Raw genomic sequence first — 108,844 nt, forward strand, 5'->3', positions numbered from 1 at the left:
CTCGGGGTGCGCCCGCGCCGTGTCGTGTGTGCCAGCCGGGGAGGGGCCGGCGGGGCCATTGGGGGGCGCAGAGGCCCCCAGCAACGAGGCTGGGGAGGCGTGAGGTGCGGTGCTGTGCGGTGCGGGGCGGGACTCAAAGGGGCAGCCGCGAGGACGAAGCACGACGACGCAAGCACCGCAACGAGGGAGCGGTAGCGACCGTGTGAGGAGCGTGGTTCGAGAGAGCGAAGCTCTCTCGTCATCACGAAAGGCGCGAAGCGCCTTTCGAACGACAGCGAGTCGCGCGAGACCTCGCGGCTGGGGCTTTGGAGGTGTTCGCGGCCGATCTCCGGTCAATCATTTATCAACTGATGTCAGGGGCGTCGGAGGGTTTCACCGGAATTCCGTGGTTAGATCTCCCGTACACCGCTAACTCCAATCAGTGAACCGTCCGGTCGTCGCTCGTGTCGATCTCCTCGATCGGGTCGGCGTTACCGAACTCGGGCGTCGGGCCGTCGCCCGGCTCCGCCCAGTCGACCGCGTTCCGGAGGACCCGCCGGACGTCCTCGTCGTAGTAGATCGGGTACGTCTCGTGGCCGGGCCGGAAGTAGAACACCTTCCCGCTCCCGCGCCGGTAACAGCAGCCGGAGCGGAACGTCTCGCCGCCCTCGAACCAGGAGGTGAAGACGAGGGTGTCGGGCGCGGGGACGTCGAACCGCTCGCCGTACATCTCCGTCTCGTCCAGCTCGATCCGCTCGCCGATCCCGTCCGCGATCGGGTGGCTCGGCTCGATCGTCCACAGCCGCTCGCGCTCGGCGGCCTCGCGCCACTTCAGCGAACAGCTGGTGCCCATCAGCCGCTTGAAGATCTTCGAGTAGTGCGCGGAGTGGAGAACCAGCAGTCCCATCCCGTCGAGGACGCGCTCGTGGACCCGGTCGACGACCGCGTCGCGCACCTCGTCGTGGGCGGCGTGGCCCCACCAGACGAGCACGTCGGTGTCGTCGAGGACTTCTTCGGGAAGTCCGTGCTCCGGCCCCTCGTCGAGCGTCGCGGTGCGCACCTCGTGGCCGCCCTCCTCCAGCGCGTCCGCGACGACCGCGTGGATCCCGTCGGGGTAGACCTCGGCGACGACGTCGCTCTCGCGCTCGTGGCGGTACTCGTTCCAGACCGTAACGCGTGCCATACGCCGCGTCGTCGCCGGACCGACTTGAGCGCTCGGCCTCGACGTGGCGCGCGGACCCGAAGGCACTTGCCTCGCGCACGACACGACGGCCCATGACGAGTCCCCGGACGCTGTACCGCCGGCTCGACGACTGGGCGCGCGGGCTCTCGCGGCTCAGATACGCCCTCCTCGCCGGCGTGATCGTGACGACGACGCTCCTCTCGGTCGGGGTCCTCCTCGACATCACCACGACGGTCCAAGCGGTCACGATGGGCGTCACGATGACCGCGCTCTACTACGCGTTCGACGTGAACGCGAGCGACGACTGAGCGGCGGCAGTCGATTCAGGCGGTCGCTTCGACGTCCGCGAGCCGGTCGGCCAGGTGCGCCGCGATGGAGACGGCCTCCTCCTCGACGAACCGCGCGAGCTCCTCGCCGTCGGGCGACTCGACGACGACGGTGGGGATCAGTTCGATGTCGTACTCCGCGACCAGTTCGCCCTCCTTGCCGTCGGGCCCCTTCGTCACCGGGTACGCCTCGATCCGGTCGTCGGGGACGCCGGCGGCCGCGAGCGTGGCGCCGAACTCGGGCAGCTGGCGCTGGCAGTCGCCGCACCAGTCGCCGCCCCACACCTTAAATACGTAGTCGTCGGCTCCGAGCGCTTCGAGGACGGCGTCGTCGAACGCGTCCGCGTCGAGGTCGGCGGCGGGCGCGAGGGTTTCGAGGGTCATGGCGCCACGTTGGTCGCGGAGCAACGTAAACGGCGCGTCGGTGGCAAGACGAGGTTCCGGTCGGTCGCGGCGCGAACAGCCCGACGTTCCGGCGGTACGCCGACCCGACCGCTTTTAAGTGGGGACTCGACACGGACCCCTCCGAAGCCCCGGGCGCTCGGCTGGACACGGCTGCTTATAAATCGCTGATCGACACGGGCCCCTCCGAAGCCCCGGGCGCGAGGCGGGCGCACGCTCGGGGCGGTCCTCGCTCGTTCGCTGCGCTCACTCGCTGCGGTCCTACCGTCGCCTGCGCCCGCCTCGCGCCCGCCCCTTCGAGTCCCGCCCCGCACCGCACAACCCCGCATCGGACAGCCCCGCACCTCACGCCTCCCCAGCCTCGTCGCTGGCCCCCTCCGCTTCGCTCCGGGCGCCAGCGACTCCCTCGCGCGTGCGACTCGCGCCGCGTTGCGGCGCTCGTCGGCACGCGCCACCGCGTCGGCCCCGCGGTGTCGGCCGTCTATTTATAAACGGCCTCGTCCGACTCGCGGTGATTTATAAACCGATTCGGTCGTCGCGGCCGACATCGATTGCCGGAGTCCGCGGGGCCTTTGGGTCGCGGCCGCCTCCGTTCGGGTAATGGACGACGACATCCTGTCGACGCTCGGCTCGCCGCTGGTGCGGGTCGACGCGCCCGCGGGAACGACCGTGGCGGCGAAAGTCGAGTCCCGCAACCCGGGCGGCTCGGCCAAGGACCGCCCGGCGCGGTACATGGTCGAGGCCGCGGAGGAGGCGGGCGAGATCGAGCCGGGCGACCGCATCGTGGAGCCGACCTCGGGCAACACCGGCATCGGGCTGGCGATGGTCGGCGCGGTGCGCGGCTACGACGTCAGGCTCGTGATCCCGGAGGGGAAGTCGGTCGAGCGCCGCCGCCTGATGAAGGCGTACGGCGCGACGGTCGAGCTCGTCGACGGCGACATCTCCGACGCGAAGGAGCGCGCCGACGAGCTCGAAGAAGACCCGAACACCGTCCAGCTCCGCCAGTTCGAGAACCCCGCGAACCCCCGCGCCCACTACGAGACGACCGGGCCCGAGATACTCGATCAGGTCGGCAACCGGACCATTGACGCCCTCGTCGCGGGCGTCGGCACCGGCGGCACGCTCTCCGGGATCGGCCGCCGCCTGCGCGAGGCGTTCCCGGACGTCCGGATCGACGCGGTCGAGCCCGCGGACAACGCCGTCCTCTCCGGCGGTCCGGCGGGGAACGACGGCTTTCAGGGGATGGGGCCGGGGTTCGTCGCGCCGAACCTCGACGTCGACCTGATCGACGAGATCCGCACGGTCGAACTCGAGGACGCCGAGGCCGAGTGCCGCCGCCTCGCCCGCGAGGAGGGGATCTTAGTCGGTCAGTCGTCGGGCGCCTCGAACCTCGCCGCGAAGGACGTGGCGGCCGAACTCCGCGAGCGCGGCTCGTTCGCCGGCGAGGAACCGCTCGTCGTTACCGTCTTCTGGGACAGCGGCGAGCGCTACCTGACCGCGGGGACCTTCGACGAGTGACCCCGGAGTCGACGCGGACCGGCGCGGTCGACGCGCTCGTCACGGCCCCCGAGAGCGGCGCGCCTCCCGTCCGTCGCGACGCGGTCGAGATCCGCCCCGACGGCGTCGCGGGCGACCGCTACCGAAGCGGCGACGGGCACTTCCGGCTCGACGCCTGCGCGGTCACCCTCGTCGCCGCGGAGGCGCTCGCGGCGGTCCGCGAGGAGACCGGCATCGACGTGCGCGACGGTCGGCACCGCCGGAACGTCGTCGTCGACGGGTTCGGCGCCGAGATGGACGCGCTGCTCGACGCGACCGTCGCGGTGGGCGACGCGCTCCTGCGCCCGACCCGGCGGCGCCCGCCCTGCGCCCACGTCGAGGAGCTCGCCGGCGAGGACGGGCTCGCGTCGGCGCTCCGGAACCGCGGCGGACTCTGCTGTGACGTGGTCGAGCCCGGCCGCGTCGCGGTCGGCGACGCCGTCTCGGTCCGCGAGGCCGATCCGCGCACCGCGGGCGCGGCGATCGCGGAGCGGCTCACGGAGCGGGAGCGAACCGCGGAAAAGGATCGAACCGCGGACCGAGAGTGAACCCCCCGACGGCTCGCCGCGAGAGGACGGTTTATACGGGTCGCGCGAGTCGGCCGAGACGAGACGTGAACCGCGCAGTCGACGCCACGGACGTTCGGACCCCCTCGCCAGCGAACCGACCGGACCAAGCGGCGCGGAGGCGGCGGTCGACGTGAACTGGCGCTACCGCCACACGGTGTTGACGCTGTGTATGCTCGCCTTCTTCGTGACCTATTTCGCCCGGCTGGCGATCAGCCCGGTCGTCCCCCTCATCATCGACGACTTCGAGGTCTCGAACACGGCGGTCGGCGTCGCGCTCTCGGGGATGTGGTTCGCCTACGGCCTCTCGCAGTTCCCGAGCGGCATCCTCGCCGACCGGTTCGGCGAGCGACGCGTCATCCTCGTCGCGGTCGGGGGAACGACCGCGATGAGCCTCCTGCTCGCCGTCGTGCCCGTCTTCCCCGCGTTCGTGCTGGCGGCGGTGTTCCTCGGGCTCGCGGCGGGGCTCCACTACGCGGTGGCGACCACGCTGCTCTCGCGGACGTTCGACGACCTCGGCACCGCGGTCGGGATCCACTCGCTCGGCGGCCCGCTGGCGGGACTCGTCGCGCCGGTCGCGGCGACGTGGGTCGGCGTCCGCCACGGCTGGCGGCCCGGCGTCGCGCTCGCCGCGCTGGTCGGCGTCCCCATCTTCGTCCTGTTCGCGCGGCGAGTCCGTCCGACCGAGCCGCGGCGCCCGGACCAGCCGGTTGCGGAGCGGCTCAGGCTCGGGCCTCTGCTCGAACTCGTCGGGCGCCGCGAGATCCTCGTCCCGCTCGCGGTCGCGACGCTCGGGACGTACGTCGCGCAGGGCGTCATCTCCTTTCTGCCGACGTTCCTCGTCGAGCTTCGGGGGTACTCGCCCGCGTTCGCCGGCGGCGTCTTCTCCGCGTTCTTCGTCGTCCGCGCCGGGGCGCAGGTCGGGCTCGGCCGGCTCTCCGACCGGCTGGGCCGCGACGCGAGCATCGCCGCGGCGCTCTCCGGCGGGGCGCTCGGCCTCGGGGGGCTGGTCGCGCTCCCCGACCTCGTCGAACTCCCGACCGCGGTCGGGCTGCCGGCGCTCCCGACGCTCGCCGGCCTCGGAGTCGCCGTGTTCCTCGCCGGCCTCGGCTCCTCGTTCTTCTCGGCGATCGACCCGCGCTTCATGGACGCGCTCGGCGACGCGGAGCGCGGCGCCGGCTTCGGGCTGATCCGAACCGTCTACACGGTGATCGGCTCGGCCGGCTCCGTCGGCGTCGGCCTCGTCGCGGACCTCTTCGGCTGGGCGGCGTCGTTCGCGGTCATCGCCGGGATGTCAGGGGTCGCGTTCCTCGTCATCTCGGTGAACGCGCTCGTCGGCGAGGGGCGGTGAGGCGGTCGGAGGGCGCCGCGCCCGCGGTCGCTCCCGGCTCTCCCCGGTCAGCCGACGTAGCGCCGTCGCGTCGAGCGCTCGCCGTCGGGTCCGTAGACCGTGACGACCTCGCCCTCGTCGTCGAGCGCGGGTGCGCTTCGTCCGAGGTAGTGGTCGGTCGCCGTGTCCGTCCCCGAGCCGACGTGAACGGTGAGGGTCTCGTCCGGGCCGAGCGTCGCGCCGGGGAGGTCGTCGCGCTGGCCGTCGAGGTCGACGACGTACCCGGTCAGGTCGATCGGGTCGTCCGCGGCGTTGCGCAGCGTCACCGACTCGTCGAGGGGGCCGCCCGATCCGTCGCCGACGCCGCTGCCCGGCCCCGCGTCGACCGCGTGGATCACGAGCCCGTCGGGCTCCGCCTCCGCCGCGAACGCCGTGACGTCGGCGAGCGTGTACCCCTCGGTCGGGGTCGGCTGCGGGAGGCTCGGCTCCCAGTCGTCGGGCGCGGCGTTCGGGTAGGCGCTCTCGTCGGCCTCGAGCAGCCCGATGAGCGTCTCGGCGACGATCCGGCTGCCGACCGCGCCGAGGCGCTCGCCGTCCTGCTGGTGCTCGGCCTCCGCGAGCACGTAGTACCACAGGGGCGCGTGCGGGTCGGCGCCGCGGCCGTGCGTCCGGAGCGTCCGCATGATCGGCGAGTCCTCGCCGAACGCCTCGTTGCGGATCGGGTCGTACCCCATCCGCGCTGCGACGTCCTGCCCGGAGGAGATGCCCAGCGCCTTCGCGCGGCGGAGATTCCGGACGGCGAGCGAGGAGTCGCCCGATATCGGCAGGTCGAACAGCGTCGGCGCGAGCCGGGAGTCTATCTTCCGCGCGGGCTGGTAGTCGCCGTCGCCGGTGTCCAACAGGCGCGACCAGTCGACGACGAGGTCGCTCGGGACCGGCCGCCCGCCGCGGAGGTTCCGACCGTCTCCCGCCCCGGTCGGGAACAGCGGCACCTCGCCGACCTCGTCGTTGACGTCGAACGCGTTCCGGATCATGCTGTGGCCGAAGCGGTAGGCGGCGCCGCCGAACTCGACGGGGATCGCCGGGGTGCGCCCCGGCGGGACGAAATGCTGCCGGCCGCGCTCCTCGATGTCGTCGAGGACGTACCGATCGCAGATCCGCGGCAGGAAGTCGTGTCGCACGACCCACTGGTAGTGCCACCTGACGAGCCGCTGCGCCGCTTCGAGGACGGACTCGCCCTCCTCGACGAGGTCGGAGCCCGGGCCGCGGAGGTGGTCGACGACGCGGTTGTGGAAGTTGACGAACGCGAGCTGAAGCTGGGAGACGACCACGTTCTCGTCGTTTCGCGGGTCGCCGATCACCGCGACCCCCTGTTCGTTCCGCTGGAGGTCGGTCCCGGGGAGCCCCGAGAGCCCCCCGCCGTCCTGGGCGTCGGGCGCGGCCGCCTGACCGGTGAGCAGCTTGCGCTCGTCCGTCTCGTGGTCGTAGAGGAACGGCGCCGCCTCGGCGTTCGTCCGGTACAGCGAGTCGAGGTCGAGCGCCGGGGTGCGGAAGTTCCGCAGCGCCGCCGGGTCGTTGCGCCGGTCGATGTCGGAGGTCGGGTCGAACGTGACGTCGTGGTCGACGAACTGGCCGAAGATCCCGTAGCCGGCAGGGGTCTCGGCGTCGCCGACCGGGTCGTCGGGCGACTCCATCATCGGCGCGCCCGCCTCGCCGTCGGCGCCGCCGAGCGTCCGGAGCAGGTCCTCGTCGCGCTCGTACGGGTCGAGCCCCGGGAACTGCGTGTGGAACCGGTGGCTCCTGACCGGCCCGGCGGCGGTACACGCCGCGTCGTTCATCCCCCGGTGTTCGGTTCCACCGTGGATCGCGACGCTGTGCGCGTTCACCATTAGGCGAAGCGTCGTCTCGTTCCCCTCCGGCCGGTCTCGCCGTCGGACCGGCTCCGCATCGCCCCCGCCGGCGGGGTTCCGCACCGTGAACGAGACGTCGTCGACGTCGACGCCGCCGTCCGCCTCGAGGACGAACCCCCCGTCGTCGTCCGTGGTCCAGTAGCCGATCCGGTCCCCGTCGCCGCCCCGCCGCTCGCCGACCACGACCCGACCCGCCAGCGGCCGGTCGTCGCCGTCCACGACGCGACAGCGTATCTTGTCAGTAGTACTCATGGTATGATAAACCAATCATCAGTGAGAAAAAATTTTCTAAATGAACTTTCAACGAGTTTCGCGGATCATGTTGCTGGTTCGATCGCGGCGCGCCGGGGCCGGGTCTCGCGTGCGAACGCGGTCCGTGCGACCCGAACCTTCGAGTCGGACCGTGACGAACGGCCACCGTGTACGACTACCACGCCCACACGAACTACTCGGACGGGGCGTTCCTCCGGTGGATGGTCGACGCGGCCGCGGACGCCGGACTCGACGGGATCGGGCTCGCCGACCACTGTAACGTCTCGCCGGAGCCGAGCGCGCGGCGCTACAAGCGCGCGTTGGGGTTCAACCTCGACCTGACGTACGAGCGGCGCCGCGAGGCGATCGAGGCGGTCCGCGGGGACGTCGACATCGACGTGTTCGACGCCGTCGAGATGGACTACGACCCCGCCCACGAGGACGCGATCGCGGAGTTCCTCGACGACGCCGGCTTCGATTACGCCGTCGGCAGCGTCCACGAACTCGACGGCGCGAACGTCCACACGCGCTCGCACTTCGCGGACAAGCCGGAGTCCGAGCGGCGCGAACTGGTCGACCGCTACTTCGAGAAGCTCGTTTCGCTCGTCGAGTCGGAGCTGTTCGCGGTCGCCGCGCACCCGGACCTGATCGAGCGCAACCCGCACCTCCGCGGGTTCGCGACCGAGGACCACTACGCCGCGGTCGCCGACGCCCTCCGGAGCTCGCGGACCGCCCCGGAGATCAACGCCGGACGCCTGCTCGACGACTACGGGGAGTTCCACCCGGCGCCCGCGTTCCTCGACCGTCTCGTCGACGCGGGGACCGGGGCGACCGTCGGGACCGACAGCCACGAACCGGACGAGATTGCGCCCCGAGCGCGGGAGGTCGAGGCCGAACTCGACCGGCGCGGGTTGGAGCCGCTGCGGATCGGTGAAATCGTTTCGGACTCCAGAACAAGTGGGGAATAGCTTGACTTCGGCTTACGCCTCGTCAAACACCGATAGGCTCGCTGCGCTCGCCTATCGAGTTCGACTTCGCTTCGCTCAGTCGAACAACGCCTGACAGGGTCAGGCGAGCACGACGAAGCTACGCTTCGTCGAACAACGTCTCGCCGTCGACCATGTGCTCCTCGACGGTGTCCATGTCGAGCGTGAGGCCGAGGCCCGGCTTCTCGGGCACCTCGATGTAGCCGTCCTCGATGACGTCCTCCTCGACGAGGTCCTCCCACCAGCCGAGCTCGTAGGAGTGGTACTCGATCGCGAGCGAGTTCGGGATCGAGGTGCCGACGTGTGCCGCCGCCATCGTCGCGACCGGCGAGGCGACGTTGTGCATCGCGACCGGGACGTAGTACTGGTTCGCCACGTCCGCGATCTTGCGGGTCTCGCGCATGCCGCCGACCTTCGGTAGGTCGGGCGCGACGATGTCGACCGCCTGGTTCTCGATGAGGCGGCGCAGTTCGGTGACGCGGTAGCGGTTCTCGCCGACCGTGATCGGCGTGGTCGTGTTCTTCGTGACCTCCTCCTGGACCTCGAGGTTCTCCGGCGGGACGGGGTCTTCGAGCCACCACACGTCGTACTCCTCGATGGCGTCCGCGAGGCGCTTCGCGGAGCCGCCCGAGAACGTCCAGTGGCAGTCGAAGGAGACGTCGGCCTTGTCCTTCACGCGCTCGGTGACCTTCTCCACGATCTCCGCCTTGTGCCGGATCTCGCCGGGGCGGAGGTGGCGGTTCGCGCGGTCCTTCTCGAAGCCGCTCGGCACGTCGAGGTCGAACTTCAGGGCGTCGTAGCCCAACTCGTCGACGACGCGCTCGGCCTCGTCGGCGCACGCCTCGGGATCGGCCTCCTCCTCGGTGTGGCAGTCGCAGTAGACGCGCATCTTGTCGCGGTACTTGCCGCCGAGCAGCTGGTAGGCGGGGACGTCGAGGATCTTGCCGGCGACGTCGTGGAGCGCGACCTCGATGCCGGAGATGGCCGAGACGGTGACGCCCTCGACGGAGCCCTCGCCGGACATCTTCTGGATGAGGTGCTCGTAGAGGCGGTCGATGTCGAGCGGGTTCTCGCCGACGACGAACGGCTTCATCCGCTCGATGAGTTCGGGCACCCCGGCGCCCCAGTAGGCCTCACCGGTGCCGACGATGCCCGCGTCGGTGTAGACGCGAACGAGCGTCCACGGGAAGTTCCCGTCGACCATCGTCGTCTGAACGTCCGTGATCTCGACGTCGCGGTCGCCGCCGCGCGTCCCGGTAGTCCCCATCGTCTCGGCGGAGAGCTCCCGCATCGTGTACTCCGCGTTCGGGTCGTGGAGCGACTCGTAGTTACGGCTCATACGACCCCGGTTCATTCGGAACAGGGTAAACGTTTACCTTCGCACGCCGCGCGTCCGAACAGGTGGCTTTTCATCCCCGTACGCGCAATGGCACCCATGGTCGAAATCACCGATTCTCTCGCGTGTCTGTACACGGGTCGGGTGGAGTCCCGCGGCGACGACTACGTCGTCACCGTGCCCGCCTCGGAGATCGAACACGGAAGCGTCACCGAGGGGGAAACGTATCGGATCGCCGTCTTAGACCGCTCCGGGCCCGACGAGGGGGGGTCGGCGTCCGCCGCCGACGGCGACGCCGCCTCCGTCCCTGACGCGAGCAGTAGCTCGGGCGAGGCCGCGTCCGACGACGGCCAGCGCCCCACCTCTCGCGGCGCCGCCGGCGCGGTACAGCCGGACCCGCCCGTCTCGGAGGGCGAGGTACGGGACGTGACGATCGAGACCTTGGGCGACAAGGGCGACGGGATCGCGAAGATCGAGCGCGGCTACGTCGTCATCGTCCCGGACGCCGAGCCCGGCGAGGAGCCGACCGTCGAGATCACGAGCGTCCGCGAGAACGTCTCGTTCGCGAACGTCGTCGAGGAGTAGCGACCGAGCGGAGTCGAAGCGCCACTCAGTCGCCGCGGCTTTTCTGTTCCGGCGGGGGCCCCCGCGAGAACAGCGACCGCAGGTTGGACGCCGAAAAGAACGAGGTCGGCTCGTCCATGTGGACGCCGATCTCGCCCGACAGCGCCCGCAGCCCGACCCGCTGAATCGGTTCGGGCAGCGAGTAACACCGCCGGATCGCCTTTCCGAGCCGGATCTCCGTGGCGAGCTCGTCGCGCCACCCGGACTCGTAGTCGGCGAGCGTCGCCGGGTCGCGCGGGTCGATCGCGGCCGCGGCGACGTCGGCCGCGCGCATCCCGTAGAGGATGCCGCCGCCGGTGAACGGCTTCGTCTGCGCGGCGGCGTCGCCGATCAGGAAGCCGCGGTCGCTCGTCGTCCGGGCCGGCGGGCCCACGGGGATCGCCCCCGAGCAGCGTCGGTCGGTCGTCGCGCCGTACGCGTCCGTGAGCCGGTCGAACATCCCCGACACGTCCTCGCTCGGCGGCGCCGCTAACCCGTACTCGACGCCCGCGTCGTCGCGGGGGATCCGCCACGCGAAGAACGTCGGCGCGGTGAGGTGGACGTCGACGAAGTCGCCCGCGTCCGGCTCCGGATCGAACCCGAGGACGCCGTGGAGCAGTTCGTCCGGCTCCGGGAGGTCGAGCGCGCGGCGCACCCGCGAGGTCGGCCCGTCGCAGCCGGCGACCATCCGCGCCTCGACCCGCTCCACGTCGCCCGCGGGCGTCTTGACGTCGACGACGACCCGCTCGGACCGCTCCTCGACGCCGACGACCGTGTGGTTCTCTCGCACGTCGGCGCCGGCCTCGCGCGCGCAGTCCGCGAGTGCGCGGTCGAGGCCGACGCGGTCGATCACGTTCGACACCGGCTCCCGCTTGTAGAACGGGTACGCCTTCGACCCCTGACCGCCGACGTGGAAGCGAGCGCCGTACACCAGGTTCTGGAGGAGCTCGTCGCGGGCGCCGTCGGGGACGTACTCCCACACGTCGTCGGAGACGTGCCCGGAGCAGGCGAGCGGCTCGCCGACCGACCCCTTCTCGAAGGCGACGACGTCGCGGCCGGCCTCGGCCGCGCGCCGGGCGAACCGGGAGCCCGGCGGGCCCGCGCCCACGACGACGAAATCGTACATGGAGGGAGCGAGGTGACGGGGATATTTAATTACGACGCGGCTTACTCGAGGCGAGCCAGTAGGTTGAGGACGTAAACGGTCCGGAGCATCGCCGCGGACTGCCCGCGCGCGAACACCAGCTCGTCGCGGTCGAGCACGTGCGAGAGCACGTCCGCGGTGGCGTGTTCGGGGGCCGCCGAGACGCCCATCCCCCGTTCGGCGACCCACTCCATCACCCGGAGGTCGGACTTGCTGTCGCCCATCACCATGAGGAACGGGTCCCGAACGTCGAGCACGTCGAGCGCCGCCTCGACGCCGGCGACCTTGTCCAGCTCCAGCGAGCTGATCTCCGCGGCGTCGGCGCGGTAGTAGCCGACGTCTATCCGGTCGAACAGCGACGCGACCGGCTCCGGAACCGCGCCGGTTTCGGCCGGGTCGTCGACGTCCGCCGCCTCGATCACCTCCCGGATCTCGGGGTCGGCCGCCGCGTAGTGGGCGCGCGCCCACGCGGCGCCGCGGTCTCCCGGATCGACGCCGTCCGCGTCGAGGCCGTCGGCGACCCGATCGACGACGACCTCGCCGAGCAGGTCGATCAGGTGGACGAGCCCGTCGTCGATCACGGCCTCGGCGTCCGCGCCGCCGGTCTCGAAGTTGGGCTTCAGGGTGACGTTGAACTCGTTTCCCTGGAGGTGACAGCCGCGGCGGACGTTCTCCGGCGCGTCCGGGAGGGCCCGCGACCGCACCGCGTCGAAGGTCCCGCGGACCGACTCGTCGAGGTCGTCGTACAGCAGACGCTTCGTGCGCGAGCCGTGGCCCGGGGTGAACACGCCGTTTCCGGCCTCGTAGACGATCGAGAAGCGCCCGGAGTGGACGAGCTCGTTGCCGAGCCCCTGGATCATGAACCCCTTCACGTTCTCCAGCGTCTGGCCGGTACAGATGACGATCGGTATGCCGGCGTCGTGCAGCTCCGTCAGCACGTGGAGCGTCTCCCGGGGGATCTCGTTGTCCGTGCCGCCCGCGGACCGGAGCGTCTCGTCGACGTCCAACACGAGGGCGTTGACGGCGCGGTCGTAGCGCGCGTGGAGGTCAAGCGCGGTGAACGCCGCCTCCCGGTCGGCGTGGGCCGCGATCTCGGCGTAGGTGGCTCCCCCGGGCAGCGACTCCCGGATCTCTCGTTTCAGTCGGTCGAGCTCCTCGCTGGCCTCCTCCCAGTGCTCCAGCGCCACCCGCGAGTCGACGGGAGGGAACAGGTCCACGAACGACTGGTGTTCGCGGAGCGTCTCCGCGTCGAACTCGTCGTACAGGCGATAGAGGAGGTCGTGCCGCTCCATGGTCGCCCTGCGATCCGGGGTCCGTAAAACGTACCGTCTCCCGTCGGACCCGGCGTCGAGGAGCGCGACCGCCCGCATCGCTACTTCGACGGCTCACGCGTCGCTACTTCGACGGCTCCCGCGTCTACAACCACTCCAGCGCCGCGTCGAGCTCGGTCCGCGGCGGCGAGCAGGTGAACCCCTCGCAGACGTAGGCGGTCGCCTCGCCGTCGGTCGCGTCGCGGTCCGCCCAGATCGGCGGCGCCTCCGTCATGTCGAGTCGGTCGAGCCACTCGTCGAGTCCGTCCTCCGTGGCCGGGCGCGGCGCGACGAGGGCGCCCGGCAGGTACCGCTCGCCGAGCGTCTCGCGCCACTCGGCGGGGACCTCGTCGGCGGCGATCGTCACCTCGATACCGCCGGTCTCGACGACGTCCGCGGCCCGCACGAGCGAGGCGTGTTCCAGCGGGCTCCCGCGGACTCGGTCCGCGTGGGTCCGCACGACGCGCCGGGCGATCTCGCGGAACTCCCCGTCGGTCCGGAAGCCGTCGAGGAGCGCGAGCGTCTCGGCCGCGACGCCGAGGCTCGACGGCGTCGACCGGTCGGTGAATTCCTGCGGCCGCGCGATGAGCGGCCCGGTGTCGGCGTCCCCGGCGCTCTCACCGCCTTTCGCGGCCCCCTCGCTGTCGAGGTCGCGGGTGAAGTAGATCGTCCCGTCGTCGGCGTCGTAGAACTCGTCGACGAGGTCCTCGGCCAACTCCAGCGCGAACCCGAGCGGCTCCGGGTCGCCGGTCGCGGCGTAGACGTCGAGCGCGCCGCGCGCGAGGAACGCGTAGTCGTCGAGGTACCCCGGCCCGCGCACGTCGCCGTCGAGCCAGCGCCGGGCGAGCGCGCCGGTCTCGGCGTCCGGATCGTGGAGCCGCTCGCGGCAGAAGTCGAGCGCCTCGCGGGCGATGTCGGCGTGCGGCTCGCCGAGGGCGTTCCCGGCCCGCGCGAACGCTGAGATCGCCCGCCCGTTCCACGAGGCCAACACCTTCTCGTCGCGGGCGGGCCGCGGCCGCGACTCCCGCGCGTCGAACAGCGTCGTTCGGGCCTCGGTCAGAATCTCTCGGACCCCGTCGGACGAGAGGTCGCGCTCCGCGGCCAGCTCCTCGATCGAGGCCGCGATCGTCGGGACGGTCGTGCCGCGCTCGAAGTTGCCGCCGGACCGGATCCCGTACCGCTCCTTCGCGAGCGACGCCGCCGGCTCGTCGAGGACGGCGTCGACCTCCTCGGGCGTCCAGACGTAGAAGGCGCCCTCGACGTCCTCGTCCTCGGCGGATTCGCTCTCGTCCTCGCCCCGCCGGCTCTCGGGCGGCCGGCTCCGCGCGTCGAGCGTGCTGAAGAACGCGCCGTCGTCGTGGCGCAGCTCGCGGTCGAGGAACGCGAGCGACTCGCTCGCCACGCGGGCGTACGCGGGGTCCCCCGACAGGCGGTAGCCGTCGAGGTACGCCATCGGCAGCTCGGCGTTGTCGTACAGCATCTTCTCGAAGTGCGGGACCGTCCACTCGCGGTCGACCGCGTAGCGGTGGAACCCGCCGCCGATCTGGTCGTACATCCCGCCGCGGGCCATCCCGTCGAGGGTCCCCGTCGCGGCCGAGAGGAGCGCATCGCGGCCGCGGCCGGCGTACGCGCGCATGAGGAGGTCGATCCGTCCCGGCATCGGGAACTTCGCGCCGCCGCTCCCGAAGCCGCCGTACTCCTCGTCGTAGCCGCGGAGCGCGGCCGCGGCGGCCGTGTCGAGCAGGTCCTCTCCCGACGGCGAGGCGTCGCCTTCACCGTCCGGATTTCCTGCGTCCGGCGTCGGCACCGACTCAAGTTCGTCGCGCGCGCTCTCGGCCCACTGGTCGGCGCGCCGCTTCATCTCCTCGCGCTGCTCGGGGTCGCTCCAGGAGTCGGCGATCCGCTCGCAGAGCCCGCGGAAGCCGGGGTGATTCTGGCGCGGCTCGGGCGGGAAGTAGGTCCCGACGTAGAACGGCTTCCCCTCGGGCGTACACCACGCCGAGAGCGGCCACCCGCCGCCCCCCGTGACGAGCTGGCAGACGGTCATGAACGTGCTGTCGACGTCCGGCCGCTCCTCGCGGTCGACCTTGATCGGGACGAACGACTCGTTCACGACGCTCGCGACCGACTCGTCCTCGAAGCTCTCCTCCGCCATGACGTGACACCAGTGACACGAGGAGTAGCCGATGGAGACGAACACCGGCACGTCGTGCTCGCGCGCTCGCTCGAACGCCTCGTCGCCCCACGGCTGCCAGTTAACGGGGTTGTCCGCGTGCTGTTGGAGGTAGGGACTCGCCTCCCCGTCGAGGCGGTTCCGCTCGGTCGGCTGTGACATACGCCCGATTCGGCCCGGCGGGGCAAAAGGCGTCCGCACCGGGACGAGCGCCGGCCCTCAATCCAGAAAACAACCACGATTATGTGTATCTCGGACCGGACAGAGAGTAAGGCTTACACTACCGTGCGGGTATCCGTCGGACATGACGGAGACCGTACTCTTGGTGGGGGGCGGCGGGCGCGAACACGCGATCGCCCGCGCCGTGGCGGACGACTGCGAGCTGTACGCCTGCGCGAGCGTCCGGAACCCGGGGATCCGGCGACTCGCCGAGGGCTTCGAGGCGATCGACGAGACCGACGCCGCCGCGGTCGCCGACTACGCGACCGCGGTCGGCGCGGACCTGGCGGTCATCGGCCCCGAATCGGCGCTGGAGGCCGGCGTCGCCGACGCGCTCGACGACGCCGGCGTCTACGCGTTCGGCCCCCGGGCGGCGGAGGCGCGTCTGGAGACGGACAAGGCGTACCAGCGCGAGTTCATGGAGGAACACGCGATCCCGGGCTGTCCGGACTACGCGGTGTTCGACGACATGACGGCGGCCCGCGAGTACATCGACGAGTACGACGGCGACCTCGCGGTCAAGCCCGCCGGGCTCACCGGCGGCAAGGGCGTGAAGGTGATCGGCGATCAGGTGACCGCCGAAGAGGCGAAGGCGTACCTCCGCGACTCCGACTACCAGCGGGTCGTCCTCGAAGAGCGGCTCGTCGGCGAGGAGTTCACGATCCAGGCATTCGTCGCCAACGGCGACGTGCGAACGACTCCCGCAGTCCAGGACCACAAGCGCGCCTACGAGGGCGACGAGGGGCCGAACACCGGCGGGATGGGGTCGTACTCCGACACGGGCCTCTCGCTGCCGTTCATGGCCGAGGGCGACTACGACGCGGCCGTCGACGTACTGGACGCCGTCGTCGACGCCCTCCCGGACTACAAGGGCGTGCTGTACGGCCAGTTCATGCTCACCGACGAGGGGCCGAAGGTCGTCGAGTTCAACGCGCGCTTCGGCGACCCCGAGGCGATGAACACGCTACCCGTCCTCGACACGCCCTTCGTCGACGTGCTCGCCGCCGCGCGCGACGGCGAGTCGCTCCCCGAACTCGCGTTCTCGGGCGAGGCGACCGTCTGTAAGTACGCGGTTCCCGACGGCTACCCGACCGACCCCGACGCGGGCGCGGAGATCGCGGTCGACGAGGAGGGCGCGGGCGACGCGCTCCTCTACTACGCGAGCGTCGACGAGCGCGACGGCCGCCTGTACACGACCACGTCGCGCGCGTTCGCCGTCGTCGGTCGCGGCGACTCGATCGCGGCCGCCGAGGAACAGGCCGAGAACGCGCTGGCGGCCGCGGGCGACCGCGTCCGGATCCGCCACGACATCGGGAAGGCGGACCTCGTCCGGCGCCGGATCGACCACATGGACGAACTCCGGAACTGAGGCCGCGAGTCGCCCGGGTCGCGGCCGCCCCCGAACCGTCGCCGCCGCGCTCCGAACCGTCGCGGCCGGGAGCGACCCTTTTATTCTCGCCGGCCGAACGGCGTGACGTGACAGACGACGACGCGGCCGCGGCGCCCGACGATCCGGACGCGACGCGCGGCGATTCGGATGCCACGCGCGAGGACCCGGACGCGACGCGCGGCGATTCGGATGCCACGCGCGAGGACCCGGACGCGACGCGCGACGACGCCGAGACGCCCCGCAGCGATCGCCTCGACCGATTTCCGACGTCGGGCCCCCGCAACTCGCTGTGGTCGTGGCCGGACGCGAAGTCGCCGCTCGCGGTCGTCCGCAACTACGTCGTGATCGTCCTCGCGCGGATCTGTCCGAGCCTCCGGCTGAAGAACTGGCTACTGCGGCGGATCGGCGTCACAGTCGGGACCGGCGTCGCGTGGGGACTGGAGTCGACGCCGGACGTGTTCTGGCCCGAGCGGATCACCGTCGGCGACGACGCGATAATCGGGTACGACGCCACGCTGCTCTGCCACGAGTTCCTCCGCGAGGAGTACCGGCTCGGCGACGTGGTCGTCGAGGAGGGAGCGATGATCGGCGCGGGGGCGATCGTCCTCCCCGGCGTCACCGTCGGCGAGGGCGCGCGCGTCGCCGCGAACTCCCTCGTGGCGGAGGACGTGCCGCCCGGCGCGACCGTCGCGGGCGTGCCCGCGGAGGTCGTCTCGCAGGCCGACGCGGCTGCGAGCGACGATTAAGCGGCGTCCTCGTCGCTCGCGTCGGGGTCGACGGTCGCGGCCGAGTCGGCGTCCGCGTCGCCGGCGGCGTCCGAATCGGCGTCGCCCTCGGCGGCCGCCGACGCCTCGGCGTCCGTGATGTGCGCCTCGGTGCTCACGCGCTCTAAGTCGACGCCGACCTCCTCGGCGACGGCGTCGAGGACGGCGCGCTGTTCGGCCATCTCGTTTTCGAGCGTCTTGACGCGCTCCGCGGTGTCTTTCACCGTCTCCTGCGTCTCGTCGACCTCGTCGCGGAGCTCGCTGATCTTCTTGTAGGTGCGCTCCGCGCGGTCGGCGAGCGTCTGGATCTTCTTGGCGGTGTCCCCGAATCCCATACCGACGCGTCGGCCCGGCGATACGTGTGCTTTTCCGTTCGGTCCGGCCTCCGCGGCCGCTTCGGTGCCGTCGCGCCTCCGGCCGACGGTGGGCTTTTGCCCGACTCGCCCGTGATCCGGGTATGAGCGTCGACCGGATCCTGTTGACCAACGACGACGGCGTCGACGCCGCGGGGCTGCGCGCGCTGTACGACGCGCTCGCCGACGAGTACGCGGTGACCGTCGTCGCGCCGGCCGACGACCAGTCGTCCGTCGGCCGCCGCCTCTCGGAGGACGTCGCGGTCGCGGACCACGAGCTGGGGTACGTCGTCGAGGGGACGCCGGTCGACTGCGTCGTCGCCGGCCTCGACGAGCTCGTCCCGGACGCCGACGCGGTCGTCGCGGGCTGTAACGAGGGGGCGAACCTCGGCGCCTACACCCTCGGACGGTCGGGGACCGTCTCCGCGGCGGTCGAGGCGGCGTTCTTCGACGTGCCCGCCGTGGCGACCTCGATGTACGTCCCCGGCGGTGACGACTGGTGGAAGCGGGAGTTCGAGGGCGCCGACTTCGCGCACGCGGTCCGCGCGACGCGGTTCCTGGTCGACGAGGCGGTCGGCGCGGGCGTGTTCGACCGCGCGGACTACCTCAACGTCAACGCGCCCATCGCGGACGAAGCGCGCGCGCCGCTCCGCGTCACGACGCCCTCGACGTGGTACGGGATGCGCGCGGAACGGAACGGCGACGGCCGCGTGGGATTCTCCGACCCGATCTGGGGGCGGATGAACGACGGCGACGTGCCGGACCCGGTCGGGACCGACCGGCGCGCCGTCGTCGACGGGGAGGTGTCCGTCTCGCCGCTGTCGGTGCCGCACGCGGCGGAGCCGAACGCGGGGCTCGACGAGCTGGCGGACGCCTACGAGGCGGCGGTTCGGTCGTGAAAAGGGTCCGCACCGCTCGGTCTCGGGAGAGCCGACGCGCTACTCCCCGTCCCCGGTGCTGACGGTCACCTTCGCCTCGCTCAGCACGCGGTCGCCCATCTCGTAGCCGGGCTCGTACACCTCGTGGATCGTCCCCTCCGGGCGGTCGCTGTCGACGCGGAGCATCACCTGGTGGCGCGCGGGGTCGACCTCCTCGCCGGGCTCCGGCGCTATCGACTCGACGCCCTCGTCGGCGAGCACCTCGTCGAACTTCTCTAACGTCGACTCGACGCCGGGACGGAGGTCGCTCCCCTCGTCCTGGTCGAGCGCGCGCAGGAGGTCGTTTCGGACGGGAGTGAGCCGCTCGACGAGCGCCTCGGAGGCGCGCTCGCGGATGTCCTCCTGCTTCCGCTTCGCGCGCTCCTTGTAGTTGCTGAAGTCCGCCTTCACGCGGGCGAGCTTGCTCGTCAGCTCGTCGACCTCCTCGTCGCGCTCGCGGAGCCGCTCGCGGGCCTCTTCGAGGTCGGCCTCAAGGGCGGCGACCTCCCGGGCGAGCGCCTCGTCGTGTTCGGCGACGGCCGCGGCGATCGCCTCGCCGTCGCGGCGGGCCCCGCCGCTCGGCTCCCCGTCGGCCGATTCGTTGCCGGCCGACTCGCCGGCCGCTCCCTCGGCGGCCGCCTCCGCCGTGCCGTTCGCTCTCGCCGCGTCGCCCTCGGCCTCGTCGGGGGACTCGACATCGACGGCGTCGTCGTCGCTCATACCCGATCGAAGTCGGTCGTCGGGGATAAGCGTTCAGAACCGCGACGCGACGAGTCCCAGTTCCCCTCCGGAGCCCTACTCGCGGGCCGACAGCGCCGTGACGACGCCGTTCGTCCAGCCGAACCCGTACTGGGGCTCGTACTCGCCCAGATCGGTCGTTTCGCCCACCGTCCGGACGTCGTACTTCTCCGCCATGCGGCCGGTCTCCTCGAAGGAGCTCCGCGCGAGGTCGACCCAGCGGGTCGCGATCTCGTCGGCCAGGTCGTCGTGGCCGTACCGGCGCAGGCCGGTGACGGCCATCCAGTGGAGGGGCGCCCAGCCGCTCGGCGCGTCCCACTGCTGGCCGGTGGTCTCCAGCGTCGTCACCAGTCCGCCGGGGCGGAGGAAGTCGCGACGGAGCCGGTCCGCGACCGCGGCCGCCCGGTCGTCGGTCGCGGCGCCGGTGAACAGCGGCGCGACGCCGGCGAGCGTGAGGCGGTCCGACCGCCGGTCGTCGACCCACGAGTGGTCGACGTAGAACCCCGCGTCCGCGTCCCAGCAGTATCGGTTGATCGCCTCGCGGCGGTCGGCGGCCAGGTCGGCGTACCGCTCGCCGACCTCGCTCCGTCCGACGCGCGGGAGCCACTCCGCGAGGGCGGACTCCATCCCGTAGAGGACGGCGTTGAGGTCGACCGGCACCAGTTCCGTCGTCCGGATGGTGGTGAGGTCGTCGCCCGCGAGCCACCGGGAGCTGAAGTCCCATCCGGACTCGCAGGCCGCCCGGACGTCGCGGAACAGCCCGGGTCGGTCGTCGACGTCGACCCGCTCGGCGAGCCGCCGGTCCTCGTGGTACGACTCCGGCCGCGGGCGGGCGCGGTCGTCCCAGTACCGGTTGAGGACCGTCCCGTCCGCGAGTCCGACGACGCGGCGGTGCGTCGCGGGATCGTCGGTCCCGTCGACGCCGCTGGCGCCCTCCATCCAGAACTCGTGTTCCGTCCGGAGCGCCTCGACGTGGGGCGCGACCGCGTCGAACCCCTCGGCGCGCTCCAGCACGCGGAGCATGCGGTAGAACAGCGGGACCTGCGACCGGCTGTCGTAGTACGCCCGGTTCCCGAGCGGGACGAACCCGAAGCGGTCGATCAGGGAGGCGACGTTCTCGACCATCCCCGCGATCAGGTCGGCTCGGTCGGCCGCCGCCAGCCCCTCCGCGGTGAAGTAGCTGTCCCAGTAGTACATCTCGCGGAAGCGACCGCCCGGCACGACGTGCGGGTTCGGGAGGGGGATGAGGGTCGAGCCCGCCGAACCGGCCTCCTCGAACGTGCGGGTCAACGCCCCCCACAGCGACGAGACGTGGTCCTCCATCGAGCGCGACGCGGTGAGCTCCGGGGTCGCGGCGACCGGCTCCGGCAGCCGGAAGTGGTCCTCGACGAACGACCCCAGATCGAAGTCGGGACGGTCCCGTCCGGTCAGATACCGCTCGAAGACGAGATCGGGGGAGACGCGCGGTTCGGCGTCGACGAACCGCTTGTCGTCGTCGAAGAGGTCCCGACGCTGGACGGTGCGAAAGAGCTCGCCGGAGATCTGCGGGAAATTGGTGTAGTCGAAGAGACCGGAACTCATCTTCCACACGTAGTGAAAGGATCGCTAAGTAATTATTGAATTAGCCGGACAGAGAACGGATACCGCACATCGGCGGCCGTCCTCTTATCCAAGGTCTATGATTAATTATAAGTGTAATAAATGAATACGAGCGGGTAGTTGATGACCCGCATTAGCATGCGATCGGTGAGCAAGTACTTCGACGGGGGTGACACGGTCGCCAACTACAAGCTGGACATGGAGGTGGACGACGGGGAGTTCGTGGTGTTCCTCGGCCCGTCCGGCTGCGGGAAGACGACCGCGCTCCGGATGATCGCGGGGTTGGAGGACCCCTCGGAGGGGGAGATTCACTTCGACGACGACCGCGTCGACGGGACCCCGCCCGCCGATCGCAACGTCGCGATGGTGTTCCAGAACTACGCGCTGTACCCCCACATGACCGTCAGGGAGAACATCGAGTATCCGCTGAAGGTCAGGGGGGTTCCGCCCGAGGAGCGCGACGAGCGGGTCGCGCAGGTCGCCGAGCTGCTCCACATCGAAGACCAGATGGAGAGCGACCCCGGGGAGATATCCGGCGGGCAGCGTCAGCGGACCTCGCTCGCGCGGGCGATCGTCCGCGAGCCGTCGGTGTTCCTCCTCGACGAGCCGCTCAGTAACCTCGACGCGAAGCTCCGCCTGGAGATGCGCTCCGAACTCAAGCGGATCCAGAACGAGCTCGGGATCACCACGGTGTACGTCACGCACAACCAGGAGGAGGCGATGAGCATGGGCGACAAGATCGTCGTGTTGAACGACGGGACGATCCGGCAGGTCGCCGACCCCGAGGAGCTGTACGAGCGACCGCGGACCACGTGGGTCGCGAAGTTCATCGGGTCGCCGCCCATGAACCTCTTCGAGGGCGAGAACCGCGACGGCACCGTTCAGCTCGCCGAGGGCAACACCCTCCCCACGCCGACGGAGTCGTCGTCGCCGACCGTGTCCGTCGGGGTCCGACCCGAGGACATCGACGTGTCGACGGACCCGCCGGACACGGACTGGACGGTGGCGGGAACGGTGAAGACGGTCGAACCGCTCGGGGAGTACGTGCTGGTCAACGTCGAGGTGGGCGGCTCCGTGGTGAACGTCAAGGTCCCGAAGACGGACGCCGTGGCGGGAGATCACGTCCACCTCACGTTCGACCCGACCGACGCGTACCTCTACGACGAGGACGGGGAACTGGTGGCCTGATACCATGTCAGTCGGATCGTACCTCGAGGACCGGCTCGACCGCGACGTCGACACGGAGAAGCTCACGGCGATCCTCGTGTTCATGCTTCCCGGACTCACGCTGTTCGCCATCTTCTCGGTCGGCCCGATGGTGTACTCGGCGGTCGGGGGGTTCTTCTCCTGGAACGGGTTCGATATCGGGCAGTTCGTCGGCTTCCAGACGTGGATCGCGACGTTCCAAGACGACGCGATCATCAACTGGGACAACCTCCTCGCGTTCCAGTACCCGATGGGGGCGCTCCCGCAGAACATCATCTGGATGGTCGTCCACGTCCCGCTGAGCACGCTGCTCGGCCTCGGACTCGCGCTGCTGTTCGCCGACCTGCGCGGGCGGAGCGTCCTCCGCTCGATGGTGTTCCTCGCGTTCACGACCCCCACAGTCGTGATCGGCCTCGTGCTGCTGTTCGTCTACGACCCGCAGGCCGGCATCTTCAACGGGCTGCTCCGGTCGATCGGGCTGGAGGGGCAGGTCAGGAACTGGGTCCAGGAGCCGCAGATCGCGATCTACGCGCTCATCGCCGGCGGGGTCTGGGTCCAGACCGGGTTCAGCATGCTGTTGTACAGCTCCGCGCTCGCGGGGATCGATCCGGCGTTGCTGGAATCCGCCCGCGTCGACGGCGCGGGACGGTTCCGGCGGTTCAAGGACATCATCTGGCCGCTCGTCAAGCCTGTGACGGCGGTCGTGGTGATCATGAGCATGATCTGGGTGATCCGGATCTTCGCCATCGTCTACGCGGCCGGGGGCCCGTCCGGCGGCCCGGGCGGGGTGTTCTCGGTGCTGGGCCTCGAGGTGTACCAGGCGGCGTTCTCCGTCCCGATCGAGTACAGCAAGGCGATGGTCGTCGCGCTCATCGAACTCCTGATCGCGCTCCCGATGGCGTGGTACATCGCGTCAATGGACTGATCGACTATGACCGACACACACAACGCAGACGATCCGACCGACGCCGAAAGCGAGCCGAAGACCGACGGCGGGCGCGTGTACCACGAGCCGCCGGAGACCGCGCCGACCGCCGACCGACCCCTCCCCGAACGGATCCGCGCGGCGGTGCCGAGCGGCCCGCGCGCGCTGCGGTACGCGATCGCGATCGGCGTCGCGCTCCTGTGGCTCGTCCCGCTCATCGGGTTGTTCATGGCCTCCGTCCGCCCGCTCGACCAGATCATTCAGGGCTGGTGGAACTTCGAGACGTTCACTATCACCTTCGAGAACTACGCAGAGGCCTGGACGTTCCAGTCCGGGCCCATGCGGCAGGCGATGTTGAACACCGCGATCGTCACGATCCCGTCCGTCCTCGCCGTGACGCTGCTCGGGACGATGGTCGCGTACCCGTTCGCCCGCTTCGACTTCCCGCTGAAGACCGGGCTGTTCTTCCTGCTCATCGTGGTCATGGCGGCGCCGCCGGAGCTGGTGGCGATGGGCAACTACAACACGCTGCGGACGACCGGCCTGTTCGACACGTACATGGGGCTCATCCTGGTCCACATCGGCTGGGGGATGGGGTGGGTCGTCATGTTCCTCCGGAACTTCCTCCTCGGGCTCCCCGAGGAGCTGGAGGAGGCGGCTCGGATCGACGGCGCGTCCCGCTACCAGATCTTCAAGTCGATCGTGTTGCCGTACTCCGCCCCCGCGCTCGTCTCCGTGGCGGTCATCCAGTTCACGTGGGTGTGGAACTCCTTCTTCTTCCCCCTCGTGTTCATGCGGTCCCGCGAGAACCAGCTCGCGCCGCAGGTGCTCCCGCTGATGAAGGGGCGCCTCCAGATCGACTGGGGGCTCGTCGCCGCCGGCTCGGTGCTGACGATGATCGTCCCCATCCTCCTGTTCGTCACGCTCCAGCGGTACTACAAGCAGGGGATGGTGGCCGCGGTCGCCGACTGAGCCGGCTCCGACGCCCGTTTTTCGCTCGGAGGTCGTCAGTCATCCGGGTCCTCGCCGCGCGCCCGCTTGTACATCGCGAGGGCCTCCTCGCGGCGCTCGGAGTGGTCGACGATCGGCGACGGGTACTCCGGCGCGGCGTTCGCGCGCTGCGTGGGCGACAGCTCGTGCCACTCGTGGATCAGGTCGGCATCGAGCCCCCGGAGTTCGGGGACGTAGCTCGTTATATACTCCGCGTCGGGGTCGTAGCGCTCCCCCTGCGTCATCGGGTTGAAGATACGAAAGTAGGGCTGCGCGTCGGTCCCCGTCGAGGCCGCCCACTGCCACCCGCCGTTGTCGTTGGCGGTGTCGTGGTCGGCCAGGTGCTCGCGGAAGTGGTCGTAGCCGTGCCGCCAGTCGGCGAGGAGGTCCTTCGTGAGGAAGGAGGCGACGATCATCCGCACCCGGTTGTGCATGAACGCCTCCTCGCGCAGCTGGCGCATCCCGGCGTCGACGATGGGGTACCCCGTCTCGCCGCGCTTCCACGCCGCGATCTCCTCGGGGTCGTCGCGCCACTCGATCCCCTCCTCGTACGTCTTGTAGTTCTCGGTGACCACCTCGGGGTTATGGAAGAGGACCTGCGCGTAGAACTCCCGCCACGCCAGCTGCTGTTGGAACTCCTCGACCTGCTCGGGGGCGTCCTCGGGGCGCGCGTCGGACTCCGCCTCGGCCATCGCCTCCTCCGTGGCGGCGTACGCCTCCCGGACCCCGATCTCGCCGTACTTGAAGAACGCCGAGAGCCGCGAGGTCGCCCCCTTCGCGGGGTAGTCGCGCTCGGCCTCGTAGGCGAACACGGCCTCGTCGAGGAAGTCGTCGAGACGCTCGCGGGCGGCAGCCGTACCTGCGGGGCCGAGATCCGCGTCCGGTTCCGCGAAGCCGAGGTCCGCGGGGGTCGGGAGGTCCCCGACGGCGGCGTCCGCGACCGCTCCGTCGTCGCTGCCGAGCGCGTCGACGGCGTCGACCGCGTCCGCGAGCCGGTCGGCGTCGACGAGGTCCTCGCCGGTCGGCGTCGACGCCGGCTCCGCTTTCGCGCGGTCGGTCCACTTCTTCCAGTAGTAGCTGTACACCGAGTAGGGGTCGCCGGCGTTCGTCCGGATCGCGTCGGGGTCGTGGAGGACCGCGTCGTGGCGGGCATCGCGCGCGACGTCGACCGCGTCGAGCGCGCGCCTGACGCTGGCGTCGCGCTCGCGGGCGAGCCCGGAGTAGTCGCGGTTCCAGACGACGCGCTCGGCGTCGAGCGCCGCGGCGAGCTCCGGGAGGACGGTCTCGGGGTCGCCGCGCGCGACGAGCAGGTCGCTCCCGCGCTCGCGGTAGTCGTCGCGGAGCGCGGCCAGCCCGTCGAGCAGGCGGCGGACCCGGACGTCGCTCGCGTGGTCGAGCACGCCGGGATCGAAGACGAAGACGGGCGCCGCCGGCCCGCGGTCCACGTCGCCTGCGCCGCCGGCGTCACCGGTTCCCGACGCGGCCGCGAGGCCGACGTTATCGGCGACCCTGAGGTCCCGTCGGTGCCAGAACAGCTCCATGGGATCGACACGGGCGCGGCCACCGTGAAACCACCGGGACCGGCGAGGGAGACGCCGGCCGCGACGGTCGGAATCCCTCGCGCCCTCGGGTCAGAGCTCCAGCCGCCCCGGAACGCTCACGCGGTCGAGGAGGAAGTAGCCGACCGTGAGCGCGAGGGTCAGGGCGCCGAGCGCCGCGGCCGCGAGCACCGCCTCGTTGCCCCCGCCGTAGTCCTCCGGTCGGAAGCTGATCACCCGTCGGGAGACGGCGATGATCGCGGCGCTCACGACGATCCGGAGGACCGGCTGCCCGCGGGCGTACGCGACGAGCGTCCGGTGGACCTCGACGATGATCAACAGGAGGAGGACGCTGTCGAGCAGTTCCACCACCTCGGCCGGGTCGGTGAAGTCGCCGGCGACGAGGAGGCGGTACAGCGAGACGAACAGGTCGAACACGCCGACGAGGAAGAGGAGGAGCAGGAAGTACGCCGCGCCGAGGACGAGCCACTCCATCGCCCGGGCCGCGGGATCGGCCGCGTCGTCGAGGTCGAACTCCATCGACGGACCCGTCGGCGCCCGGCAGCAAGTGGTTTCGGGTGAGCCGCGCGGGTCCGGCTCAGCGGTCCGCGTCGGCGCCCGTCAGCGACTCCAGCAGCCGGACCGCGGGCGCCTTCGCCAGCGGGTCGTTCCCGTTGCCGCAGTGCGGCGACTGGACGCAGGCGGGGCAGCCGCCCTCGCAGTCGCAGGTGTCGATGAGCCGCGCCGTCCGCGTCATCAGCTCCTCGATCCGGCGGTGCCCGCGGCGGGTGAGCCCGACGCCGCCCGGATAGCCGTCGTAGACGAACACCGCCGGGCCCTCGGTGTGCGGGTGGTGCGGCGTCGAGATGCCGCCGACATCCGCGCGGTCGCACAGCAGGTGGAACGGGAACAGGGAGATGATCCCGTGTTCGGCGGCGTGGATACCGCCGTTGAACGCGTACTCGCCGCCGGGGATCGGTTCGCCGGTGTCGTCGGGCGCCTCGCCGTCGGCGCCGTCGCGTGCGCCATCTGGCGCCTCGCCGCCGTCGGCGCTGGCCGTCTCCGCTTCCGCGCCGCCCTCGTCGAGCGCGTCGCCGAGGCGCCGCATCTCGCGCTCGACGTCCTCGGGCACGGGGAAGTACAGCGCCTTCGTGCGCAGCGTCGTCTCCGGGAGGTCGAGGGTCGACTCGCCCAGCGACTCCCCCGTCACGGCGTCCTTCCGGACGAAACCGGTGATCCGCTCCGTGACGGTGACGTCAGCGAAGCGGACTGGCACGTCGGGGCGCGCCGAGAGCGCGCGCTCCTCGAGGTCCTGGTTCACGACGATGTCCTTGTCGGAACGCACCTGCGTGTAGTAGTCGGCCCACGACTGCTGGAGCTCGGCGACGTCGCGGTCGAGGTCCAGCTCCGTCACCTCGTAGGTGCGCCCCTGCTGGTGGTAGATTGCGCCGGGGTGGGCGTCCCGGAGCGCGTCGGCGAAGCCGAGCGTCGCGACCGTCTCGCCGCCCGACCGCTCGATCAGCGAGACCTCGCGCTCCTCGGCGGTGCGGAGGTTCACGGACTGCTGCGGGCTCGACCCGCCGGCGTGGACCCACCGCGTCCCCGCGGCCGCCTCGCGCCGGTTCAGCACCCCCTCGTCGGTGAGGTCCGCCACCACGCCCGGGAACGAGTCGCCGAAGAAGCGCTCGTCCCCGGGCGAGAGCCAGTTCTCGTCGGCCGCGCAGGCGACGTGGTCGGGCATGAGCTGGCCGTTCTCCGGGTCGCAGATCGCGTCCTCCGGCGGCGCGTCGAAGAAGTCGCTCGGGTTGCGCAGCAGGTACTGGTCCAGCTGGTCCTCGCCGCCGACCATCACCACGAGCGCGGGGTCGTCGCCGCGGCCGGCGCGGCCCGCGCGCTGGTGGGCCGACATCCGCGTGCCGGGGTAGCCGTCGAGGACGACGGCGTCCAGCCCGCCCACGTCGACGCCGAGTTCGAGGGCGCTCGTCGACCAGACGCCGCGCAGGTCGCCGGCGTGGAGGTCCGCCTCGATCTCGCGGCGGCGGTCGTCGGTGAGCGCGGCCTGGTACGCGCCGACCTTTCCGGCGAGGTCGCGCTCGCCCCGCTCCCGGAGGTCGCTCGCGCTGTCGGTCGCGTACTGCTCGGCGGTCTGTCGCGCCCGGGTGAACGCCAGCGTCTGCTGGCCGGCGGTCACGAGGTCGACGAACAGCCGCTTGCTCTCCGTGTGGCTCGACTTGCGGCGGCCGCTGCCGCGCTCCTGCCAGTCGTCGTCGTACTCCGGCGGGTTCCACAGCACCCAGTCGCGCGGCCCGCGGCCGGAGGTGTCCTCGTCGACCAGAGTAATCCCGTCCGGGTCGCGGCCGGTGACGGTCGCGACGTGGTCGACGGGGTTGTTGATCGTCGCCGAACAGCAGACGAACTGCGGGGCGGAGCCGAACCGCTCGCAGGTCCGCGCGAGCCGACGCAGGGTGAGCGCGACCTGCGAGCCGAACACGCCGCGGTAGCTGTGGACCTCGTCGATCACGACGTACTCTAAGGAGGAGAAGAACCAGTCCCACAGGCGCTCGGCGTACGGCAGCAGCGCGTAGTGGAGCATATCCGGGTTCGAGAGGAGGACCGTCGGTCGGCGGTCGCGCACGTCCCGCTTCTCCGCCCGCGAGAGGCGCCCGGTGTACGAGTCGACGGAGACCCGGCTGCCGAAGCCGAGGTCCGCGGACAGCTCCGACAGCGACTCCTCCTGGTCGGCGATCAGCGCGTTTTGCGGGCCGACGTACAGCGTCCGCCCGCCGTGGTCCATCGCGGCCTCGAAGGCGGGGACGGTGTACGCGAGCGACTTGCCGCTGGCCGTCTCGGTCGCGAGGACGGCGTCGTCGCCGTCCCGGACCGCCTCGATCGCGTCGGCCTGGTGGCGGTAGAGCCGGTCGATCCCGCGGTCCGCGAGCGCGTCGGCGAGGCGCGGTTCGAGGTCGACGTCGGCGAACTCGGGCTCGCGCGCCGGGAGCCGCCGGTGGTCGGCGATCTGTCCCTCGTAGAAGGGGCGGTCCCGCAGCCACTCGATGGCGTCGTCCACGGTTACGGTACCCTGGGGTCGGCGGGGCCTAACGGTTGCGGTGGCGACGGGGCCGTCCCCGTGAGGGGTGTCGCGCGCCACTCCGCCTCAGTCGTCCGCGGGGGATCGCCCGGCCCCGCCGTCGGCCGGCGAGAGGTCGACCGCGGGTTCCGTCGGCCCCTCGCGGGCGAGCGGGGGCCAGCGGACCTCGGTCGCGACCGGGTCGTCGAGGTCGAGCCGCATCAGGAGGTCCCCGCGGCGCTCGACGACCTCGAACCCGACCGTCCCGTAGACGCTGCGAGCGACGCGGTTCCCGGTCTCGACGTGGAGCTCGATCCCCTCGCGCCCGGCCGCGGCGGCGTTCGCGATCACGTGCCGGCACAGCTCCGTGCCGACGCCCCGGTCCTGCGCGTCTGGGTGGACGAACACGGCGAGCTCGGGGACCGCGGCGTCGGTCGGCGTGTACATCGCGTGGCCGAGGAGCTCGCCGTCCCGCTCCGCGACGACGTTGTTGCCCTCGGAGAGCATCGACCGGATCCACTCGGCGCACCGGTTGCGGCTCACGGGCGGGAGCCCCTGCGCGCGGTCGGCGCGGTCGAACCGGTCGTACATCTCCGCGAGGAGCGGCTCGTCCGCGTCGACCGCGGGCCGGATCGTCCAGCGCGCGCCCTCCTTGTCGACGAACCGCGGACAGCGCGGCGGGCAGTGGGGCGTCCCCTCGCACTCGCTGCCGTCCCAGCCGTCGCAGGCGACGCTCGCGGTATCGGGGGTCATGTCTGAACGTTGGCGGTGCGTCGGGTTATAGCGGGCCGGCTACTTTCACAGCGTGGGAACGGCTGACGAGGGAGATATATAAATGGAGGCGGTCGGGTCGGCGGCGCTACTCGCGGATCAGCACGATCCCCTCGCGGAACACCGCGTGGTTCGGGACGACGTGTTCCTCGCCGTCCGTCTCGATGTGCGTGACGAAGAGGTCCACCTCTTGGACGACGCCCCGCTCGCCGGCGACCCGCACCTCGTCGCCGATACCGTACGGCTGCCGGAGGAGGAGGAAGACGCCGGCCGCGGCCGACGCGACCAGGTCCTTCGTCGCGAGGGCGGCGAACAGGACGAGCGCGAACGCGTACGCCGCGAGCAACACGATGAGCGCGAGCGTCTGGACGCCGATCTGCCCGAGCGCGACAAGCGTCGCGACGTAGACGACGCTGTACTTCACGAGCGTCGGGACCACGCCGAGTTCGGGGAGCTTGACCCCCCGGAGGCGCTCGGCGACGAGCAGCTCCGCCTTGTCGCCGACGACGACGCCGACGATGAACACGACCACCGCGACGAACAGCCGCGGGAGGAACGCGGCGACGCCCGACCAGAACTGTTCGAGGTAGTTCACGTCCGCGACGGTGAGCGCGACGATGACGGTGACGGCGACGATGAAGTAGCTCGACAGCTGCGCCAAGATCCGCACCGTGGAGGTGTCGAACTCGCGAGCCGTCCGCTCGAAGGCGGTGCCTTCGATCACCTCGGGGACGCCGGCGCGCCGGAGCAGCCGGCGGTTGATCACGCCGGTGAGGTACGCCAACACGACTCCAAACAGGAGCACGCCGAGCGCCAGCCAGATCCGGTACGGGACGCTCGCGAGGAACTCGGGAACGGCGATCTGGGCCGCGGACATGGGTCAGTACTCCTCCGGATCGATCTCCAAGACGAGTTCCCCGGCCTTGAACGCCCGGACGAGTCCGTCGGACTCGGAGAGGACGATGGAGGTCGAGTTCGTGTCGCGGGTGATCGCCGCGCCGGACATGTGGCGCGCGCCGAGCCCCTTCGGGATGTCGACCCCCTCGGCCGCGGGTTCGAGGTAGCGGTACGCCGAGACGATCTTCCCGGAGTCGGAGACGACGAACGCGCCGTCGAGCCGCGAGAACTCCTTGAGCATGACGTTCACGATCGGGTCGCCGACGTGGACGTGGCTCTTCTCGAAGGGGTTGTACGACAGCGGTCGCGACTTGTTCATCACCTTCCCCGCGTCGCCGACGACGAACAGCGCGCCGACCGGCTTCCCCTTCTGCCCCTTCTGTCCGAGCTCGATCGCGACCTCGAACACGTCGCGGATCACGCTCGGCTCCGCCCGCGAGTTGGCGAACAGGTCGTAGATGCCGGTGTGGACCCCCTCGTCGACGGTCGCCCGGATCACCGCGTCCGAGCCGCCGTCGAACACCGAGGCGACGCACGCGACCTCGTCGCCCTCGGCGAGGAGGCCCTCGTCCATCGCGCCCTCGATGCCGAACCGGATCCGGTCTTTGACGTTGTCGAACGGGAGGGGGAGCTCGACGAACGTCTCCGCGTCGACGTCGTTGTCGGGCGCGACGACGACGACCTCGACCTCGGCGTCCGCGAATCGCTCGTAGAAGGAACTCGTCGGGGAGAACAGCAGCGCGGCGTCCACGTCCGCGACGAGGTCCGCAAGGTGGTCGGTGAGCGAGGCCATTGTAGGCGTGACTCCGGGAGTCCGTATAGTCGTTGCGTCGTGCGGGCGTCTGACGCCGGGGCGGGGCCGACGGGCCTGGGCGGGACGCCGGCCGACGGCGTTTTCCCTCTCTACCCGCGTTGGCACACGTGGAACCAGATTCCGTCCGAGAGTCGTGGACGAACCGGGCGGGCGAGTACTCGCCGGCGTACTACGCGCACTACGGGCCGAACGAGACGAGCGCGCTGATCCGCGAGGCGCTCGACGCGCACCTCGACCGCGACGCGGCCGTCCTCGAACTGGGGTGCGGGTCGGGGCGTCACCTCGAACACCTCGCCGACCACGGGTTCGAAGACCTCTCGGGGGTCGACATCAACGCCGAGGCGTTCGAGACGATGCGAGACGCCTACCCCGAACTCGCCGCGGACGGCACGTTCTACTGCGGCGCGATAGAGGACCTCGTCGGGGAGTTCGACGACGACGCGTTCGACGCGGTGTACTCGGTCGAGACGCTCCAACACCTCCATCCGGACGTCGAGTCGGCCTTCGCGGAGATCGCGCGGATCACCGACGAGGTGCTCGTCACGGCCGAGATCGAGGACCCGGCGCGCGAGTCGGCGTCGGGCGACCCGGACGTGAACTACGTCGACGAGGAGACGCCGCTGTACTACCGGGACTGGGGCGAGGTGTTCACCTCGCTGGGCCTCGTCGAGGTCGACGTCGTCCGCGGCGACAGGGACACGACGCGGACCTTCCGCGTGGACGACTGATCGGCGGTCACGGCGGTAGTACGGAACGCGGCGGGCCGGAGCGGACCGCGGCGACCCGGCCTCCCGCGCGACTTTTACCCGCGAGCCGACTACCCCGACCACATGGCGACTCGCGAGGCCCTCTGGGGGTACCGGAACCGGTTCGGCGACGCCTTCGGGCGTACCTACTTCCGACGGTTCGGACCGGGCGTGGTCTCCAGCGTCGGGATCGGGACGTACCTCGGCGATCCGACGCCCGCGGTCGACGCGGCCTCCCGCGAGTCGATCGGACTGGCGCTCCGCTCGGGCGTGAACCACGTCGACACCGCGGCGAACTACCGCTGCGGCCGCGCCGAGCGCGTCGTCGGCGAGGCGCTCCGGGACGCCCCCGTCGACCGCGAGTCGATGGTCGTCGCGACGAAGGGCGGCTTCCTGCCGTTCGACGGCGAGCGCCCCGACGACCCGAGCGCGTACGTCCGCGAGCGGTTCGTCGAGCCCGGGATCGTCGACCCCGAGGACCTCGCGAACGGCGCGCACGCGATGACGCCTGAATACCTGGAGTGGTCGCTGGACCGCTCGCTCGACCGCCTCGGCCTCGACGCCGTCGACTGCTTCTACGTCCACAACCCCGAGACGCAGCTCGCCGCCCGCTCGCGGGCAGACGTGTACGACCGGATCGATTCCGTCTTCGAGGCCCTCGAACGCCGGCGCGCGGCCGGTGATATCGGCGCGTACGGCGTCGCGACGTGGAGCGCGTTCCGCGTCCCGCAGGACGCCGACGACTACCTCTCGCTCGCCGAGGTGCTCGCCCGGGCCGAGGCCGCCGGCGAGGCGGTCGGGCCCGACGACGACCACGGGTTCGAGGCGATACAGCTCCCCTTCAACGTCGCGATGGCGGACGCGTTCACGCGGCGGAACCAGCCAGCGCCGCCCGGGGCCGACGCCGACGGGCCCGTTTCGACGCTCGAATTCGCTCACGAGGCCGGGCTCTCGGTGGTGACGAGCGCGAGCATCGGGCAGGGAGATCTGGCGGCCGAGGGCGCGATCCCGGCCGACGTGGACGCGACGCTCGCGGGGGAGACGCCGGCCCAGCGCGCGCTCAACTTCGCGCGGAGCGCTCCCGGCGTCACCTCGTCGCTCGTCGGGACGACCGACCCCGACCACGTCCGCGAGAACGTCGCGGCCGGCACCTTCGACCCGCTCGGCGCCGAGGCGTTCGACGCCGTCTTCGAGTGACGACGAGGGGTGACGGCGCGCAACCGCGGCGAACGGCGCCGGGGGAAGCGGCGATCGCGACGCCACAAAGCGTTTGTCGAGACCGGTCCAAGTCGGTCGCATGTCCCCCACGCGACGAGCCCTCCTCGGGAGCGCCGCCGTCGGCGCGGTCGGCGCGCTCGCCGGGTGCTTCGGCGGCGACGCGAGCGATCCGGAGGCGGAGTCCGTTCGACGACAGGCCTCGGGCACCGACACGGACCCGACGGTGGTGAAGCCGCGGAACCCGAACGGGAAGAGCGTCCTTCTCTACGGCACCGACGTGAACGACGAGGACGAGTTCGTGCCGACGGGACGCGAACTGATCACGAGCGCCGACCGAGCGGCCGACCTCACGGTCGCCGAGGGCGTCTCCGACGCCGACCGCGAGCGGGTCCGGTCGTTCCTCGACGAGACCGACTACGACGCGGAGACGGTGTACGTCTCGCCGGCCGGCGTCGAGTCGTGTCAGCGGATCGTGATCCATTCGGTGTCGTGGGAACCCGGGCACGTCGAGTACGAGTACTGCCGAGAACTCAGGCCGCCGGACGAGGCGTGCGAGACGGACACGCGGGTCGCGCTCGCGCTCCTCTTCCGGCTTCCGGTCGCGCTCGACGAGCGGCTCACCGGCTCCGGCGCCAGCGGGCGCTCGCCGTGCGCGACGACGGACACGGAGTACGCCGTGATCGACGGGAACGCGACCGTGCCCGGAAACGCCACGGCGACCGACGAGTGGGGTGACTTCTGATGGCGCGCCGACTGACCCGTCGCGGCGCGCTCGCGGCCGGCGCCGCCGCGCTCGGCTCGCTGGCCGGTTGTGCCGGCGGCGGAGGCGGCCGCCGGTTCTGGGACGACCCGCCGTCGCTCGACGTCGCCGCCGTCCCGCGGGCGTTCGACGAGCCGGTCCCCGACCGCCCGCGGCTCGTCCCCGTCGACGTCGATCCCGCGGTCGCGGCCGCGTTCGCGGATCGCGTCGACCGCCTGCTGAGCCCGATTCCGGACCCCCTGACCGCGGAGCGGCTCCCGAACGGCGAGATTCGAGAGCGGATCGAGACGGAGCGGGCGGCGGCCCGCGAGGCGCTGCCGGTCGAGGGCGAGGCGCTTCCCCCGCTAGCGGCGGCGGAGCGGTACGCGACCGCGCGCGACCACGCGGCGGCCGCCGTCGCCACGTGGGCCGCCGTGACCGTCGAGGGGGACCCGAGCGGGGTGGCGCCGGACCTCGGGACGGTGCGTCGCCGCGCGTCCGAGACGCTGGACGCGCTCCCCGGTCCCGCCGCCGACCCGCTCGCGGGCGCCGCGATGTACGGCCCGATCGAGCGCTGGTACGACGAGGCGCGGCGCCGGACGCTGGTCGGTGCCGGCCCGGCCGACCGCGAGAGCCCGCTTCGGACGGGGGAGGCGGTCGGAAACCTCGAACGAGTCCAGTCGTACGTCGAGTCCGGGCGGTACCTCCGGGACCGGTACGCGGCGTCGCTCGCCGACCCGGCGGCCGTCGCCGAACCCCTCCGCCGCGAGATGAACCGTCTCGGGCGCGCCGTCGGCGACCGGCTCCGCGAGCTCCACGGCGAGGACGTCGAGGACCTCAGGCACAGCCCGGGGACCGACGCCTTCGTCGACGACCGGGCCGTCGCCCCCGGCGCGCCGAGCGACTCCCTGCTGACGAGCGCGGTCTACCGGAGCTTCGACGACATGTGGTTCGACCCGGTCGCGTTCGGCGACTACGAGCCGGACCACCCGGCGACCGGGCTGACCCGGACGGCGCTCGCGCTGACGCGGCTCCGGGCGCTCGACGCCGTCGCCGGGCGGGTGGAGGCGGGCGACGCGATGTTCCCCGACGACGCGGCCGCGATCGGCGCGGCGCGGACCGCGGCGATCGAGTCGACTGGGTCGCTGGCGGGCGACGAGAACCCGCTGGCGCGGTGGCTGTCGACGCGGTTCCGGTCGCTGTTCCGGGAGCCGGACGCCGCCCTCACCGCGTCCGAACGGACCGCTCGGTCGACGGTCGAGGCGTACGCTCGGTACCGGTGGATCGAGATCGTCACGGGGGAGGCGCAGGGGGTGGCGGAGTCGGTCGAAGCGTCGCTCGACGCCTGACGGCGGCGGTCGACGAGAGGAGAGAGAGACGGGAGGGCTCGAAGCGGGGCGGCGACGAGTTCGGTCCCCGACGCGGGGCGCGGCGCGGTCAGCGAAGCTCCTTGTAGCGGCTGCCGCACTCCGGGCAGATACGGACCGAGAACACCTCGTCGGGGTCGTTCTCCTTCTTCAACACCTGCTCGCAGTCGGCGCAGTTGAGGCGCTCGTAGGTGTCCTTCATCAGGTCGCCGTCGCGGAGCCCCTTGCGCGTGGATTTCATACCCCGGCGTTCGGGGGCGGGGCGGATAAAAACCCCGTCCGACGCGGGTCTGACGACTCGGCCGAAACCGGCGGCGGGCGGGGGATCTCGGCGTCACCCGCGGCGGTCGGGGTCCCGAAGGGCGCGCCCGGGCGCTTTCGCAACGCTTGTGTCCGGGCGCGGGGAAACGCCGCCGTGTCACGGACCAGGCTGTTCGGATCGCTCTGCGCGCTGGTCTTCCTCGTCAACTTCGCGCGCGTCGTGTTCGCCCCCCTCGTGGGCGAGTTCATCGACGCGTTCGGGATCCAGGAGGGGACCGCCGGGCTCATCGTCACGCTCGCGTGGCTCGGCTCGGCCGCTCCGCGGCTCCCCGCCGGGTGGGCGCTCACGCGTTTCACGCGGCGCAGCGTTATCGTCGTCTCCGGCGCGATGCTGACAGCCGGCGCGCTCGGCGTCGCCCTCGCGCCGGGCGTGCTCGCGCTAATGGTCGCCGCCTTCGCGATCGGGCTGGCCTCCGGCGTCTACTTCGTCGCCGCGAACCCGTTCATCTCGGAGCTGTTCCCGGGACGCGTCGGTCGCGTGATGGGCGTCCACGGGATGGCCAGCCAGCTCTCCGCCGTCATCGCCGCGCCGGCGGTCACCGTCGCGCTGTGGTACGACTGGCGGTACGCCTTCTACGCGCTGGCGCTCGCCGCGGCGGCCAGCACGGTCCTGTTCGTCGCGCTCGCGAAGCGGACCGACCTCCCGGACGCCGGCTCGGGGGACACCGACTTCCTCGCGGCCGCCCGCGGCGAGTGGAAGCTGATCGCCGCCGGCGTCGTGCTGATGGGCCTCACGAGCTTCGTCTGGCAGGGCCTGTTCAACTTCTACGAGCTGTACATGATCGACAAGGGGCTGCCGCGGGCGACCGCTCGGAACCTCCTGACGGTGATCTTCGCCGCCGGCGTGCCCGCGTTCCTCGTCTCCGGCGACCTCGCGGACCGGCTCCCCCACGTGCCGTACCTGCTCGGCATCGTCTCGTCGTTCGTCGTGGGCGTCGTCCTCGTCGTCGTCGCGGAGGGGCTCGCCGCGGTGATCGCCGCGAGCGTCGTCGTCGGCTTCGCCATCCACATGCTGTTCCCGGCCGGCGACACGTACCTGCTGGCGTCGCTGCCGGACGAGTCGCGCGCGTCGGCGTACGCGATGTTCTCCGCCGGGATGATGACCACGCAGGCGGCCGGCTCGTGGGTCGTCGGCGAGGCGGTCGAGGCGGGCGCGACGTACGACGCCGTCTTCCTCGCGCTCGCGGGCGGCTTAGTTGTCCTCGTCGCCGCGTACGCGGCCCTGTACCGCCTCGGACGCGTCCCCGGCGGTGCGGCGGCCGACACGCGGGCGGCCTGAGCGGTCGGGGGCCGACGGTCGGGTCGCTCGCGCGACCGGCCGAGACCGGCACGCGCCTACGGTACCGCACCTGTTTTGGGCGTCGCTCCCGTGTGATCGGTAAATGGAGTACGTTCAGGAGCGCGTGACGACCCTTCACGCGTTGACCGACCACCGGCCCGACGCCCCGACGGACCGCGCGGCGGTCGTCGTACCGATGACCGAGCGCGAGTACGGGACGCTCGCGGCCGAGCGCGTGCTCTCGACGCTGGAGACGGTCGACCCGGCCCGGGTGATCGTGCCGCTGCGGGCGTCGGCCGACCGCGTCGGATCGTTCGCGGACTGGCTCGACGGGTTCGACCTCGACGTCGAGACGCTGTGGTGCGACGGCCCGCGGCTCGCGTCGCTGCTGGAGGCGCGGGGGCTCGACGGCGAGCGCGGCAAGGGGCGGGACGTGTGGCTCGCCCTCGGCCGCGCGCTCGACGAGGAGTTCGTCGTCGTCCACGACGCCGACACGAAAACCTACTCGCCGGCGTTCGTCAACCGACTGCTGTTCCCGCTGGGGCGCGGCTACGACTTCTCGAAGGGGTACTACGCCCGCGTCGAGGACGGCTCCCTGTACGGACGGCTGTTCCGGCTGTTCTTCCGGCCGCTCGTCCGCGCGCTCGGCGACGCCGCGCCCGGCCGAACGCCCGACGTCTTGGAGTACCTCTCCGCGTTCCGCTACGCGCTCGCGGGCGAATTCGCGGCGACGAGCGACCTCGTCTCGCGGCTCCGCGTCCAGCGCGGCTGGGGGCTGGAGGTCGGGACGCTGGGCGAGGCGTTCGGCCACGCGGGCTTCGCGGACAGCGCGCAGGTCGACCTCGGGCGCTACGAGCACGACCACCGCTCCGTCGAGGGGCCGACCGGGCTCGCCGACATGAGCCGGGCGGTCGGCGCGGCGACGCTGCGCGCGGTCGAGGACGCCGGCGTCGACGTCGACTACGACGGCCTCGCAGAGCGGTACCGCGACGCCGCGGAGACGCTGGTCGACGGCTACGCGACCGACGCGGGGTTCAACGGCCTCTCGTACGACGCGGCCGACGAGCGGTCGCAGGTGGCGACCTATGCCGAGGCGCTCGGCGAGCCCGGTCCCGACACCCGGCTCCCGGCGTGGGAGGACGCGCCGGTCGACCCCGATGAGGTCCGGGAGGCCGCGCGAGAGGACCTCCACGGGGTTCGCGGCGACGGGGCGACCGGCGGGATCGACGCCGTCGGCGCCCAAGCGACCGACGACGGGCAGGCGGAGCCCGCTCCGGGGGAGGACTGAGATGGCGGACGCGAGCGGGCCGAGCGTCGCCGCGCGCGACGACCTCGCCGGCGTCGTCGACCTGTTCGGGTGGCTCACCCGCGCCGAGCTGTCGCGGGCGCTCTCGGAGCTGGCGTTCAAGCAGCGGGCCGAGGTCGACGAGGACGCCATCGACGCCGCCATCGACCTCGCGGTCGCCGAGTACGCGCTCGTGCCGGCGCCGGCCGACGCGCTCTCGGGGGGCGACGCGGGCGACCTCGCGGACGCCGAAACCGAGCACGCCGACGAGTCGACCGCGCTCGCGGTCGGGCCGGCGGCGTTCCCGACGCTCCCGGAGGGCGCCGAGGACCTCCCGCACATCCTCGACGTGCCCGACCGCGGCGTCGACCGCGAGGCCCTCGCGGACGCGGTGCTCGACCGGCTCCGCGAGGAGGCGATCGAGGCGATAGGGGAAGGCGACGACGACCGCTTGGAGACGCTCGCGGACGTGACCTACGACGTGGAGGCGTGGGCGCCGGTCGACGTCGACCCGGTCCGGACGCGGATCCTCGCGGAAGTCGACGAGTGAGGAGGGGTCTCCGCTTTCATCCGGAGAACTCGGACTCGCTCACGCGGACGATCACCGTCTCGTCGACGTCGCGGAGGTCGTACTCGGGCGTCTCTCCCTGTCGCCGGCGGACGAAGAGGGGCTCGACCGGGCGGCCGTCGACGAGCCCGAACACCTTCAGGCGCTGGTCGGTCTCCTCCGGCGGGACGTCGCCGTCGCGAACCTCACGGGCGAGGCCCCGCGAGAGCCACTCGTCGGTCGCGACGGACGGCTCCAGCACGAGCGCCTCCTCGACGAAGCGGACGAGGTACCAGTCGAGGTCGTTGAGGAGGGAGACGGCGGCGCCGAGGCTCACGGTGTCGACGGCGACGCTGTTCTCGAACGGCTCCTCGATGTCGTAGGTCGCGAGCGCGTCGCGAGCCGTCTCGCGGGAGAGCAGCTCGTAGGAGAGCTCCACGTCGGGGTCGCCGAGGAGACACACCCGCGTCATGGGCGCACTTCGGACCGGGCGGCGCAAATCCGTTGCGGTCGCCGGGCGGGGCGGAGCGAGTGACCGGACGAGCGACCGCGCCGGAGCGGTCGGCCGGCGGCCCGCTCAGAACGTCGAGACGTCGCCCTGGATGACGCTGCGGGTCACGTCCGTCACGTCGGCCAGCTCGCGGTCGACGATGTCGAGGACGTCCGCCTCGATGTCGTCCAGCGCGACGCCCTCCTCCGTGACGATCTGCGCGTCCGCGACGTGCGGCTCGTCGATCGGGCGGCCGATCTGCGAGAGCAGACGGACCTGGAGGTCGCGGATGCCGTCGACCTCGCCCGTGACGGACTCGGCGACGCGGGTCGAGAGGAGGTTGTAGATCTTCCCGATGTGGTTGACGGGGTTCTTCCCGGAGGTCGCCTCCATCGACATCGGTCGGTTCGGGGTGATGAGCCCGTTCGCGCGGTTGCCGCGGCCGACCGAGCCGTCGTCGCCCTGCTCGGCGGAGGTGCCGGTGACGGTGAGGTAGACGGAGCCCTCGTCGTAGTCGTCGGCGGTGTTGACGTCGACGCCGACCTCGCGGTCGGTGTAGTCGCGAGCGAGGCCGTCGACGTACTCGCGGACGGACGCGACCGCGTCGTCGTACTCGTCGAGCCCGTCGACGTAGGCGTCGACCATCGCGGCGGCGACGGTGATGTCGATCCGGTCGCCCTCGCGTTTGCCCATGATCTTCACGTCGGGGCCGAGCTCGGGGTGGTCGTCGTGGTAGGTCGTGTTGAGCGCGCGCTCGGCCTCGTGGACGATGGTCTCCGTCTCGGTGAGCGGCGCGTGGCCGACGCCGAAGGAGGTGTCGTTGGCCATCGGGACCTCTTGGGTCTCCTCGCCGAACACGTCCTGGAGGTCGCCCGAGCCCTCGCCGAGCTTGACGTCGACGACCACGTCGGTGCCGTACTCCAGCTCCGGGATCGCCTCGGAGAGGTACTCGCGGGCGGCCGCCAGCGCGGTCGAGTCGACCGGGAGCTGCTCGCCGTCGTACTCCTTCGTGGCGCGGCCGACGATGAGGATGTAGATGGGCTCGACGACCTCGCCGCCGCCGAACGCGGGCGCCGCGCGGCCGGCGACCAGCTGCGTCTCGTCGGTGTTGTAGTGCAGCACCTTGCCGACGCGGTCCAAGTAGAGCTGCGAGAGGGCCCGCGAGACGGACTCCGCGACGCCGTCACAGATGGAGTCGGGGTGACCGATCCCCTTTCGCTCGACGATTTCGACCTCCTGGTCCTCGACCGCCTGCCGGTCGAGGCGGCTGACCTGTATGTTCCGGTCCATTACCGCCGGATACTCCGCGGGCGACGGTATAACTTGCGGAAACTCTTCAGTGGCGTCGAATAACCTGAGGTAATTCCAGCCGGGGGCGGACGCTCGCTCCGTCGGCGTCGGCCCCGGTGACTCAAGCCGGCGTTTGCGTTTCGGCAATACCTTTCAGTCGCCCGCCTGTACGGCCCGCATGTACGAACTCGCGCCCTCCCGCCGCCGACTCCTCGCCGGCGCGCTCGCGGGCGGCATCGGCGCCGCCGCCGCTGGCTGTCTCGGAACCGGCAGCGACGGCGACGCGGACGACGGCGACGGACCGGAGCTCAGGCTCTCGCTCTCGCGGATCGACGGGACGCTGCGCGACCGCTACGCTCACGACCGCGACGACCCGCCCGAAGGGTGGGACGAGGCGGCCCTCGACGCGGTTCTGGCGGGCGAGTCGTACACGACCCAGCACCGCAAGCCGTTCTTCGCGAGCCCCGACGACCCGGCGTACGTCCTCCGTGACGGGACCTACTACCAGCTCGGCTCCGTCGTCGTCGACGAGGTCGTCGAGACGCACCCGGTTCTCCGCCTCTTCGAGCCCGACGACGACGTCGAGTCGGCGGTCGACGCCAGCGAGGACGGGGACCTCCCCGAGGGCGACCAGCGCGCAGTCGGGATAGCCCACTTCGCCGCGCGGGCCCGCGGGCACGACGGAGGCTACCCGCTCGGGCTGGTCGAGCGCGGTGGCTACGTGTACCGAGCCGAGTCAGCTCGGACCGAGAGCGCGCTGCTCGACGACGGCGACCCCGACCACGTGACCTATCGAGACACCACCTATCGGGTCGAAATCGAGCGCGAGCGATTCCACGAGGCGGTGTACCGCCCGACCGCGGAAGCGATCGCCGAGACCCCGGAACGGATGGAAGCGATCCTCCGAGGGACGTTCGTCGGCTCCAGAATCACGTCGGACGACCTCTCCGCGGAGGCCAGACGGATCGTCAGGGGGGCGGACGGCGAGGAGTACAGCGAGACGCACCCGTACTCCGACGCCTACGTCGAACTACTCCGCGCGATAGACGCTCGCCCGTACATCGACGGGAATATTCTGAACGACGCCGACGTCCGCGAGACCGAGAGGGAAATGATTCGGTACGACGGTGAGTACTACGAACGCTCCCTCCGTATTTTGGAGGGAGAGGACAACTGAGGGCGAGGCGTTTCGAGCCCGCCTCAGCGGACCGCCTCGTACGCCTCGGCCATCACGTCGAGCGCCTCGCGGAGCTCGTCCTCGTCGGTCGCGTACGAGATGCGCGCGTGGCCGGCGCCGCCCTCGCCGAACGCCTCACCGGGGACGACGACCACGCCGCGGTCGAGACACTCGTCGACGAACCCCTCCGGGACGCGCGGCATCGCGTAGAACGCGCCCTGCGGCGTCGGGCAGTCGATGCCGATGTCGTCGAAGCCGTCGAGCAGGATGTCGCGGCGGCGCTCGAAGGAGTCGGTCATCTCGTCGACGACGCCGCGGTCGCCCCGCAGCGCGGCCTCCGCGGCGTACTGCGCCGGCGCCGAGGCGCACGCCTGCGCGTACTGGTGGACGCGCAACATGCGCTCGACGCGCTCCTCGGCGCCGTACACCCACCCGAGCCGCCAGCCCGTCATCGAGAACAGCTTCGAGGCGGAGTTGACGACCACGACGTTGTCGGTCTCGGCGAACTCGATCGGCGAGTGGTGCTCGCCGTCGAAGACGGTGTACTCGTACACCTCGTCGGAGATACAGAGCACGTCGTGTTCGTCGGCGATGCGGGCGAACTTCCGGACGTCCGCCTCGGAGGAGACCGCGCCCGTGGGGTTGCCAGGCGAGTTCACGATGAACGCCGCCGTGTCGTCGGTGATGGCGTCCTCGATGGCGTTCGGGTCGATCGTGAGGTCGTCGCGGAGCGGCACGGAGACCGGCTCGCCGCCGGTCAGCTTCGTCAGCGCGTCGTAGGAGACGAATCCCGGGTCCGGGATCAACACCTCGTCGCCCGCGTCGACGTGGGCTTCGAGGGCGACGTGGAGCGCCTCGCTGCCGCCCGCGGTCGCGACGACGTTCCCGGGGTCGAGGTCGACCCCCTGGTCGGCGCGGTGCTTCTCGGCGATCGCCTCCCGCAGCGACCGGATCCCCTTGTTCTCGGTGTAGGCGTCGGCCTTCCCGGACTCGATGGCGTCGACGGCCGCCCGCCGGGCGTGGTCCGGCGTCGGGAAGTCGGGCTGGCCGAGCCCGAGGTTGATCGCGTCGTCGCCGGCCGCCTCGAACACCTCGCGGATCCCGCTTATCGAGATCCGCTCGACCCTGTCGGAGAACGTCGTCATGTCCGTGTGAGGGCGCCGCCGCGAGTTAGTTCTTGTTACGTGGGACCGGCGGGCCGATCCGGGGACCCGAAGCCGAATCTGTCTCGGGGAGTCACCACCGCCGCCGCTCCCACACCGGCCGTCGCCCCTCGCGGCTCGCGTCGTCCCGGATCCGCCCGTCCGCGTCGGTCGGCAGCGCGAACCGACCTCGGAGGACGCTCGGCACCTCCTCGACGCGGGCGCGCAACAGCGCGTCGTCGACCGCGCGGAGCCGGAGCATCGGCCGCCCCGGCCCCATCGGCACCTTGATCGACTCGATCAGCCCCCGATCCACGAGCGCCTGCCGGTCACCGGTGAACTCCTGGGCCGGGGCGATCCCGACGCCGTCGGTCCCGACCCAGGTCCGCAGGTCCCGGAAGAGGTGGTCGTGTCGCGCCGCGAGCGCGACGAGCAGCGTCCGGTCCGTCACCCCGGTCGTGCGGCCGAACTCGCCGGGAGCGAGCGACGCCAGCAGGGCCGCCAGGTCGTCCGCGAACCGGTCGTCGAGGACCTCGCGCGCATGGGCGAGAAGCCGAGTCCGCGAGGGCATCCCGACGGTCGCCGCCGACGCCGCGTCGAACCGCGACTCGGCCGTCGCGCGGGCGCCGTCGACAGCCTCCGAACCGGCCGCCGCCACCTGAGCGTCGGCCGCCGTCGTCGCGAGCGTCCGACCCCCCCGGGGGCCGACGAGGGCGTCGACGCGGTCCGGGCTCGCGAACAGCGTCCCGCCCGTCCCGTGTCCGAGCGGCTCGCCGGTCCGGATCCGGATTTCGCCGCCCTCGACCGCCTCGGCGACCGCGCTGCCGAGGACGAGCGCCCGTGAGAGCGCGTCGACGACGCCGGGGCGGCACGCGATCCGCCACGGGTCCCCCGACGAGCGCTCTCGGGCCCCGAGCACCGCCGGGAGCAGCCGGATCGGCACGCCGACCGCGACGACCGCGGACCGCCCCGCCAGCGCGGCCTCGACCGCCTCGGCGAGCGGGTCGTCGGGACGCGGAAGGACGTCGGCGATCTCGGACGCCCCGTCGAATTCGTCGCTCGCGGCCTCGGAGTCGGCCTCGGTTCCGGCGTCGTCCGCGGTCACACCGATCGGTGACTACCGCGATCCGAATGAGCGTTGCGCCGGTCACGGGGGCGCGCCGCTGGGGAGGAAAGCGCTGGGAGAGAAAGCGACGGGAGAGAAACGTCGTGAGCGCCGAACTCAGGGCGCCCGCGCGAACACGAGGTAGCCCGTGTGGCCCACGCCGGCGGTGGAGGGGCGCGAGCCGCGGTCGGAGAAGTCCATCTCGCGCTGGATCGTCTCCAGCGTCTCGACCTCGTCGAAGCCGGCCTCGCGCGCGGCGAGGGCCGCCTCGCGGGTTCCCTCGACGAACGGGGAGTAGACGGCGAGGCGGCCGCCGGGCGCGAGCAGCTCGTCGGCGCGCTCGACGACCGCGGGGGCGTCCCCCGTGTCGAGCGTGAGGACGTCGAACGGTTCGCCGTCGGCGAGCGCGTCCAGCTCCTCGGTGAGGTCGCCGGTCCGGACCTCGACGCGGTCGGCGACGCCCGCCGTTTGCATGTTGTCGCGGGCGACCTCGGCAAACTCGGCGTCGACCTCGTAGGTCGTCACGTCGGCACCCGCGCGGCCGAGGTACGCCGCGAGGATCCCCGTCCCGGTGCCGGCGTCGAGGACGCGGTCGCCGTCGGACGCGCCGGTGTGGCCCATCACGAGCCCAACGTCGCGGGGCATCATCGGCGCGCCGGTGCGTTCGAGGTGGTTGAACAGGTCGGGGCCGCGGAGCGCGCGGACCTCGAAGACGGTGCCGAGGTGCGTCTCGACCTCGTCGCCGGCCGCGACGTCTTCGGGGACCTCGATCACGCCGAGGTCGGTGCCGAACTCCTCGCCGGGCTCTAGTAAGTACTCGCGGTCCTCGTGGACGAGCAGGTACGCGGCGTCCGTCACTGCAGGTCGGCGATCGCTCGCGCGGGCTCGCCGTTGGCCGCCTCCAGCGCCTCGCGGGCGGCCTCCTTCGAGACGCCCGCCTGCTGGGCGACCAGTTTCACGTCCTCCTCGGGGATGCCGTCGTCACCGTCGTCCGCGTCGTCACCGTCGTCGAGCGCGGGCTCGTCGCCCCCCTCGACTGCCGTCGCGCCGCCGCCCGCGCCCGCGTCGGCCACCGCGTCCGGCGAGCCGACGATCTGGTAGGTCTCCTGGCCCTGCGCGTCCATCTTGGTGACCTGAGCGCCGTCGAAGACGAGGTCGTCGCCGTCGGCCGTCTCGATGACGACCCGCTCGGCGTCGAGCTCCTCGACGTCGATTCCCATCTGTTTCATCATCTGTTTCATCTTCCGCGGGTTCATGCCGCCGCCTCCGAACATGCCAACCGGTTCGGCCGGACGACACAAAAAGGGTGTCGACACGGGGCGCAGAGCCGGCGCGGCGGCGAGGACCGGCGCGCTCGATGTCGGGGCGATCTGCTCCGCCCGATCCCGGCGAACCCGACCGAGACGACGGGGTTGATACGTGTCGCGCGCGAGGCGGAGGTATGTACCTCGCGGACCACACCTGGCCGGAGTTGGGCGACGCGCTGTCTCCCGGTTCCGTCGCGCTCGTCCCGCTCGGCTCGACCGAACAGCACGGCCCGCACCTCCCGCTCGCGACCGACCACCTGATCGCCGAGGGGCTCGCGACGGCGGCCGCGGACCGCTCCGACGCGTTCCGAACGCCGACGGTCAACGTCGGTGTCAGCCCCCACCACCGACAGTTCCCGGGGACGATGTGGGTCGACCCGCCGGAGTTCCGCGACTACGTCGAGTCGTTCTCGCGGAACCTCGCGTACCACGGCATCGACCGTATCGTGTTCGTGAACGCCCACGGCGGCAACGTCCAGCACCTCCGGGAGGTCGGCCGCCGGCTCCACGAGGACGAGGTGGCTTACGCCGTCGAGTGGATGTGGGACGAGTCGATCCCGGAGCTGGTCGACGACCTCTTCGAGCGCAACGGCCCCCACGCCGGTCCGAAGGAGACAGCGATGATCACCCATCTCGCGCCCGAGCTCGTCCGCGAGGACCGGCTCGAAGACGCCCGCGACGGCGGCCTCGTCGACCTCGAGAGCGCGGAGACGACCGTCCACGGCGCCCGGACGTTCTACGACTCGGTCGACAACTCCGCGAACGGCGCGTTCGGCGACCCGACCGACGTGACTCCGGAGAAGAGCGAGCGCCTGTTCGAGGCCGCCGCGGACCAGCTCGTCCAGCTGGCGGAGTGGATCGGCGACCGCGACGAGGAGGAGCTGTTCCCGGAACCGCGCGTAGAGCGGGAGTCGACTTAGTCGTCGAACCGGTCGCCAAGGGCCTCCCGGAGCGCGGCGTCGGCCGCCTCTCGCCGGCCGTCCAGAATCTCGAACTCCTCGTCGCGGCGGCGTTCGAGCCAGCGCAACAGGCGGCCGGCCCAGTCGAGCTTGCGCGCCTTCATCGGGTCGACGTCGGGGTCGTCGAAGTTCCAGCCCGGGAAGACGAGTTCGCCGGCCCCGACGTGGTCGGCGAGGAACGCGGCGCGGTCGCCGTCGGTGAACCCGCCGGTGTTCCGGACCGGGCCGACGGGGGCGGCCTGGGTCGTCGCCAGCGTCCACTCGTCGGCGAAGCGCGGGAGCCACTCGCGGACCGCCGGGACGTTGTCGCCGTGGGCGTGGGCGGCGACGGGGACGCCGTCGCGGGTCAGTTCGGCCGCCGTCTCCGGGTTCTTGTCGAGGTCCGTCACCATACAGTCGACGGCGACACCGCGGTCGACGAGGACGTCGGCCGCCGTGGAGGCCGCGACGACGGCGTCGGCGTCGCGAGCGAGCGCAACCTCGTCGGCGAGGCACGGCGCCGCGCCCGCGACCGCGACCGTTTCCCCTTCCCAGTCGCCGAGGCGGCCCAGCGGGAACGGCGTCGCGAGGTCGGCGGCGACGTCGCGGGCGCGCTCGTCGGCCGCGCGGTCGAAGCCGAAGTCGGCGAGGATCGCCTCGTAGACGGGCTCGAAGGCCGCGAAGTTCACGGGCGGATCACGCTCTGTGCGGACGTCACGTTCGGCGCCGAATAGCGCCGCCGCTCCCCGGGCGAATTATGGTATGGACCGGAGTGGCACAGAGTACCCCTACCCGCGTGCCCCTCCGGCGTCCGGTCGATCGGTTGTCTACACGAGGGCATAAACTTTCTCTTAACTCACGTGGGGGTCGATACCCGCGAGCGCGGCGTCGAGCGCCTCAGAGACGCCGGAAACCGCCTCTCTGACCGACTCGATCGCGACGGGCGTCCCGATCAGGAGGCCGCGGCGGTCGCTCGCGAGGCCGTCGCCGGCGGATCCGTCGCCCGCTGGACCGGCCGAACCGGCGGTGCCGCCGTCGGTCGCAGACGGGGTCGGCGGCGTCTCCGCGCGGGTCGGGTCGCCCAGCGCGAACGCCGCGCCGCTCGCGTCGCCGCCGACGGTCGCGGCGCGCAGGGCGCCGACCGCCGCGTCGCCGAGACCGGTGAGCTCGTAGGTGCGGACGACCGCGTTGCCGGCCGCGTCGCGGTTCCCTCGGGTCGCCTCCGACGCGCCGATCCGGTCGAGGTGGCGCTCGGCCTCGCGGACCGTCGTCACGTTGAGTTCCTCGACGGCGACCGCGTCGGAGTCGCCGCCGGAGCGGTGGCGGTCGCGGGCGAACTCGGCGCCGACGAGGGCGGCGTCGCGCGTCTCGCCCACGTCGTGGGTGCGGACCACGTGCGCGCCGCGCTCGACCGCCATCGACGTGGCGGCCAGCGAGACCGGAAGCGCCTCCTCCGTGCTGCGGCCGGCGACCGTCTTGAGGAAGCTCTTGCGGTTGATCGAGACGAGGAGGGGACGACCGTAGCCGCGGAACTCCCGGAGGCGGCGGAACGTCTCGCGGTCGTCCGCGTGGGTCTTCGCCGCGGACCAGCCGCCGAACGCGGGGTCGAGGATCGTCTTGTCCGTGAAGCCGTTCATCGACAGCGCCTCGTATATCTCGTCGACATCTTCGATGGCGCCCGGGCGCTCCAGGTCGGGGGGCGAGGCCATCTTCGAGACCGCGGCGTCGTGTTCGCGGCAGACGCGGGGCATCTCGGGGTCGGCGAAGCCGCAGATGTCGTTGACCATGTCGAAGCCGCGGGAGAGGGCCTCGTCGGCGACCTCGTGGTAGCGCGTCTCGATCGACCAGACGGCGTCGCCCGAGGTCGATTCGAGCGTCTCTATCGCGGTGTCGAGCCGCTCCAGCTCCTGTTCGGCCGAGAGCACGTCGAGGTCCTTGTTGGCCGATTCGAGGCCGACGTCGACGATGTCGGCGCCCTCGCCGATCAGCTCCTCGTCGACGTACGCGGCGGCCTCGCCGGGGTCGTCGTACACGCTGGGGTCGTACGGCGACTCCTCGGAGACGTTGAGCACGCCCATGATCCGGGGCGGGTGGTCGTCGCCGATCCCCAGCCCCGCGGCGTCCACGTTTCGCATACGATCAGCACGGGCGCGAGCGACATAAACGGGGCGAGTACCCGACGCGCTCGCCGGGGAACGAGTCGCACATCTATTTATAAATGATCGGCGGTGCGGTGGCGCGTGCCGACGAGCGCCCGCAGGGCGCGAGGAGCACGCGCGAGGGAGTCGGGCGCTCCGAGGGCGACCGAAGGGAGCCCGAAGGACGCGCCCGACGAGGCTGGGGAGGTGTGAGGTGCTGTGCGGTCGCGGGCGGGCGGGACTCAAAGGGGCAGTCGCGAGGCGGGCGCAGGCGACGTAAGCACCGCAAGGAGGGAGCGAGTGAAACGAGCGACCGACCGAGGAGCGCAGCGAGCGTGCGCCCGCCTCGCGGCTGGGGCTTTGGCGGTGTTCGCCGGCGATCCGTCACCAGCCATTTATAAGCGAGCGACCGGGACGCTAGCGGTGTTCATCGTTAGTCCGTCACCAGCTATTTATAAACGGTCGCACAGCCACCTAAATTCTATTTATAAATCAAATCGCAGCGAGTCGCCCACCTCGACGCCGTGGCGGTCGGTCCACTCGTAGGGGACCTCAAGCACGTACTGGCCCGACCCGTCGTACTGCTGTTCCTCGCCGTCCTCGTTCGGGCCGGGCTCGGGCGCGTTGTGGATCCGGACGATCTCCCGGTCGCCGTCGACGAAGACGATGTCGATGCCGAAGCTCATCCGCCGCATCACGTAGGTGAGCGAGTCCCGGGGCGCGTCGTAGACGAACAGCATCCCGCCGTCCTCCGGGAGCGCCTCGGCGTCGCTGAGCCCGAGGAGACGCTTGTCGCCGGCGTCGGCGACCGCCGCGGTCACCGACCCCTTCTCCTCTCCGTCGGCCCCCTCAACGGCCACGGTCGTCGTCTCGTAGTCGGCGTACGGCTCGCTGGGCCACTCGACGTCGTCGCCGCCGGTTCCGCCGCTCGTGCCGTCACCGCTCGAATCGCCGCCGTCGACCGCTACCTCGCCGTCGTCGCCCGCTACCTCGCCGTCACCCGCCGGATCACCGCCCCCGAGACAGCCCGCCGCGGCGCCCGCGGTCGCGACAGCGGCCACTCCCAGAAGCCGACGCCGTCTCATACACACACCGAAGTGATTCGTGGATTTAAAAAGCCGGTTCCGCCGGACGGCGGAGCGACCGCCCTCGTGCCGGGAAGGACGCGCTTTTATCGCCGCCGGAGCGTAGCCTACGACATGGCGAAAGTGAGCATCGGCCTCCGCGGGTGGCGCTTCGAGGAGGACGAGATATTCACCGACGACGAGGAGCTGAAGCCCCTCGACGAGATCCCGGAGGACCCCCGGGAGCGACTCCTGCGGCTCGTCGGCCTCGTCGAGGAGCCCTGCGACGTCTGCTACCTCGACTACGGCGAGGAGGAGATTCATCTCTGTAACGAGGCGGAGATCGTGTACGGCGAGCCGGACGGCGAGGTCCTGCTCTGCCCGGAACACGAGCCCGACCTGCTGTACTGGTTCCGCGAGGAAGGCGGCAGCGAGCACAAGGGATCGGTCGAGTTCGCCGACCGCTTCCACGAGTGGGTCGCCGCCGGCAACGAGGCCCCCGAGGGGTACGGCTCCGTCGAACACGTCGAGGAGGACCCCGACGGGCTCCCGGACCTGCCCGACCAGCAGGAGATTCAAGAGCGGCTCGAAGCCGACTTCGAGGGCGAGCGGATCGACATCCTCGAACTCGCCGGGCAGGAGGACACCGAACGCGAGGAGCTGACCGAGGAGGAGCTCGCGGACTCCGACCTCGACCTCTCGGCCGACTACCCGTCGGACCGATGACCGGCGGCGAAGCGGACGACACGGCGGAGACGGACGCCGCCGAAGAGCGCCCCGGAGAGGCCGACCGGTCCCGTCAAAAACCCGTGGTCGTCGTCGTCGAGCCCGAGACGCCGGGCAACGTCGGCACCATCGCGCGAGCGATGAAGAACTTCGGACTCTCGGACCTCAAGCTCGTGGACCCGCCGGAGATCGAGGAGGACGGCGAGGCGTACGGCTTCGCCGGCCACGCCCGCGAGGACGTGCTGCCGAACGCCGAGGAGGTCACCTTCGACGAGGTCGTCGCGAACTACCACACCGTCGGCACCACCGCGATCACCGGCGAGGACGACCGCAGCCACGAGCGCTTCCCGTTCAAGACGCCCGTCGAGCTGCGCGAGTCGCTGAAGACCGTGGACGCGCCCACCGCCATCGTCTTCGGCCGCGAGGGGCGCGGGCTCAACAACGAGGAGCTCTCGCGGCTCGACGAGGTGTGCTCGATCCCGGCCGACGACGACTACCCGGTCCTGAACCTCGGGCAGGCCGCGACTGTACTCTTATACGAGCTCCGCGACCTCACCGTCGACGAGACGCAGCTGCCCGACACCGAGGTGACCCGCGCCCCCGAGCCCGACGTCGAGCGATTCCACGAGTTCTTCGACGAGTTTCTCGCGGCGACCGGCCAGCGCGACCACGTCCGAGAGAAGAACGCGCTGCTGATGCGCCGGCTGCTCGGCCGCGCGCACCCGACGGAACGGGAGGTCCACTCGCTGCTCGGCACCTTCCGGAAGGCGAACGCGAAGCTGGAACACGCCGACCACCTCGCGGCGAAGTACGACGAGCCGCCGTACCCCAAGGAGCAGTGACCGTGCGCGGCCCCGCTCTCGACGAGGACCTGCTGGCCGGCGTGCGCGACGTGTCGCCGCTCATGCTCGGTATCGCGCCGTTCGCGCTCGTCGCCGGCATCGCCGCCGTCGACGCCGGCCTCGGGCTGGCCGAGGCGGTCGGGATGTCCGTGATCGTGTTCGCGGGCGCCTCCCAGCTCGCCGCGCTGGAGCTGCTCGGCGAGAACGCCCCGCTCGCGGTCGTCGTCGGCACGGCCATGGTGATCAACCTCCGGATGCTGATGTACTCGGCCTCCATCGCGCCGCACTTCGCGGAGTACGGGCGCCGACTCCGCGCGGGGCTCGCCTACCTGCTCACCGATCAGGCGTACGCGCTCTCGGTCGCGGAGTTCGACGAGAACCCGGACCGAAGCCGGTGGCGCTACTACCTCGGTGCGGCCGCGTCGCTGTGGATCGTCTGGCAGATCGGGACGGTGGCGGGGGTCGTCCTCGGGGCCGGCGTCCCCGACGCGTGGGGGCTCACCTTCGCCGTGCCGCTGGTGTTCCTCGCGCTCCTCGTGCCCGCGATGAAGGACCGTCCCACCACCGTCGCGGGCGTCGCGGCCGGCGCGGTCGCGGTCGTCGCCGCCGGGCTCCCGCTCAACCTCGGGCTGCTCGTCGGCGCGCTGTGCGGGATCGGGGCGGGGCTGGTGACGGAGGTGACGGCGTCGTGACGACCGGCCTCGCGACGGCCGCCGTCGGCTCGGAGGTGACGGCCTCGTGACCGACGCGCTCGCCGGCCTCGTCGCCTCGCCGCGCGCCTGGGTCGCCATCGTCGCCATCGGCGTCGTCACCTACGGGATCCGGCTCTCCTTCATCCACCTCTTCGGCCGGATCGACGGGGTCCCGACGCGCGTTCAGCGGCCGCTGCGGTACGTCCCGCCGGCGGTCCTCGCGGCGCTCGTCCTCCCCGACCTGGTGACGCTGGGGCCGTCGGTCGCCGCGACCCTCCTCGACGAGCGGCTGATCGCGGGCGCCGTCGCCGGCGCGGTCGCGTGGCGGACGGAGAACGTGTTCGCGACCATCGCGACCGGAATGGGGGCGCTGTGGCTGTTCCGGTTCGTCGTGTTCGCCTGAGCCGGACGGCGGCGGTCTGCCGCCGTATAGCGCGTCAGTCGAACCGGTCCGATCGCCGCGTCGCAACCGCGAAGGCGACGACGCCGACGAGGAGGGCGACGGCGAGAGCGCGCTCGACGCTCACCAGCCCGCGGACGGACGAGATCGCGTACGAGGCGGCCGCGACGCCGAGAATCGCGTAGCCGACCGCGGCGACGCCGAGCAGCGCGGGGCGCACGCCCGGGTTCTTCCAGAGGCGGAACCGCGTCGCCGCCGCGGCCGCTGCGCCGACGAAGATTCCGACCGGGAGCCCGACGAGCGCGGAGAACTCGATCGTCGCCGCGAGCAGTTCCGTGACGGTGACGGCCGCGAGGAGGAACGCGGTCACGCCGACGCCGAGCGCTGCGACGAGTCGCCAGTTCATACCCGTCCGGTCGCGGCGGGAGGAGATAAACGGTCGCGTCAGCGCTCGCGCTCGGTCGCGCGCTCCCCGGACCGCTCGCGCGTCTCAGCGGCGTCGCGGTCGACGGGGCGGTCGAACCGCGCCTCCTCGCCCCCTCCGACCTCGCGCTCGCGGGCGTCGGCGATCCGCTGGGCGGCGTCGGCGAGCGAGTCGAGCGCGGCGAACAGCCGGTACGAGATATACGGGCCGACCGAGAGCGCGAGGACGACGATGACGCCGAGCAGGATCTGCCCGACGATCACGAGCGAGTACACGAACACGAGGAGACTCACGGCCGCGAGGACGGCACCGATCGGCGTGCGGAGGGCCTCGGACGGCGAGAGCGGGTCGTGCGCCATGGCCGGCGCTACCGGGGGAGATCACTTAAAAACAAGTGGGCGGCGACCGCGTCCGCGACGCGGGCTCGGTCAGTCGTCGGCCGGGGCCGCGGAGTCGCCGGCGGAGACGCCGGTTCCGGGCCCGATGTCGATGCCGAGCTCCTCGAGCTTCTCGTCGGGGACGACGCCGTCGACCCAGTCGCGGGTCTCGTAGTACTCGGCCTTCAGCTTGTCGAGTTCGACGAGTTCCCCCTCGCTGGCGCCCGTGCCGGGGATGGCGTCCGGGTGCCCCTCGATGAACCGGTTCGGCAGCGTGTCGTCCGCGCCGTCGAAGCCGGCGAGGTTGTTGAAGTACCGTTCGAGGTTGTACACGCGCTCGCCGGCCTCGAAGAGGTCGTCCTCCGAGAGGTCGCGGCCGGTCATGCCGTTGTACTGGAGCACGTACTCTTCGATCCCCTCCGCGAACGCGCTGAACTTACAGATGTCGAACGAGTCCGACACCGCGTGTAAGTCCTGGAAGGTGGCGGTGAGCTCGCCTTTGCCCTCCCACTCGTACGGGTCGACCTTCTCCGGGATGCCGAGGATCTCGGCGGCCGGCGTGTACCCGCGCAGGTGGCAGGCGCCGCGGTTGGAGGTCGCGTACGCGATCCCCATGCCCTTCATGCAGCGCGGGTCGTACGCGGCCATCGTCTGGCCCTTGACGGAGAGCTTGTTGCCGTGCGCGTCCTTCGCGTCGGCGACGCGCTCGGGGCCCTCCGCGAGGAGGTCGCCGAGGTCGCTGGAGCGGTGGCCGATCTCCTCGATGAGGTCGATCATCGTCTCGGAGTCGCCCCAGTCGAGGTGGCCGACGCCTTCCAGTTTCCCCTCCTCGCTCATCTCCATCGCCATCGCCATCATGTTGCCGGCCTCGATGGTGTCGATGCCGAGGTCGTTACACCGGTCGAGCATGACCGCGATCTCGTCACGGTCGTCGTGCCCCGAGTTCGGGCCGAGCGCCCACGCGGACTCGTACTCGTACGACTCCATGCGGACGTTCAGGTCCTGCCCCTTGTGGGTCACGTCGACCTCGACCTCCTTCTTACACGCCACCGGACAGGAGTGACAGGTCGGCTCGTCGACGAGGATGTTCTCGCGGACGTTCTCGCCGGAGACGCGCTCGGCCTGCACGTCGACGCCGTCGGCCTCGCTGTACGCCTCCGTCGAGGTGTGTTTCGCGTTCTTCGTCGGGAGCCCGTCCATCTCCTCGGTCGCGTTCATCAGGACGTTCGTCCCGTACATCGAGAGCCCGCCCTCGTTGGGCGCGGTGACGTCGGACTCGCGGATGACCTCCATCGCCTGCTGGTAGCCCTCCTGGAACGTCTCCGGGTCGGCGGGCTTGGGCATGTCGGTGCCCGACTTCACGACGACCGCCTTCACGTTCTTCGAGCCCATCACGGCGCCGGTGCCGCCGCGGCCCGAGGCGCGGTCGTCCTCGTTGATGACGCAGCCGTAGCGCACCTCGTTCTCGCCGCCCTGGCCGATCGCCATCACGGAGACGTCGCGGCCGACCTTCCCGTCGACCTCCTCGCCGAGTTGGTCGATGGTGTCGTGGACGCCCTGGCCCCAGAGGTGGGAGGCGTCGCGTACCTCCACGTCGCCGTCCTCGACGAACAGGTAGACCGGCTCGTCGCTCGCGCCGTCGAGCAGGATGCCGTCGAGCCCGGCCCACTTGAGCCGCGCGCCGGACCAGCCGCCGTGGTGCGAGTCGGTGACGGTCCCCGTCAGCGGGGACTTCGTCACCAGGGCGATCCGACCGCTCATCACGGTCTGGGTGCCCGTGAGCGGGCCCGTCATGAACGCCAGTCGGTTCTCCGGTCCGAGCGGGTCCACGTCGGGACCCTTGTCGAAGACGTACTTGACGCCGAGCCCGCGCGCGCCGATGTACTTCTCCGCGTCGTCGTCGTCGATCCCGCGGTAGCTGACCTCGCCGCCGCCGAGGTCGACCTGTGCCACACGGTCTCTGTAGCCGCCCATTTCAGTCATGTAATGCTCTATCATTATATTAGGACTACACCGTGTTAGGTGTTGATTCGGCGCCGTAACCGGAACCGATTACTATCCGGTCGGGACCGAGATTCGATCGCCGTTCGCTCGAAACGCTCTCGTCCGGCGGTTAAGCCGCGGATTCGGGGCGATGGCGTCGAAACGGGGAGTTAACCCGAACCGGACCGAAACCCGGACCGTGACGAGCGCCGATCCGGACGACGAGCGCGGGAGTCGGCGGGGGGATCGGCGCCGAGCGGCCGGCCGCGGTCCGCGCCGTCCCGCCGTCGCGTTCGCGGCGCTCGTCGTCGTCACGTCGCTCCTCCCGGTACCGGGCGCCGCGTCCGGGGGCGGCCGCCCGGGCGGCGTCCTCCCGGCGTGGATCGGCGTCACCACGGCGTTTCACCTCGTCGGATACGCGGTGCTCGCCGCGCTCGTGACGAGGGATGTCGGGCGCGCACGCCCGGAGCGCGTCCCCGCGGCGGTCCCGATCTGCGTCGGCGTCGCGGTCGCGATCGGCGTCGGGTTCGGCGTCGAACTCGCGCAGGCGCCGGTCCCGTGGCGCTCGTTCGCGTGGACCGACGCCGCGGTCAACGCCGTCGGGGCGGCGATCGGGGCGGCGGTCGCCGCCGTCCTCCGGAAGCCGTCGGCGGCGGGCAGCGGTTGAACCCGTCGGCGGCGACGGCGGGCCGTCACGCCGACCGCTGAGCCACTCGGCGGCGACGACCGGCCGTCACGCCGACCGCTGAGCCGCTCGGCGGCGACGGCGTCAGCGCCCCGGCGGGTCGGCCCGGCCGCGGCCGGGAGCGCCCCGTCCCCGGCGCCGCACGGTCGTCGCCACGTCGGCGTTCAGCCGCGAGCGCTCGAAGTAGACGTGGTCGTACTCGCTCGACTCGTACTCGGCGTAGAGGTCGAGCGGGACCTCGTCGCCGTCGTCCGCGTCTTCGATCGTGTCCGCGAGGTCGCCGTCGTCGACGCGGACGACCAGCGTCTCGTCGCCCTCGCCGAAGGCGACGTGCTCCGCGTCGACGTGGTCGCCGTCGGGCGTCCACACGGCGACGGTGTCCTCGGCGACCGACTGGACGTCGTCGGGCGCGTCGAACTGCGCGACCACCTTCCCGTTCCCGTCGACGGTGACGGCGGCGTCGGAGAGGTCGCGGTCGACGCGCTGCATCCGCCCCTCGACGGTCGGGGCGACGGTGTCGCGCTCTCGCAGGTAGTCGACGACGAGCGTCACGAGCAGCTCGTCGGTCGCCTCCACCACGGGCTTGTCTTCGAGCGGGTAGCCGCTCCCGCCGTTGGCCATGAAGCTGTTGACGGCGACCTCGTAGGTCCCGTCGGGGTCGAGCGGCTCGCCGCCGACGCGCACGTCCCGGATCTGCTCGTCGACGCCCTCGTGGGGGACCCACTCGAAGCGCACGCCGCTGACCTGCTGGGAGACCTCCTCGCCGAGGTCCTGTCCGGTCTCGCTCTCCAGCGTGACGATCTGGCTCTCCAAGGTCTCGACCAGCTCCTCGCCCGTCAGCTCGACCGTGACGAGCGTGTTCGGGAACGGCAGCGTGTTGAAGATGTCACCGCCGGTTATCTCGCCGGGCCCGTACACCGAGTCCGAGCGGATGCCCCCCGAGTTCGTGATCGCGACGTCGGCGTCGGCGCGGTCGCGCATCGCGTCGGTGATCAGGTTCCCGTAGCCGGTCTCGCGGTGGTAGTTCGAGCCGAACGTCGCGTCGAGCGGGGTCTCGGCCTCCACGATCACCTCGTCGAGCCCCACGTCCGCGCGGTAGTCGTTGATGATGCTCGACGCGGTGGGGTCCTTCTCGACGTTCTCGGTAACCTCGATCAGCTGGCCGTCGAACGCGGTCACCTCGCCGCCCTCGATCGTCAGTTCGATCTCGCTGAGGTAGGCCGCTCGGGCTCGCGCCTCCGAGATGATCGACCCGTCGACCTCCTCCGGCGGGTAGAACCGCTCGTCGTCGCCGACGACGATCACGTCGATGTCGTCGGCGGCGTCGGCCTCGGCGAGGTCCTCCGCGTCGTCGATCCCCGTGTGCGCGAGCGCGACGACGGCGTCGACGTCCTCCTCCTCCTTGAGCCGCTTCGCCTCGGCGGGCCCCGTCTCGGTGTAGTCCTCGATCGTGACGCCCTCGGCCTCGAAGTCGATGTTCGTCTTCCCGGTCGTCGCCCCCTCGTCGGCGAGGCCGATGATCCCGACGCTGACGCCGCCGCGATCGACGATCCGTTCCGACTCCGTGCCGTCGAACGCCTCGCCCGTCTCGCTGTCGACGAGGTTGGTCGCCAGCCAGGGGAACTCGGAGTCGGCCGTCACGTTGAAGATGGCATCGAACCCGTAGTCGAACTCGTGGTTCCCGATCACGTCCGCGTCCGGACCGACCTCGTTGAGGACGTCGACCGGCGCGCGCCACTGCGAGATCGGACTGAGCGCGTGCGGCCCCACCTGGTCGCCGCCGCCGACCACGACGACGGGGCCGTCGGCCGCCGCCCGGCGCTGTTCGATAAGCGTCACCAGCCGCGGGAACTTCTTGTCCTCCGCGGCCGCCGTCTGAACGTCGTTGTACGACAGAAGCGTCAGCGTCGTCGACCCGTCGCCGTCCGCGGCCGTCGCCGACCCGGAAACGAGCGACCCGCCGAGCACGATTCCACCCGCTCGCAGCACGTCACGCCGTCCGTAGTCACGGTCTCGTGACATCGATTTATTCCACTTAGCGGCCTATATAAAATCTTTCTATGAAATAGTATATATTTATCAATATCTCTCTTCTTGAGAAGGGCTCGCAACCGGTCGGTCCGGGACCGGCCGCCCGCGGTCGTCGCAGCCGGGTCCCGCGGGCGGTCAACCCCGCGATGACGACACCGCTTTACGCGCTCGCCCGCTTCCCCCGACAATGAGCAAGCCGAGCCCCGACGCGTACGAGCAGGGGCGCGGGATGGACGCGCACAACGCCGTGATGCGCGACATCCGCGCCGAGCGCTCGGAGACGTACGACCCGACGGAGCCGACCCGCGTGTGGATCGACGAGGACAACACGCCCGACGGCGTGGTGAACTCCCTAACGATCATCCTGAACACGGGCGGCTGTCGCTGGGCCCGCGCCGGCGGCTGTACCATGTGCGGCTACGTCGCGGAGTCGGTCGAGGGCGGCAGCGTCGCCCACGAGGACCTGATGACGCAGATCGACGCGTGTCTGGACCACGAGGCCGAGGAGGCGGACGAGCCGGCCGAGCTGATCAAGATCTACACCTCCGGCTCCTTCCTCGACGAGCGCGAGGTGCCGGCCGAGACCCGGCGAGCGATCGCCGAGACGTTCGCGGACCGCGACCGGATCGTCGTCGAGTCGCTGCCCGACTTCGTCGACCGCGAGAAGATCGCCGACTTCGCGGACCACGGCATCGCGACCGACGTGGCCGTCGGGTTGGAGACCGCGACGGACCGGGTGCGCCACGACTGCGTGAACAAGTACTTCGACTTCGCCGACTTCGAGGACGCCTGCGCGGAGGCGGCCGCGGCCGACGGCGAGTTCGACGCGGACGTGGGGATCAAGGCGTACCTCCTGATGAAGCCGCCCTTCCTCGCGGAGCCGGAGGCGGCCGCCGACATGATCGACTCGATCCGCCGCTGCGCCGACGTCGACGGCTGCCACACCGTCTCGATGAACCCCACGAACGTCCAGCGGTACACGATGGTCGACGAGCTGTTCTTCGAGGGGGGCTACCGCCCGCCGTGGCTCTGGTCGGTCGCGCACGTCCTCGAAGCGACTGCCGACGTCGACGCTATCGTCGTCTCGGACCCCGTCGGCCACGGCTCCGACCGCGGCGCGCACAACTGCGGCGAGTGCGACGACCGCGTCCAGACCGCGATCAAGGACTTCGACAAGCGGCAGGACCCGAGCGTCTTCGAGCAGGTGTCCTGCGAGTGCGAGGCCACCTGGGAGTACGTGATGGCGGAAGAGACGAGCTACAACATGCCGCTCGCGCGGTAGGTCGGGGAGCGACGGAGGTTCAGAGCGGTCGGAGTCCGCCCGCCGGCCGAACGTCATCGAACGATGGTGACAGATGTCGATCAGTATTTCTCTGGTTTTAGAAATGATCGATCTGTTATCTCTGAAAGAACGTGACAGACACGCATGTTAATCCCGATCATACTGAACGATCAGGTCGAAAAAGACCCTTATAGCTCCGGGCCCTGATCCGATACATGAACGCAGACGCCAGCGGTTCCCCGCCCTCCCGCGGGAAGTCGGTCCTCTTCTGTCCGGAGTGTCGCTTCGAGAGTCCCCTGTCGAACGGGTGGCTCGTCGTCAGCGACGGCGACGAGCGCACCGTCGTCTGTCCGGAGTGCGGCCACGTCGCCGACCACCGGTCGGAGCGGTCCGCGCCGACGCCGCAGCACGCTGATTAGTCGCGGTCGCACACGCCGATCGCGATCCGCGGTCACTCCTTTTCAGGCGCCCGCTCCGCGAGGACGGGAATCTCCGACAGCTTCTCCGCGTCGAGCGCGTCCCAGTCGACACCGTCCGGTCGCGCGTACGGCGTGTCGGTCCGGACCGTCCGCTCCGGCGTCGCAACGAGGTCGAGGGGCACGTCGTGCGCGTCGGGATCCGGGAGGTCAACGTCGGCGCCGACCGCCGACTCGGGCCCGTCGAGGAGGGAGCACTCGTGGACGGTGGTCGCGACGGTCGTGTCCGAACCGACCGCGTCGAGCTCGCGGAGGACCGCCCACTCCAGGTCGCTGTACCCCTCGCCCTTGCCGATCCGGGCGCCGTCGGTCGTGACCCCGACGGAGCCGGCGACGATCAGGTCAACGTGCGCGACGGCCTCGGGCGCGGTCGGCGCCCCGTACTCGGAGATGCCGGAGACGGTCGTGGCGTCGTCGATCTCCTCGGGCGGGATCTCGGCGGGGTCGAGCCGGAGGAACGGGTCCGGGTCGCGGAGCCGCGGCTGCGCGACGTAGACCGTCTTGCCGGCGCGGAGCGCGGCCCGTCGGACCGGGAGCTGCGGCGCGTCGGGGTTGGCCTTCAGCGTCGCGGCCGAGTCCCACGCCTCGGTTTCCGCGAGCCGCTCCGCCGCCGCGTCGGCGCCGGCGAAGTTGGGGATCCGGTCGTGGGGCGGGAACGGGAACCGCGCCTGGTCGCCCTCGTCGAAGGCGTCCCACACCGCCTCGCGGACGGTCTGTTTGTCCATGCGTCGACCTGTCCGCTCGCGGGCATCAACGTTCCGCCGACGGGTGAGCCGCCCGGATAGTACATGTAGTTGAAGCAAACACTATGTGTGCCTGATGTTTTTCGCACCCATGGACACCGTTTCGGTGACCGAGGGGATCACGTACGGCTTCCGGATCATGATCTACTACGTCGCGGTGGTGATCGTCGGCCAAGTCATCGCCGCCGTCGGCGGCGGGATGGTCGCCGCGGCGACCGAGACCGGCTTCAGACAGGAGCCGAATTTCGGGCTGGCGCTGTTCGGTCTGCTCGTGGGGCTTCTGGGTGCGGTCGTCGTCTTCGCCGGGATCTTCGGTGCGATTTATAAGGTGATCGCCGACGGCGTCGCCAAGGGCCGGTCGATGACGCCGTCGACCGACTGAGGGACGCGGGGGGCGTCGCGGTCCGCTCCGCGACGCGCCTTTTAACCGGTTCAGGCGCGCACGGTCGGGTATGTTCGAAGACCGGCCGGACCGCGACGCCGAGGTCGTCCTCGTGGGGCGCTCGAACGTCGGCAAGTCCACGCTGATGCGCGAGCTGACGGGCCACGACTTCTCGACCGGCGGCAAGCCGGGGGTCACCCGCCAGCCGAACCACTTCGACTGGGCCAGCGAGAGCTTCATGTTCACGGACCTCCCCGGGTTCGGCTTCATGTCCGGCGTCGAGGACGAGCACCGCGAGCAGATCAAAACGGACATCGTGCGCTACTTGGAGGACAACGCCGACTCGATCCTCGCGGGCGTCGTCGTGATGGACGGGAAGGCCGCGGTCGACATCATCGACCGCCACGCCGAGCGCGGGAACATCCCCCACGACGTGGAGATGTTCGGCTTCCTGGAGGACGTGGGCGTCGAACCCATCGTCGCCGTCAACAAGACCGACAAGATCGACGACGTCGACGAGCGGCTCGACGAGATCTGTGATCGGCTCGGGCTGTACCCGCCGTGGCAGCAGTGGTCCGACCGCGTGGCACCGATCTGCGCGAAACGAGGCGACATCGAATCTCTGGAAGAGTGTCTGCGGACCCGGTTCCACGACCACAACCGCGACGACCTGCTGAAGTTCGTTTCATAAGTGGTGGTGTATAAGGGGGAAGTCGATTGCTCCGTGGATGCGGTCGTCGATTTATAAATAGTCGACTGTGGATCGATGGCGGACACCTCCAAAGCCCCAGGCGCTCGCTTATAAATGGTCGCCTGTGGATCGTCGGCGAACACCGCCAAAGCCCCAGCCGCTCGTTTATAAATAGCTAACCGCGGATCGACAGCGAACACCGCCAAAGCCCCAGCCGCTCGTTTATAAATAGCTAACCGCGGATCGACAGCGAACACCGCCAAAGCCCCAGCCGCGAGGCGGCCGCACGCTCGCTGCGCTCCTCAGTCGTTCGCTCCGCTCACTCCTTGCGGTGCTTGCGTCGCCAGCGGCCGCCTCGCGGCTGCCCCTTTGAGTCCCACCCCGCACCGCCCCGCACAGCACCTCACGCCTCCCCAGCATCGTCAGTCGCACGGTGCTCCTCGCGCCCGAGGGGCGCTCGGAGGCGCGCGCCGCCGCCAATTGTTTATAAATAGTCGACCCAATAACCGATTGAACTCCCGTCGGTTTAGAACTCGAAGCCGACCGCGTCGCGGCTCGGCCGGAGCGGGCTCTTCGGGTACGGGGGCTCGGTGTCGGGGTCGTTGTAGGCCCGCGGCGCCACGTCGTTCGGCCCGTCCGGGTAACAGAGCGCGGCGAGCGTCTGGATCGCCGTGCGGCCGCTCGCGAGCTCGAACTGGCCGCCGCCGTACAGTTCGATCCCGTTCCGCTCGCAGTAGGCGATCGTCTCGAACAGCGATTCGAGGGTGCCGAACCGCGAGGGCTTGATATTACACCAGCCCGGCTCGACCGGGAGGGATTCGAGGCTCTCGACGCCGTCGATCGGGTAGTCGAACGAGAGGCGGTCCGCCTGCGGCTGAACGAGCGCGCCCGTCGCGGGCGTGAACGCCGGGTCCTCGACGACGGCGGCCGGGAACGCCGCGAACACGTCGCGGTAGAGCTCCGGGTCGGGCTCGACGTCGACGTCGGTCCCCTCGTACCACCCCTTCAGGTCGAGGACGCGCACGGCGTCGGTCTTCCGGAGGGTCTCGAATGCTTCCTCGGGCCACTCCGGCGTGGGGTCGAGCTTGAACTCCAGGTCGGGATTGTGCGCGAGCAGTTCCTCGACGCGGTCGGTCGAGGGCGGATCCCCGAGCCGCGTCGAGACGACGAAGCGGACCGGCTCGGGGTCGACGCCGAGCCGCTCACCCAGCGACTCCTCCCGCTGTCGGAGCGCTAAGTCGAGCGCCGCGCTCTCGACCGCCCACCGGCGGTAGTTGCGCGAAGCCTCGCTCTCCGGGGGAGTTCCGTGAAAGAGGTCGATCTCTTCGAGCCGGTCCGACAGCTCGTCGATCGTCCACTCCCCCTCGATGTCGATCGGATCGGCCTCGGCGAGCGCGTCGTGGTCGGCGGTCTCGTAGGTCACGTCCTCGCCGCGGCCGACGAGGCCGTCGCCGGAGAGCCGATACTCCGTGGTCGTGCGCTCGAACCCGCTCGTCGTGTCGGCGACGTGTCGCCGGCGAGCGACCGACTCGATGGTCACCGACAGGTCCGCGATCCGCTCGTAGTGGCTCATGGCCGATCCGACGCCGCCCGATCACTTAAATCGGTGAGCGCGATCGCGGCGCCGTCCGATCACGCCTCGGAGTCGCTCGCTCGGTTCCGGAGCGTCGCGATCCGCGTGCCGAGCGCCCAGAACAGCGGGACGACGGTGAGCGCGACCGCGCCAGCGGCCGCGACCTGGAGAACGGTCGTGGTGAACCACGGCGCGCCGTCGGCGTACGGCAGCGAGGTGTGGGTGACCTCGCCGATCACGGGCACGAAGTAGTCCATCAGCAGGTCGACCGTGTACCACGCGGTCGCGATCGCCACCGCCCGCAGCGGGAAGTCGGTGATCCGGTGGAGGACGAACGCTTGAACCACCATTCCGAGGTGGCTCACGAAGAGGAACGCGTACAGCGCCGGGCCGTTGAGCGCGAGGAACTCCGGCCAGAAGACGACGAGGACGTACGGCGTCCACAGTCCAAGCTTGACGTTCCCGAAGAACGCGAGCGCGGCGAGCGTGTCGCTCGACCGGCCGAGCGCCCACGCGCCGAGCGCGAGCGCGATGAGCAGCGTCGCGCCCGGGCTGTCCGGGATGAAGACCCACATCTCGGTCGGGAGCTCCTGAAACTGGAACCGGTAGTACCAGAAGCCGAACGCGGTGCCGACGAGGTTGATCGCGATAATGACCCACGCGAACCGGAAGGCGACGTCCTCCAGTCGTTTCGGGAGCGGCGCGACCCACCGCGGGAGCGACTCGCGGTCCGGCGGGTCGCGTCCGAGCGCGCCGACGATGTCCATACCGCGGGCTCGGACCGGGCGGGCAAAGCCGTGGCGGTCGCGGCGGACGCAGCCGACGCGAACGACTGGGGTCGCGAGCGCGGCCCGGATCCCCGTTAGACCCCGGCCGCGACGAAAAGGGCTATGGGCGCCCGGCGGAAAGGCGGGGGTATGCGCCCGCGAACGCTGCTCGCGCTGCTGCTCGTCGTCCCCCTCGTGGACGCGCTGTTTTTGATCGTGGTCGCGACGCGGCTCGGGTGGGCCATGACGGTCGCCCTCGTCGTGTTGACGGCCGTCCTCGGGATGCTCCTGTTACGCGCCGAGGGGCGCGCGACCCTCGCGCGAATCCAGCGCAAGGCGGCGCAGGGGACGCCCCCGACCGACGAGCTGCTCGACGGCGGGCTGCTCATCGCCGCGGGCGCGTTCCTGCTCACGCCGGGGCTCGTCACCGACGCGGTCGGGTTCCTGCTCGCGCTCCCGCTCTCTCGGGTCCCCATCCGCGTGGCCCTGAAGAAGTACGTCGTCGTCCCGTACATCGAGCGCGAGACGGACGGCTTCCTCTCCGGGAACGTGTACATCGGCGGCTTCCCGAACGACGGCGAGGGCGGCTTCACGATGGGCGGCGGGAGTGGCTTCCCCGGCGGTGGTCCCGGTGGCGCCTCCGGAAACGGTCCCGACGGGTTCGACGGCGGCGACAGCTCCGACCCCGACGGGGGCACCGGCGGGAACGCGGACGCCGGCGGCGCGTCGGCGGACGACGACGTCGTCGACGTGGATTTCACCGTCGAAGAGGAGGAGCGGAAGGGAACCGACTGACTGCGCGGGCATCGTGAGTCCCCGTGAAACCGCCACACTGCGGCCGGCTTCCGAAAGGAAACCCTTAAAATCCTACCCGCGCAACGACTGAATGCGCTCGCCTGGGCCAATAGCTCAGTCAGGTTGAGCGCTCGGCTGATAACCGGGAGGTCCACGGTTCAAATCCGTGTTGGCCCACCTTGATTCAACTCGGGCTCCGCCCGAGTAAATTGGTGGGCTGGGACTCCCCAGCCACCCAATTTCGTCGTTTTAACCCGCTAGAGGCACTGCTACCGCGTCTTGTCCGAGAAAAGTCACGCCGATAGGCACCGCTCTCCCCCGATCTTCGTTAGTCGACCGAGGTCCTGGCTCGTTCGCCCGTGGCCAGTCATTTGTACGCCGCACGTGAGAGGGGGGTATGGAGCAGTTGACGTGTTACGACTGCGGGGAGACGTACGCGTTCGGGGACGCGGCGCGCTGTCGCTGCGGCGAGCCGCTTTGGTTCGAGACCGACGCCGCGGCGTTCGACTGGCCCGACGCGAGCGAACCCACGGAGAACGGCGCCTCGCTCGGACGAGACACCCTCTGGCGATACGAGTCCGTACTCCCCGCGGCGCGGCCGAACGGGCTCGCCGCCGCCGCGGGCGGAACGCCGCTGTTTCGCGCGCCGTCGATCGAACCGGCGGACGGCCCGCGGATCCACCTCAAGGTCGAGGGCGTCAACCCGACGGGGAGCTTCAAGGACCGCGGGACCGCGGTCGGCATCGGTCGGACCAACGGCCCGGTCGGAACGGTCTCGCACGGGAACATGGCGCTGAGCGTCGCCGCCCACGCGGCCGCGGCGGACCGGGAAGCGGTCATCCTCGTGGCCGAGGACACGCCCGACTCGCGGCTCGCGATGATCGCCCAACACGACCCGCACTTGTTCCGGGTCCGCGGCGACTACGGGCGACTCTACGACGACACCCTCGACGGCGACCTCGGCGTCGCGTTCCTCAACTCGGACGCCCCGCTTCGGGTGGCCGGCCAGAAGACGGTCGCGTACGAGATCTGCGAGGCGTTCGCGCCCGACGCCCCCGACGCGATCGTCCTGCCGGTCAGCAGCGGCGGGCAGGCGAGCGGGGTCTGGAAGGCGCTCCGCGAGCTGAACGCCGCGGGACTGCTCTCGGCGGTGCCGCGGATCTACCTCGCGCAGGCCGCGCGCTGTGACCCGATCGCGCGGGCGTACCGACGCGGCGCGTCGCGCGTCGAGGCCGTCGAGGGCGAGCCGACGGCGGCCGTCTCGATCAACAACGCCGACCCGCCGAGCGGGAACCGAGCGCTGGCCGCCGTCTCGGAGACGGACGGCGCCGTCGTCTCCGTCGACGAGGAGACGATGCTGGCCGAGACGGAGCGCCTCGCGGCCGACGCCGGGGTCTCCGTCGAGCCGTCCTGCGCCGTGGCCACGGCCGCCGTCCGGGAGCTCGCCGCGTCCGGCGAGCTCGGCTCCGACGACGACGTCGCCGTGATACTGACCGGATCGGGGTACAAGTACGGGGGCGCAGACGTCGACGCCGCGTCGGTTCGGGAGGTCGACCGGGCGGACGTCCCCGACGCGGTCCGCGACGCGGTGTCGTGACCCGTCGGTGAGCTGGTGGCCGATCGGAAGAGCGGCGGTCGGTTATCGGTCCGCGCGGTTCTCGCCGGCGCGCCGGCCCCTCAGTCGGTCGCTACCGGCTCGTCTTTGTGTCGGAGAGATGCCGTCCGTTCGCCCGGTTCGCGCCATTGACCCAGAACGCCGGGGTGTCGCTCCCGGTCACGCGGGCGAGCAGCAGCGCCCGGACGGGCGTAGCGTCGAGGTCGTGGTCGACGAGCGTGACCTCCGGTCACCGATGCTCGTCGATCCACTCGCACCACGCGTGGAAATCGTCGGCGCCGTACTGGTCGGCGATCGACTGGAGCGTCCCGGTCGGTATCTCGTCTTCCGACGCCATCGGTACCGTCACGACTCGAACCTCGTCCGTGTCCGGCAATTCGTATCGCATCTTCAGGTGGCTTCCGACCCGACCGACGCGCTCGTAGCCGAAGTCGTGAAGCACAGACGCGATCTCGCGCCCGGAGAAGTTCGTCCGGACCATTCACTCCATGAAGTCGGGAAGCTCCTCGTCACCGGGTTCCGAGTCTTCGAGACCCCACTCTTCGAGGTCCTCCTCGGTGACGGGCTCGCCGCCGCCTTCATGGAGTTCGATCGCCTCCGCGAGCATCCGGAGTGCTTCGGCCTTCGTGTCGCCGAAGGAGGCGACACCGGTCTCGATGTCCTTGGCGGTTATCGAGCCGTCGTCCCCGTGGATGAACTCGACGCCCTCTCCGTCGTGGGCGTCGCGCGTCGCACTCGCCATACCCGTCTTTCGGGGACCGCTCGAATAAGCGTTCTGTCGGTGAGTCCAGTTCACGCCTGAAGGCACTCCGAGACGGCACCGGGATCGCGGTTCGCGAGGCCTTCCAGAAACGCCCTCGCGAACAGACGAGGCGAACAGCTCGGGCACCATTGGTCGGGACACCGCCGTGTCGGGACGGTCGTTGCCGGAGACGCCCGCTATCGGTCCTCCGGTCGGTCGGCGGCGTCGTATCGCCGGACCAGCGCGCCGACGTACCAGAACTTCAGCGCCATCGCGAGCGTTCCGGCGAGGGCGGCCCGGAGGGGTTGACGGCGGTACGCGGCGACGAACGCGTACACCGAGACGGGGACGTTGAGCAGGTTGAGCCAGTTCGGGTACGTGCGATCGAAGACGCCCGCCTTCCGTTCGCGCGTCCACCACCGTTCGGCCAGCACCACGCGGGTCATCCAGGCGTCGTCGTCGTCCGGCGGGGAGAACAGAATGGGATTCAAGAGGGTGAACAGGAGCGCGGCGCCCGCGAGTCGCGGCTTCCGGTGATAGACGGCGAAGAGGAGCGCCGGCAGCAGGACCGTGCGACTCCAGCCGCTCTTCGGATTGGAGTGGCGGCGCCAGAACCGCGCTTCGAAGTCGTCCGGCAGGGTGGGGGCCATGCGTGAGCGTTTCTCCGAGCGAGCAAATAGTTTCGTCCGAGTCAGAGATGTTGACACATAGGCGGTGATTTCACGAATGAACCGAGCCACGCAGTGGATTCACTCAATCAACTCTCCCCAGTAAATATCTCCAACTCGGTCTGATCGTGGTCGTACTTCGCCATCACCCGCTTGATCCTCCGGACGCAGTCGTTTGCGGAGAACATACAATTACACTAGATTGAACAGCTATTCCAACTGGAAATCAGCACTCTCTGTCATTTTATCGAGTTTGGTTCTGTGAAACATAAATGACAAAAACATTCCTACTCCAATGATGAGAGCGATAGCTGACAACCAGTAGGACGCAGTCGAGACAGCATCAAACCATGTGCTATCAAGTGATGCTTGCTGAAACCCGACAGGCAGAATGGAGAGTACAACTCCTGGGACAAAGGCATAGTAGCAGCCATCTCTGGAGAGCCGACATCTACGATACACCTTCGGAGGTTCGTAATAGTCAGTAAGAGCCTGGCGGAGATCGGGCAAATCGTCAGATGGAGTGATGCTATCTGCGAGAGCAATGGTTGCTTGATTTGTCTCTGTTAGTTCCTCAACAGATCCGTCCTCCCCATTCTGTATGAATTCGTTTACATCAGCAACAATTGGTCCGAGAGCATTTGTGACATCGGCAATTCGGTTTTCTTTGACATCGGGAATCTTATTATAATATTGCTCCCGGGGATTTTCCATCCCAAAAGTCACAAGCGCTGCTAAGCCATTGAATCCCGCTAGCAATATCGTAGTCGAGGCCGAAACCGCCATTCGTTACTATGCGACTCGATCTGTTATCTCGGAATTGTTAGTCATATCTGGATATTTCCGGTATACGTAGGAGAGCAGACTTCCCAGAGGCCGGTCAGCCTGCTCATATCTAACCCATCTGAGCAATTCCTGCTTCTGTGGATCAAGAGATTCGAATAACTCATGGCCCTTTTTATGCCCTGCTGAAGTGAGTGCATATCTAGGCTCCTCACGAGGCAACGAATGGTTTCCTGATGATGTTTTGTCGACTAATGATTTGTCCTGAAGCTCTTCCAAGGCTTCGTAAACACCTTGATCGAACGGTCCGTATTTGTATGCTCTAAAATCGAATCCAATCTCCAGATTAAATTCCTCTTCCATCTTTCGATGGACAAGGAAAGCAGCTTTCATGATTCGAGTACGTCCGAACATAGGTTCAGGGTCGCCATCTGGACCGGGCGTGTACATAAGCCGGAGTATCCACTTGGCCCTATCAGAAAGGTCAACGTCGACTCGCCTTGTATTAGCGTATCGTTCGCTCATTTTGACCACCCGCCGGGTGGCGGCATCTTATGTTTGATTTAGTCCCATCGCCTCAAGGACTGTCTGTCTTACAAGCGGAATATATCTTTCAACTGTTATAGCTTTGATGGTGATGTCTGACGAGTGTCAGAGCCGTTGGAATACGTACTCTTCTATCAAATACAACAGAACTGGGAGGTAAACCCCTGTCTTACAGAAAGAAGATACAACAGCAGATATGTGTTTATTGCTGCCCTGTCAGACGTGCGTCTGACATGGTACACCGACACCACGCGAAGCCTGAAACCCCCGTCCGAAACGCGGCATCGATACTGAGTGACGAGTACCCGGCAGCGCTCGCGACGCTCGTCCGCGCCGACCACGAGAACCACAACGTCGCCCGGACCACGCTCCGCGAGTTCCGGATCCCGAACCACCGAATATTTTTACCAGTCAACAGCCACCGACAAACGCCCTCAAACCATGCTCGACGAAATAGTCGAACCCGTCTTCGACGTCATTCTGGAACTGGTCCCCACGATCATCCTGAAAATCCTCCTCCTGCTCGCCGGCCTCGTGGCGGTGGCGGTCGGCGTCCCGCTGCTCGCCGACTCGCCGCTCCTCGGCGGCGCGCTGACCGTCCTCGGCGCCGTGGTGGTGCTCGGGGTCCTCGCCAGCTGGGCCCTGTAATCCGACGCCTCCCTCGACATCGCAAGGGCGAGCGGCCGCGGCTCGTTTCGGAATAATTGAACGAATCGAGGCCGGGAATTTATACCGCAGTTCACCGTGCGGCGGGGTATGGACATGTTCGAAGACGGCGGGACCTGTTCGAACGGCCACTACTTCGCGTCCGCGGGACGCACCGGCGGTGGCACCTACTACTGCCCGCGGTGCAACGCGAAGAACGTCTCGCCGGGCGCCGAGGGGATCCGGAACGGCGGCCGCTGCCTGAAGGGCCACTACTTCGCCGCGCCGACCGAGATCGGGAACGGGACATACGCGTGCCCGGCCTGCGAGTCGGTCGACCTCGACCCGGTCGCGGACGCGTTCGACGACGGCGGCGTCTGCGAGCACGGCCACGAGTTCCGCGTTCCCGACCGGAGCGACGACGGCGTCTACCGCTGTCGCGAGTGCGGCACCCTCGACGTCGAACCGAACTGACCGCTCGCCGGGCGCGGCGAGCAATCTTTCTGCCGGCGGTGCGGCGACCCCCGCCCCCACTACGTTTAACCGCTCAGCGCGAGTCGGTACCAACGATCATGAAGAAGCTGATCAACGACCCGGACGACGTCGTCGACGAGATGCTCGACGGGATGACCGCGGCGCATCCCGACCGCCTGCGGCGGCTGCCGGACACGCAGGTGCTCGTGCGCGACGACGCGCCGGTCGACGACAAGGTGGCGCTGGTGACCGGGGGCGGCAGCGGCCACGAGCCGACCCACGCGGGGTACATCGGCGACGGCATGCTCGACGGGGCGGCCGCGGGCGACGTGTTCTCCTCGCCGACCGCCGACGAGTTCGAGGAACTCATCGGCGCCTGCGACGCGGGCGACGGCGTCCTCGCGATCGTCAAGAACTACGAGGGCGACGTGATGAACTTCGAGACCGCCATCGAGCTCGCGGAGATGGAGGGCGTCGAGGTCGAGAGCGTCGTGGTGAACGACGACGTGGCCGTCGAGGACTCGCTGTACACCTCCGGGCGCCGGGGCGTCTGCGGGACGATCCTCGTCCACAAGGCGGCGGGCGCGAAGGCCGCACAGGGCGCCGACCTCTCGGAGGTCAAGCGCGTCGCGGAGAAGGTGGTCGACAACGTCGGCACGATGGGCACCGCGCTCACCTCCTGCGTCACCCCCGAGAAGGGCGAGCCAACCTTCGACCTCGGCGACGACGAGATCGAGCTCGGCATCGGGATCCACGGCGAGCCGGGCACCGAGCGCACCGAGGCGATGCCCGCGGACGAGGTGACCGAACACCTCGCCGAGGCGGTCCTCGACGACCTCGACCTCGACGAGGGGCAGGAGGTGCTCACGGTCGTCAACGGGATGGGCGCCACGCCGCAGATGGAGCTGTTCGTCCTCAACCGCCGGCTGCAGGAGCTGCTCGGCGAGCGCGGCCTGGAGACGTACGACGCGTGGGTCGGCGACTACATGACGTCGCTGGACATGGCCGGCGCGTCGATCACGGTGTGCGCGGTCGACGACGAACTGAAGGAGCTGTTCGACGCGCCGGCCGACACCCCGGCGCTGACCGTCAAATGAGCGACAACGGTGCGACGACCGACGGTGACCGAGCGGCCGACGACGGCGCAGCGGTCGTCGCGGCCGTCGAGGCGATCTCCGAGCGTATCGAGAACGAGCGGGACCACCTCACCCAGCTCGACTCCGCCATCGGCGACGCCGACCACGGCGGGAACATGGCGCGCGGCTGGGCCGAGGCGGCCGAGGCCGCGCGCGACCTCGACGACCCGGACGCCGAGACCGTCGCGAAGACGGTCGGCAAGACGCTGATGGCCGAGGTCGGCGGCGCCTCCGGACCGCTGTTCGGCGGGTCGCTCGTGTTCGCGGCGGGCGAGCTCGACGAGGGGATCACCCCCGAGACCGCGGTCGCGTTCGCGGAGACCTACCTGGAGAAGGTGGAGGACCGCGGTGACGCGCGCGTCGGCGACCAGACGATGGTCGACGCGCTGACCCCCGCGGTCCACACATTCAAGAAGTCGATCGAGGTCGACGACCTCCCGCCGGTCGAGGCGCTCGCGAAGGCGGTCGACGCCGCGGAGCGCGGCGTCGCGTTCACCGTCCCGATCCGCGCGCGGAAGGGCCGCGCCTCCTACCTCGGCTGGCGCTCGGTCGGCCACCAGGACCCGGGGGCAACCAGCACCTTGTTCATCCTCGAAGAGGTCCTCGATGTCGCCGCGAACCGGGTCGGCGTCGACGTCCCCGAGACGGACGCCTCGTCGCCGACGATCCCGGACGAGGATCCGGACGAGGCGGCCGACGACGGCTCCGCGGCGGCCTCGGAGGACGACTGATGGTCGGGATCGTCGTCGTCTCGCACAGCGAGCGCGCCGCGGAGGGGATCGCGGAGGTCGCCGCCGAGATGGCCGGCGACACCCGCATCGAGCCGGTCGGCGGCGACGGGAAGGGCGGGATCGGCACCGTCCCCGACGCCATCGAGGACGCCATCGACGCCGCGGCCGGGGAGGGGAGTGACGCCGCCGACGCGGACGGCGTCGTCGTCCTCGTCGACCTCGGCAGCGCGGTGATGAACGCGGACGTCGCCGTCGAACTGAGCGAGGCGGAGGCGGTAATCGCCGACGCCCCCGTCCTCGAGGGCGCGGTCAACGCGGCGGTCGCGGCCACCGACCCGTCGGCCACGGTCGAGTCCGTCCGCGAGCAGGCGGAGGCGGCCCGCGACATCGAGAAGCTGTAAGACGGACCGGCTCGTCGCCGCCCCGCTCTCGCTCCGATGCGGTCTACGCCGCGCGGTCGTCGAGGCCAAGCACGTCCAGCACCTCGCTCCGCGTCTCGCAGGCGACCGCGTCGGCCGCGAGCGACGCCGCGGCGTCGGCATCGACCCCGCGGATCCGCCGTTTCACGTCCGGGACCGTCACCGCGCTCATGCTGAGCTCGTCGAAGCCCAGCCCGACGAGCAGCTCCGTCAGCGCCGGATCGCCGGCCATCTCGCCGCACATCCCGACCCAGGCGTCGGTCCCCTCGACGGCCGCGGTCGTGTGGTCGAGCGCGCGCAGCACCGCCGGGTGGAGCGGGTCGTGGTACTCGGCGACCGCGTCGTTCCCGCGGTCGGCCGCCATCACGTACTGCGAGAGGTCGTTCGTCCCGACGCTCAGGAAGTCGAGGCGGTCGGCGAGCGCGTCCGCGAGGAATGCCGCCGCCGGCGTCTCGACCATCGCGCCCAGCTCGGGGACCGCGTGGGCGACGCCCTCGTCGGTGAGGTCGGCGGCGACCGAGTCGACGGCGTCGACCGCGCGCTCGACTTCCTCGACCCGCGTCACGAGCGGGAACATCACGGCCAGCCCGTCGCCCGCCTCGGTCGCGGCGGCCCGGAGCAGCGCCCGGAGCTGCGTCTCGAAGAGGTCCGCGTGCTCGTCGAGCGACAGCCGGATCCCCCGCCGCCCGAGGAACGGGTTCTCCTCGTCCGGGAGGTCGAGGTAGGGGACCGGCTTGTCGCCGCCGACGTCGAGTGTGCGTACGACGACCCGGTCCTTGGGGTCGTCGAACGCCGACAGGGCGGCCGTCACGGCCTCGTACTGCTCGTCCTCGCTCGGCGGCGCCTCGCGGTCGACGAAGAGGAACTCGGTGCGGAACAGCCCGATCCCGTCGGCGCCGCGCTCGGCGGCCGGCCCCAGCTCGGCCTCGCCACCGACGTTGGCCGCGACCTCGACGGGTCGGCCGTCCGCGGTCTCGACGCGCTCCCGGATCGCGTCCGGACCGCCCTCTCGGACCGCCTCGCGCCGTTCCTCGTCGGGGTCGACGACGACCTCGCCGGCCTCGCCGTCGACGAGGACCGTCTCCCCGTCCGCGACCGATTCGAGGTCCGCGCCGACGCCGACGACCGCGGGGATCGCGAGCGAACGAGCGATGATCGCGGCGTGAGAGGTGCGACCCCCTTCGATCGTCGCGATCCCGCCGACCGCGTCGGGGTCGAGCGCGGCGGTGTCGCTCGGCGTGAGCCGCTCCGCGAGCAGTATCGTCCCGTCAGGCAGGGCCGAGAGGTCGGTCGCGGCCGCTCCGCCGTCGCCGCCGTCCGCGCCGAGGAGCGTGCGGAGCAGTCGGTCGCGCACGTCGCGCAGGTCGTCGGCGCGCTCGGCCATCCGGCCCTCCATCCCCTCGAACTGCGAGACCGCCTCGTCGAACCGGTCCGCGACGGCGTGCGCCGCGGGCGTCCCGCCGCGGACCGCGGCCTCCACGTCCTCGACTATCGTCGGGTCGTCGAGGAACCCCTCGTGGGCCTCGAACACCGCGGCCTCCTCCTCGCCCACGCGCTCCGCGGTCCGGTCGCGGGCCTCGCGCAGGGCCTCGCGCACGTCGTCCCGGGCCGCCTCGTAGCGATCCAGTTCCGCGTCGACGTCGACCGAGTCGGGATCCGGGCGGTCGGGGAGCGTCAGGTCGGCGTCCGGGCGGTACCAGCGCGCCGTCCCGACCCCCGCACGCGGCGTGCTGCCGACGCCGTCGAGCGTCCTCACGGCGCGTCCCCCGCCTCGTCGCCGCCGTCGGTCTCGCCCGCGTCGCCGCCGTCGGTCTCGGCCCCCTCGTCCGCCTCCCCCTCCGGCGCCTCCTCGACCGGGCTCGCGAGGAGGTCGCAGACCGCGTCCAGCGCGGCCTCGGCGTCGGGCCCCTCGGCGACCACGCGGACCGACTCGCCGTGCTCGACGTTCAGCCCGCTGACGGAGAGCATGCTGTCGGCGCGGACGAGGCCGTCGTCGCCGTCGTTGTCGCGGCCGATCGACACGTCGGCGTCGAATCGGTTCGCCGTCTGTACCAGCTTCGAGGCGGGCCGCGCGTGGAGGCCGGCCTCGGGTTCGACCGTGACGGTCCGTTCCATGGGATCGGGTTGGACTCCGGCGGGTAATAGCTGATCGGAGTCGCCGGAGGTCGGGGAGGGCCGGGCCGACTACGGCGCCGCCCCGACTACGGCGCCGCCTGCTTCGTCGAGACCAGTTCGATCACGTCGCGGTGGGAGAGTTCGCGGTCGGTGCCGACCTGCCGCCCGCTCCGGCAGTCGGTGCCGTGGAGCAGCCCCTCGCCGATGTCGGAGTGGATGTGGTACGCGAAGTCTTCCGTCGTCGACCCCTCGGGGAGGATGAAGCAGTCGCGGAAGACGCCCTTCTCGTCTTTGCTCCCGTTCGCGGAGCCGGGGAAGACGGCGATACAGCCCAGCACGTCGAAGATGGCCGCTTCGAGCGCGCCCTGGACGCCGGTCCCGTCGTACTCGTCGACGAACTCGCCGATCTGGTCGAGGCCGGCCTTTTGTTCGCCGGAGACGTCGCCGACGACGTCGAAGCCGCTCTCGCCGGGCGTGTAGTCGACGACGCCGGCCTCGTCCGCGTTTTTGAGGGCCTTCTCCGCGTGGGCGCTGGAGGGGACGAAGGATAGGTGGTCGTAGTCGGGGTCGGTCGTTATCTCCTCCCAGTTCGCCTGCGCCTCGGGGGTGTCCATCTTGTTGGCGGCGACGACCATCGGCTTCGTCCGCTTGCGGATCTCGCGGGCCAGCTCGATCCGGTCCGTCTCGTCCCACGTCTCCGGATCGAGTTCGAGCCCCTCGGCGAGGATGACGCGCTTCATCCGGTCCTTGTCGATGCCGAACGCGGACATCTGGTCGGCGAGCTCCGCCTCGATAGCGGCGTCCGCGCCGTGGTACCGAGTCTCGAACTTCTCGAGCCCTTTCTCCAACACGTCGAGGTACCACGCGTCCAGCTCCTCCTCTAAGAAGTCGATGTCCTCGCGCGGGTCGTGGCCCTCGGTCGCCTCCCCCTCGATGTCGGTCTCCCCCGAGAAGTCGACGACGTGGATCAGCACGTCGGTCTCGTTGAGGTCGGTGAGGAACTGGTTGCCGAGCCCGCGGCCCTCGTGGGCGCCCGGGACCAGCCCGGCGACGTCGACGAGCTTCACGGGGACGAACCGCGTCCCCTCGCGGCAGACGCCGACGCTCGGCGTACACGTCTCGTCGAACTCGGGGGCGGCGCAGTCGACGCGGACGTACGCCTCGCCGACGGTCGGGTCGATGGTGGTGAACGGGTACGCGCCCTCCGGCACGTCGTTCATGGTCGCGGCGTTGAAGAACGTCGACTTCCCCACCGAGGGCTTGCCGACGAGACCGATCCGGTAGCTCATTACCACCAGTGCGCGATCCGCGGTAAAAAGCGATGCGAGACGCGCCGTGGCGTGGGGAGCGGTGACGAGGAGCGGGGCGAGTTTCCGGCCGCGCCGGTCAGGCGTCGCCGTCGGACTGCCCGGGCTCGCCGAGCGCCTCGATCGGGAGGACGTTCTGGAGCGCGGCGTACGCGTCGGCCGCGCTCGCGAACGTCTCCTGGTCGACGTCCGCGAGCAGGTCGCCGAGGTCGGCGTCGCCGTCGGCGAACAGCACCGTCGTGCCCGCGAACGACTCGGCGAGCGCCTCGCGGTCGGCGGGGTACTCGCGCGCTTCGAGCGTCGGTTCGAGCCGGGAGAGGTTGATCTCGTCGGTCATACCGTCCCGTCGGCGGGACGAGGCATAAACGCGCGCCCTGGTACCGCTTCGACGGATACCGGCGAGGAACCAGCAAAAACTGTAAAGAGTTATCCGCTGTCGGTGACACGTCATATGTGAACATGCCCCTATACGACCGAATCCTGGTTCCGACCGACGGCTCCTCGGAGGGGGAGCTGGCGGTGTGCCACGCGCTCGACCTCGCCGCGGTCCACGGGGCGTCGGTCCGCGCCATCTACGTGGTCGACACCGCGCGGTACGCCGGGATGCCGATGGAGACGACCTGGGAGGGCGTCGGCGACCTGCTGTACGACGACGCGGAGGCGGCGCTCGAAACGGTGGAAGAGCTGGCCGCGGACCGCGACGTCGACGTCGAGACCGCCGTCGTCGAGGGGTCGCCGAGCCGCGAGATCGTCACTCACGCCGAGGAGACGGACTCGGACCTCGTCGTGATGGGAACCCACGGGCGCGGCGGGATCGACCGGCTGCTCCTCGGCAGCGTCGCGGAGAAGGTCGTCCGCGGTTCGTCGGTCCCGGTGTTGACCGTCCGGATCGGCGACGGGGAGGAGCCGCCGAGCGCCGCCGAATCGGAGAGCGCGACCGACTCGGCGAACACGAGCGGCTCCGCGGGCGGCGAGGAGTCCGCGACCGCGAGCGGGACGAGCGCGGGCGAGACGGGCGCCGCCGGGACCGACGCGGACGGCTCGGTCTCCGACGCGACGGAAACCGGGTAGGCGGACGCAGCGGCCGGCGCCTCCGCCGTCCCGAGTCACTCCGCGTCGCGGAGGTGTTCGCAGTCGCCCGCGTGGACGCGCCGCCGCCCCTCGTCGGTGTCGACCACGAGCGCGCCCGGCCCCGCGACGTCGACCGCGGTTCCCTCCACGACCCCGTCCGCGGCCTCGACGCGGACGCGCCGCCCGAGCGTGCTCGCCCGCTCGCGCCACGCCGGGAGGACCCCGTCGAGCGCCGCGGGCGACGCCGTCAGCGCCGCGTAGCGTTCGAGCAGCGTCGCGGCGAACCGCCGCCGGTCGATCGGTTCCCCGCGCTCCGCCGACAGCGACGCCGCGCCCGCGGGCAGCGTCTCCGGATCGATGTTCGCGTTGACCCCGACGCCGACGACGAGCCAGCCGACGCGGTCGGCCTCCCCCTCCATCTCCGTGAGGATCCCCGCCAGCTTCCGGCCGCCGCGGCCGGTCGGGTCCGAGTCGCCCTCGCCCGATTCGTCGGCCTCCTCCCCGACGAGCACGTCGTTCGGCCACTTGATCCGCGCGTCCACGCCGGCCTCGCGGGCGGCGTCGGTCGTCGCCACCGCGGCCGCGAGGGTGAACAGCGGCGCCCGCGCCGTCGGCACGTCGGGGCGCGTCAGGACCGACAGCCAGACGCCGCCGCTCGGCGCCACCCACTCGCGGTCGAGGCGCCCCCGGCTCCCCGTCTGCTCGTCGGCGACCACGGCGACGTCGGCCGCGCCCTCCCCGGCGAGCTCGCGGGCCCGCGCGTTCGTCGATCCGATCCGGTCGTAGTACTCCACCGAGTAGGGGGCGTCGAGCCCGAACGCGATCCCCGGCCCGGAGTAGCCGGGATCCTCGGGGGCGACGTACCCCTCGGGCGTCGACGCGACCGCGAACCCCTCCTCGCGGAGCCCCTCGACGGCCTTCCAGACGGCCGCCCGCGAGACGCCGAGCGACTCGGCGAGGGCGGGGCCGGAGACGGGACCGTCGTCGGCCGCGAGGGCGTCCAGCAGCGCGCGGCGCGTGTCCATACCGCCCGTTCCGACGCCCGCGCCGAAAGCCGTTCCGGGTCTCGAACGCCCGGTCGGGTCCGGGACGCTTTGTGTCCGGCGCGCGAAGGACCGCCGATGAGCGACGGCGACCGCGGCGGTGGGGGCAACGGCGACGACGGACCTGACGACGGGTCCGAGACGGTGCCGCTCGTCGTCGTCGACGGCGACGAGCGCGTCGAACTCGACGTCGAGCGCGGCGGCAACCTCCGCCGAGCCCTGCTCGACGCCGGGCTGTCGCCGTACGCGCCCGCGACCCGCCGCCTCAACTGCGGCGGGCGAGGGCTGTGCGCCACCTGCGGCGTCCGCGTTCGCGAGGGACCGCCGGCCGACCACTGGCACGACCGCCTCGCCGACCGGTTCGGGTACCCGCGTCTCTCGTGTCAGATTCCGGTCGACCGACCGATGACGGTCGCGCTCGTCGACAAGCGCGTGTGGGGCGGGCGGAACGCCGACGCGAGCGGCGAAAACGCGGGAGCGGACGGCCGCTGAGCGCGGCGAACCGACGGACCCCACACCTCGTTTCCGGTGAAACGACGAACGGTACCGCGTCACACGCGACCGCGCGGCGACCGGGAGCGCGAACGCCGATCGCGGCACAAAAGCCAAGTCCGCGGGCCCGAACCGTCCGGTATGCAACCCTCCAAGGAGCGCGAGTCGTCCGACGACGACCCGATGGACGATCTCGACGACCTCCTCGACGACGACCTCGCGGGCGGTGAGGGGTCGTCCGGCGCCGATTCCGGCGACGCCGCGGCGGCCGACACGGGCACCGAGAGCGCGCGGAGCGCCGGAAGCTCCGGCGACTCCGGTCGAATCGGCGTTTCGGGTCGGTGGTTCTCGGCGAAGGCGTTCGCGCTCGCGCTCGTGACCGTCGCGGTCGGGTCCTTCGTCGGAAGCCTGATCCCGCTCATCGGCGGGACGATCGGGACCGCGGGCGGCGTGTTCCTCGCCGCGTTCCTGCTCGGCCTCGTCCTCTCGACGCGCCGGTACGTCGAGACGGGAATCGCCGGTGGCGCGGCCGGCGCGGCGAGCGCGGTGACGAGCGTCCTCGGCGTCGGGTTCCTCCCGATCGGGATCGACTACCTCTCGCAGTGGGGGCTCCCGCTCGTCGCCGTCGGCGGAGGGGTCGGCCTGGTCCTCGCGCTGCTGGGTCACTACTTCGGCCGCGACCTCCGGGCGGGGCTGAGTCGGGATATCGGAGAGTGAAGGATAGAAACCGCCGGATTCGGGTTCTTCAGTGCGCCCGGAGCGCGTCCTCGACGCCGACGTAGGCGGCGATCTCGCGGCGCTCCAAGACGAGGAAGCCGGCGAGGATCGCGACGAAGCCGAGGACCGCCTCCGCCTCGATCAAGCTGCCGAGCAGGACCCAGCTCCCCACCGCGGCGACGACCGGCTCCGCGTAGCCGACGAGGTGGAGCTGGGTCGGCCCGACCTCGTCGAGCAGCGCGAAGTAGATCAGGAACGCGACGACGCCCGACAGCAGCGTGAGGTACGACAGCGACGCGATCGACGTCGCGTTCCAGACGATCGCCGCGGGCGACTCGCCGAGCAGGGCGGCGCCGGCGAACAGGAGCCCGGCGCCGGAAACCATCGCCCACCCCTGGAGCGCGGCGATCGGGAGGTCGGTCCGCAGCGGGCGGAGCAGCACGGCGCCCAGCGAGAAGGCGACCGCGCCGGCGAACGCGAGCGCGACGCCGAACAGCGCGGCGCTGCCGAGTCCGGCCTCCGTCGGGTCGGCGATCACGATCACGCCGAGGATCCCGAGGGCGAACCCGCCGATCTCGAAGGGCCCGAGGCGCTCGTTCGGGAGGAGGACGGCCGCGAACACGGCGGTCAACACCGGCGCGAGGCTCACGACCACGGCCGCGACCCCGCCCGAGATGCGCAGCTCCGCGACGTAGAGGAGCCCGTGGTACGCGGCGATCACGAAGGCCCCGGCGACAGCGACCCCGAGCCACTCGTCGCGGCCACGGGGCATCGTCCTGCCGGAGGCGACCGCGGCGACGCCCAACACGACCGTACCGGCGATCGCGTAGCGGACGCCGGCGAACAGCAGCGGCGGGAAGTAGTGTAACCCGGCCTCGATGGCGACGAAGGAGGTGCCCCACAGCGTCGCGAGGAGGACGAACGCCGCGAGGATCGATTCGGAAGTAGAGAGTAGGTTCCGCAGGTTCATTGGCTACTGGTTCAAAATTATTCAATATAGTTAAGCTCGTCTCTCGGATCAGTCGAGATCGAGAACGAACAATCACACATACGAACTGCGTGCGATACGGTTCCGAAATGAGAGCGAATCTTGAACTCGACTACAACCGTATCGGTCGTAATATATAACAGACCATCACGGGAAGGGGGCGTATGGACGAGCGCGACGTGCGGCTGGTGAAGGCCATCTCCGATCTCGGCACCGGGAGCCCGGAGCGGCTCCACGAGGAGACCGGGATTCCGGTGTCGACGATCCACTACCGGCTGAACAACCTCCGCGAGGACGGCGTCATCGAGAACGACCTGTACGACCTCGACCACGAGGCGCTCGGACTCGGCGTCACCGTCATCGTCGAGGTGCTCGCGAGCTACGAGGGCCCCTACGAGGAGTTCGCCGAGGAGCTGCTCGCGGTCGAGGGCGTCACGGAGGCGTTCTTCACGATGGGCGAGACGGACTTCGTCGTCCTCGCGCGGCTCTCCTCGTCGGACACCGTCGAGCGGCTCATCAGCGACTTCGAGGCGATACCGGAGGTCGAGCGGACGAACTCGACGTTCACGATCGCGACGCTGCGCGACGAGCCGCGCGCGCCGGCGACGTACGACCTCGACACGCTGATCGAGGAGCTGACGGACTGACGTCGGGACTCACGAACGGGTCCCGGAACTCACTCCGGGTCCGGAACCAGCGACGACCCGACCGAGCGCTCAACGTACAACAGCGCCACGAGCCCGGCGATGATGATCGTGTACGACACCGCGGCGAACAGGGCGTCCTGCGTGGAGGGGTACTCCGTGGTGCGGAAGATGATCACCTTCCGGACCATCGCGATGACGCCGGTGTAGATCACCAGCCTGACGATCCGACGGGTGTCGCTCTGCTCGATGTAGGCGACGACCGTCTCGTACACCTCGACGATGATGAGCAACAGCAGCCCGGTCTCGATGAAGCCGATGACCGTGTTCGGATCGGTGATCGCGCCGGTCGGGACCGACTCGGCGATCTGGATCGCGAGGTCGACGACGCCGATGCCGAAGAGGAGCGCGAACAGCGCCGCCGCGGCCAGCTCGACGCCGTGGATGAAGCGGTTCGTCGCGTCGGAGACGCGGTCGCCGCGCGTCTTCGCGACTGACGGGTTCGGCGTCCGGTCCGGCGAGGACGAGTCGTCCGACGGGTCGGCCGGGGGTGAGTCTGCCATCGTCGTTCTCGGGACGAAGCAGGACCTCGCGACACGTAAAAAACGGGCCTAACGGACGGGAAGCGCGCTACGACCGCTTGCCGATCTCCTCGCGTAACACGTCGGAGACGACCTCGCCGTCGGCCTTCCCGCGGAGGGCGCCCATCGCCTCGCCCATCAGCCCGGAGAACGCGCCCATCCCCTCGGCCTCGATCTGGTCGGCGTTGCGCTCGACGACCTCGACGACCGCCTCGCGCACCTCGTCCTCGCTCACGCCCGAGAGCCCGGCCTCCTCGACCGCCTCGCTCGCCGACAGATCGGGGTCCTCCGCGAGCGTCGTCAGCACCTCGGGGACGCCCTCCTTCGCGAGGTCGCCGTCCTCGACGAGGTCGAAGAGGGCGAGGAAGTGGTCGTCGGTGAGGTTCTCGACCGGCGCGCCGTCGCGCCGGATCTCCGTCGTCGTCGACTCCAGCGTCGACGCAGCGAAGGTGGGGTCGACGCCGCGCTCGACCGCGGCCTCGAAGAGGGGGAACCGCTGGCCGAACGCGACCTGCTCGGCGAGGCCGGCGTCGAGCCCGAACTCCGCCTCGTACCGCTCGGCCTTCTCGTCGAGGAGTTCGGGCGTCTCCACGTCGGAGGGGTCCGGCTCGACCGGCGGCACGTCCGTCTCGGGGTACATCCGCGCGGCGCCCGGCAGCGGCCGGAGGTAGCGCGTGGTCCCGTCGTCGTTCGCGCCGCGGGTCTCCTCGGGGACGCCCTCGATCGCGGTCTCCGCGCGCTCGGCGGCCGCCTCGACCGCGAGGTCGGCGGTCTCCGGGTCGGCCGCGACGATGGCGACCGCGTCGCCCTCGCCCGCGCCGACCGCGTCGCGGAGGGCCGCGACCTCCGCCTCGGTGACGCCGTACGCCGGCAGTTCGTCGGTGTGGAAGATGCCGCCCGCGCCGTGGCGCTTCGCGTGGTCCGAGAACTCGGTGCCGAGCCGGCGGTCGGGCTGGATCTCGCGGCCGACGAGCCTGTCGAAGCCGAACAGCGGGACGGCGGTCACCTTCCCGCCCGAGTCGAGCGCGCCGCGGATGACCCCCGACTCCGTGTCGGCGAAGACGTCGGTCACGTCCGACACGTCGCCGACGCTCGCGTCGCGCTCGCGGAGCTCGTCGCGGATTTCGAGCAGCTCCGCCTGCCGTCCGACCTCGCCGCGGACGATGTCCTCGATCCCCTGGAGGTCCTGAACGCCCTTCACCTCGACGCGGGCGCCGTCCGCGATGGAGACGTTCACGTCCTGACGGATCGTGCCGAGGCCGCGCTTGACCGCGCCCGTCGAGCGCAGCAGCATCCCGATCCGCTCGGCCGCCTGCCGCGCGCCCTCGGGGCTCCGGATGTCCGGGCCAGTCCCGATTTCGACGAGGGGGACGCCGAGTCGGTCGAGCGAGTAGACGACGCCGTCGTCGGTCTCCTCGACCCGCTTGGCGGACTCCTCTTCGAGCATGAGGTCGACGACCGACACCGACCCCGACTCCGTCTCGATCTCGCCGTCCTGCCCGAGGAGGATCGAGCGCTGGAACCCGGAGGTGTTCGAGCCGTCGATGACGAGCTTCCGCATGACGTGGGCCTGATCGACGACGGAGAGGTCGAGCAGGTCGGCGATCTGGAGCGCGACCGAGAGCGCCTCGCTGTCGACCCGCCGCGGCGGCTCGTCGTCCTCCTCGACGAGGCAGGTGGTGTCGTACGCGAGGTAGGTGAACTCGCGATCGACGCGGCTCTCCTCCATCGCGGCGTCGTCGAGCTCGCCCAGCTCGCTCTTCGTCGGGTGGAGCTTGCGGGTGATCGACCGGTCGGACTCCTCGGGGTCGCGCTCGACGGTCGGGGAGTCGCAGAACAGCTTGGTCTCGGTGTCGAGCTGCTGGTGGATCTCCAGCCCGGCGACGAGCCCCAGCTCCTCGTAGTCGTACTCGGGGGTCGCGTCCGTACTCATTACGCCTCACTCCGACGGCGCGCGACTAAAAGGGTGGCAGTTCGCGCGAGCGACGAGACATCGTGAGCACTGATGTCATTTATAAATGGCTGTGCGGTGGCGCGTGCCTGCGAGCGGCCGCCCCCGGCGGCCGCGAGACAGCACGCGCGAGGGAGTCGGTCGCCAAGCGAAGCGACGGCGACCGACGAGGCTGGGGAGGTGTGAGGTGCGGTGCTGTGCGGGGTGGGACTCAAAGGGGCAGCCGCGAGGGCGGCGCAGACGACGTAAGCACCGCAGCGAGCAACGCGAGCGAGGAGCGCAACGAGTGTGCGCCGCCCTCGCGGCTGGGGCTTTGGGGGTGTTCACCGCCGGTTCGCAAGTAATCATTTATAAGCGAACGGCTGGGGCTTTGGAGGGGTTCACGATCACAGCGTTCCGATCGTACTCGTCACTTCTCACGTAGCATCGAAAGGAATTGTGCGTGGGTGCTGTCGTGTAGACAACACCGTGCATCGTGGGGGTGTACCCCGTGCGATGCGTGGGACCGGATTTGAACCGGCGGACCTCTACAGGACAGCGCCCTCAACGCTGCGCCGTTGGCCTGGCTTGGCTACCCACGCTCGCGGTGTTCTGTCGCGTCTCCACGTACCCTTCCCCTAATTAAAAGCCCTTCCATTTGGCGGGAGCGTGGCGGGGTTTCGCAGACCGAGGTCGAGCGCCGCGGCCGGCCGCAGCTCGGCGACCACACCCGAACCGCCTCGACCGCAACCGGCACGCGTTTGGGGGTCGCGTCCCACCGCACGAGTATGTCCGATTGGGCTCGCGAGAACGTCTCCGTCCTGACCGCCGTCGCCTCCGTCGTCGCGCTCGCGCTCGTCTTCGGCGCGGTGGGCGGCGCGATCCCGAGTTCGCTGCTGCCCCGCGCGAGCGACGCCGTCCTCGCCGCGATCCCGCACTTCAACGCCGCCGTCTCCCTCACCGCCATCGCGACGATCACCCTCGGCTGGCGTGAGATCTCTCGCGGGAACGTGAAGCGCCACCGCAACTTCATGGTGACCTCCTTCGCGCTGTTCGCCGCGTTCCTCGGCGCGTACCTCTACCGGCTGATCCACGTCGGGACCACCGAGTTCCCCGGCCCCGAGGCCGTCTACTCGTACGTCTACCTCCCCTTCTTAGCGATCCACATCCTGCTCGCGATCGTCTGCGTCCCCTTCGTCTTCCACGCGCTCTTCCTGGCCGCGACCCGGCCGTACGAGGACCTCTATCGGACGCGACACGCGCAGGTCGGCATGGTCGGCGCCGTCCTCTGGCTGATCTCCTTCACGATGGGAATCGGCGTGTACCTGCTGCTGTACCACGTCTACTGACCGAACGCGGCAGAAAGAGAGAGTCGACTACGCGTTCCGCTCGGCCTTCCGGTGTGCCGCGTAGAACAGCGGGACGAGCAGCGCGCCGGCGAAGCCGAAGCCGAGCGCCAGCGTCCCGATGTCGCTCGCGGAGAGCCCGCTGCCGCCGCCGGAGCCCCCGTCGCCGCCGGAGCCCCCGGACCCTCCCTCGCCGCCGATGAGGTCGTCGTCGACGGCGCCGACCGCGACGGCGCCCTTCATGCCGATCGACCGGTGGGGTTCGCAGGCGTACCGGAACACGTCGCCCTCGCTCGCGTCCTCGAAGGTGTACTCGAAGGTGGTCCCCGCCTCCGCGACCGCGGACCCGCTGTCGAAGGTGCCGTCCTCCGCGACAACGTTGTGGCCGCCACCCTCACCGGTCCACTCCCAGACGACCGTCGTCCCCTGATCGACCAGGATCGCGGGCGGGTCGAACCGAAGCCCGTTCTCGCCCGCGCCGACGGAGACGGTGACCTCGTCTTGCCCGCGAAGGTCTCGTGTCCCCTCGTAGTTGCCGACGTTCTCGAACCAGTCGCCGTATCCGGCCGCGTCGCTGCCCTCACCGGAGCCGTCGCCGCCCTCCGCCTGCGGGTCGACGAGGTCGTCGTCGACAGAGCCGACCGCGACGGCGCCCTTCATTCCGATCGACCGGTGGGGTTCGCAGTAGTAGTTGAACGTGTCGCCCTCGCTCGCGTCCTCGAAGGTGTACTCGAAGGTGGTCCCCGCCTCCGCGACCGCGGACCCGCTGTCGAAGGTGCCGTCTTGCGCGACGACGTTGTGGCCGCCGCCCTGGCCGGTCCACTCCCAGACGACCGTCGCGCCCGGGTCGATGAGGATCGCGGCCGGGCCGAACCGGAGCCCGTTCTCGCCCGCGCCGACCTGAACGGTGACCTCGTCCTGTCCGCGGTAGTCGTGGGTGCCGTCGTAGTTGCTCACGTCGTCCAGCCAGCCGTCGTACTGCGCGGCGGCGGTCCCGCTTCCGGCCGCGACGCCCGCGGCGACCGCCGCCCCGGCGGCCCCGGCGCGGAAGAACCCGCGGCGGCTCATCGACGCGGCGTCGTCCTCGGCGGCGTCGGCGTTCCGTGTCATGTTCGCACGTCTGACCGTGAGCGTATTTAAGCCCCCGATACGTCCCGAGCGGTCGGAGCGGCGCCGAACGTGTGCGGGGTCGAGTCGGAAAAACGGGGTTCATGGTCCGCGAGCGCCGGGTTCGAACGAAGCGCTCAGTCGTCCGCCGGCGTCGGATCCGAGACCGGCGCGTCGACGTCGCGGTCGGTCGCCTCGCCCTCGACGTCGAAGGGGTACTCGCCGGTGACGCAGCCGAGACAGAGGTCCGCGCGGCTCTCGCCGAGCGCCTCCGCGACCGCGTCGATGGAGAGGTACGAAAGCGTGTCCGAGCCCACCTCCTGCCGGATCTCCTCGGTCGAGGCGTCGGCGGCGATCAGCTCCTCGCGCGTCGCCATGTCGATGCCGAAGTAGCAGGGCGCGAGGATCGGCGGCGCGCCGATCCGGAGGTGGACCTCCTCGGCGCCCGCCTCGCGGACGAGCTCGACGAGCTGCGTCGAGGTCGTTCCGCGGACGATGGAGTCGTCGATGATCGTGACCGACTTCCCCTCCACCGTCGAGCGGATCGGGTTCAGCTTCAGCCGGACCGCGCGCTCCCGCTCGTCCTGCGTGGGCATGATGAACGTCCGGCCCACGTAGCGGTTCTTCATCAGCCCCTCGGCGAACTCCACCCCGCCGTCGTCGGCGGCCCGCGGCTCGCCATCGGGAGTGGTCTCGCCCGCGGCGTCCGCGTAGCCGGAGGCGAACGCGCGGCCGGAGTCCGGCACCGGCATCACCACGTCGGACTCGACGCCGGACTCCTCCCAGAGCTTCCGACCCAGCTTCCGGCGCACCTCGTACACGAGGCTCTCGTCGATGACGGAGTCGGGGCGGGCGAAGTAGACGTGCTCGAAGAAGCAGTGGGCGGTCGACTCGCGCTCGACCAGCTGATACGTGTCGTAGCCCGTTCCGTCGGGATCCAAGACGACGAGTTCGCCGGGTCGCACGTCGCGGATCAGCTCGCCGTCGAGCGTGTCGATGGCGGCGGACTCGCTGGCGAGGACGTAGCCGCCGTCGATCTTCCCGAGACACAGCGGGCGGTTGCCGAGCGGGTCGCGGACGCCGAGGACGGTGTCGTCGTGGGTGATCGCCAGCGAGTAGGAGCCGTGGATGCGGTTCATCGTGTGTTTGACCGCCCGCACGAGGTCCTCTTCGAGGAGGTTGCGCGCGAGGTCGTGGGCGATCACCTCGGTGTCGCCGTCGGAGGTGAAGGCGTGGCCCGCCGCGGCCAGCTCCTCGCGCACCTCGTCGGCGTTGACGAGGTTGCCGTTGTGCGACAGCCCGAGCGAGCCGGATTTGAAAGAGACGGAGAACGGCTGCGCGCAGCTCTTGTCGAGGCTGCCGGCGGTCGGGTAGCGCACGTGACCGATGCCGGTGCCGCCCGACAGCGACGCGAGGTCCCCCTCTTCGAACGCGTCGCCGACGAGGCCGCGCTCGACGTGGCTGTGCTGTTGGAATCCGTCGTGCGTGACGATCCCGGCCGACTCCTGGCCGCGGTGTTGGAGCGCGTACAGCGCGTAGTACAGCGGTCGCGCGGCCTCCCGATCCGCGAGCGAGACGCCGACGACGCCGCACTTCTCCCGCGGTTCGTCGCCGCCGTAGTCCCCACCGGCGTTCATGTACGCGACGGTGGGGCGGGCGGCGATAAAAATCCTCGTGTTCGTGGCGTATCTACTCGTAACTCGGTCCGAGTTATGCGTAATCGTGGATACAAACGCCCTCGCGTCGCCGCGCAGTCACGCGGTTCGGACACCGCCGCTCACGCGGACTCCTCGCCGCCGACGAAGTGGTCGAGGCGCGCGAAGTACTCCTCTCGGGGCACCTGATACGCCGCCCGATAATCGATCTCGCCGGCGACGAACCGCTCCGCGACGTCGACCGCGCCGGCCGCGCCCGCCTCGCGGCTCTCGTACGTCTCCGAGACCGCCTCGATCTCGGGCTCCAAGAAGCAGACGACGTGCCACTCGTCGGTCGCGTACTGGCCCGAGCCGGGGCGCGCGTTCCGGGCGCCGTTCGTCAGGTAGATGGTCGGGAGACACTCGTCGGGGAGGTCGCCGCTCCCGAAGACGTCGGGGCGGTAGACGAGGATCGCCCGCCCGCTGGGCTCCTCGTTCCACAGCCGCCACCCCTCCGGCAGCGATTCGAAGGCCATGCGCCCCCCTCCGTCGCGGAGGCTTGAAAACGTCGCGCTCGGGCGATCGGCTTTGCCGTCAGTCAGCTCGACCCGTTCAATCCACGATGTCCGACCCGCCCGGCGGGAGGAACTCCTGGAGCAGGTCCGCGCTGGCGACCTTGCGGACGAACGACTGGTCGGTGAACCGCTCTTTGAGGTTCCGGTAGGCCATCATCGCGGCGTCGTTCTGCGCGTACATCCCCGGTTCGAAGGTGACGTGCGCGGCCGCGCGGTCGACGATGGCCGACGGCGGCCCGCCGATGGCGCGGGTGACCGGCTCGCACTGGACGCCGACCGCGATCCGGCAGGGGACGTCCTCGAAGTACGTCCGGTCGCCGCGGATCACGAAACTCCCCTTCTCGATGTACTCGCCGCTCTCGGGCGTCTTCGACACCTGATCGGGTTCGACCATGTACGCGTCGCCCGCGCCGCGGCCGTCCTTCCAGTCCGAGGAGTAGGAAACGGCGAACTGCGCGGCCTCCCGCAGCGTCTCCTCGGAGAAGTCGACGGGGTCCGCCGACTCGGAGGGCCCGGCGGCCTTCAGCAGGGTCACCGGCCCGCCGTGGGCCTGCGTGTGGAAGAACCGGTCGTGTTTGCTCATGTATTTTTTCACCAGCTCCTCGTTCTGGTCGGCGTTGCGCCCGCCGATGACGAGGTAGCCCGTCGACGTGTGGAACCAGCGGAACCGCTCGAACCAGTCGTCCGGGCTCCGGATCGGGATCGAGGAGCGCGAGAGCCAGTCGGTCTCGTACTCCTCGTCGTCGCCCTCGCCGTCCGCACCGTCGGCGTCGCCCTCGCCACCGTCGTCGGCCGCCTGCTGCTCCTCCCACTCCGCCTTCCGCTCCTTGACGGCCTCCAGCTCCTCGCGGGTCGACTCGATCGCCTCCTGCGCGCCCGCCTTCTTCTCCTCGACGCGCTTCGCCTCCCGGTAGAGGCGGTCGGCGTTGACCTCCACGCCCTCGCTCGCGTTGAGTTCGACCGTCACCGTCCCCCCGTCGTCCCCTTCCTCTTCGAGTTCGACCGTCACCGTTCCCTCTCCGCCGTCGACGTCGACGACGGCCTCCGCGGCCGGGATGCCGCGCTCGGCGCCGGCGTCGAGCGTCTCCGCGATCTCGTCCCACGGCACCTCGTTTGCGCGGGCCTCCCGCACCGTCGAGAGCACCTCGTCGACGAGGTCGTAGTGCGCGTACAGCAGCTCGGCGCGCTCCCGTTCCGCCTGCGCCTGCTCCTCGAACCCCTCGATCGCTCCCTTCTGCTGTTCGATGATCCGCTCCTGTTTGGCGATCTCCTCTTCGAAGTCCGGGCGGGACGCGCCCGCGTCCGCCGGGGCCTCGCCCTCGTCGGTCTCCTCGCTGCCGAGCCGGTAGAAGTACTCGTCGACGGCGGCGTTGAAGGAGTCGAAGCCGACGCTCGGCAGGCCCTCGTGCTCCGCGAGCGGGAAGGGCGTCACGTCGACGACGCGGGGCTCCTCGTCGCTCGACTCTCCGTCCTCCTCGCCGTCGACGGACTCCTCGTACACGCGGGGGTCGACGTCGCCCGAGCGGAGCCGCTCGTCGATCCGGGCGAGCGCGTCGTGGAGCGCGCCGAGCTGGTCGTCGGTCGCCTCCTCGATCGGCGTCTCCTTCGGCACGCCGGCCCGGGTACACACCTCCTCGGCGTACAGGCCGCCGAGGTTGAGCTGGGTGGCGAGCGTCCGGACGACGTCGCTGTCCGACTCGCGCATGTGGCGGTCGAACGCGCCGCGGCTCACGTCGAGCGGGTTCAGCCGCGAGGCCGGGTACTCGTACTGCGAGCCGGGGGCGACCGTGCGGGACTTGAGCCGCACCGTCGACAGCGCCCCGATCACCTCGCCCGTCTCGTCGAGCGCGGCGACGTTCCCCTGGCCGAACAGCTCGGCGACGAGCGTGGTGTTCTGGTCCTCGCGCTCGAACTCGAAGGTGAGGATGCGGTCGAACTCGTACTGCTCGACGCCCGCGAAGTCCGCGCCCGACATGCGGTTCCGCAGCATCTTCGCGAAGTTCGGCGGGCGTCCCGGCGCGTCCGCGACGTGGTCCGGGTCGGCGGCGTGGGCCCGTTTGATGTCCCCGACCTCGATCATGAGCTCGACGCGGCCGCGGTCGAAGTCGCGAAGCTTCAGCCGGAGCAGGTCGTCGTCGTAGAGGTACGCCTTGTCGACCTTCGCGCCCTCGTACCGATTGAGTTCGGTGACGAGCGCGGCGAGGTCGATGCTCGACAGCTCCCGCTTCTGGTCCATACACCATAGCAACCGGCGGGCCGGAAAAAGGCGTGTCGTTGTGGGTGCGGGTCCGGCGAACGGGTGACGCTCACAGCCGCTTCGACACGTACGGCCCGTCCTGCCGGTAGCCGAGCTTGTTGCGGTAGTACTCGCGGGCGCCGATGCCCGAGATGACCGCGACTTTGTCGTAGCCCGCCTCGCGGGAGAGCTCCTCGGCGCGTTCGAGGAGCTTCGTGCCGTACCCCTGGTGCTGCCAGTCGCCGTCGCCGCCGATGCCGACCTCGTTGCCGTAGACGTGGAGCTCGCGGACCAGCGCGGCGTCTTCGAGTTCCGGGCGGATCGGGTCGCCCTCGGTGCCCGGCGCGCCGGGCTGGTCGGGGGCAAACGAGGGGAACCGCAGGCGACAGAACCCGACGAGCAGGTCCCGGACTGGGTCCTCGAAGGAGATGAAGTGCTCCGTGCCGCCGCCGGCCTCGTAGGTGAGCACGTCGAGTTCGACGTCGTCGGGGTCCGGGTCGGCGTCGTTGTGGCCGACCTCGCGGGCGCGGACGTCCCGCTGGACGATCCCCTTCTCCTCGGCGCGCTGCGCGGCGAGCTGGCGGAGGTTCGACTTCTGGACGCCCGCGTCGATGAAGTCCGCGGGGATGTCGCGTTGGACGCGCTGGAGCCGGGTGTACTTCGGGATCAGGTCCATGGCGTCGGCGACGAGGTCGGCCGCCTCCTCGCTCGTGAGCGGGTCGAAGTCGTCGCGGCGCCAGCGGTCGTACACGCGAGTCCCCTCGACGACGAGAGTCGGGTAGATCTTCAGGTAGTCGGGCCGCCAGTCGGGGTTGTCGAACAGCTGCCGGAAGTCCTCTAAGCACATCTCGCGGGTCATGCCCGGCTGCCCGGGCATCATGTGGAAGCCGACCTTGAACGCGGCGTCGCGCAGGCGGCGGTTGGCGTTCCGGGAGGCCTCGTTGCCGTGGCCGCGGTGCATCTCGCGGTTGATCCGCTCGTAGGTGGTCTGGACGCCGACCTCGACCTTCGTGCCGCCGAGGTCGAGCATGCGGTCGATCTGCTCGGGGTCGCACCAGTCCGGCTTCGTCTCGAAGGTGGTGCCGATGTTGCGGATCTCGTTCGTCTCGTTCTCGGCGATCACGTCTTCGAGGTACTCGAACTCGGTCGCCTCGGGGTCCGGCGCGAACGACTCGCCCTCGGCGGGCTCGGGCTCCTTGTCGAGGTCGTAGTCGTTCATCGCCTGGAGCGCGCGCTTGACGAACCACTCCTGGTAGTCGTGCGAGCGCGCGGTCATCGTCCCGCCCATCAGGATCAGCTCCACCTTGTCGACCGGGTGGCCGATCTTCCGGAGCTGTTCGAGCCGGAGCGTGACCTGCCCGTACGGGTCGTAGTCGTTCTGCTCGCCGCGCGCGGCGGCGGGCTCGTGGCCCGTGTACGACTGCGCCGAGGAGAACTCCGAGGCCGGCCCGCCGGGACAGTAGAGGCACTTTCCGTGCGGGCACAGCTCCGGCGAGGTCATGATCGCGACGGGGGAGACGCCGGAGGCGGTCCGGACCGGCTTGCGCTGGACCACCTCGATCACGTCGTCGCGCGCCTCGGACGGGGCGTGATCCAGGATCTCGGTGTTCTTCGGCACCTTCGGGGAGCCGAACTCCGAGCAGGCGTCGAGCTTGGCGCGTTCGAGGTCGTCGCGCTCGATCTCGCCGTCGAGGATGCGCTCGACGAGGTGCTCGCAGGTGCGGACGAACGCCTCGGAGTCGGCGGGGTCGGCGGTGCCATCTCCGGCGGCATCGTCGGACTCGCTACCGGCGTCCCCGTCACTCGCCGCGTCGGTGCTCATTACGCTCCGATCGACGGGTTTCGGAGTTAAGCGTGTCGCACCGATACGTGAGAGGGGTGCGCGTCGGCAGCAGAGCGGGAGTCGGCGCCACGGCTCCGACCGCTCAACGCCGCGTTTCCCGCCTCGGCGAAACGAAATTCGAGTTCTCGACCGCTCGGCTATACGAGGGCTTCAGATCTGACAAATCGGCGAGCGACACCACCGAAGCCCCAGCCGGGAGGCGGGCGCACGCTCGCTGCGGTCCTCGGTTGGTCGCTCGCTTCGCTCGCTCCCGCCCTGCGGTCCTTACTTCGCCTGCGCCCGCCTCCCGGCTGCCCCTTCGAGTCCCACCCGACCACGACCGCACAACACCTCTCCCCTCCCCAGCCTCGTCAGTCGCCGTCGCTTTGCTCCGGCGACTGACTCCCTCGCGCGGTGCTGTCTCGCGGCCGCCGATGGCGGCCGCTCGCAGGCACGCGCCACCGCGACCGCACGTTCGGGGGGGAACCGAACCCGCTCGTTTTAGGCCGGGCGCGGCGTACCCCGCCCCGTGCTACGCAAGGACCTCCTGCGCGTCTCCCGGGCGGGCGGCGGCTACCGCCCGCAGTTCACCGGCCGGGAACACCGCCCGCTCGCGGCCCGCGTCCTCGGGACGTTCGAGTCGCACGTCGGCGAGCGGCGCGGCGACCTCGACGACGCGCTGGCGGACTTGGAGGCCGACGCCGCCACCCGGAACGGCGACTTCAAACTCGTCCGGGGGCTCGCGGCGCTCGTCGAGCGCGAGTGCGAGTTCGAGACGCGGGCCCCGGTCCCGCCGCGTCGCGTCCGGCGGGCCGCGTTCGAGGCCGCGGAGGCGGTCGGCGTCGCGAGCGAGGCGGAGCGGGAGACCGCGGTGGAGCGCGCGTCCGACGCGCTCGGGATCGAGTCCGATGCGGTGGACGCCTCGCTGTACGCCGACCGCGACGTCGAGCGGGTCCTCGTCGACGCCGACGTGCGCTGGGACCCGGACACCCTCCTCGAACAGTACGACCTCTCGCTGGCCCAGACCGCGCTCTTCGACGCCACCGAGGTCCGGGTGCGGTCGAACGACCCGAAGCGGCTCGTCTCGGCCGTCAAGCGCCTGCGCTTGATGTACGAGGTCGAGAAGACTCCGGAGGGCCGCGAACTCGTCGTCACCGGCCCGGACCGGCTGTTCTCGCGCACGCGACGCTACGGGACCGCCTTCGCGCGGCTGCTCCGGACGGTCGCGGAGTCGGCGGAGTGGTCGCTGGAGGCGGCGATCGACGACCGCGGCCGCGAGCGCACGATGCGCCTCTCGGACGGCGACGTGACCGTGCCGGACGTCGAGCCCGTCGCGGAGCCCGACTTCGACAGCGGGGTCGAGGCTGACTTCGCCGGGCGGGTCCGCGGGCTCGACCTCGACTGGACTCTGGTGCGCGAACCCGAGCCGCTCGAAACCGGGGTGAGCGTGATGATCCCGGACTTCGCGTTCGACTACGACCACGCCGACTTCAGGCTCTTCTTCGAGGTGATGGGCTTCTGGACCCCCGAGTACGTCGACAAGAAGCTCGCTCAGCTCGCGGACGTCGAGGACGTGGACCTGCTCGTCGCCGTCGACGAGAGCCTCGGCGTCGGCGAGGAGATCGCCGCGCGCGACCACCGCGTCGTCACCTACTCGGGAACGGTGCGCGTGAAGGACGTGGTCGACGTGCTCCGCGAGTACGAGGCCGAGTTCGTCGCGGACGCGGCCGCCGACCTCCCCGATTCCCTCTCGCCCGACGCCGACGCGATCGGACTGGACGAGCTGGCAGACGCACACGGCGTGAGCGTCGAGGCGATAGAAGACAAATCGTTCCCCGACCACGAGCGCATCGGGCGAACGCTCGTCAGGCCCACGGTGCTCGATGCGCTCGCCGACGAGGTCGAACCCGGGATGTCGCTGTCGGAGGCCGAAGAGGTCCTCGACGAGCGGGGGATCGACAACGCCAGCGCCGCGCTCTCGTGGCTCGGCTACCGGGTCGAGTGGGAGGGTCTCGGCGGCGGCACGGTTCGGGAGAAATCGGAATAGAATATTTAAATAAGTGCCGTGGCGCGCGCCTCCGAGCGCCCAGAGGGCGCGAGGAGCGCGTGCGAGGGAGTCGGCCGACCGGAGGGAGGCCGACGAGGCTGGGGAGGCTTGAGGCTGCGGTGCTGTGCGGGTGGGACTCAAAGGGGCAGCGGCGAGGCCGCCGTAGGCGACGTAAGCACCGCAGGGAGCGAGCGAAGCGAGCGACTGAGGAGCACAACGAGCGTACGGCGGCCTCGCCGCTGGGGCTTTGGAGGTGTTCGCCGTCGTTCTACTGACACTCATTTATAAGCGAGCGGCTGGGGCGTTGGAGGAGTCAACCGTCGATCTGCGAGCAATTATTTATAAACGAGCGGCTAGGGCTCTGGAAGTGTTCTCCGCCGATCCAAAATCAGCCATTTATAAGCAGTAAATCGACGTGCGAACGCGATCCGTCACTCGACGACCGGCAGGTCCGCTCGACTCCCTTTCGGCACCACGGAGCGCAGTTCGTCGTATAAATACAGCCCCACGCCGATCGGCACCGACTCGCCGGCAACCTCGTGAGTCGCGATCAGGTAGCCCCAGTCGCCATCCCACTCCGGCAACTCCTGATCCTCCCCGGCAGCGAACCGAGACGCCTGCTCGGGGTCCAGTTCGATCACGTTCTTCGTCGCGCGCGATCCGAACCGCGAGACCGCCCGCCCGGTCGGCTTCCAGTGCTCCTGTCGCGTCCGGAGAAACGTCATCCCGACGGCCTCGACCTCGCTCGGGTCCGTCGCCTCGCCGTTGAAGATCCAGATCTTTCCGGCGCCCTTCTCCCAGAAGCTGTATTCCTCGAACACCACCCGCTCGATCCCGAACCGCTCGTCCCACCAGTCGAGGACCTCTTCGCGACTCGCGCGCCCCTCGACCTCTCGGTCTGCGGGCGTCTCGGGGAGGCGATCGAACTGCTGGCCGTCGTTGGTGGGGGCGCCGTCGGTCACGCTCCGACCCCCGTGTTTTTGTTCCCGCCCACGCGCAGCTTCGCGCAGAAGAAGCCGCCCGTGTCGTTGCGGTGCGGGTAGATCCGCTTCGCGCGCGTCACCGACTCGTCGTACGCCTCGCCGTCCCACTCGGTCACGCCGGGGTCGGTGTCGAGCGGGAGGTCGAACTCGACCAGTTCGCAGTCCTCGTTCGCGAGGACGTGGTCGAGGACCGCCTCGTTCTCCTCGGGCGCGAACGTACAGGTGGAGTAGACGACGACCCCGCCCGGACGGGTCGCCTGGACGGCGCGGGCCAGCACCCCCTTCTGGATCCCCGCGACGGCGCGGACGTGGTCGAGCGTCCACTCGTCCAAGACGTCCGGGTTCTTGCGGCAGGTGCCCTCGCAGGAGCAGGGCGCGTCGACGAGCGCGCGGTCGAACTCGTCGAACGCGAGCGGCTTCGTCGAGAAGTTTCGGGCGTCCTGGTTCGTGACGATCGCGTTCGTGATCCCGAGCCGCTCGGCGTTGTGCCGGAGCGCGGAGAGCCGCCCGAGGTTGTTGTCGTTGGCGACGACGGTGCCCTCGTCGTCCATCGCGTCCGCGATCTGGGTCGTCTTGCTGCCGGGGGCCGCGCAGGCGTCCCAGACGCGCTCGCCCGGCCGCGGGTCGAGCGCGAGCGTCGGCAGGACGGACACCTCCTCCTGCCCGTGGGTCCAGCCGTGGACGTACGGCCAGTTGCCGCCGGGGTTCCCGTCGGGGAGCCGGAAGAGGCCGTCGCGCCAGTCGACCGGCTCGTAGGCGACGCCCTCGTCGTCGAACGCCTCGCGGACGCGGGCCGGGGAGGCCGCGATGCCGTTCGTGCGCACGACCGAGGGGAGGGGCCGGTCGCACGCCGCCCGGAACGCGTCGACGTCGTCGACGAGCGACTCGTATCGGTCGAGCGGATTCATGGTCCTCTTTTCGCGGCGGGCCGTTAGACGGTTTCGGGACTCGAACGAGGGATCCGCCGCGCGTCTCACCCCCGGACCCGCCGCGTGTCCCGCCCCCGGAGCTGCCTGCGCCGCACCTTTAGGTCCGGCCCGGGCGTACGGGCGCGCATGGCACGCATCTCCGTCCTCGACGACGACGTCTCGCTGGACGATCCCACCCTGATCGAGGGGTTCCCCGGCGTCGGCCTCGTCGGGAAGATCGCGACCGACCACCTGATCGACGTCCACGAGATGACCCACTACGCGAACGTCCACTGCGACGGGCTCCCGCCGGTGGCCGTCTACCACGAGTCCGAGACGGCCGCGACGACCCCGGTGCGGCTGTACGCTGACCCCGAGAACGACCTCGTCGCGCTCCGCAGCGACGTGCCCGTGAACCCGTCCGCGGCGACCGAGGTCGCGGCGTGTCTCGGCTCGTGGTTCGACGAGGTCGACCTGTTCCCGGTGTTCCTGTCGGGGCTCGGCCGCGAGAAGGACGAGGCGCCCCCGAGCCTGTACGGGATCGCGACCGGCGACGGCGCCGAGGCGCTGGCCCGGGCCGAGGTGTCCGAGCCGTCCGAGTCCGGGCTCGTCTCCGGGCCAACGGGCGCGATGCTCGCGGCGGCGCTCGAAAACGATCGCGACGCGGTCGGCCTCGTCGTCGAGTCCGACCCGCAGTTCCCCGACCCCGAGGCGGCGCGGGTGCTCATCGCCGACGGCATCGACCCGATCGCCGGGATCGAGACGCCGACCGACGGGCTCGTCGAGCAGGCGACGGAGATCCGCGAGGCGAAACAGCAGTTCGCCGAGCGGATGCGACAGGCGAACGAGGAGAGCTCGCAGGCAGAGCCGCTCAAGATGTTTCAATAGGCGGGAGGTCAGTCCGCGGAGTCGCCCGCGCCGTCGCCCTCCAGCTCGTCGAGGATCGGCCGGTACTTCAGCTGGACCTCGTCCCACTCGCGGTCGGGGTCCGAGTCGGAGACGACCCCGACGCCCGCGAACAGCGTCGCGCGGCGCCGGCTCGCGACGGCCGAGCGGATCGCGACCGCGAACGCGCCGTTGCCCGCGGCGTCGATCCAGCCGACCGGCGCGGCGTACCAGCCGCGGTCGAACGGCTCCGTCTCGCGGATCGTCGCCAGCGCGCGGTCCGGCGGTAGCCCGCCGACCGCGGGCGTCGGGTGGAGCGCATCGACGAGGTCGAGCACGTGGCGGTCCGCGCCGAGCTCGGCGGTGATCGGCGTGTGGAGGTGCTGGACCGTCGCGAGCCGGCGGACGCGGCGCTCGCCCGCGGAGACCGACGCCGCGAACGGCTCCAGCTGGTCGCGGACCGTCTCCGCGACGAGCTCGTGCTCGTGGACGTTCTTCTCGTCGTCGAGGAGCTCCCGCGCGAGCCACTCGTCCTCGCTCGGCGTCTCGCCGCGGCCGGTCGTCCCGGCGAGCGCGTCGGTCTCGACCGTCCGGCCGCGAAGCGAGACCAGCCGCTCGGGCGTGGCGCCGAAGAACGCGCTGTCCCCGCCGTCCGGCTCGAACCAGTAGCGGTGGCAGTCGGGGTACTTCTCCGCGAGGCGTTCGAGCGTCGCCGCGCGGGGGAAGTCGGCCGCGAGGTCGGCCTCCAGCGCCTGCGCCAACACCACCTTCCGGAGGTCGCCGTCGCGGATCCGGTCGACCGCGGCGCCGACGCTCTCGCGCCACGCCTCGCGGCTCGTCGTCCGGCGGCTCTCGCGGATGCCCGGACGGGGCGGCCGAGAGGCGGCCGCGCTCTCGCCCGTCTCCCCGGAGTCGCGCCGGTCGAGCGCGGCGAACCGATCGACCTCGCGCGCCAAGCGGTCCTCGACGGCGGCGACGTCGGCGTCGTCGCCGACCGCGTTGACGGTGAGCCACGCGCCGTTGTCCGCGACCGTCAGCTGGACCCGCGGCAACACGAACCGGGCCTCCGGAAACGGCCCCCACGGGTCGCCGTCGCAGGCGCCCTCGTGGAAGGCGAGCCCCCCGAACACGCGGGGACGGGCCGCCTCGGTGCCGGCGTGGACGTCGCCGGACTCGAACAGCTCCGTCGACGCGTCGCGGATCGCCGCGAACCGGTCGCCGCCGGCGGCGGTCAGCGTCGCCGCCGCGCCGCCGCCGAGCACCAGCGCGTCGTCGGGCGCGCTCCAGGTCGTGCGCGGCGACGGGAGGGCGTCGAACGCCGCCGCGAACGCCGGCTCGTCGACCGCCGTGGTCCGGCTGACCAGCGGCGGCGACGACCGAGAGCGCGCCCGTTCCATGCGTATCGAGTCGGGACCGGGGACCCTTTATCCTGACTATCGGGGCGGAGCGGACGGGGGAACCCCGAGCGGCAAAACGAGCAGGGCGACGGACGGCGGACGGTCAGCTGTAGCGCTCCTCGTTCCAGGGGTTCGCCGTGTCGCTGTACCCGCGTTTCTCCCAGTAGCCGAGCTCGGGTTCGGTGAGGAGCTCCACGCCCGAGACCCACTTCGCGCCCTTGTACGCGTACTTGTGGGGCGTGACGACGCGGATCGGGCCGCCGTGGTCGGCCGGGAGGTCGTCGCCGTCGAAGCCGTACGCGAGCTGGACGCCCGGCTTCGTGCACTCGTCGAGCGGGAGGTCGGTCGTGTAGCCGTCCAGCGAGTGGAACATCACGTGTTCCGCCTCGTCGCGGACGCCGGCGAGGTCGGCCAGGTCCGCGAACGCGACCCCGGTGAACTCGCAGTCGAACTTGCTCCACCCCGTCACGCAGTGGAAGTCCTGCCGCTGGGTGACGGCCGGCAGGTCGCGGAACTCGTCGAGCGAGAGGGACTGCGGCTCCTCGACGGCGCCCCACACCTCGAGCTCGAACGTCTCCGGGTCCCACGAGGGCGTTCCGCTCTTCGAGAGGACGGGGAACCCGTCGGTCTCGCGCTGTCCCGGCGGGAGCCGATCGTCGCCGTACTCGCGGTAGAGGTCGGTGAGGTCCTCGGCGCCCTCGACGCCGGATTCGGTCATGGGATGCGGTTCGGCCCGGACCGACGTATGAATGTCGCTCTCGGAGACGGTCGGGCACCCGCGAGCACCGCGCGCGGCGGGAACGGAGTCGGCGGCGAGAGGGATCGCCGCGCCGCTTCGTACATCTTTAACCTGTATTTAACAGATCAAAAATGAACTTTTGCGTCGTCGTTTTGAGTTTTCGTATCAGCGGATCTCCGACGCCACTTTTATATACGCCATGCCACAAGACCCGGACAGCAAATGCCACGAGTGAAGATAACCGTGCCGGAGCATCTGGAGATGCAGATAGCCCAGATGGTCGAGGAGGGAGAGTTCCTCAACCGGGAGGAGGCGGTCGAGGAGCTGCTGTCGACTGGCATCAAGGCGTACAAGACGAGCGGCCCCCGGGACGACGACGACTCCAACAGCGGGTTCGAGGAGGAGGGGATGATGGGCCACGAAGACGAGTACGTCTTCTGAGCGAACGACCCCGCGTCGAGCCGCGCGCGGCACGGATCCGTGCGTACCGCCCTCAACAACCCTTATAGGGCATACAACCCGTATCCGTGGATATGCACAAGGACGAGCTGCTCGAACTCCACGAACAGATGGTGACGATCATGGAGCACTTCCGCGCGCAGGAGACCGTCGACGGCTCGCTGTTCGACCCCTACGACGAGCTCGACGTCGACCCCTCGCACGTCCACAAGTCGAAGAGCGAGCACAAACACGCCGTGTTCGTCCTCGGCAACGCCCTAGCGAACGCGATGAGCGAAGACGAGTTCTCGCCCGCCGGCCGCGTCGGCAAGCGGATGGAGGAGCTCGCCGACGACGCCGAGAACAAGATCTGAGACCGGACGCTCCGGCCGTCCTCCTGATATCGTCGGGAACGCGACCCCCGTATTGATGTGTGCGCGGCCCCCTCGAACCTGACATGATCGCGGAGGCGCTGCCGTCGGAGGCCGTTCACCTCGCCGCCGGGGGCGTCGGCGTCGTCGTCGCGCTCGCCGCGGTGTACCTCGTCGACCGTCCGAGCGGCGATTGGACGCGAGCGCTCCGCTCGCGGCTCCTCCTCGGCGTCCCGTGGGGAACGCTCGTCGTGATCGCCGGCGTGATCGGGGTGTACCTGTTCGTCCAGTCGGGTATCGACAATCCGAACCGACCGGTCGTGATCCCGTTCCGGTCGTGGTCGTACTTCTACCCGGAGGGGCTCCTCTGGTCCAGTTTCGCGCACGCGAGCCGCGGGCATATCACCGGGAACCTCCTCTCCGCGCTCGTCGCCGGGGGGCTCGCCGAGTACGCGTACGGCCACTTCCCCCACGGGCGCGAGGTCGACGACGGGGACGGACGCCCGGTCCGGCTCCGACGCCTGCCGAGTCGCCTCCGAGAACTCCCGAGCCGAATCGCCGCCGTCGAGTCGCCGAGCGAGAACCCCTACGTGCGGGCGTTCCTGATCGTCCCCGGCGCCGCGGTCGCGTTCGGGCTCCTCTCCGCGCTGTTCGCGCTCGGTCCGGTGATCGGCTTCTCCGTCGTCGTCTTCGCGTACTGGGGGTTCGCGCTCGTCTCGCGGCCCGTCGCCGCGGTCGTCGCGATGGCCGGGACGACGCTCGTCGGCGTCCTCTACGACGCCCTCCGCGTCCCGGTGGCATTCGCGGAGGCGTCCCCCTCCTACGGCGTTCCGGGGTGGGCGAACGTCGCGATCCAGGGGCACGCGCTCGGCCTGATCGGCGGCGCGCTGGTCGCGGTCGTCCTCCTGCGGCGTCGCCCCCGAGAACAGCCCGACAGGGACCGCGACGCGGGCCCGGACGCGGCCGCGGGGCGGTGGCGCTACCATCCCCTCTCGACGGCAGTCGGCGACGACGGGTCCCGCGCGGACGCGACCGAGCGGTCCGCGCTCCTCGTCTTCGGCGCGCTGCTGCTGTTCGGTGCCTCCCGTCGGCTGTGGGCGGTGTACTGGTACCTCGGCAACGAGCGGTACGAGCTGTACCGCGCCGTCGGCGTCGGGCTGCTCGCCCTGCTGGCCGCGATCGTCGCCGTCGCGGCCGTCTCTCGCGACGAGCCGCTGTGGCCGACTCGGGCGGTCCCGGAGCCGGAGACGGTCCGCGGCGGGATCCGCTCGGCGACGCCGGCGACTGTCGGGCTCCTCCTGCTCGTCGCGGCGCTGGCCGTCGTCGCCGGCCCGGGCGTCGTGCCGAACCTCGTCGCGGTCGACGACGGCGACCTCCCGGGAGACCCGATCGAGGTGGAGGGGTACCAGGTGACGTACGCGGAGGACGTGGAGAACCAGCTCGTGGGCGTCGTCGACGTGGAGGCGTTCGGGCGGTCGACGTCTGTCAACACGTCGGGAGTGATCGTCAGCGACCCGGACCGCGAGATATGGACCACGGCCGTCTCGAAGGGGAACCTGGCGTTCTGGGGGTACCGCGCGATCGACGTGGGCGGCACCGGCTGGCGCGAGACCGTCTGGGTCCAGCGCATCGGTTGGGTCGCCGCGAACGGCGGCCCGACCTACCGGGTCGACGCGATCCGGAACGGGACCAGGCGGACGCTGTTCACGAGCGACCCCGCGCGGGCGGAGCCCCGAATCGACGGCCGCAACGTCGTCGTCGCGGCCACGCGGGGCGGGTTCGAGCTGTCGGTGATCGGCGGGAGCGGGAACAACGTTACGGCGCCGCTTCCGGCCGCGAACGAGTCGGTGACGGTCCGAGGGATCACCCTCGTGCGCGAGGGCGACGTCCTGTTCGCGGAGCGCGGCGAGACGCGGGTCCGGATCGCGCAGCGGGAGCGCTACGAGGGGCGGCAGTGACCGGGGCCGACGGTCCCGCTGCGGAGGAGGCGGAGCGCCCTACGACCACTCGATACGGTACACTTCGGTGTCGATGTCGCGCGCCGCGTCGGTGTGGTGGTCGAACTGCGCGTCGATCCGGAACTCGGCCGCGAAGGCGTGGGTCACCTCGCCGCCCTCGTCGGCGGCGAACGCCTCGACGAACTCCTGACTGCCGGCGTTGTGGACCGAGTAGGAGACGTCCGCGAGGTCGCTTGCGACCGCGAGGAACTCGCGGTCCGCGTTGCGGTTCCCGTCCTGCGCGCCGAACGGGGGATTCATCACGACGGTCGCGGGCTCCGCGACGGCGAGCGGCGGGCGGGTGGCGTCGCCGCGGACCCAGTGGACCGGCGCGCTGGCGGCGACGCGGCGCTCGTTGGCCCGGGCGGTCGCGAGCGCGCCGCCGTCGAGCTCGAGGCCGACGACGCGGGCGGGGCCGCGCAGCGCCGCGGCGAGCGCGAGCATCCCGGTGCCGGCGCCGAGATCGAGCACGGTCCGACCGTCGACGTCGCCGTGGAGGTCCGCGAGGTGGACGACGTGGGCGGCCAGCTCGGGGGGCGTCGGGTACTGTTCGAGGGCCGCGTCGGGACGCTCGAAGCCGGCGACGACGCCGAGCTTAGTCGCGAGCGACCGCTTCGTCGCCATCGTCAGGCTGCGCCGTCGCCCCCGACGCGAACGAACTCGACGCCCTCGCGGTCGGCGCGCTCGGCGAGCGCCGCGAGCGCCGTGCGGGTCTCCTCGCACGGCTCGTCGTCGACGCTGACCTCGATCCGGCCGGCGCCGAGGAACGACGCGGCGCGGACGAGGCCGCGGAGCCGGTCGGCCTCGCGCTGGCGTTCGAGCGTGCTCTCGGCGTCGAACTCCGCCTCGGTCGCGACCGCGGCGGGCTGGTAGCCGCGGGCCGCGAGCCCCCGCTTGAGGTCGCGGAGGTGTTCGGGCGCGGTGCTGTCGAGGTCCGCCGCGTCGATGACGACGGGGTCGACGTCGGCGGGGCGACAACCGCGCAGCGTGCGTTCGATGCCGGGAGACGAAGTGGTACTCATACGAACCCATTGGCAGAGGTTATACAAAAGTCTTTATAGATGTTCTATAGTAATATACCGAACCTGCGCTCGCCCACGGCACGCTCCGGGATCTGACCCTCCCCGGCGTCGACGTTCCGGGATCGGATCCTCTCCGTCGCTGACATGGCGTTCTCGGGTCTGGTCGACCGCCCCAAGTGCCGTATTCCGACCTCAAATTACGGTCACGTTTCGTGCGTCGTGTTGGACCGCGGCGGACCGCGTCGAGGCCCTCGACGACTCGAATCTGTATCTCCTATTCAGGCGTTGCAGACGCTTTCGGCGTGGAAAAACGGAAATAAGGTCGAACAGAGGACCCTCAGGATCGATGATGGACGTGGACAAGGCTTAAATACGCAAACGACCACAAACCTTTTAATGGAACGCCCGAGTCGCCAGCGGCAACAGGAGCGGGACACGGAGCAGGAAACGGACGAATCGACGGTCTCCTGTCCGGAGTGTGACTCGGAGAACATCGTCACCGACGCCGACCAAGAGCTCGTCTGCGAGGACTGCGGGCTCGTGCTGGACGAGCGGAACATCGACCGCGGCCCGGAGTGGCGCGCGTTCAACCACAACGAGCGGCAGTCGAAGTCGCGCGTCGGCGCCCCGATCACGGAGACGATGCACGACAAGGGGCTCACGACGACGATCGACTGGAAGGACAAGGACGCCTACGGGCGGTCGCTCTCCTCGGAGAAACGGTCGCAGATGCACCGCCTCCGAAAGTGGCAGGAGCGGATTCGGACCAAAGACGCGGGCGAGCGCAACCTCCAGTTCGCGCTCTCGGAGATCGACCGGATGGCGAGCGCGCTCGGCGTCCCGCGGTCGGTGCGTGAGGTCGCCTCCGTCATCTACCGACGCGCGCTCAACGAGGACCTGATCCGCGGCCGGTCCATCGAGGGCGTCTCCACGGCCGCGCTGTACGCCGCCTGCCGACAGGAGGGGATCCCCCGCAGCCTCGACGAGGTCGCGGACGTCTCGCGGGTCCCGCAGAAGGAGATCGGTCGGACCTACCGGTACATCTCACAGGAGTTGGGGTTAGAGCTGAAGCCGGTCGACCCCAAGCAGTTCGTCCCGCGGTTCGCGTCCTCGCTCCAGCTCTCCGAGGAGGTCCAGTCGAAGGCGACCGAGATAATCGACGTCTCCGCCGAGCAGGGACTGCTCTCCGGGAAGTCGCCGACGGGCTTCGCGGCGGCCGCCATCTACGCGGCCTCGCTGCTCTGCAACGAGAAGAAGACCCAACGCGAGGTCGCCGACGTCGCGCAGGTCACCGAGGTCACCATCCGCAACCGGTATCAGGAACAGATCGAAGCGATGGGGTTCCGATAGGGCGGTTCCCGTCCGAGACGGCAGTAGGTGCTCCGTACCCGGGACCGAGAAAGTTGATCGGGTTTTTAATCGATACCCGCTGTACTACGGAGTGAGATGTATTCAGAGATCCTCGTTCCGACCGACGGCAGTCCGGCGTCGGACGCCGCGATCGAACACGCGATCGACCTCGCGGACCAGTACGGCGCGCGCCTCCACGCGCTGTACGTCGTCGACGGCACGGCGTACTCCAGCCTCGAGGCGGGCGCGGAGATCGTCGTCGAGGCGCTCGAATCGGAGGGCGAGGAGGCGACGAGGCGCGTGGCCGACGCCGCCGCGGACGCCGGCGTCGACTGCGTCACCAGCGTGACGTCGGGAACGGCCTATCAGTCGATCCACGACTACGTCGACGAACACGGCATCGACGTGGTCGTGATGGGGACGCACGGGCGAAAGGGGATCGACCGCTACCTGCTCGGGAGCGTCACGGAGCGGGTCGTCCGCACGTCCGACGTGCCGGTGTTGACCGTGCGACAGCCGACGGATGAGTAGCCCCGACGCACCCGGCGAACGCGGGTGAGACCGATGCGCGACTGGCTCTCACACCGCGTGGTCTCGTCGCCCGACGATACCGCCCTCGTCCGCGCGGAGGACGGCGAGGCGTGGAGCTACACCGACCTCGACCGGCTCGTCGCCGAGACGGCCGGCCGGCTCGTCGCGCACGGACTGGACGAGGGCGACCGGATCGGCGTGCTCACGCCCCCGTACGTCGGCACCGTCGGGCTCGTCCACGCGACGATGCGGATCGGGGCGACGTTCGTCCCGCTCGGGCAGGAGCTGACGCCCCGCGAGATCGCCGCGCGGATCGACCGGACCGACCTCGACGCCGTCGTCTGCGCGGAGCCGACCGAGCCGACGGCGACCGACGCGGCGGAGATCGAGGGCGTCCCGGTCTACTCCGTCGACGACCCGACGAGCGCCGAGGTCACGGGGATCCACGACGTCGACCCGGCGTCGCTCGATCCGCCCGGGTGGTCGTTCCGGGACCCGCTCTGCGTGCTGTTCACGTCCGGGACCACCGGCGATCCCAAGCCAGTGCCGCTGACCGTGGGCAACGTGTACAGCTCGGCGGTCGCCTCCGCGTTCCGCCTCGGCGTCGAGGCCGATGACCGGTGGCTGGTGTCGCTGTCGCTCCATCACATGGGCGGGCTCGCACCGGTGTACCGGTCGGTGCTGTACGGGACGACCCTCGTGTTGCGCGAGGGGTTCGACGCCGGTGGCACCGCGGACGACATCGACGCGTACGACGTGACCGGAGTCTCGCTCGTTCCGACGATGCTCAAGCGGATGCTCGACCGACGGGGGACGCTGTCTGACTCGCTCCGCGTGGTCCTGCTCGGCGGCGCGCCCGCCCCGGCGGAGCTGTTGGAGCGGTGTCGCGACTACTCGGTCCCCGTCTACCCGACGTACGGGATGACGGAGGCCGCCTCGCAGATCACGACCGCGACGCCGCGACAGACCAGAGGCCGGATCGGGACGGTGGGCCGACCCCTCTTCGGCACCGACGTGACGGTCGTCGACGACGGCGACCCGGTCGAGCCCGGTGAGACCGGTGAAATCGTCGTCAGCGGACCGACGATCACGCCGGGGTATCTCTCGGAGGACGATGGGGACGCCCCGGGTACGGTCGACGGGGGCGACGCGTCTCGAACCGATGCGGACGACGGTGGCGATACGTCTACGGCCGACGCGATCGACCTGAACGGGATCGACCCCGCGGAGCTCGACCGGTCCGAGTTCGGCCCGTACGGACTCCACACGGGCGACGTCGGCCGGTTCGACGAGGAGGGATATCTCCACGTGCTCAACCGCGTCGACGACCGGATCATCAGCGGGGGCGAGAACGTCGAGCCAGGAGAGGTCGCGGACGTCCTCCGGGAGTACGACGGGGTCGACGACGTGGCGGTGGTCGGGCTCGACGACGAGGTGTGGGGCGAGCGCGTCGCGGCGCTCGTCGCCCTCGGCGACCGGTTCCCGTCGAGGGCGACGGCCTCCGTCGAGGGCGACGCCTCGGAACGGGGCGACTTGGAAGGGGACGCCTCGGGACAGGACGCTTCGGACGAGAGTCCTGCTGACGACGAGACCGGGGAGCAGAGCGCGGGAACCGCGACGCCGGCGGTCGAAGCCGGCGGCATCGGACCCGCGCCGATCGACGAGGCGGCGTTCGTCGACTTCGCTCGGGAGCGACTCGCGCGGTTCAAGATCCCGAAAACGGTCGCGTACGTCGACGAGCTGCCGCGGACCGTCTCGGGGACCGTCGACCGAGAGGCGGCGCGCACCGTCCTCCGCGAGCGTGGCTCGGATCCCCGCGAAGACGCCGACGCGGACCTCGAGACGGCGGGGTTCAGGCCGGCCGACCCCGCCGAGCCGCCCGACGAGGCGACCCCGGACGACCGAGAGGCCGACGCCGGGGGAGACGAGGCGGAGGGAAGCGAGGACGAGCGCGCGGTCGAGGCGAGCGGAGACGCGGGCGAGACGGGCGATGTCGACATCGCCGATGCCGAGGAGAGCGCTTCCGAGTCGGCCGACGACACAGTCGCGAGGGCGAAGAGCGACGAGTCCGACGGCGTCGAGGAGACGGACCCCGTCGACGTTGACGCCGTCGAGGAAGCGGAGCGCGACGGCGAGGACGGCGAGGAGACGCAACGCGACGGCGAGGACGGCGAGACGGCCGTCGACGACGGATAAACTGACCTGTCGTTCTTCGTTGTTCCACGAACGTTTTGTCCGCGGGGCCGTCACGTGTCGTATGGAGCTGCTCGACGACAGCGTCGTGCCGGAACGCGCGCGAGACGTCAAACAGGAGGCCCGTGAGTTCGCCGACGAGTACATCGCCCCGAACGCAGAGGCGTACTACGAGTCGGGCGAGTACCCGTGGGAGGTGCTCGAAGCGGGGATGGACGCCGGGCTCGTCGCCCAGGACATCGGCGAGGAGTACGGCGGCAAGGGGTTCGACCTCGCGCAGGTGCTGGCTATCGCGGAGGAGTTCTACCGCGCCGACGCGGGCATCGCGCTCACCCTCCAGCTCGCCAGCTTCGGCGCGGAGATGGTCGAGCAGTACGGCACCGAGGAACAGAAGGAGGAGTACCTCCGTCCGGTCGCCGAGAACGACCAGATATCCGGGCTCGCCGTCTCCGAGCCGCAGACCGGCTCGGACCTCGCGGGAATGACGACCGAGGCCGAGAAGGTGGAGGGCGGCTACGAGCTCACCGGCGAGAAGTACTGGGTCGGCAACGCGGTCGAGGCCGACTGGCTCACCGTCTACGCCAAGACCGGAGAGAGCGACGACCGCTACTCCAACTACACGCTGTTCGTCGTCGAGACCGACTCGGACGGCTACGAGGCCGAGCACATCCCCGAGAAGATGGGGATGCGCGCCTCCAAGCAGGGACACATCGTCTTCGAGGACTGCTTCGTCCCCGAGGAGAACGTCGTCGGCAGCGAGGGCGGCGGGTTCTACGTGCTCGCGGACTTCTTCAACCACGGCCGCGTCATCGTGGGGGGCCACGGGCTCGGGCTCGCGGCCGCCGCCATCGAGGAGGCGGAGGCGTTCATCGACGAGCGCGAGGCGTTCGGCCGCACCATCGACGAGTTCCAGGCCGTCCAGCACACGATCTCCGACATGCGGATCGGGTTCGAGTCGGCCCGCGCGCTCAACTGGCGCGCCTGCGAGAAGGTCGCGAACAACGAGGACGCCGGCTACTGGGCCGCGCTGGCGAAGACGAAGTCGACGGAGGTCGCGACCGACTGCGCCGAGCAGGGCATGAAGCTCCACGGCGGCCGCTCGATCCTCACCGACCGCCGCATCGCGCGCGTCTACCGCGACGTGCGCATCCCGGTGATCTACGAGGGCGCCAACGACATCCAGCGCAACCTGATCTACCGGCAGTCGCGCTGAGGGCGACTCCGGGGCGGCTCACAGCGTCGCCGCCAACCGCCGCAGCGCCTCACTGCCGCCGGTCGCCAGCGGCTCGCCGTGGCCGACGCAGGCGACCTCGAACCCCGGGGCGCGCTCGGCCAGGTCGCGCACGCTCGCCGCGACCGCGTCGGTGTCGTAGCTGATCACCCAGCCGGAGGGCTTCAGGTCGCCGTCCGACTCGGAGACGAGGTCCCCGAGCAGCCCGACCCCGAGTTCTTCGCTGACGTACGCGACGTGGCCCGGCGTGTGCCCGGGCGTGTGGTAGGCGGTGAACGAGCCGACCTCTTCGCCGTCGCGGACGCCGACCACGTCGAGGTCGGGGTGATCCGTGAGGAGTCCGCCGAGCCGCTGGATCAGTCCCTTGTGGTTCCGGAGCGGCGGCGATCGCGTCCCGCGGAGCAGCTCCGCGTCGAAGCCGTACGCGTGAACCGACGCGTCGAGGTCGGGCGCCAACGCCGCCAGCGTCCCGACGTGGTCGAGGTCGTAGTGCGTGAGCAGGACGCGACCGATCGCCGAGACCGCGACGCCGGCCTCGTCGAGGCCGCGTCGGATCGTCTCCTCGTCCCACGGCGTGCCGGCGTCGACGAGGGTCGGCACGTCGTCGAGGACGAGGTACGCGTTGACCCCGCGGCAGTCGAACCGCCAGACGCCGTCCGCGATTTCCGTCGCCATGTCGGTGCGTACGGTCCGGAGCGGAATGAACGCTGTCGTGGCGGAACGCAGGGAGCGCGACCTCCCGGGACCGAGTCGACGCCGTCGACGGTGCGCCCGACGAAAACGCCAAGACGCCGGGGCGACACCACGGGGTATGCGACTGGAGGACTACTGGGGGATCGGCCCCAAGACGAGCGAGCGGCTCACCGAGGCGCTCGGGACCGAACGGGCCGTCGAGGCGATCGAGTCGGCCGACGTCCGCGCGCTCGTCGACGCCGGGCTCCACCGCGGCCGCGCGACGCGCATCCTCCGCCGGGCGAACGGCGAGGCCGGGATGGACGTCCTCGCGACGGGCGACGCGCGCTCGGTGTACGACGACCTCCTCGCGCTCGCGGCCGACGCGGCGCTGACCGCGCACGCCGCCGACCGGATCCGGGTGCTGACCCCGCTGCTCGACCGCGAGGCCGTCGAGGAGCGACTGG

Annotated in this window: 109 protein-coding genes, 2 tRNA genes and 1 pseudogene (1 of these 112 cut by a window edge); 53 read left to right on the plus strand and 59 right to left on the minus strand. The window is 70.5% G+C overall.

Translation table 11 applies throughout. The features are described 5' to 3' along the window. Window positions 1-418 precede the first annotated feature (418 nt). Window positions 419-1,162, minus strand: a complete 744-nt coding sequence (locus AC4NMM_RS03520; RefSeq protein WP_491923545.1) for a ThuA domain-containing protein — start codon at window positions 1,160-1,162, stop codon at window positions 419-421. 92 nt (window positions 1,163-1,254) lie between these two features. Here AC4NMM_RS03520 and AC4NMM_RS03525 point away from each other — a divergent pair, with 92 nt between their 5' ends. Then, window positions 1,255-1,470, plus strand: a complete 216-nt coding sequence (locus tag AC4NMM_RS03525) for a hypothetical protein (RefSeq protein ID WP_491923546.1) — start codon at window positions 1,255-1,257, stop codon at window positions 1,468-1,470. Between the two features lie 15 nt (window positions 1,471-1,485). On the opposite strand, the gene AC4NMM_RS03530 is transcribed toward AC4NMM_RS03525, so the two are convergent. Continuing rightward, entirely contained in the window at window positions 1,486-1,872 is a 387-nt protein-coding gene (locus AC4NMM_RS03530; protein WP_491923547.1) for a TlpA family protein disulfide reductase, read from the minus strand. A gap of 618 nt (window positions 1,873-2,490) precedes the next feature. Between AC4NMM_RS03530 and AC4NMM_RS03535 the strand changes: the two genes are divergently transcribed. The 3 genes from AC4NMM_RS03535 (at window position 2,491) to AC4NMM_RS03545 (ending at window position 5,343) form a co-directional block, all read left to right on the plus strand. Then, window positions 2,491-3,408, plus strand: coding sequence for a PLP-dependent cysteine synthase family protein (locus AC4NMM_RS03535; protein ID WP_491923548.1), 918 nt, complete (start codon window positions 2,491-2,493; stop codon window positions 3,406-3,408). Beyond that, complete coding sequence (locus tag AC4NMM_RS03540; protein WP_491923549.1) at window positions 3,405-3,974, plus strand: MOSC domain-containing protein; 570 nt, start codon at window positions 3,405-3,407, stop codon at window positions 3,972-3,974. The genes AC4NMM_RS03535 and AC4NMM_RS03540 overlap by 4 nt, the downstream gene beginning before the upstream one ends. A 151-nt stretch (window positions 3,975-4,125) precedes the next feature. Beyond that, window positions 4,126-5,343, plus strand: coding sequence for an MFS transporter (locus AC4NMM_RS03545; protein WP_491923550.1), 1,218 nt, complete (start codon window positions 4,126-4,128; stop codon window positions 5,341-5,343). 47 nt (window positions 5,344-5,390) lie between these two features. Here the strand turns inward: AC4NMM_RS03545 and AC4NMM_RS03550 are convergent, their stop codons facing one another. Next, entirely contained in the window at window positions 5,391-7,451 is a 2,061-nt protein-coding gene (locus AC4NMM_RS03550) for a peroxidase family protein (protein WP_096392950.1), read from the minus strand. A gap of 200 nt (window positions 7,452-7,651) precedes the next feature. Between AC4NMM_RS03550 and AC4NMM_RS03555 the strand changes: the two genes are divergently transcribed. Continuing rightward, window positions 7,652-8,452: a PHP domain-containing protein gene (locus AC4NMM_RS03555; RefSeq protein WP_096392949.1), complete on the plus strand. Its 801-nt coding sequence runs from the start codon at window positions 7,652-7,654 to the stop codon at window positions 8,450-8,452. A 118-nt stretch (window positions 8,453-8,570) separates the two neighbouring features. Here the strand turns inward: AC4NMM_RS03555 and AC4NMM_RS03560 are convergent, their stop codons facing one another. Then, window positions 8,571-9,809: a mandelate racemase/muconate lactonizing enzyme family protein gene (locus AC4NMM_RS03560; RefSeq protein WP_491923551.1), complete on the minus strand. Its 1,239-nt coding sequence runs from the start codon at window positions 9,807-9,809 to the stop codon at window positions 8,571-8,573. 96 nt (window positions 9,810-9,905) lie between these two features. Between AC4NMM_RS03560 and AC4NMM_RS03565 the strand changes: the two genes are divergently transcribed. After that, window positions 9,906-10,391, plus strand: coding sequence for a TRAM domain-containing protein (locus AC4NMM_RS03565; RefSeq protein ID WP_096392947.1), 486 nt, complete (start codon window positions 9,906-9,908; stop codon window positions 10,389-10,391). Window positions 10,392-10,416: 25 nt separating this feature from the next. Here AC4NMM_RS03565 and AC4NMM_RS03570 read toward each other — a convergent pair whose 3' ends face one another. The 3 genes from AC4NMM_RS03570 to AC4NMM_RS03580 form a co-directional block, all read right to left on the minus strand. Then, on the minus strand, window positions 10,417-11,535 hold the full coding sequence (locus AC4NMM_RS03570; RefSeq protein WP_096392946.1) for a geranylgeranyl reductase family protein: 1,119 nt from the start codon (window positions 11,533-11,535) through the stop codon (window positions 10,417-10,419). A gap of 41 nt (window positions 11,536-11,576) precedes the next feature. After that, complete coding sequence (locus AC4NMM_RS03575; RefSeq protein WP_096392945.1) at window positions 11,577-12,845, minus strand: HAD family hydrolase; 1,269 nt, start codon at window positions 12,843-12,845, stop codon at window positions 11,577-11,579. A gap of 124 nt (window positions 12,846-12,969) precedes the next feature. Next, entirely contained in the window at window positions 12,970-15,198 is a 2,229-nt protein-coding gene (locus AC4NMM_RS03580) for a thioredoxin domain-containing protein (RefSeq protein ID WP_491923552.1), read from the minus strand. Between the two features lie 142 nt (window positions 15,199-15,340). On the opposite strand from AC4NMM_RS03580, the gene purD reads away from it, so the two are divergent. Then, window positions 15,341-16,624 carry a phosphoribosylamine--glycine ligase gene (purD, locus tag AC4NMM_RS03585; RefSeq protein WP_096392943.1) on the plus strand — a complete coding sequence of 428 codons (1,284 nt, stop codon included), beginning with the start codon at window positions 15,341-15,343 and terminating at the stop codon, window positions 16,622-16,624. 107 nt (window positions 16,625-16,731) lie between these two features. After that, a complete protein-coding gene (locus AC4NMM_RS03590; RefSeq protein WP_491923553.1) occupies window positions 16,732-17,391 on the plus strand; it encodes an acyltransferase in 660 nt (219 codons plus the stop codon). Here AC4NMM_RS03590 and AC4NMM_RS03595 read toward each other — a convergent pair. Continuing rightward, window positions 17,388-17,744: a DUF5798 family protein gene (locus AC4NMM_RS03595; RefSeq protein WP_096392941.1), complete on the minus strand. Its 357-nt coding sequence runs from the start codon at window positions 17,742-17,744 to the stop codon at window positions 17,388-17,390. The genes AC4NMM_RS03590 and AC4NMM_RS03595 overlap by 4 nt on opposite strands. Before the next feature lie 122 nt (window positions 17,745-17,866). Here AC4NMM_RS03595 and surE point away from each other — a divergent pair, with 122 nt between their 5' ends. Next, a complete protein-coding gene (surE, locus tag AC4NMM_RS03600) occupies window positions 17,867-18,661 on the plus strand; it encodes a 5'/3'-nucleotidase SurE (RefSeq protein ID WP_096392940.1) in 795 nt (264 codons plus the stop codon). A 39-nt stretch (window positions 18,662-18,700) separates the two neighbouring features. On the opposite strand, the gene AC4NMM_RS03605 is transcribed toward surE, so the two are convergent. After that, the gene (locus tag AC4NMM_RS03605; protein ID WP_096392939.1) at window positions 18,701-19,399 is read right to left on the minus strand and encodes a nucleotide exchange factor GrpE; all 699 of its coding nucleotides are present in this window, start codon (window positions 19,397-19,399) and stop codon (window positions 18,701-18,703) included. 75 nt (window positions 19,400-19,474) lie between these two features. Next, a complete protein-coding gene (locus tag AC4NMM_RS03610) occupies window positions 19,475-20,998 on the minus strand; it encodes a trehalase family glycosidase (protein WP_491923554.1) in 1,524 nt (507 codons plus the stop codon). A 156-nt stretch (window positions 20,999-21,154) separates the two neighbouring features. Between AC4NMM_RS03610 and AC4NMM_RS03615 the strand changes: the two genes are divergently transcribed. From AC4NMM_RS03615 to AC4NMM_RS03625, 3 genes are read left to right on the plus strand one after another with little or no spacing between them, the layout of a single operon-like run. Further along, window positions 21,155-22,204 carry an ATP-binding cassette domain-containing protein gene (locus tag AC4NMM_RS03615; RefSeq protein WP_096392938.1) on the plus strand — a complete coding sequence of 350 codons (1,050 nt, stop codon included), beginning with the start codon at window positions 21,155-21,157 and terminating at the stop codon, window positions 22,202-22,204. Window positions 22,205-22,208: 4 nt separating this feature from the next. After that, on the plus strand, window positions 22,209-23,147 hold the full coding sequence (locus tag AC4NMM_RS03620) for a carbohydrate ABC transporter permease (protein WP_096392937.1): 939 nt from the start codon (window positions 22,209-22,211) through the stop codon (window positions 23,145-23,147). A 6-nt stretch (window positions 23,148-23,153) separates the two neighbouring features. Beyond that, the gene (locus AC4NMM_RS03625; protein WP_491923555.1) at window positions 23,154-24,119 is read left to right on the plus strand and encodes a carbohydrate ABC transporter permease; all 966 of its coding nucleotides are present in this window, start codon (window positions 23,154-23,156) and stop codon (window positions 24,117-24,119) included. A gap of 35 nt (window positions 24,120-24,154) precedes the next feature. On the opposite strand, the gene AC4NMM_RS03630 is transcribed toward AC4NMM_RS03625, so the two are convergent. The 6 genes from AC4NMM_RS03630 to dacZ form a co-directional block, all read right to left on the minus strand. Next, window positions 24,155-25,678, minus strand: a complete 1,524-nt coding sequence (locus AC4NMM_RS03630) for a cryptochrome/photolyase family protein (RefSeq protein WP_491923556.1) — start codon at window positions 25,676-25,678, stop codon at window positions 24,155-24,157. A gap of 90 nt (window positions 25,679-25,768) precedes the next feature. Further along, window positions 25,769-26,215 (minus strand): phosphate-starvation-inducible PsiE family protein, encoded by a 447-nt coding sequence (locus tag AC4NMM_RS03635; RefSeq protein WP_491923557.1) that lies wholly within the window; start codon window positions 26,213-26,215, stop codon window positions 25,769-25,771. 58 nt (window positions 26,216-26,273) lie between these two features. Beyond that, window positions 26,274-28,742 (minus strand): DEAD/DEAH box helicase, encoded by a 2,469-nt coding sequence (locus tag AC4NMM_RS03640; protein ID WP_491923558.1) that lies wholly within the window; start codon window positions 28,740-28,742, stop codon window positions 26,274-26,276. 87 nt (window positions 28,743-28,829) lie between these two features. After that, window positions 28,830-29,495: a GNAT family N-acetyltransferase gene (locus AC4NMM_RS03645; protein ID WP_096392932.1), complete on the minus strand. Its 666-nt coding sequence runs from the start codon at window positions 29,493-29,495 to the stop codon at window positions 28,830-28,832. A 106-nt stretch (window positions 29,496-29,601) separates the two neighbouring features. After that, window positions 29,602-30,390 (minus strand): mechanosensitive ion channel domain-containing protein, encoded by a 789-nt coding sequence (locus AC4NMM_RS03650; protein WP_096392931.1) that lies wholly within the window; start codon window positions 30,388-30,390, stop codon window positions 29,602-29,604. Window positions 30,391-30,393: 3 nt separating this feature from the next. After that, window positions 30,394-31,203, minus strand: coding sequence for a diadenylate cyclase DacZ (dacZ, locus tag AC4NMM_RS03655; protein WP_004595623.1), 810 nt, complete (start codon window positions 31,201-31,203; stop codon window positions 30,394-30,396). A gap of 128 nt (window positions 31,204-31,331) precedes the next feature. Between dacZ and AC4NMM_RS03660 the strand changes: the two genes are divergently transcribed. The 4 genes from AC4NMM_RS03660 to AC4NMM_RS03675 all read left to right on the plus strand — a co-directional run bounded on the left by AC4NMM_RS03660 (window position 31,332) and on the right by AC4NMM_RS03675 (window position 35,276). Further along, window positions 31,332-31,952 carry a class I SAM-dependent methyltransferase gene (locus AC4NMM_RS03660; protein ID WP_096392930.1) on the plus strand — a complete coding sequence of 207 codons (621 nt, stop codon included), beginning with the start codon at window positions 31,332-31,334 and terminating at the stop codon, window positions 31,950-31,952. Window positions 31,953-32,054: 102 nt separating this feature from the next. Beyond that, a complete protein-coding gene (locus AC4NMM_RS03665) occupies window positions 32,055-33,167 on the plus strand; it encodes an aldo/keto reductase (protein WP_491923559.1) in 1,113 nt (370 codons plus the stop codon). Between the two features lie 100 nt (window positions 33,168-33,267). After that, window positions 33,268-33,930, plus strand: coding sequence for a hypothetical protein (locus tag AC4NMM_RS03670; protein WP_491923560.1), 663 nt, complete (start codon window positions 33,268-33,270; stop codon window positions 33,928-33,930). After that, window positions 33,930-35,276 (plus strand): hypothetical protein, encoded by a 1,347-nt coding sequence (locus tag AC4NMM_RS03675; RefSeq protein WP_491923561.1) that lies wholly within the window; start codon window positions 33,930-33,932, stop codon window positions 35,274-35,276. Before AC4NMM_RS03670 ends, AC4NMM_RS03675 begins: the two co-directional genes overlap by 1 nt. Window positions 35,277-35,364: 88 nt before the next feature. Here AC4NMM_RS03675 and AC4NMM_RS03680 read toward each other — a convergent pair whose 3' ends face one another. Beyond that, window positions 35,365-35,535 carry an HVO_0758 family zinc finger protein gene (locus AC4NMM_RS03680; protein ID WP_172863915.1) on the minus strand — a complete coding sequence of 57 codons (171 nt, stop codon included), beginning with the start codon at window positions 35,533-35,535 and terminating at the stop codon, window positions 35,365-35,367. A 174-nt stretch (window positions 35,536-35,709) separates the two neighbouring features. Here AC4NMM_RS03680 and AC4NMM_RS03685 point away from each other — a divergent pair, with 174 nt between their 5' ends. The 3 genes from AC4NMM_RS03685 (at window position 35,710) to AC4NMM_RS03695 (ending at window position 38,729) form a co-directional block, all read left to right on the plus strand. After that, entirely contained in the window at window positions 35,710-36,894 is a 1,185-nt protein-coding gene (locus AC4NMM_RS03685) for an MFS transporter (RefSeq protein WP_096392926.1), read from the plus strand. Window positions 36,895-36,997: 103 nt separating this feature from the next. Continuing rightward, a complete protein-coding gene (locus AC4NMM_RS03690) occupies window positions 36,998-38,182 on the plus strand; it encodes a glycosyltransferase family protein (protein WP_491923562.1) in 1,185 nt (394 codons plus the stop codon). A gap of 1 nt (window position 38,183) precedes the next feature. After that, complete coding sequence (locus tag AC4NMM_RS03695; protein WP_491923563.1) at window positions 38,184-38,729, plus strand: DUF7109 family protein; 546 nt, start codon at window positions 38,184-38,186, stop codon at window positions 38,727-38,729. 16 nt (window positions 38,730-38,745) lie between these two features. Here AC4NMM_RS03695 and AC4NMM_RS03700 read toward each other — a convergent pair whose 3' ends face one another. Together AC4NMM_RS03700 and AC4NMM_RS03705 are read right to left on the minus strand one after the other, a co-directional pair. Further along, a complete protein-coding gene (locus AC4NMM_RS03700) occupies window positions 38,746-39,198 on the minus strand; it encodes a DUF5804 family protein (protein WP_491923564.1) in 453 nt (150 codons plus the stop codon). Between the two features lie 105 nt (window positions 39,199-39,303). Then, window positions 39,304-40,506: a methionine adenosyltransferase gene (locus AC4NMM_RS03705; protein WP_491923565.1), complete on the minus strand. Its 1,203-nt coding sequence runs from the start codon at window positions 40,504-40,506 to the stop codon at window positions 39,304-39,306. Between the two features lie 178 nt (window positions 40,507-40,684). Between AC4NMM_RS03705 and AC4NMM_RS03710 the strand changes: the two genes are divergently transcribed. Continuing rightward, window positions 40,685-41,683: a hypothetical protein gene (locus tag AC4NMM_RS03710; protein WP_096392921.1), complete on the plus strand. Its 999-nt coding sequence runs from the start codon at window positions 40,685-40,687 to the stop codon at window positions 41,681-41,683. Between the two features lie 23 nt (window positions 41,684-41,706). Here AC4NMM_RS03710 and AC4NMM_RS03715 read toward each other — a convergent pair whose 3' ends face one another. From AC4NMM_RS03715 to AC4NMM_RS03730, 4 genes are all read right to left on the minus strand, one after another. Next, complete coding sequence (locus AC4NMM_RS03715; protein ID WP_096392920.1) at window positions 41,707-42,828, minus strand: pyridoxal phosphate-dependent aminotransferase; 1,122 nt, start codon at window positions 42,826-42,828, stop codon at window positions 41,707-41,709. A gap of 91 nt (window positions 42,829-42,919) precedes the next feature. Beyond that, entirely contained in the window at window positions 42,920-43,930 is a 1,011-nt protein-coding gene (locus AC4NMM_RS03720) for a transcriptional regulator TbsP domain-containing protein (protein ID WP_491923566.1), read from the minus strand. A gap of 117 nt (window positions 43,931-44,047) precedes the next feature. After that, window positions 44,048-44,788, minus strand: a complete 741-nt coding sequence (locus tag AC4NMM_RS03725; RefSeq protein WP_491923567.1) for a methyltransferase domain-containing protein — start codon at window positions 44,786-44,788, stop codon at window positions 44,048-44,050. Beyond that, window positions 44,785-45,204: a nascent polypeptide-associated complex protein gene (locus AC4NMM_RS03730; protein ID WP_096392917.1), complete on the minus strand. Its 420-nt coding sequence runs from the start codon at window positions 45,202-45,204 to the stop codon at window positions 44,785-44,787. The genes AC4NMM_RS03725 and AC4NMM_RS03730 overlap by 4 nt, the downstream gene beginning before the upstream one ends. Window positions 45,205-45,371: 167 nt before the next feature. Here AC4NMM_RS03730 and AC4NMM_RS03735 point away from each other — a divergent pair, with 167 nt between their 5' ends. Next, window positions 45,372-46,157, plus strand: a complete 786-nt coding sequence (locus AC4NMM_RS03735) for a creatininase family protein (protein WP_491923568.1) — start codon at window positions 45,372-45,374, stop codon at window positions 46,155-46,157. Here AC4NMM_RS03735 and AC4NMM_RS03740 read toward each other — a convergent pair. The 3 genes from AC4NMM_RS03740 to AC4NMM_RS03750 form a co-directional block, all read right to left on the minus strand. Continuing rightward, window positions 46,154-46,864: a 6-hydroxymethylpterin diphosphokinase MptE-like protein gene (locus AC4NMM_RS03740; RefSeq protein WP_491923569.1), complete on the minus strand. Its 711-nt coding sequence runs from the start codon at window positions 46,862-46,864 to the stop codon at window positions 46,154-46,156. The two genes, AC4NMM_RS03735 and AC4NMM_RS03740, sit on opposite strands and share 4 nt — an antisense overlap. 162 nt (window positions 46,865-47,026) lie before the next feature. Further along, window positions 47,027-48,310: a dihydropteroate synthase gene (gene folP / locus AC4NMM_RS03745; RefSeq protein WP_491923570.1), complete on the minus strand. Its 1,284-nt coding sequence runs from the start codon at window positions 48,308-48,310 to the stop codon at window positions 47,027-47,029. A 488-nt stretch (window positions 48,311-48,798) separates the two neighbouring features. Further along, the gene (locus tag AC4NMM_RS03750; RefSeq protein ID WP_491923571.1) at window positions 48,799-49,398 is read right to left on the minus strand and encodes a DUF192 domain-containing protein; all 600 of its coding nucleotides are present in this window, start codon (window positions 49,396-49,398) and stop codon (window positions 48,799-48,801) included. 114 nt (window positions 49,399-49,512) lie between these two features. Between AC4NMM_RS03750 and AC4NMM_RS03755 the strand changes: the two genes are divergently transcribed. From AC4NMM_RS03755 to AC4NMM_RS03770, 4 genes are read left to right on the plus strand one after another with little or no spacing between them, the layout of a single operon-like run. Next, window positions 49,513-50,103, plus strand: a complete 591-nt coding sequence (locus AC4NMM_RS03755) for a DUF8114 family protein (protein ID WP_096392912.1) — start codon at window positions 49,513-49,515, stop codon at window positions 50,101-50,103. Then, window positions 50,100-50,945 (plus strand): RNA methyltransferase, encoded by an 846-nt coding sequence (locus AC4NMM_RS03760; RefSeq protein WP_096392911.1) that lies wholly within the window; start codon window positions 50,100-50,102, stop codon window positions 50,943-50,945. The genes AC4NMM_RS03755 and AC4NMM_RS03760 overlap by 4 nt, the downstream gene beginning before the upstream one ends. Window positions 50,946-50,947: 2 nt before the next feature. After that, window positions 50,948-51,637, plus strand: a complete 690-nt coding sequence (locus AC4NMM_RS03765) for an AzlC family ABC transporter permease (protein ID WP_096396063.1) — start codon at window positions 50,948-50,950, stop codon at window positions 51,635-51,637. Between the two features lie 46 nt (window positions 51,638-51,683). Further along, the gene (locus tag AC4NMM_RS03770) at window positions 51,684-52,040 is read left to right on the plus strand and encodes an AzlD domain-containing protein (RefSeq protein WP_096392910.1); all 357 of its coding nucleotides are present in this window, start codon (window positions 51,684-51,686) and stop codon (window positions 52,038-52,040) included. Between the two features lie 34 nt (window positions 52,041-52,074). Here AC4NMM_RS03770 and AC4NMM_RS03775 read toward each other — a convergent pair whose 3' ends face one another. From AC4NMM_RS03775 to AC4NMM_RS03785, 3 genes are all read right to left on the minus strand, one after another. Then, a complete protein-coding gene (locus tag AC4NMM_RS03775) occupies window positions 52,075-52,443 on the minus strand; it encodes a DUF8147 domain-containing protein (RefSeq protein WP_096392909.1) in 369 nt (122 codons plus the stop codon). Between the two features lie 38 nt (window positions 52,444-52,481). Continuing rightward, the gene (locus AC4NMM_RS03780; RefSeq protein ID WP_491923572.1) at window positions 52,482-52,820 is read right to left on the minus strand and encodes a DUF8066 domain-containing protein; all 339 of its coding nucleotides are present in this window, start codon (window positions 52,818-52,820) and stop codon (window positions 52,482-52,484) included. Between the two features lie 69 nt (window positions 52,821-52,889). Next, on the minus strand, window positions 52,890-54,821 hold the full coding sequence (locus AC4NMM_RS03785; RefSeq protein WP_096392907.1) for an aldehyde ferredoxin oxidoreductase family protein: 1,932 nt from the start codon (window positions 54,819-54,821) through the stop codon (window positions 52,890-52,892). A 199-nt stretch (window positions 54,822-55,020) separates the two neighbouring features. On the opposite strand from AC4NMM_RS03785, the gene AC4NMM_RS03790 reads away from it, so the two are divergent. Next, window positions 55,021-55,488, plus strand: a complete 468-nt coding sequence (locus tag AC4NMM_RS03790; RefSeq protein ID WP_491923573.1) for a VanZ family protein — start codon at window positions 55,021-55,023, stop codon at window positions 55,486-55,488. A gap of 102 nt (window positions 55,489-55,590) precedes the next feature. Here the strand turns inward: AC4NMM_RS03790 and AC4NMM_RS03795 are convergent, their stop codons facing one another. After that, window positions 55,591-57,495 carry a bifunctional metallophosphatase/5'-nucleotidase gene (locus AC4NMM_RS03795; protein WP_491923606.1) on the minus strand — a complete coding sequence of 635 codons (1,905 nt, stop codon included), beginning with the start codon at window positions 57,493-57,495 and terminating at the stop codon, window positions 55,591-55,593. Between the two features lie 229 nt (window positions 57,496-57,724). On the opposite strand from AC4NMM_RS03795, the gene AC4NMM_RS03800 reads away from it, so the two are divergent. Further along, entirely contained in the window at window positions 57,725-58,819 is a 1,095-nt protein-coding gene (locus AC4NMM_RS03800; protein ID WP_096392905.1) for an archaeosine biosynthesis radical SAM protein RaSEA, read from the plus strand. A 215-nt stretch (window positions 58,820-59,034) separates the two neighbouring features. Continuing rightward, window positions 59,035-59,238: a DUF8106 domain-containing protein gene (locus AC4NMM_RS03805; protein WP_096392904.1), complete on the plus strand. Its 204-nt coding sequence runs from the start codon at window positions 59,035-59,037 to the stop codon at window positions 59,236-59,238. Window positions 59,239-59,270: 32 nt separating this feature from the next. On the opposite strand, the gene AC4NMM_RS03810 is transcribed toward AC4NMM_RS03805, so the two are convergent. Beyond that, a complete protein-coding gene (locus AC4NMM_RS03810) occupies window positions 59,271-60,020 on the minus strand; it encodes a 5-formyltetrahydrofolate cyclo-ligase (RefSeq protein WP_491923574.1) in 750 nt (249 codons plus the stop codon). A 109-nt stretch (window positions 60,021-60,129) separates the two neighbouring features. Between AC4NMM_RS03810 and AC4NMM_RS03815 the strand changes: the two genes are divergently transcribed. Together AC4NMM_RS03815 and engB are read left to right on the plus strand one after the other, a co-directional pair. Next, a complete protein-coding gene (locus AC4NMM_RS03815) occupies window positions 60,130-60,420 on the plus strand; it encodes a hypothetical protein (RefSeq protein ID WP_096392902.1) in 291 nt (96 codons plus the stop codon). A gap of 70 nt (window positions 60,421-60,490) precedes the next feature. After that, entirely contained in the window at window positions 60,491-61,111 is a 621-nt protein-coding gene (gene engB, locus AC4NMM_RS03820) for a GTP-binding protein EngB (RefSeq protein WP_096392901.1), read from the plus strand. 526 nt (window positions 61,112-61,637) lie between these two features. Here the strand turns inward: engB and AC4NMM_RS03825 are convergent. Both AC4NMM_RS03825 and AC4NMM_RS03830 read right to left on the minus strand, forming a co-directional pair. Next, window positions 61,638-62,684 (minus strand): enolase-like domain-containing protein, encoded by a 1,047-nt coding sequence (locus AC4NMM_RS03825; protein WP_096392900.1) that lies wholly within the window; start codon window positions 62,682-62,684, stop codon window positions 61,638-61,640. Window positions 62,685-62,743: 59 nt separating this feature from the next. Continuing rightward, a complete protein-coding gene (locus AC4NMM_RS03830) occupies window positions 62,744-63,451 on the minus strand; it encodes a DUF1405 domain-containing protein (RefSeq protein WP_096392899.1) in 708 nt (235 codons plus the stop codon). A 150-nt stretch (window positions 63,452-63,601) separates the two neighbouring features. On the opposite strand from AC4NMM_RS03830, the gene AC4NMM_RS03835 reads away from it, so the two are divergent. The 3 genes from AC4NMM_RS03835 (at window position 63,602) to AC4NMM_RS03845 (ending at window position 65,843) form a co-directional block, all read left to right on the plus strand. Beyond that, a complete protein-coding gene (locus AC4NMM_RS03835; protein WP_096392898.1) occupies window positions 63,602-64,246 on the plus strand; it encodes an FxsA family protein in 645 nt (214 codons plus the stop codon). Between the two features lie 103 nt (window positions 64,247-64,349). Next, a tRNA-Ile gene (locus AC4NMM_RS03840) sits at window positions 64,350-64,423 on the plus strand. A 220-nt stretch (window positions 64,424-64,643) separates the two neighbouring features. Next, window positions 64,644-65,843, plus strand: coding sequence for a threonine synthase (locus tag AC4NMM_RS03845; protein ID WP_491923575.1), 1,200 nt, complete (start codon window positions 64,644-64,646; stop codon window positions 65,841-65,843). 247 nt (window positions 65,844-66,090) lie between these two features. On the opposite strand, the gene AC4NMM_RS03850 is transcribed toward AC4NMM_RS03845, so the two are convergent. The 5 genes from AC4NMM_RS03850 to AC4NMM_RS03870 all read right to left on the minus strand — a co-directional run bounded on the left by AC4NMM_RS03850 (window position 66,091) and on the right by AC4NMM_RS03870 (window position 68,417). Beyond that, window positions 66,091-66,342, minus strand: a complete 252-nt coding sequence (locus AC4NMM_RS03850) for a type II toxin-antitoxin system HicA family toxin (RefSeq protein WP_491923576.1) — start codon at window positions 66,340-66,342, stop codon at window positions 66,091-66,093. Beyond that, window positions 66,343-66,603 carry a type II toxin-antitoxin system HicB family antitoxin gene (locus AC4NMM_RS03855; RefSeq protein ID WP_096392895.1) on the minus strand — a complete coding sequence of 87 codons (261 nt, stop codon included), beginning with the start codon at window positions 66,601-66,603 and terminating at the stop codon, window positions 66,343-66,345. Window positions 66,604-66,800: 197 nt separating this feature from the next. Next, complete coding sequence (locus AC4NMM_RS03860) at window positions 66,801-67,253, minus strand: DUF6653 family protein (RefSeq protein ID WP_491923577.1); 453 nt, start codon at window positions 67,251-67,253, stop codon at window positions 66,801-66,803. A 228-nt stretch (window positions 67,254-67,481) separates the two neighbouring features. Then, the gene (locus AC4NMM_RS03865) at window positions 67,482-68,057 is read right to left on the minus strand and encodes a hypothetical protein (RefSeq protein ID WP_491923578.1); all 576 of its coding nucleotides are present in this window, start codon (window positions 68,055-68,057) and stop codon (window positions 67,482-67,484) included. Between the two features lie 6 nt (window positions 68,058-68,063). Further along, window positions 68,064-68,417, minus strand: a complete 354-nt coding sequence (locus tag AC4NMM_RS03870; protein WP_491923579.1) for a hypothetical protein — start codon at window positions 68,415-68,417, stop codon at window positions 68,064-68,066. Window positions 68,418-69,041: 624 nt separating this feature from the next. Here AC4NMM_RS03870 and AC4NMM_RS03875 point away from each other — a divergent pair. The 5 genes from AC4NMM_RS03875 to dhaM all read left to right on the plus strand — a co-directional run bounded on the left by AC4NMM_RS03875 (window position 69,042) and on the right by dhaM (window position 71,987). Beyond that, window positions 69,042-69,248, plus strand: a complete 207-nt coding sequence (locus AC4NMM_RS03875) for a hypothetical protein (protein ID WP_491923580.1) — start codon at window positions 69,042-69,044, stop codon at window positions 69,246-69,248. A gap of 108 nt (window positions 69,249-69,356) precedes the next feature. Further along, window positions 69,357-69,719: a hypothetical protein gene (locus AC4NMM_RS03880; protein ID WP_491923581.1), complete on the plus strand. Its 363-nt coding sequence runs from the start codon at window positions 69,357-69,359 to the stop codon at window positions 69,717-69,719. A gap of 98 nt (window positions 69,720-69,817) precedes the next feature. After that, window positions 69,818-70,816 (plus strand): dihydroxyacetone kinase subunit DhaK, encoded by a 999-nt coding sequence (dhaK, locus tag AC4NMM_RS03885; RefSeq protein ID WP_491923582.1) that lies wholly within the window; start codon window positions 69,818-69,820, stop codon window positions 70,814-70,816. Beyond that, on the plus strand, window positions 70,813-71,586 hold the full coding sequence (dhaL, locus tag AC4NMM_RS03890) for a dihydroxyacetone kinase subunit DhaL (protein ID WP_491923583.1): 774 nt from the start codon (window positions 70,813-70,815) through the stop codon (window positions 71,584-71,586). The genes dhaK and dhaL overlap by 4 nt, the downstream gene beginning before the upstream one ends. Beyond that, complete coding sequence (gene dhaM, locus AC4NMM_RS03895; RefSeq protein WP_096392887.1) at window positions 71,586-71,987, plus strand: dihydroxyacetone kinase phosphoryl donor subunit DhaM; 402 nt, start codon at window positions 71,586-71,588, stop codon at window positions 71,985-71,987. Before dhaL ends, dhaM begins: the two co-directional genes overlap by 1 nt. A 43-nt stretch (window positions 71,988-72,030) precedes the next feature. On the opposite strand, the gene ptsP is transcribed toward dhaM, so the two are convergent. The 4 genes and pseudogenes from ptsP to AC4NMM_RS03915 form a co-directional block, all read right to left on the minus strand. Further along, entirely contained in the window at window positions 72,031-73,761 is a 1,731-nt protein-coding gene (gene ptsP, locus AC4NMM_RS03900; protein ID WP_491923584.1) for a phosphoenolpyruvate--protein phosphotransferase, read from the minus strand. A 98-nt stretch (window positions 73,762-73,859) separates the two neighbouring features. Next, window positions 73,860-74,120: pseudogene (locus tag AC4NMM_RS03905) on the minus strand (HPr family phosphocarrier protein); the annotation flags it as partial. A gap of 86 nt (window positions 74,121-74,206) precedes the next feature. Beyond that, window positions 74,207-75,409, minus strand: coding sequence for a redox-regulated ATPase YchF (locus AC4NMM_RS03910; RefSeq protein WP_491923585.1), 1,203 nt, complete (start codon window positions 75,407-75,409; stop codon window positions 74,207-74,209). A 97-nt stretch (window positions 75,410-75,506) separates the two neighbouring features. Further along, complete coding sequence (locus AC4NMM_RS03915) at window positions 75,507-75,764, minus strand: DUF5789 family protein (protein ID WP_096392884.1); 258 nt, start codon at window positions 75,762-75,764, stop codon at window positions 75,507-75,509. A 122-nt stretch (window positions 75,765-75,886) separates the two neighbouring features. On the opposite strand from AC4NMM_RS03915, the gene AC4NMM_RS03920 reads away from it, so the two are divergent. After that, a complete protein-coding gene (locus AC4NMM_RS03920) occupies window positions 75,887-76,498 on the plus strand; it encodes a universal stress protein (RefSeq protein WP_491923586.1) in 612 nt (203 codons plus the stop codon). 35 nt (window positions 76,499-76,533) lie between these two features. Here the strand turns inward: AC4NMM_RS03920 and AC4NMM_RS03925 are convergent, their stop codons facing one another. Then, window positions 76,534-77,523 (minus strand): biotin--[acetyl-CoA-carboxylase] ligase, encoded by a 990-nt coding sequence (locus AC4NMM_RS03925; protein ID WP_096392882.1) that lies wholly within the window; start codon window positions 77,521-77,523, stop codon window positions 76,534-76,536. A gap of 96 nt (window positions 77,524-77,619) precedes the next feature. Between AC4NMM_RS03925 and AC4NMM_RS03930 the strand changes: the two genes are divergently transcribed. Both AC4NMM_RS03930 and AC4NMM_RS03935 read left to right on the plus strand, forming a co-directional pair. Then, window positions 77,620-78,033: a 2Fe-2S iron-sulfur cluster-binding protein gene (locus tag AC4NMM_RS03930; protein ID WP_096392881.1), complete on the plus strand. Its 414-nt coding sequence runs from the start codon at window positions 77,620-77,622 to the stop codon at window positions 78,031-78,033. 141 nt (window positions 78,034-78,174) lie between these two features. After that, window positions 78,175-78,750 (plus strand): DUF8526 domain-containing protein, encoded by a 576-nt coding sequence (locus tag AC4NMM_RS03935; RefSeq protein WP_096392880.1) that lies wholly within the window; start codon window positions 78,175-78,177, stop codon window positions 78,748-78,750. A 28-nt stretch (window positions 78,751-78,778) separates the two neighbouring features. Here the strand turns inward: AC4NMM_RS03935 and AC4NMM_RS03940 are convergent, their stop codons facing one another. Beyond that, window positions 78,779-79,720, minus strand: a complete 942-nt coding sequence (locus tag AC4NMM_RS03940) for a DMT family transporter (RefSeq protein WP_491923587.1) — start codon at window positions 79,718-79,720, stop codon at window positions 78,779-78,781. Window positions 79,721-79,902: 182 nt separating this feature from the next. Here AC4NMM_RS03940 and AC4NMM_RS03945 point away from each other — a divergent pair, with 182 nt between their 5' ends. After that, a complete protein-coding gene (locus AC4NMM_RS03945; RefSeq protein ID WP_096392878.1) occupies window positions 79,903-80,385 on the plus strand; it encodes an Lrp/AsnC family transcriptional regulator in 483 nt (160 codons plus the stop codon). Window positions 80,386-80,414: 29 nt separating this feature from the next. Here AC4NMM_RS03945 and AC4NMM_RS03950 read toward each other — a convergent pair whose 3' ends face one another. From AC4NMM_RS03950 to AC4NMM_RS03960, 3 genes are all read right to left on the minus strand, one after another. Further along, the gene (locus tag AC4NMM_RS03950; protein ID WP_096392877.1) at window positions 80,415-80,945 is read right to left on the minus strand and encodes a phosphate-starvation-inducible PsiE family protein; all 531 of its coding nucleotides are present in this window, start codon (window positions 80,943-80,945) and stop codon (window positions 80,415-80,417) included. A gap of 67 nt (window positions 80,946-81,012) precedes the next feature. Beyond that, complete coding sequence (gene gatE / locus AC4NMM_RS03955; protein ID WP_491923588.1) at window positions 81,013-82,896, minus strand: Glu-tRNA(Gln) amidotransferase subunit GatE; 1,884 nt, start codon at window positions 82,894-82,896, stop codon at window positions 81,013-81,015. Window positions 82,897-83,410: 514 nt separating this feature from the next. Beyond that, window positions 83,411-83,495 (minus strand) — tRNA-Leu (locus AC4NMM_RS03960). 186 nt (window positions 83,496-83,681) lie between these two features. Here AC4NMM_RS03960 and AC4NMM_RS03965 point away from each other — a divergent pair. Continuing rightward, window positions 83,682-84,242, plus strand: coding sequence for a DUF420 domain-containing protein (locus AC4NMM_RS03965; RefSeq protein WP_491923589.1), 561 nt, complete (start codon window positions 83,682-83,684; stop codon window positions 84,240-84,242). A 27-nt stretch (window positions 84,243-84,269) separates the two neighbouring features. Here the strand turns inward: AC4NMM_RS03965 and AC4NMM_RS03970 are convergent, their stop codons facing one another. The 5 genes from AC4NMM_RS03970 to AC4NMM_RS03990 all read right to left on the minus strand — a co-directional run bounded on the left by AC4NMM_RS03970 (window position 84,270) and on the right by AC4NMM_RS03990 (window position 91,613). Then, the gene (locus AC4NMM_RS03970) at window positions 84,270-85,349 is read right to left on the minus strand and encodes a halocyanin domain-containing protein (RefSeq protein ID WP_491923590.1); all 1,080 of its coding nucleotides are present in this window, start codon (window positions 85,347-85,349) and stop codon (window positions 84,270-84,272) included. Window positions 85,350-85,483: 134 nt separating this feature from the next. Next, window positions 85,484-86,983: an amidophosphoribosyltransferase gene (purF, locus tag AC4NMM_RS03975; RefSeq protein WP_491923591.1), complete on the minus strand. Its 1,500-nt coding sequence runs from the start codon at window positions 86,981-86,983 to the stop codon at window positions 85,484-85,486. Between the two features lie 140 nt (window positions 86,984-87,123). Then, the gene (locus tag AC4NMM_RS03980; RefSeq protein ID WP_491923592.1) at window positions 87,124-87,516 is read right to left on the minus strand and encodes a DUF5820 family protein; all 393 of its coding nucleotides are present in this window, start codon (window positions 87,514-87,516) and stop codon (window positions 87,124-87,126) included. A gap of 76 nt (window positions 87,517-87,592) precedes the next feature. Then, window positions 87,593-89,791: a ribosome rescue protein RqcH gene (gene rqcH / locus AC4NMM_RS03985; RefSeq protein WP_096392871.1), complete on the minus strand. Its 2,199-nt coding sequence runs from the start codon at window positions 89,789-89,791 to the stop codon at window positions 87,593-87,595. A 70-nt stretch (window positions 89,792-89,861) separates the two neighbouring features. Then, window positions 89,862-91,613, minus strand: coding sequence for a tRNA uridine(34) 5-carboxymethylaminomethyl modification radical SAM/GNAT enzyme Elp3 (locus AC4NMM_RS03990; protein ID WP_491923593.1), 1,752 nt, complete (start codon window positions 91,611-91,613; stop codon window positions 89,862-89,864). A gap of 529 nt (window positions 91,614-92,142) precedes the next feature. Here AC4NMM_RS03990 and AC4NMM_RS03995 point away from each other — a divergent pair. Then, the gene (locus AC4NMM_RS03995) at window positions 92,143-93,660 is read left to right on the plus strand and encodes a DUF790 family protein (RefSeq protein ID WP_491923594.1); all 1,518 of its coding nucleotides are present in this window, start codon (window positions 92,143-92,145) and stop codon (window positions 93,658-93,660) included. A 431-nt stretch (window positions 93,661-94,091) separates the two neighbouring features. Here the strand turns inward: AC4NMM_RS03995 and AC4NMM_RS04000 are convergent, their stop codons facing one another. Both AC4NMM_RS04000 and AC4NMM_RS04005 read right to left on the minus strand, forming a co-directional pair. Then, on the minus strand, window positions 94,092-94,622 hold the full coding sequence (locus AC4NMM_RS04000) for a DUF7122 family protein (RefSeq protein WP_096392867.1): 531 nt from the start codon (window positions 94,620-94,622) through the stop codon (window positions 94,092-94,094). Then, complete coding sequence (locus tag AC4NMM_RS04005; RefSeq protein WP_491923595.1) at window positions 94,619-95,551, minus strand: RsmB/NOP family class I SAM-dependent RNA methyltransferase; 933 nt, start codon at window positions 95,549-95,551, stop codon at window positions 94,619-94,621. Before AC4NMM_RS04005 ends, AC4NMM_RS04000 begins: the two co-directional genes overlap by 4 nt. Before the next feature lie 147 nt (window positions 95,552-95,698). Here AC4NMM_RS04005 and AC4NMM_RS04010 point away from each other — a divergent pair, with 147 nt between their 5' ends. Continuing rightward, complete coding sequence (locus tag AC4NMM_RS04010) at window positions 95,699-96,439, plus strand: proteasome assembly chaperone family protein (RefSeq protein ID WP_491923596.1); 741 nt, start codon at window positions 95,699-95,701, stop codon at window positions 96,437-96,439. 8 nt (window positions 96,440-96,447) lie between these two features. Here AC4NMM_RS04010 and AC4NMM_RS04015 read toward each other — a convergent pair whose 3' ends face one another. Together AC4NMM_RS04015 and AC4NMM_RS04020 are read right to left on the minus strand one after the other, a co-directional pair. Then, window positions 96,448-97,833 (minus strand): isochorismate synthase, encoded by a 1,386-nt coding sequence (locus AC4NMM_RS04015; protein ID WP_491923597.1) that lies wholly within the window; start codon window positions 97,831-97,833, stop codon window positions 96,448-96,450. Window positions 97,834-97,936: 103 nt separating this feature from the next. After that, window positions 97,937-98,551, minus strand: coding sequence for a sulfite oxidase-like oxidoreductase (locus tag AC4NMM_RS04020; protein WP_096392863.1), 615 nt, complete (start codon window positions 98,549-98,551; stop codon window positions 97,937-97,939). 243 nt (window positions 98,552-98,794) lie between these two features. Between AC4NMM_RS04020 and AC4NMM_RS04025 the strand changes: the two genes are divergently transcribed. From AC4NMM_RS04025 to AC4NMM_RS04035, 3 genes are all read left to right on the plus strand, one after another. Beyond that, window positions 98,795-99,013, plus strand: coding sequence for a ribbon-helix-helix domain-containing protein (locus AC4NMM_RS04025; protein ID WP_017343455.1), 219 nt, complete (start codon window positions 98,795-98,797; stop codon window positions 99,011-99,013). Window positions 99,014-99,105: 92 nt separating this feature from the next. Beyond that, entirely contained in the window at window positions 99,106-99,384 is a 279-nt protein-coding gene (locus AC4NMM_RS04030) for a UPF0058 family protein (protein ID WP_008580735.1), read from the plus strand. A gap of 83 nt (window positions 99,385-99,467) precedes the next feature. Next, window positions 99,468-101,339, plus strand: a complete 1,872-nt coding sequence (locus AC4NMM_RS04035; protein WP_096392862.1) for a rhomboid family intramembrane serine protease — start codon at window positions 99,468-99,470, stop codon at window positions 101,337-101,339. 39 nt (window positions 101,340-101,378) lie between these two features. On the opposite strand, the gene AC4NMM_RS04040 is transcribed toward AC4NMM_RS04035, so the two are convergent. Together AC4NMM_RS04040 and AC4NMM_RS04045 are read right to left on the minus strand one after the other, a co-directional pair. After that, complete coding sequence (locus AC4NMM_RS04040; protein ID WP_096392861.1) at window positions 101,379-102,002, minus strand: METTL5 family protein; 624 nt, start codon at window positions 102,000-102,002, stop codon at window positions 101,379-101,381. A gap of 2 nt (window positions 102,003-102,004) precedes the next feature. After that, window positions 102,005-102,400 (minus strand): DUF7961 family protein, encoded by a 396-nt coding sequence (locus AC4NMM_RS04045; protein WP_096392860.1) that lies wholly within the window; start codon window positions 102,398-102,400, stop codon window positions 102,005-102,007. Window positions 102,401-102,796: 396 nt separating this feature from the next. Between AC4NMM_RS04045 and AC4NMM_RS04050 the strand changes: the two genes are divergently transcribed. From AC4NMM_RS04050 to AC4NMM_RS04065, 4 genes are all read left to right on the plus strand, one after another. Further along, entirely contained in the window at window positions 102,797-103,750 is a 954-nt protein-coding gene (locus AC4NMM_RS04050; protein ID WP_004598548.1) for a transcription initiation factor IIB, read from the plus strand. A 96-nt stretch (window positions 103,751-103,846) separates the two neighbouring features. After that, complete coding sequence (locus tag AC4NMM_RS04055; RefSeq protein ID WP_096392859.1) at window positions 103,847-104,281, plus strand: universal stress protein; 435 nt, start codon at window positions 103,847-103,849, stop codon at window positions 104,279-104,281. A 33-nt stretch (window positions 104,282-104,314) separates the two neighbouring features. After that, window positions 104,315-106,477 (plus strand): AMP-binding protein, encoded by a 2,163-nt coding sequence (locus AC4NMM_RS04060; RefSeq protein ID WP_491923598.1) that lies wholly within the window; start codon window positions 104,315-104,317, stop codon window positions 106,475-106,477. A 61-nt stretch (window positions 106,478-106,538) separates the two neighbouring features. Next, window positions 106,539-107,687 (plus strand): acyl-CoA dehydrogenase family protein, encoded by a 1,149-nt coding sequence (locus AC4NMM_RS04065; protein ID WP_491923599.1) that lies wholly within the window; start codon window positions 106,539-106,541, stop codon window positions 107,685-107,687. 18 nt (window positions 107,688-107,705) lie between these two features. Here the strand turns inward: AC4NMM_RS04065 and AC4NMM_RS04070 are convergent, their stop codons facing one another. Then, window positions 107,706-108,380: an MBL fold metallo-hydrolase gene (locus AC4NMM_RS04070; protein ID WP_491923600.1), complete on the minus strand. Its 675-nt coding sequence runs from the start codon at window positions 108,378-108,380 to the stop codon at window positions 107,706-107,708. 136 nt (window positions 108,381-108,516) lie between these two features. Here AC4NMM_RS04070 and AC4NMM_RS04075 point away from each other — a divergent pair, with 136 nt between their 5' ends. After that, window positions 108,517-108,844, plus strand: partial view of a MutS-related protein gene (locus AC4NMM_RS04075; protein ID WP_096392855.1) — the 5' portion only. 1,526 nt of this gene lie beyond the right edge of the window; only the first 328 of its 1,854 coding nucleotides appear in the window; the start codon lies at window positions 108,517-108,519; the stop codon falls past the right edge of the window.

It is taken from the genome of Halorubrum sp. SD41, from assembly GCF_058630335.1.

What these genes read in the sequence shown, in the direction of transcription:
- AC4NMM_RS03625 (WP_491923555.1), top strand. Translation starts at nt 23,154, where the DNA reads ATGACCGACACACACAACGCAGACGATCCGACCGACGCCGAAAGCGAG.
- folP (WP_491923570.1), bottom strand. Translation starts at nt 48,310, where the DNA reads ATGCGAAACGTGGACGCCGCGGGGCTGGGGATCGGCGACGACCACCCG.
- AC4NMM_RS03755 (WP_096392912.1), top strand. Translation starts at nt 49,513, where the DNA reads ATGGCGAAAGTGAGCATCGGCCTCCGCGGGTGGCGCTTCGAGGAGGAC.
- AC4NMM_RS04035 (WP_096392862.1), top strand. Translation starts at nt 99,468, where the DNA reads ATGATCGCGGAGGCGCTGCCGTCGGAGGCCGTTCACCTCGCCGCCGGG.
- purD (WP_096392943.1), top strand. Translation starts at nt 15,341, where the DNA reads ATGACGGAGACCGTACTCTTGGTGGGGGGCGGCGGGCGCGAACACGCG.
- AC4NMM_RS03595 (WP_096392941.1), bottom strand. Translation starts at nt 17,744, where the DNA reads ATGGGATTCGGGGACACCGCCAAGAAGATCCAGACGCTCGCCGACCGC.
- AC4NMM_RS04055 (WP_096392859.1), top strand. Translation starts at nt 103,847, where the DNA reads ATGTATTCAGAGATCCTCGTTCCGACCGACGGCAGTCCGGCGTCGGAC.
- AC4NMM_RS03580 (WP_491923552.1), bottom strand. Translation starts at nt 15,198, where the DNA reads ATGTCACAGCCGACCGAGCGGAACCGCCTCGACGGGGAGGCGAGTCCC.
- AC4NMM_RS03760 (WP_096392911.1), top strand. Translation starts at nt 50,100, where the DNA reads ATGACCGGCGGCGAAGCGGACGACACGGCGGAGACGGACGCCGCCGAA.
- AC4NMM_RS03910 (WP_491923585.1), bottom strand. Translation starts at nt 75,409, where the DNA reads ATGAGCTACCGGATCGGTCTCGTCGGCAAGCCCTCGGTGGGGAAGTCG.
- AC4NMM_RS03705 (WP_491923565.1), bottom strand. Translation starts at nt 40,506, where the DNA reads ATGGACCGGAACATACAGGTCAGCCGCCTCGACCGGCAGGCGGTCGAG.
- AC4NMM_RS03880 (WP_491923581.1), top strand. Translation starts at nt 69,357, where the DNA reads ATGGACATGTTCGAAGACGGCGGGACCTGTTCGAACGGCCACTACTTC.
- dhaL (WP_491923583.1), top strand. Translation starts at nt 70,813, where the DNA reads ATGAGCGACAACGGTGCGACGACCGACGGTGACCGAGCGGCCGACGAC.
- AC4NMM_RS03850 (WP_491923576.1), bottom strand. Translation starts at nt 66,342, where the DNA reads ATGGTCCGGACGAACTTCTCCGGGCGCGAGATCGCGTCTGTGCTTCAC.
- AC4NMM_RS03870 (WP_491923579.1), bottom strand. Translation starts at nt 68,417, where the DNA reads ATGGAAGAGGAATTTAATCTGGAGATTGGATTCGATTTTAGAGCATAC.
- AC4NMM_RS04005 (WP_491923595.1), bottom strand. Translation starts at nt 95,551, where the DNA reads ATGAATCCGCTCGACCGATACGAGTCGCTCGTCGACGACGTCGACGCG.
- AC4NMM_RS03860 (WP_491923577.1), bottom strand. Translation starts at nt 67,253, where the DNA reads ATGGCCCCCACCCTGCCGGACGACTTCGAAGCGCGGTTCTGGCGCCGC.
- AC4NMM_RS03845 (WP_491923575.1), top strand. Translation starts at nt 64,644, where the DNA reads ATGGAGCAGTTGACGTGTTACGACTGCGGGGAGACGTACGCGTTCGGG.
- AC4NMM_RS04010 (WP_491923596.1), top strand. Translation starts at nt 95,699, where the DNA reads ATGGCACGCATCTCCGTCCTCGACGACGACGTCTCGCTGGACGATCCC.
- gatE (WP_491923588.1), bottom strand. Translation starts at nt 82,896, where the DNA reads ATGAGTACGGACGCGACCCCCGAGTACGACTACGAGGAGCTGGGGCTC.
- AC4NMM_RS03645 (WP_096392932.1), bottom strand. Translation starts at nt 29,495, where the DNA reads ATGACCCCCGATACCGCGAGCGTCGCCTGCGACGGCTGGGACGGCAGC.
- surE (WP_096392940.1), top strand. Translation starts at nt 17,867, where the DNA reads ATGAGCGTCGACCGGATCCTGTTGACCAACGACGACGGCGTCGACGCC.
- AC4NMM_RS03690 (WP_491923562.1), top strand. Translation starts at nt 36,998, where the DNA reads ATGGAGTACGTTCAGGAGCGCGTGACGACCCTTCACGCGTTGACCGAC.
- AC4NMM_RS04050 (WP_004598548.1), top strand. Translation starts at nt 102,797, where the DNA reads ATGGAACGCCCGAGTCGCCAGCGGCAACAGGAGCGGGACACGGAGCAG.
- AC4NMM_RS04070 (WP_491923600.1), bottom strand. Translation starts at nt 108,380, where the DNA reads ATGGCGACGGAAATCGCGGACGGCGTCTGGCGGTTCGACTGCCGCGGG.
- AC4NMM_RS03730 (WP_096392917.1), bottom strand. Translation starts at nt 45,204, where the DNA reads ATGTTCGGAGGCGGCGGCATGAACCCGCGGAAGATGAAACAGATGATG.
- AC4NMM_RS03535 (WP_491923548.1), top strand. Translation starts at nt 2,491, where the DNA reads ATGGACGACGACATCCTGTCGACGCTCGGCTCGCCGCTGGTGCGGGTC.
- AC4NMM_RS03735 (WP_491923568.1), top strand. Translation starts at nt 45,372, where the DNA reads ATGTACCTCGCGGACCACACCTGGCCGGAGTTGGGCGACGCGCTGTCT.
- AC4NMM_RS03780 (WP_491923572.1), bottom strand. Translation starts at nt 52,820, where the DNA reads ATGGCGCACGACCCGCTCTCGCCGTCCGAGGCCCTCCGCACGCCGATC.
- dhaK (WP_491923582.1), top strand. Translation starts at nt 69,818, where the DNA reads ATGAAGAAGCTGATCAACGACCCGGACGACGTCGTCGACGAGATGCTC.
- AC4NMM_RS03940 (WP_491923587.1), bottom strand. Translation starts at nt 79,720, where the DNA reads ATGAACCTGCGGAACCTACTCTCTACTTCCGAATCGATCCTCGCGGCG.
- AC4NMM_RS03615 (WP_096392938.1), top strand. Translation starts at nt 21,155, where the DNA reads ATGCGATCGGTGAGCAAGTACTTCGACGGGGGTGACACGGTCGCCAAC.
- AC4NMM_RS03865 (WP_491923578.1), bottom strand. Translation starts at nt 68,057, where the DNA reads ATGGCGGTTTCGGCCTCGACTACGATATTGCTAGCGGGATTCAATGGC.
- AC4NMM_RS03630 (WP_491923556.1), bottom strand. Translation starts at nt 25,678, where the DNA reads ATGGAGCTGTTCTGGCACCGACGGGACCTCAGGGTCGCCGATAACGTC.
- AC4NMM_RS03825 (WP_096392900.1), bottom strand. Translation starts at nt 62,684, where the DNA reads ATGAGCCACTACGAGCGGATCGCGGACCTGTCGGTGACCATCGAGTCG.
- purF (WP_491923591.1), bottom strand. Translation starts at nt 86,983, where the DNA reads ATGAACGCCGGTGGGGACTACGGCGGCGACGAACCGCGGGAGAAGTGC.
- AC4NMM_RS03835 (WP_096392898.1), top strand. Translation starts at nt 63,602, where the DNA reads ATGCGCCCGCGAACGCTGCTCGCGCTGCTGCTCGTCGTCCCCCTCGTG.
- AC4NMM_RS03810 (WP_491923574.1), bottom strand. Translation starts at nt 60,020, where the DNA reads ATGGACAAACAGACCGTCCGCGAGGCGGTGTGGGACGCCTTCGACGAG.
- AC4NMM_RS03525 (WP_491923546.1), top strand. Translation starts at nt 1,255, where the DNA reads ATGACGAGTCCCCGGACGCTGTACCGCCGGCTCGACGACTGGGCGCGC.
- AC4NMM_RS04040 (WP_096392861.1), bottom strand. Translation starts at nt 102,002, where the DNA reads ATGGCGACGAAGCGGTCGCTCGCGACTAAGCTCGGCGTCGTCGCCGGC.
- AC4NMM_RS04015 (WP_491923597.1), bottom strand. Translation starts at nt 97,833, where the DNA reads ATGGAACGGGCGCGCTCTCGGTCGTCGCCGCCGCTGGTCAGCCGGACC.
- AC4NMM_RS03805 (WP_096392904.1), top strand. Translation starts at nt 59,035, where the DNA reads ATGAACGCAGACGCCAGCGGTTCCCCGCCCTCCCGCGGGAAGTCGGTC.
- AC4NMM_RS03620 (WP_096392937.1), top strand. Translation starts at nt 22,209, where the DNA reads ATGTCAGTCGGATCGTACCTCGAGGACCGGCTCGACCGCGACGTCGAC.
- AC4NMM_RS03915 (WP_096392884.1), bottom strand. Translation starts at nt 75,764, where the DNA reads ATGACCGACGAGATCAACCTCTCCCGGCTCGAACCGACGCTCGAAGCG.
- AC4NMM_RS03520 (WP_491923545.1), bottom strand. Translation starts at nt 1,162, where the DNA reads ATGGCACGCGTTACGGTCTGGAACGAGTACCGCCACGAGCGCGAGAGC.
- AC4NMM_RS03945 (WP_096392878.1), top strand. Translation starts at nt 79,903, where the DNA reads ATGGACGAGCGCGACGTGCGGCTGGTGAAGGCCATCTCCGATCTCGGC.
- AC4NMM_RS04045 (WP_096392860.1), bottom strand. Translation starts at nt 102,400, where the DNA reads ATGAGTACCACTTCGTCTCCCGGCATCGAACGCACGCTGCGCGGTTGT.
- AC4NMM_RS03950 (WP_096392877.1), bottom strand. Translation starts at nt 80,945, where the DNA reads ATGGCAGACTCACCCCCGGCCGACCCGTCGGACGACTCGTCCTCGCCG.
- AC4NMM_RS03675 (WP_491923561.1), top strand. Translation starts at nt 33,930, where the DNA reads ATGGCGCGCCGACTGACCCGTCGCGGCGCGCTCGCGGCCGGCGCCGCC.
- AC4NMM_RS03815 (WP_096392902.1), top strand. Translation starts at nt 60,130, where the DNA reads ATGGACACCGTTTCGGTGACCGAGGGGATCACGTACGGCTTCCGGATC.
- AC4NMM_RS03695 (WP_491923563.1), top strand. Translation starts at nt 38,184, where the DNA reads ATGGCGGACGCGAGCGGGCCGAGCGTCGCCGCGCGCGACGACCTCGCC.
- AC4NMM_RS03700 (WP_491923564.1), bottom strand. Translation starts at nt 39,198, where the DNA reads ATGACGCGGGTGTGTCTCCTCGGCGACCCCGACGTGGAGCTCTCCTAC.
- AC4NMM_RS03715 (WP_096392920.1), bottom strand. Translation starts at nt 42,828, where the DNA reads ATGACGACGTTCTCCGACAGGGTCGAGCGGATCTCGATAAGCGGGATC.
- AC4NMM_RS03800 (WP_096392905.1), top strand. Translation starts at nt 57,725, where the DNA reads ATGAGCAAGCCGAGCCCCGACGCGTACGAGCAGGGGCGCGGGATGGAC.
- AC4NMM_RS03785 (WP_096392907.1), bottom strand. Translation starts at nt 54,821, where the DNA reads ATGACTGAAATGGGCGGCTACAGAGACCGTGTGGCACAGGTCGACCTC.
- AC4NMM_RS03665 (WP_491923559.1), top strand. Translation starts at nt 32,055, where the DNA reads ATGGCGACTCGCGAGGCCCTCTGGGGGTACCGGAACCGGTTCGGCGAC.
- rqcH (WP_096392871.1), bottom strand. Translation starts at nt 89,791, where the DNA reads ATGGACCAGAAGCGGGAGCTGTCGAGCATCGACCTCGCCGCGCTCGTC.
- AC4NMM_RS04030 (WP_008580735.1), top strand. Translation starts at nt 99,106, where the DNA reads ATGCACAAGGACGAGCTGCTCGAACTCCACGAACAGATGGTGACGATC.
- dacZ (WP_004595623.1), bottom strand. Translation starts at nt 31,203, where the DNA reads ATGGCCTCGCTCACCGACCACCTTGCGGACCTCGTCGCGGACGTGGAC.
- AC4NMM_RS03670 (WP_491923560.1), top strand. Translation starts at nt 33,268, where the DNA reads ATGTCCCCCACGCGACGAGCCCTCCTCGGGAGCGCCGCCGTCGGCGCG.
- AC4NMM_RS03565 (WP_096392947.1), top strand. Translation starts at nt 9,906, where the DNA reads ATGGTCGAAATCACCGATTCTCTCGCGTGTCTGTACACGGGTCGGGTG.
- AC4NMM_RS04065 (WP_491923599.1), top strand. Translation starts at nt 106,539, where the DNA reads ATGGAGCTGCTCGACGACAGCGTCGTGCCGGAACGCGCGCGAGACGTC.
- AC4NMM_RS03875 (WP_491923580.1), top strand. Translation starts at nt 69,042, where the DNA reads ATGCTCGACGAAATAGTCGAACCCGTCTTCGACGTCATTCTGGAACTG.
- dhaM (WP_096392887.1), top strand. Translation starts at nt 71,586, where the DNA reads ATGGTCGGGATCGTCGTCGTCTCGCACAGCGAGCGCGCCGCGGAGGGG.
- AC4NMM_RS03990 (WP_491923593.1), bottom strand. Translation starts at nt 91,613, where the DNA reads ATGAGCACCGACGCGGCGAGTGACGGGGACGCCGGTAGCGAGTCCGAC.
- AC4NMM_RS03560 (WP_491923551.1), bottom strand. Translation starts at nt 9,809, where the DNA reads ATGAGCCGTAACTACGAGTCGCTCCACGACCCGAACGCGGAGTACACG.
- AC4NMM_RS03775 (WP_096392909.1), bottom strand. Translation starts at nt 52,443, where the DNA reads ATGAACTGGCGACTCGTCGCAGCGCTCGGCGTCGGCGTGACCGCGTTC.
- AC4NMM_RS04060 (WP_491923598.1), top strand. Translation starts at nt 104,315, where the DNA reads ATGCGCGACTGGCTCTCACACCGCGTGGTCTCGTCGCCCGACGATACC.
- AC4NMM_RS03605 (WP_096392939.1), bottom strand. Translation starts at nt 19,399, where the DNA reads ATGAGCGACGACGACGCCGTCGATGTCGAGTCCCCCGACGAGGCCGAG.
- AC4NMM_RS03925 (WP_096392882.1), bottom strand. Translation starts at nt 77,523, where the DNA reads ATGGACACGCGCCGCGCGCTGCTGGACGCCCTCGCGGCCGACGACGGT.
- AC4NMM_RS03680 (WP_172863915.1), bottom strand. Translation starts at nt 35,535, where the DNA reads ATGAAATCCACGCGCAAGGGGCTCCGCGACGGCGACCTGATGAAGGAC.
- engB (WP_096392901.1), top strand. Translation starts at nt 60,491, where the DNA reads ATGTTCGAAGACCGGCCGGACCGCGACGCCGAGGTCGTCCTCGTGGGG.
- AC4NMM_RS03575 (WP_096392945.1), bottom strand. Translation starts at nt 12,845, where the DNA reads ATGGAGCGGCACGACCTCCTCTATCGCCTGTACGACGAGTTCGACGCG.
- AC4NMM_RS03855 (WP_096392895.1), bottom strand. Translation starts at nt 66,603, where the DNA reads ATGGCGAGTGCGACGCGCGACGCCCACGACGGAGAGGGCGTCGAGTTC.
- AC4NMM_RS03980 (WP_491923592.1), bottom strand. Translation starts at nt 87,516, where the DNA reads ATGGCCTTCGAATCGCTGCCGGAGGGGTGGCGGCTGTGGAACGAGGAG.
- AC4NMM_RS03930 (WP_096392881.1), top strand. Translation starts at nt 77,620, where the DNA reads ATGAGCGACGGCGACCGCGGCGGTGGGGGCAACGGCGACGACGGACCT.
- AC4NMM_RS03610 (WP_491923554.1), bottom strand. Translation starts at nt 20,998, where the DNA reads ATGAGTTCCGGTCTCTTCGACTACACCAATTTCCCGCAGATCTCCGGC.
- AC4NMM_RS03570 (WP_096392946.1), bottom strand. Translation starts at nt 11,535, where the DNA reads ATGTACGATTTCGTCGTCGTGGGCGCGGGCCCGCCGGGCTCCCGGTTC.
- AC4NMM_RS03920 (WP_491923586.1), top strand. Translation starts at nt 75,887, where the DNA reads ATGCCCCTATACGACCGAATCCTGGTTCCGACCGACGGCTCCTCGGAG.
- AC4NMM_RS03965 (WP_491923589.1), top strand. Translation starts at nt 83,682, where the DNA reads ATGTCCGATTGGGCTCGCGAGAACGTCTCCGTCCTGACCGCCGTCGCC.
- AC4NMM_RS03530 (WP_491923547.1), bottom strand. Translation starts at nt 1,872, where the DNA reads ATGACCCTCGAAACCCTCGCGCCCGCCGCCGACCTCGACGCGGACGCG.
- AC4NMM_RS03830 (WP_096392899.1), bottom strand. Translation starts at nt 63,451, where the DNA reads ATGGACATCGTCGGCGCGCTCGGACGCGACCCGCCGGACCGCGAGTCG.
- AC4NMM_RS03935 (WP_096392880.1), top strand. Translation starts at nt 78,175, where the DNA reads ATGCAACCCTCCAAGGAGCGCGAGTCGTCCGACGACGACCCGATGGAC.
- AC4NMM_RS03750 (WP_491923571.1), bottom strand. Translation starts at nt 49,398, where the DNA reads ATGAGACGGCGTCGGCTTCTGGGAGTGGCCGCTGTCGCGACCGCGGGC.
- AC4NMM_RS03710 (WP_096392921.1), top strand. Translation starts at nt 40,685, where the DNA reads ATGTACGAACTCGCGCCCTCCCGCCGCCGACTCCTCGCCGGCGCGCTC.
- AC4NMM_RS04025 (WP_017343455.1), top strand. Translation starts at nt 98,795, where the DNA reads ATGCCACGAGTGAAGATAACCGTGCCGGAGCATCTGGAGATGCAGATA.
- AC4NMM_RS03970 (WP_491923590.1), bottom strand. Translation starts at nt 85,349, where the DNA reads ATGACACGGAACGCCGACGCCGCCGAGGACGACGCCGCGTCGATGAGC.
- AC4NMM_RS04020 (WP_096392863.1), bottom strand. Translation starts at nt 98,551, where the DNA reads ATGACCGAATCCGGCGTCGAGGGCGCCGAGGACCTCACCGACCTCTAC.
- AC4NMM_RS03650 (WP_096392931.1), bottom strand. Translation starts at nt 30,390, where the DNA reads ATGTCCGCGGCCCAGATCGCCGTTCCCGAGTTCCTCGCGAGCGTCCCG.
- AC4NMM_RS03635 (WP_491923557.1), bottom strand. Translation starts at nt 26,215, where the DNA reads ATGGAGTTCGACCTCGACGACGCGGCCGATCCCGCGGCCCGGGCGATG.